Genomic DNA, 115,343 nt, shown 5'->3' on the forward strand with positions numbered 1-115,343 from the left:
CCGTTCCGCCCCCCGCAGGGGCCCGTACCGTAAACAGGTGTGAGCACCCTGAAGCGCGCCCGAGACTGGCTGAGGACCCACCCCCTCGTAGCCGACGGAGTCCTCGCCGCGGCCGTCCTCGCCTGCATGGTCGCCGGCTCCTTCGCCGGCCCGAAAGGCAGCCACGGTCCCGACTGGGGCGCCTACACCCCCGACGCCCTCGGCCTCACCCTCATGCTGCTCGCCGCCGCCGCCCTGGTCTTCCGCCGCAGCAACCCCATGCGGGTCCTCGCCGCGACGGGCCTCCTGTCCGTCGTGGAGTTCGTGACCAGCGAACCCCGGGCCCCCGTCGCGATGTCCGCCGTCGTCGCCCTCTTCACCGTCGCCTCCACCACCGACCGCCCCACCACCTGGCGCGTCGGCCTCCTCACCATGGCGGTCCTGACCGGCTTCGCGATGCTCGCCGGGCCCCTGCCCTGGTACGCCCAGGAGAACCTCGGGATCTTCGCCTGGACGGGCATGGCCGCAGCCGCGGGCGACGCGGTCCGCAGCCGCCGCGCCTTCGTGCACGCCATCAGGGAACGCGCCGAACGAGCCGAACGCACCCGCGAGGAGGAGGCCCGCCGCCGGGTCGCCGAGGAGCGCCTGCGCATCGCCCGCGACCTGCACGACGTCGTCGCCCACCACATCGCCCTCGTCAACGTGCAGGCCGGTGTCGCCGCGCACGTCATGGACAAACGCCCCGACCAGGCGAAGGAAGCACTCGCCCACGTCCGCGAGGCCAGCCGCTCCGCGCTCAACGAACTCCGCGCCACGGTCGGCCTGCTGCGTCAGTCGGGCGACCCGGAGGCCCCCACCGAACCGGCGCCTGGCCTGCACCGCCTCGAAGAACTCGTCGGCACCTTCCGCAGCGCCGGCCTGCCCGTCGAGGTGGCCCGCACCGACCAGGGCACGACGCTGCCCGCCGCCGTCGACCTGGCCGCGTACCGCATCATCCAGGAAGCCCTCACCAATGTGCGCAAGCACGCGGGCCAGCGGGCGAAGGCCGAGGTCAGCGTCGTACGGGTGGGCCCGGACGTGGAGATCACCGTCCTGGACAACGGCCCCGGCGACCACGCGGCGGCCCGCCTGGAGGAGAACGGCGGCCACGGACTGCTCGGCATGCGCGAGCGGGTCACCGCGCTCGGCGGCACCTGCACCGCGGGACCCCGATACGGAGGCGGCTTCCGGGTGCATGCGATCCTGCCGGTCAAGAGCGGCGCGGCACCCGCACCCAAGCCCGCGCCGAAGCCCGCGCCCAAGTCCGCGCCCAAGCCCGCCTCCACACCCGCATCCGCACCCGTGAGCAAGGCATCCAAGGGGAACCCCGCATGACCATCCGCGTCCTGCTCGCCGACGACCAGGCCCTGCTGCGCAGCGCCTTCCGCGTCCTGGTCGACTCCGAGCCCGACATGGAGGTCGTCGGAGAGGCCTCGGACGGCGCCGAGGCGGTGCGGCTCGCGCGGGAGGAACGCGCCGACGTCGTCCTGATGGACATCCGTATGCCCGGCACCGACGGACTGGCCGCGACCCGGCTCATCAGCGCCGATCCCGGCCTCGCCCAGGTGCGCGTCGTCATGCTGACGACCTTCGAGGTCGACGAGTACGTCGTGCAGTCGCTGCGGGCCGGCGCCTCCGGCTTTCTGGGCAAGGGCTCCGAGCCGGAGGAGCTGCTCAACGCCATCCGGGTCGCGGCCGGCGGCGACGCGCTCCTGTCGCCCGCCGCCACCAAGGGCCTCATCGCGAAGTTCCTGGCGCAGGGCGACGACGACGAGCGGGACCCCGCCCGTGCCCAGCGCCTCGAAGCGCTGACGGTCCGCGAGCGCGAGGTGCTCGTCCAGGTCGCCGGCGGCCACTCCAACGACGAGATCGCCGAACGCCTGGAAGTCAGCCCGCTCACGGTGAAGACGCATGTGAACCGGGCCATGGCCAAGCTGGGGGCGCGCGACCGCGCCCAGCTCGTGGTGATCGCGTACGAGTCGGGACTGGTACGCCCAAGGGTGGAGTGAGCTCCACCCGTACGTACTGCGGTCGCGGTATGCGCCGTATAAGGAAACGGGACCTGGGGGCGACGGGTGGCGCCCCACCCATGGCTCAGAGTGATAGGGCGGACGCTCACATGAGTCCCTGGCGCCGCTCTCCGGACTTAAGCCCCACTGCGCCACCGCCCCACCACTCGGACCCAAGCCACAGAAGAGAGACCCGTCACCCATGTCCTGGCTGTCCCGCTTCAGCCTCGCCCAGCGTGCCCTCATCGGGCTGATCTCGATCATCGCGCTCGTCTTCGGGGCGATAGCGATACCGCAACTCAAGCAGCAGCTGCTGCCCACCATCGAACTGCCCGTGGTGTCGGTCCTGGCGCCGTACCAGGGCGCGTCCCCCGACGTGGTCGAGAAGCAGGTCGTCGAGCCCATCGAGGACAACCTCGAAGCGGTCGACGGGATCTCGGGCGTCACCTCCACGGCCAGTGAGGGCAACGCCCTCATCCTGGCCTCCTTCGACTACGGCAACGACTCCGCCCAGATCGTGGCCGACGTCCAGCAGGCCGTGAACCGCGCCCGCGCCCAACTGCCGGACGACGTCGACCCGCAGGTGATCGCCGGTTCGACCGACGACATCCCGACCGTCGTCCTCGCCGTCACCTCGGGCAAGGACCAGCAGGCCCTCTCGGACCAGCTGGACCGTACCGTCGTGCCCGCGCTTGAGGGCATCGACGGCGTCGCCCAGGTCACGGTCGACGGCGTACAGGACCTAGAGGTCGCCGTCACGCCCGACGACGCGAAGCTGGCGCGGGCGGGGCTGACCACGGCCGCGCTCGGCCAGGCCCTCCAGGCGGGCGGCGCGACCGTACCGGCCGGGTCCTTCGACGAGGACGGCAGCAACCGCACGGTCCAGGTCGGCGGTGGGTTCACCTCGCTGAAGCAGATCGAGGACCTGATGGTCACCGGCGAGGGCGGCAAGAAGCCCGTACGCCTCGCCACCGTCGCCACCGTCGCGGAGAAGCCCGCCAAGACGGAGTCCATCACCCGTACCGACGGGAAGCCCAGCCTCGCCGTCTCCGTCACCATGGACCAGGACGGCAGCGCGGTCGCGGTCTCCGACGCGGTGCAGGACAAGCTGCCAGGGCTGCGCAAGGACCTCGGTTCCGACGCCACCCTGACGGTCGTCAGCGACCAGGGTCCCGCCGTCTCCAAGTCCATCAAGGGCCTGACCACCGAGGGCGGCCTCGGCCTGCTCTTCGCGGTCCTGGTCATCCTGGTGTTCCTGGCGTCGCTCCGCTCGACGCTGGTCACCGCGGTCTCCATCCCGATGTCGGTCGTCCTCGCGCTGATCGTGCTGTGGGTGCGCGGCGAGTCGCTCAACATCCTGACGCTCGGCGCCCTGACGATCGCGATCGGCCGGGTCGTCGACGACTCGATCGTGGTCCTGGAGAACATCAAGCGGCACCTCGGCTACGGCGAGGAGCGCCAGGAGGCGATCCTCAAGGCCGTACGCGAGGTCGCGGGCGCGGTCACCGCCTCGACCCTCACCACCGTCGCGGTCTTCCTGCCCATCGGTCTGACCGGCGGTGTGGTCGGCGCGCTGTTCGGCTCGTTCTCGCTGACGGTCACGGCGGCCCTGCTGGCCTCGCTGGTCGTCTCGCTCACCGTCGTACCGGTGCTCTCGTACTGGTTCCTGCGGGCTCCCAAGGAGCTGCGCGGAGCCGACCCGCAGGAGGCACGGCGCAAGGCCGAGGAGAAGGAGGAGCGCAGTCGGCTCCAGCGCTTCTACGTCCCCGTCCTGCGCTTCGCGACCCGTCGCCGCCTCACCAGTGTGGGGATCGCGGTGGTGATCCTCCTCGGTACGTTCGGCATGGCGCCCCTGCTGAAGACGAACTTCTTCGACCAGGGCGACCAGGAAGTCCTCACCGTCAAGCAGGAGCTGAAGCCCGGCACCAGCCTGGCGGCGACCGACGCGCAGGCCGAGAAGGTCGAGCAGCTGCTCGACGGGGTCAAGGGCGTCGAGGAGTACCAGGTCACGATCGGTTCCTCCGGTTTCCTCGCCGCGTTCGGCGGGGGCACGGACACCAACCAGGCCTCGTACACCGTCAAGGTCGACGACTCGGTCGCCTCCTTCGACGACGTCCAGGACAGCATCGAGGAGGGGCTCGGCAAGCTCTCCGGGATCGGTACGACCACGGTCGCGGCCGGTGACGGCTTCGGCAGCCAGGACCTGAGCGTCGTGGTGAAGGCCGCCGACGCCGACGTGCTGCGCAAGGCGGCGGAGCAGGTCCGCGACGAGGTCGCCGAGCTCGACGACGTCACGGACGTCACCAGCGACCTCGCCCAGTCCGTGCCGCGGATCTCGGTCAAGGCCAACGACAAGGCCGCCGCGGCCGGGTTCGACGACACCACCCTCGGTGCTGCCGTGGGCCAGGCGGTGCGCGGTACCACCAGCGGCAAGGCGATCCTGGACGACACCGAGCGGGACGTCGTCATCAAGTCGGCGAAGCCGGCCGAGACGCTGTCCGAGCTGCGGAACCTCAAGCTCGGCCCGGTGAAGCTCGGTGACATCGCGACGGTGAAGCTGGTCGACGGCCCGGTGTCGATGACCCGCATCGACGGTCAGCGCGCCGCCACCATCACGGCGAAGCCGACCGGCGACAACACCGGCGCGGTCAGCGCCGACCTCACGTCGAAGCTCGACGCGCTGAAGCTGCCGGCCGGTGCCACGGCCTCCATCGGCGGGGTGTCCGAGGACCAGGACGACGCGTTCGCGTCCCTCGGCCTCGCGATGCTCGCGGCGATCGCGATCGTGTTCATGCTGCTGGTGGCGACCTTCCGGTCGCTGATCCAGCCGCTGATCCTGCTCGTCTCGATCCCGTTCGCGGCGACGGGCGCGATCGGTCTGCTGGTCGTCACCGGTACGCCGATGGGTGTGCCGTCGATGATCGGCATGCTGATGCTCATCGGCATCGTCGTCACCAACGCGATCGTGCTGATCGACCTGATCAACCAGTACCGCAGGCAGGGTTACGGTGTCGTCGAGGCCGTGGTGGAAGGCGGCAGGCACCGTCTGCGCCCGATCCTCATGACGGCCCTGGCGACCATCTTCGCGCTGCTGCCGATGGCTCTGGGCATCACGGGCGAGGGCGGTTTCATCGCCCAGCCGCTGGCGGTGGTGGTGATCGGCGGCCTGATCACGTCGACGCTGCTGACCCTGCTGCTCGTCCCGACGCTGTACGCGATGGTCGAACTCCGCAAGGAGCGCCGCGCGGCCAAGAAGGCGTCGAAGCGGCAGGCCGCGGCCGAGCCGAAGCCGGAGCCGGCGGGCGTCTGACCGCTGACTGTGCCCCCGTACGCCGGACGTACGGGGGCACAGCCGTGTTCGAGTTCCCTACGCCTTCAGAGAGACGTCTTCAGGGAGTTGACGAACCCGGCCCAGGCGGCGGCTGGGACGACGAGTATGGGGCCGTGGGGGTTCTTGCTGTCCCGTACGGGGATGAGCCGGGGGTGGCCCTCGGCGATCTCGACGCAGTTACCCCCGTTGGTATTGCTGTAGCTGCTCTTGCGCCAGCGGGCGTGGCTCAACTCGGGGGCATGTCGCATGGCTTGTAGTCCTCCATCGCCTGTCGGATCAGCTCCGCCGAGTCGGCCAGGGGGAGGGCGTTGGCGCGCAACACCTCATACTGCCGCCGCCACCTCTTCACCGTGTCGCGGTCCTCGTAGAGGTGACCGGCCAGGATGCCCTCCTCGTAGGCGACCGTGGAGCCGTTGGGGAGTGTCAGCAGGGTCAGCCCGCCGCCGCCCATCAACGAATGCGGACCTGCGCTGAACGGCAGCACCTGAACCTTGCTGTCCGGAGTATCCACCTGGTCGAGCAGCCGAGCCAGTTGTTTGTACATGCCTTCGGCGCTCCCGATCTGTCGTCGGAGCACCGACTCGTCGATGATCGCCCAGCGCAGCGGAGGCGAGTCCGACCGCTGACTCTCCTGGCGGGCCATGCGTGCGGCGACTCGTGCCTCAACCTCTTCTTCAGTCAAGTCGTCCTGGCAGCGAAGCAGTTCACGGGCGTGTTCCTCGGTCTGGAGGGGGCCGGGGACGAGCTGGGACTCGTAGTTCTCGATGACCTCCGCGTGGTTCTCGAAGTCCATGAACCGGCGGTACTGGTCGGGGTGGGCCTCCCGCCTGGCCAGTTGGTACAGGCCATGGAAGTGCTTGTCCGTCCCGAACGCCGCGTCGAGCCGGGACGGCAGGTCGGGCGGCGGCATCAACTCCGCCGTCTCGACGCGCGCGAGCGTGCTCTTGCTGGAGTTCACGATGCCCGCGAGCTGTACGAGTGACAGGTCCGCGTCCTGGCGGCAGCGGCGCTGCTCGGAGCCGAAGTAGTGGCGGGCGGACAGGTACGGGGTCAGGGCCTGCGGTTGGAACGTCACTGGTCTCACCTCTCTGTTGTCCCGTTCTCGACCTTGGGACGGGGCGCCCCTGGCGAGGACGTATGTCACACAGCGACGATTGCGACACACACGGTAACTATCGGTGTCCAGGCCCGCTGCCGGGGCTGTTTCGGAGGGAGTTACGCAAGATGATGCGCGACGGATCGGGTGCCCCACTGCGGTTGCTGCCCTGGACCACGCCGGAGGGCGCCCCGTGCTACCTCAGCACGGACGACTCCGGCAGCCGCCTGTCCCGTATGGCCGACGAGTTGGAGGCGGACCTGCTCGACTCGGCCGAGTTCGTCCTGACGGAGTCGAAGCCGCTGCTCGCGGAAATGGGCGTGGGGGAGTGGGAGTTGCGCTTCACGGGAGTGCGCCTGGCGGAGGCACTGGGGGACGCACTGCGGATCGCCGCGAGCCGCGGGGCGCGGTTGCCGGAGAAATGACTCCGTCAAGGGCGGTGGGCAGGTCGATGCCGGGACGCGTACGGATCCGGCGATGTGTTGTTCTTTCACCGCGCCGGCGAGTCGGCCGCAGCACCGACTGAGGTGTCGGTGCCACGGCCGTCCTCTTCACGTGGCCAGGATTCGGGCCACCGCCCACTTCTCCGCGCCCGCAGGCACCTGGACGCTGTCTGCGGGCTACGGCAGCGCCAGCATCCGCTCAAGCGCCAGCTTCGCGAACTGTTCCGTCTCGCGGTCCACCTCGATGCGGTTCACGAGGGTGCCCTCGGCCAGGGACTCCAGGGTCCAGACCAGGTGGGGCAGGTCGATGCGGTTCATGGTCGAGCAGAAGCAGACCGTCTTGTCGAGGAAGACGATCTCCTTGTCCTCGGCGGCGAAACGGTTCGCCAGTCGCCGGACGAGGTTCAGCTCCGTGCCGATGGCCCACTTGGAGCCGGCCGGAGCCGCCTCCAGCGCCTTGATGATGTACTCCGTCGAGCCGACGTAGTCCGCCGCGGACACGACCTCGTGCTTGCACTCCGGGTGGACGAGCACGTTCACCCCGGGGATCCGCGCGCGCACGTCCTCCACCGACTCCAGCGAGAAGCGCCCGTGCACCGAGCAGTGCCCGCGCCACAGGATCATCTTCGCGTTCCGCAGCTGCTCGACGGTCAGGCCGCCGTTCGGCTTGTGCGGGTTGTAGAGGACACAGTCGTCGAGCGACAGACCCAGGTCCCGTACGGCGGTGTTGCGGCCCAGGTGCTGGTCGGGCAGGAAAAGTACCTTCTCCCCCTGCTCGAACGCCCAGTTCAGCGCCTTCTCGGCATTGGACGACGTGCAGATCGTGCCGCCGTGCTTGCCCGTGAACGCCTTGATGTCCGCGGACGAGTTCATGTACGAGACGGGCACGACCTGCTCGGCTATCCCGGCCTCGGTCAGTACGTCCCAGCACTCGGCGACCTGCTCGGCGGTGGCCATGTCGGCCATCGAGCACCCGGCGGCCAGGTCGGGCAGGACCACCTTCTGGTCGTCGGAGGTCAGGATGTCCGCCGACTCGGCCATGAAGTGCACACCGCAGAAGACGATGTACTCGGCCTCGGGGCGCGCCGCGGCGTCCTTGGCCAGCTTGAAGGAGTCGCCCGTGACATCCGCGAACTGGATGACCTCGTCGCGCTGGTAGTGGTGGCCGAGGACGAAGACCTTGCTCCCGAGCTTCTCCTTGGCCGCGCGGGCGCGCTCCACCAGGTTCGGGTCGGACGGCGAGGGCAGGTCACCGGGGCACTCGACGCCGCGCTCGCTCCGCGGGTCGGCCTCGCGGCCGAGCAGCAGCAGGGCGAGGGGCGTCGGCTGTACGTCGAGCTCCTGGGTCTGGGCGGTGGTCACGACACACACCCTTTCTGTTCTGCGGCTCGCTTGGATCGACCGACTGGAGCGATCAAGCAGGACCACGCCTTTTCGTCGAAATGACGTTATCTATCATATCCGCTTCACGTCACTTTGACGACGCCCATAACGTCTATGTGACGTGAATCCCGTCGGGTCCGCGGGGCCCGGTCCACGGGTCGCCGCCGGCCGGTCCACGGGCCTGGTCCAGACGGTTGTCCACAGGGCGTTTTCCGCTTCCAGGCGGGTGTGCGAGCATGAAGAGAGAGCCAAAGACACCCGCTCGGCCCGGAATGAATCCGCGGCCCCGGCGGTTGCAACCGTCGGCAAGCAGTCTCCGTACAACCCGGGAGAGAAGCAGATGTCCGTATCGGACGAGACCACCACCGTGAGCGACGGCATCCTCCTGTCGGACGCCGCCGCGGGCAAGGTCAAGGGCCTGCTCGAGCAGGAGGGCCGCGACGACCTGGCGCTGCGCGTCGCCGTTCAGCCCGGCGGCTGCTCCGGCCTGCGGTACCAGCTCTTCTTCGACGAGCGCTCCCTGGACGGCGATGTCGTCAAGGAGTTCGGCGGCGTGAAGGTCGTCACCGACCGCATGAGCGCTCCGTACCTGGGCGGCGCCTCCATCGACTTCGTGGACACCATCGAGAAGCAGGGCTTCACGATCGACAACCCGAACGCGACGGGCTCCTGCGCCTGCGGCGACTCCTTCAGCTAGGACCTGTCCGGCTCTGCCAGGACTGTCCGGTTCCTGGTCCAGAGCCGTTCGGAGCGGCACCCCGAGTGACGCGGAAAGGCGGCGCCCCCTCCAACGGGGCGCCGCCTTCCGCGTACCCGGAACCGGTCGGCACCTGGTCCGGGCCGTGCCCGGTCCCGGCCGTGTCGTCACCCCTAAGGGTTCGGCAGGTCCTTCTCCGGCGGTACCGCCTTGCCGTCCGAGCCGACCACCTCGCGGTCCCCGAGCGGCTTGTCGAGCGCGACCTTCTCGTGGAAGACCTTGGCGATCATGATGCAGACCTTGTCCTGCCACGGCTTGCCGGTCACCCGGACCGTGACCTTGCCGTCGGCCTCCTTCGCCGAGGCCGCGTAGTCGCTGCACACACCGCCCGTGAAGCGCACGGTCAGCTCCTTGCCGTCGACGCTGTAGCCCTCGACCCGCACGTCCTGGGTCCTGGGCGCCGCGCTCGTCCCGTCACCGGGCCCGCTCGGCCGCGGGCTCGGGGCGGTCCCCGGCGGCCGCGGAGCGGTCAGGTACTTCGGGTCGACCGCGGGATGGGTCACGGTGAAGCTGTCGTCGGCCCCCGAGGGCCGTACCTCGAAGAGCCAGGACGGCACCAGCGCCTGCCGGCCGCCCTCCACGGAGTGCGTGGCGAGCCCGAACACCGCGCCCTCGACGACGACCGGCTCGGCCTTCGGTGCCGCGCTCGACGTCGAGGTCTCGCAGGGAGACTCGTTCTTGTCCTTCAGCGGTACGGGGCTGGCGCAGCCGCCGATGCCCACGCGCCCGTCGCCCGTCCCGGACCCGTTCAGCAGGTCGAGCGTCTTCTCCGCACCGAGGACGGGGTACGTGTCGGTCTTCACCGGCGCCTTCAACTGGCCGCTGCCGCCGACCACCTGACCGTCCGGGCCGATCTGGACGCCGGTCGTCCAGCCGTAGGTGGGCAGGCCGCCGATCCTCGGCTCCGCGTTCACCACGCGCACGGCGCCCATCAGCTGCCCGGCGTCGAGTTTCGCGTCGTCCTGGCCGACCGCCTTGAGGACGGGCGAGGCGGCCTTCTTCGCGGCGTCCGCGCTCACGGGGTCCACGTCGGCACCCTTGGCGCTCTCGTTCGCGGCCTTGCCCCCGTCCGCGCCCCCGTCCGCACTCCCGTCCCCGCTCCGGTTCGCGCAGGTCGTGGTGCCCTTGCAGTTGTCGGTGCCGGGCGCGAAGCGGCTGAAGGTCCAGGTGCCGGGCGCCTTCCTGCTCACTCGCAGCCCGGGGCCGAACGCGTCCTTCGTGGCACCGACCTTCCAGGCGTCGCCCTCCGTCTTCGGGGTGCCCTCCACGCCCAGAGCCTTCGCGAGCCGTGCCACCTCGGCCGCGCCGACCGTGCCCTTCGCGCGGTAGACCGCCGCGGAGGAGGGGCCGTCGGGCAGTTCGCCCTCGGCGCGGTAGGTCGCGCCGCTCGGGTCGGGCTCGCCGGGCGCGATACCGCCCGTGCCCGCGGTGCCGCTCGTGCCGCTCTCCGTCCAGCCGTCGAGAGCGAGGAGCGGGGGAGTCGCGTCGCCGCGCGGTGTGCCGGAGCTGTCCTCGCCACCGGAGCCGCTGGAGCCGCCGGACGTGGTGGCGGCGAAGTACGCCCCGCCGCCACCCGCGAGCAGCACCGCTGCCGCCACCGAGGCGACGGCCACCGGCGAACGCCGCCGGCGCGGCCGGTCCTCGTCGGCGGCCGTGGCCGCGTCGTTGTCGGGTCGCTCGGTGTCCACCGCATTGCTCCTTCTGCCACGCCGCCGTCGTCCCACGGGACCCGTCCCTGACCGGGTCAGGGCAACAGCGGGGTCGTATCCTGCCTCCCCTTTACGGGGGACAGCGATGGGACGCGGCGGAGGAGCGTGCGGTTCCCTTCGGACGGGGGAGGCTTCGAGATCCCGGGTGGTCGTCAGTCGCCGTAGTCGGACATGCCGTCCAGCAGGCGGGCGGAGGCCGACGGAACGGTCACACCGCTGATGAGTGCCGGGGACACCGGGCGGGCAGTGATCCGGGCGGGTGCCTCCCAGTACGAGGCCATGCGCGCGCAGTCGCCCCGCAGCTCGGCGAGGCCGCCCTCGATGCCTTCGGCGCCCAGGGGGCCGAGTGGAGCGTCGCCGTGGATCTTGAGGTTCGTCATAACGGAACCGTATGCACCGGAAGCCGGACGGAAAAGCCCTACTATCGGGTAGTTTTGCCTGCTTCATGGCTGGGAGTTCAACCAGATCCCACTGACGGCCGTACTTCGACCCGGTAGCGTGAACTGTCAATCCCCCTCCTCGCAGGAGTGTGTCCTAGCCGTGCGTATCGCTGTCTCGGGCTCCATCGCCACCGATCACCTCATGACCTTCCCCGGCCGCTTCGCCGACCAGCTGGTCGCGGATCAGCTGCACACGGTCTCCCTCTCCTTCCTGGTCGACAACCTGGACGTACGCCGGGGCGGCGTAGGCGCGAACATCGCCTTCGGCATGGGCCAGCTGGGTTCCTCGCCGATCCTGGTCGGGGCCGCGGGCTCCGACTTCGACGAGTACCGGGCCTGGCTGGACCGGCACGGCGTCGACACCGAGTCCGTCCGGATCTCGGAGGTGCTGCACACCGCGCGCTTCGTCTGCACCACGGACTCCGATCACAACCAGATCGGGTCCTTCTACACCGGTGCGATGAGCGAGGCGCGCCTCATCGAGCTCAAGAAGGTCGCCGACCGGGTGGGCGGACTCGACCTCGTCCTGATCGGCGCGGACGACCCCGAGGGGATGCTCCGGCACACCGAGGAGTGCCGGACGCGCTCGATCCCCTTCGCAGCGGACTTCTCCCAGCAGATCGCCCGGATGGACGGCGACGAGATCCGCCTGCTCCTCGACGGGGCGACGTACCTCTTCTCGAACGAGTACGAGAAGGGGCTCATCGAGGCCAAGACCGGCTGGAGCGACGCGGAGATCCTTGCCAAGGTGGGCCACCGGGTGACGACGCTCGGGGCGCGCGGGGTGCGGATCGAGGGTGTCGGGGTGGACCCGATCGAGGTGGGCGTTCCGGAGGAGACGGCGAAGGTCGACCCGACGGGTGTCGGCGACGCCTTCCGCGCGGGGTTCCTGTCGGGGCTGGCCTGGGGTGTCTCGCACGAGCGGGCCGCGCAGGTCGGGTGCATGCTCGCGACGCTGGTCATCGAGACCAAGGGCACGCAGGAGTACGAGCTGCGGCGCGCGGGCTTCCTGGACCGGTTCACGAAGGCGTACGGCCACGACGCGGCCGCGGAGGTCCAGGACCACCTCTCCTAGCCCCGCCGCCCCGCCGTCAGTTCCCCGCGCCCCTAGGTCTTGAGGGGCGCGGGGAACGGCGCGAGCAACCACCATGTACCCGCGGGGGCCGACGGACCGGGGTTTTGAGGGGCGCGGGGAACGGCGCGAACAACCACCACGCACCCGCGGAGGTCGACGGACCGGGGTTTTTAGGGGCGCGGGGAACTGCGCGAGCAACCACGACGTACCCGCGGAGGTCGACGGACCGGGGGTTTTTAGGGGCGCGGGGAACGGCGCGAGCAACCACGACGTACCCGCGGAGGTCGACGGACCGGGGGTTTTTAGGGGCGCGGGGAACGGCGCGAGCAACCACCACGCACCCGCAGTCGCCGGCGGACCGGGCCGTCCGGGTTCTGGGGCGCCTACAGGGCCACGCGGCGGATCAGGTACGCCGTTCCGGCTTCCGCCGCCTCTTCTCCCACATACTCCTGCCCCCGCATCTCGCACCACGCCGGAATGTCGAGCCGCGCCGCCTCGTCGTCCGCGAGGACCCGTACGGTGCCGCCCAGGGGAACCTCGGTGATCACCTTGGCGAGTTCGATCACCGGAATCGGGCAGAGCTTGCCGAGCGCGTCCACGACGAGGACGTCCGAGGCGGGCGAGGCGGGCGAGGCGCTCCGGAGGGGCACCCCCGTGGCGGCCCCCGGAGCCCCCAGCTTCTCCCGGACCGCCGCGACCGCACGGGGCAGAACCTCCAGGAACCGGTCCACCTCCTCCGCCGGCGTACCCAGCGGAAGCGACACCCGGACGTTCCCCTCACTCAGCACACCCATCGCCCTCAGCACATGGCTGGGGGTCAGCGTGCTGCTCGTGCAGGACGACCCGGACGAGACCGAGAACCCCGCACGGTCCAGCTCGTGCAGCAGAGTCTCTCCGTCGACATAGAGACAGGAGAACGTGAGGAGATGGGGGAGCCGGCCGACCGGATCGCCCACCACCTCCACGTCCGGGACCAGTTCGGGCACCCGCGCGCGGATCCGGTCCGTCAGTTCCCGCAGCCGGGCCGACTCCGCCGCGGCCTCGGCCCGTACGGCACGCAGCGAGGCCGCCGCCGCGACGACCGCCGGGATGTTCTCGAACCCGGGGGCCCGCCCCGACTCCCGCTCGTCCGCGGGGCCTTGAGGCGCGTACCGCACCCCCTTGCGCACGGCGAGCAGCCCGACCCCCGCGGGTCCGCCCCACTTGTGGGCGCTGCCCGTCAGCAGTGACCAGCCGCCCGCGACCGGCCCCCAGGCCAGCGACTGCGCCGCGTCCACCAGCAGCGGTACCCCCGCCGCGCGGCACGCCTCGGCGACCGCGGCCACCGGCTGCTCCGTACCCACCTCGTGGTTGGCGGACTGGAGGCAGGCGAGCGCGGTGTCGGGCCGCAGGGCGGCGGCGTACGCGTCGGGGGAGACGGCACCCGTCCGCGAAACGGCCACTTCGGACACGGTCCCGCCGCCGTCGCGGTGGGTCTGTGCCGAATGGAGCACCGAGGAGTGTTCGACCGCGGACACCACCAGGTGGCGTCCGACGCGGTGGCGTCCCGCGAGGGCGCCGGCGATCCCTGTGTGCACCGCGCGCGTGCCCGACGAGGTGAACACCAGTTCGTCCGGACGGCAGCCGACCGCCTCGGCGGCGGCCTCGCGGGCGGCGTCCAGGAGCAGCCTGGCGCGCCGGCCCTCGCGGTAGAGGCGGGACGGGTCGGCCCAGCCCTCGTCGAGCGAGGCGTGCAGGGCCTGGCGGGCCACCGGGTGAAGGGGCGCGGACGACGCGACGTCGAAGTAGGACACGTGATTACGCTAACGCTCGCCGAGGTGGGGGGGTGCCTGGGGTGCTGCGTCGGCCGCGGACCGGTGGGGGTCGGCCGCGCAGTTCCCCGCGCCCCCAGGTACCTGGGGGCGCGGGGAACTGCGCAACCAGCCACAGCGCACCCGCACCCGACGACGAACCGGCCCGCCCCGGCCGGAGGCCCCCGCGACGGGTCGTCACATGCGTCCCGGAGCCCCGTATTCCACCTCTTCGGAGTGAGCCGCGGCGCGTTGGGGACCCTCCCCGCGCGACCCCAAAAAGCGTCCAGTAGGGTTTGCTCCGCATAAACATCCAAACCCCTGCCCGACGCAGGGCGGCGACCGGACCACCGAGAAGGCCGCAGCCAACACGCGCGGGCGAGACTCTCGGGAAGGCGCTACGTGAGTCCCTACGGCTCCGACCGCTCGCCGCGGCGCCCGATGCGGCGGAAGCTGCTGCAGGCACTGACTGCGGGCCTGGTCCTGGCGACCGCCACCGGTTGCACATACAAGGACTTCCCCCGTCTTGGTATGCCCACCCCGACCACGGAAGAGGCTCCGCGGATCCTCTCCCTGTGGCAGGGTTCGTGGGCCGCAGCACTCGCCACGGGCGTGCTGGTCTGGGGCCTGATCCTGTGGAGCGCGTTCTTCCACCGGCGCAGCCGCACCAAGGTCGAAGTTCCCCCGCAGACCAGGTACAACATGCCCATCGAGGCGTTGTACACGGTGGTCCCCCTCATCATCGTCTCCGTGCTGTTCTACTTCACAGCCCGCGACGAGTCGAAGATCCTCAGCCTCGACAAGAAGCCCGACGTCACGGTCAATGTCGTCGGCTTCCAGTGGAGCTGGGGCTTCAACTACATCGAGAACGTCGACGGCTCGACCGGTGACGCGAAGACCGACGAGAACCTGGACGCGATCCCGGACCGCTTCAAGAAGCAGTTCCCGGCGAACGCGGGCGGTGTCTACGACGTCGGTACGCCCTCCACGAAGAACCCCCAGACCGGCAACCCCGGCCCGACCCTCTGGCTCCCCAAGGGCAAGACGGTCCGGTTCGTCCTCACCTCGCGGGACGTCATCCACTCCTTCTGGGTGGTGCCGTTCCTCATGAAGCAGGACGTCATCCCGGGGCACACCAACTCCTTCCAGGTGACCCCCAACAAGGAGGGCACCTTCCTGGGCAAGTGCGCCGAGCTCTGCGGCGTCGACCACTCCCGGATGCTCTTCAACGTGAAGGTCGTCTCTCCCGAGCGCTACGAGGCCCACCTCAAGGAGCTCGCCGAGAAGGGTCAGACCGGTTACGTCCCGGCCGGCATCGAGCAGACGGACCACGAGAAGAACCGGGAGACGAACAACCTGTGAGCATCCTCAATGAACCCCAGGGTGCCGCCGCGGCCGAAGACTCGTACGACAACGAGCTGCCGGTACGGCGCAAGCAGCCCGGCAACGTTGTGATCAAGTGGCTGACCACCACCGACCACAAGACGATCGGTACGTTGTACCTGGTCACGTCGTTCGCGTTCTTCTGCATCGGTGGCGTCATGGCGCTCCTGATGCGCGCCGAGCTGGCCCGTCCCGGCACGCAGATCATGTCGAACGAGCAGTTCAACCAGGCGTTCACGATGCACGGCACGATCATGCTGCTGATGTTCGCGACGCCGCTGTTCGCCGGTTTCACGAACTGGATCATGCCGCTGCAGATCGGCGCGCCGGACGTGGCGTTCCCGCGGCTGAACATGTTCGCCTACTGGCTGTACCTGTTCGGCTCGCTGATCGCGGTCGGTGGCTTCCTCACCCCGCAGGGCGCGGCCGACTTCGGCTGGTTCGCCTACTCCCCGCTGTCCGACGCGGTCCGTTCACCGGGCATCGGCGCCGACATGTGGATCATGGGTCTGGCGTTCTCCGGCTTCGGCACCATCCTGGGCGCGGTCAACTTCATCACCACCATCATCTGCATGCGCGCCCCCGGCATGACGATGTTCCGCATGCCGATCTTCGTGTGGAACGTGCTGCTGACCGCGGTCCTCGTTCTGCTGGCCTTCCCGGTCCTGGCCGCCGCGCTCTTCGCGCTGGAGGCGGATCGGAAATTCGGGGCACATATCTTCGACGCCGCCAACGGCGGGGCCTTGCTCTGGCAACACCTCTTCTGGTTCTTCGGCCATCCAGAGGTGTACATCATCGCCTTGCCGTTCTTCGGCATCATCAGTGAGATCATCCCGGTCTTCTCCCGCAAGCCGATGTTCGGCTACATGGGCCTGATCGGCGCGACCATCGCGATCGCCGGCCTGTCCGTGACCGTGTGGGCGCACCACATGTACGTCACAGGCGGCGTGCTGCTGCCGTTCTTCTCCTTCATGACGTTCCTCATCGCCGTGCCGACGGGCGTGAAGTTCTTCAACTGGCTGGGCACCATGTGGAAGGGGTCACTGAGTTTCGAGACCCCGATGCTGTGGGCCACCGGCTTCCTGATCACCTTCCTCTTCGGTGGTCTGACCGGTGTCATCCTGGCCTCGCCGCCGATGGACTTCCACGTCTCCGACTCGTACTTCGTGGTGGCGCACTTCCACTACGTGGTCTTCGGCACGGTCGTCTTCGCGATGTTCGCCGGCTTCCACTTCTGGTGGCCGAAGTTCACCGGCAAGATGCTCGACGAGCGCCTCGGCAAGATCACCTTCTGGACGCTGTTCATCGGCTTCCACGGCACCTTCCTCATCCAGCACTGGCTGGGTGCCGAGGGCATGCCGCGCCGTTACGCGGACTACCTGGCGGCCGACGGCTTCACCGCGCTGAACACGATCTCGACGATCAGCTCGTTCGTGCTCGGCCTGTCGATCCTGCCCTTCTTCTACAACGTGTGGAAGACGGCCAAGTACGGCAAGAAGATCGAGGTCGACGACCCGTGGGGCTACGGCCGCTCGCTGGAGTGGGCCACGTCCTGCCCGCCGCCGCGGCACAACTTCCTCACGCTGCCGCGGATCCGTTCCGAATCCCCGGCCTTCGACCTGCACCACCCCGAGATCGCGGCCATCGACCAGCTCGAGAACGCCGGTCACGGTGAGAAGGTCCTCGCCGGCGGCAAGGAGGCGGGCAAGTGAAGGTCCAAGGCAAGCTGTTCATCTGGCTCGCGGTCTTCGTCCTCGTCATGGCGATCGTCTACGGCGTGTGGTCGAAGGAGCCCGCCGGTACCACGGCGCTCTTCCTGGGCTTCGGCCTGTGCATCATGATCGGCTACTACCTGGCCTTCACGGCCCGGCGGGTCGACGTGGGTGCCCAGGACAACAAGGAGGCCGACGTCGCGGACGACGCCGGCGAGGTGGGCTTCTTCAGCCCGCACAGCTGGCAGCCGCTCTCCCTGGGGATCGGCGGCGCGCTCCTCTTCATGGGCGTCGTCTTCGGCTGGTGGCTGGCCTTCTTCTCGGCCCCGCTCCTGCTGATCGGCCTGTGGGGCTGGGTCTTCGAGTACTACCGCGGAGAGAACCAGAATCAGTAACACGCGCTGAACGAAGGAAGCCCGGACACTCCGTCAGGAGGTCCGGGCTTCCCCCGTTCGCCACACGTTTCGTCCCCCGCACGGCCCAATCGGCGCGCCGCCACCGACCGTGGTTCCTACGTTGGGGACATGACCCACTCAGCTTCCTCCAGGAGCGCCGCCGGCGGTACGGCGCGCCCGCGGAACCGTACCGCCGTCGGCTGCACGGCACTGATGGTCGTCATAGGCGTGGGCGTCACGGCCTGCGGCTCCGACGGCCACCCCCTGTCGGCCGAGCCCTACGACGCGGCCCGGGACATCTCCCTGAGCGTCGCCGTGAGCGACGGGAAGAAGGCCGACCCCGACAAGCCCCTGGAGATCACCGCCAAGGACTCCGGCGGCCGCATCACCGACGTGACCGCCCTGGACGCCGCAGGACGCTACGTGGCGGGCGAACTGTCGGCCGACGGAGCCCGGTGGCACAGCACCTCGCCGCTCGCCGCAGGCGCCCGCTACACGGTCCGGGTGAGCACCGAGGACGAGGACGGCGCGCCGGGGCGCAAGGTCATCGACTTCGAGACCAGCACCCCCCGGACCAAGAAGCGGCTCGGCGTGACGTTCGGCCCCGAGAAGGGCACGTACGGCGTCGGGCAGCCCGTCACCGCCGAACTCAGCGCCCCGGTGAAGGACAAGGCCGCCCGCGCCGTCGTCGAGCGGGCCCTCAAGGTCCAGTCGCAGCCCGCGGTCCAGGGCGCCTGGCACTGGGTGGACGACACGAATCTGCACTACCGCCCCAAGGAGTACTGGCCCGCCCACGCCACTGTGCGGGCCACCAGCAACCTCACGGGCATCAAGGTGGCGGAGCGGCTCTGGGGCGGCGAGGCCAAGCCCCTGACGCTCACCACGGGCGACCGCATAGAGGCCGTGACGGACGCCGCGGCCCACTCGATGACGGTCTACCGCAACGGTGAGGAGATCAACACGATCCCCGTCACCACCGGCAAGCCGGGCTTCGACACCCGCAACGGCGTCAAGGTCGTCCTGGGCAAGGAGTACTTCGTACGGATGCGCGGCACCAGCATCGGCATCGCCGAGGGCAGCGCGGACTCCTACGACCTGCCCGTGTACTACGCCACCAGGGTGACCTGGAGCGGTGAGTACGTGCACGCCGCGCCCTGGTCCACGGGCTCCCAGGGGGCGGCCAACGTCAGCCACGGCTGCACGGGCATGAGCACCGCCAACGCCGAGTGGTTCTTCGACACCGTCCGGGCCGGCGACATCGTCAAGGTCGTCAACTCCGACGGCGACATGATGGACCCGTTCGGCAACGGCTTCGGCGACTGGAACCTCACCTGGCCCAAATGGCGCCAGGGCAGCGCCCTGACCCCCGACACCGCAGCGGGCCAGCCCCCGGAGGACCGCGCAAGACTGACCCCGGAGTCGGTATAGCGCCCCCCCGGAGGGCCCGCAGGGCCCCTTCAGGGGCGCGGGGAACGGCGCGCGCCCAGCCACTGACGCACCCGCACTCGCGTACGGCGCGAGCCCGCCGCAGGCGGCCGGGCGGCTAGGCGCTCAAGGCCGGCTTGTCGCGGAGCAGCCCGGCCAGGGCAGCCGCGAACTCCACCGGCTCCACCGGCAGGGTCACCGCGGCCTCGGCCCGGCTCCACGTGGCGAGCCACGCGTCCTGCGGCCGCCCGATCAGCAGCAGCACCGGCGGGCAGTTGAAGATCTCGTCCTTGAGCTGCCGGCAGATCCCCATCCCGCCCGCGGGAACCGCCTCACCGTCCAGCACGCACACGTCGATGCCGCCGCGGTCGAGTTCCTTGATGACCGCGGCAGGGGTCGCGCACTCGACGAACTCCACCTGGGGGACATCGGTCGCGGGCCTGCGCCCCGTCGCGAGCCGCACCTGTTCGCGGGTGTTGGAGTCGTCGCTGTAGACCAGCACCGTTGCGGTCGGCTGCATTCTTCCTCCGGGACGTCAGCGTCGTAGAGACAGACTGTAGAGACAGGTACGGACAGGGTCCGATGCGCGGATGCTACTCCCTCGAACCCGTGGTCAACACCGGTTCGGACAGGGCTTCGATGGGCCATACGGGCTGGACACACCCCGCAGACACCCCGAACGGCACCCCCCGGAGTGAGGGCGGGATAAGCGACCGACATAATGTCGGTCGTGGCGACAGCAACGACAGTAGATACCGGGCACGCGCACCCGTCGGTCAATCGGCCGAACCTCACCAGCGTCGGAACCATCATCTGGCTGAGTTCCGAGCTGATGTTCTTCGCGGCCCTCTTCGCGATGTACTTCACCATCCGATCGGTGACCGGTCCCGACCACTGGAAGGAAATGGCGTCCGCCCTGAACTTCCCGTTCTCGGCGACCAACACCACCATCCTGGTGCTCTCCTCTCTCACCTGCCAGATCGGCGTGTTCGCAGCCGAGCGCGGAGACGTGAAGAAGCTCCGGATGTGGTTCATCGCTACCTTCGTGATGGGTGCGATCTTCATCGGCGGCCAGGTGTACGAGTACACCGAGCTGGTCAAGCACGAGGGCCTCTCGCTCTCGTCCGACCCGTACGGCTCGGTGTTCTACCTGACCACCGGCTTCCACGGCCTGCACGTGACGGGTGGTCTCATCGCCTTCCTGCTGGTCCTCGGGCGCACCTACGCGGCCCGCAGGTTCACGCATGAGCAGGCGACCGCCGCCATCGTCGTGTCCTACTACTGGCACTTCGTCGATGTCGTCTGGATCGGCCTTTTCGCCACGATCTACATGATCAAGTAGCCGGGCCCGTTCCCGCGCACATTCCAGCAGCATCGACGCAGAAGATCCTGACACCGGGGTAATCCGTGAAAAAGCTCTCCGCACGACGACGCCATCCGCTGGCGGCGGTCGTCGTCCTACTCCTCGCGCTGGCGGCCACCGGGGGGCTGTACACCGCGTTCGCGCCCGCGGACAAGGCACAGGCAGAAACAGTCGCCCAGTCCCTCGCCATCGACGAGGGCAAGAAGCTCTACGCCGTCGGCTGCGCGAGCTGCCACGGCACCGGCGGTGAGGGCTCGTCCGACGGCCCCTCCCTGGTGGGCGTGGGCGCCGCCGCCGTCGACTTCCAGGTCGGCACCGGCCGTATGCCGGCCCAGCAGCCGGGCGCACAGGTTCCGAAGAAGAAGGTCATCTACACGCAGGCCGAGATCGACCAGCTCGCGGCGTTCGTCGCCTCGCTGGGCGCCGGCCCGGGTGTGCCGACCGAGGAGCAGTACAACCCCGAGGGCGCGGACATCGCCGAGGGCGGCGAGCTCTTCCGCACCAACTGCGCCCAGTGCCACAACTTCACGGGCAAGGGCGGCGCGTTGACGAACGGAAAGTTCGCCCCGACGCTGAAGGATGTCGACCCGAAGCACCTCTACGAGGCCATGCAGACCGGCCCGCAGAACATGCCGTCCTTCCCCGACACCACGCTGACGGAGAAGAACAAGAAGGACATCATCGCGTACCTCGACGCGGTCAACAGCGACGACTCGGAGAGCCCCGGTGGTATGGAGCTGGGCGGCCTCGGGCCGGTCAGTGAAGGCCTCTTCGGCTGGATCTTCGGTCTCGGCGGACTGATCGCGGTCGCCGTATGGGTCGCCGCCCGGACCGCAAAGGCCAAGAAGTCATGAGTAGCCAAGACATTCCAGAAGAGAACCTGCCCGCCGAGCGGGCCGTCGACGAGCACGCGCACGGAGCCGTGAGCGTGGCGGACGAGAAGGACCCGTTCGCGGATCCCGGTCTGCCGCCCCACGAGCACCGCATCCAGGACATCGACGAGCGGGCCGCCAAGCGGTCCGAGCGCACGGTCGCCCTGCTGTTCACGCTCTCGATGCTGGCCACGGTCGGATTCATCGCGTCCTTCGTGACGATCCCGGCCGACCGGATCGTCTACATCTTCCCGCTCGGCCACATCAGCGGTCTGAACTTCGCCCTGGGCATGACGCTCGGCCTGGCGCTGTTCTGCATCGGCGCGGGCGCGGTCCACTGGGCCCGCACCCTGATGTCCGACGAGGAGATCGCCGACGAGCGCCACCCCATCGCGGCGGAGCCCGAGGTCAAGGCCAAGGTGCTGGCCGACTTCAAGCAGGGCGCCAAGGAGTCCGCGCTCGGCCGCCGCAAGCTCATCCGCAACACGATGTTCGGCGCGCTGACCCTGTTCCCGCTGTCCGGCATCGTCCTGCTGCGCGACCTCGGTCCGCTGCCGGAGGACAAGCTGCGGCACACGCTGTGGTCCAAGGGCAAGCTGCTCGTCAACGTGAACACGGACGAGCCGCTGCGCCCCTCCGACGTCGCCGTGGGCTCGCTCACCTTCGCCAAGCCCGAGGGCCTGGAGGAGGAGGACCACGAGTTCCAGACCGAGATCGCCAAGGCGGCCCTGATGATCGTCCGGCTCCAGCCGGAGAACATCAAGGACAAGCAGGAGCTTGAGTGGTCCCACGAGGGCATCGTGGCGTACTCGAAGATCTGCACCCACGTCGGTTGCCCGATCTCCCTGTACGAGCAGCAGACGCACCACGTCCTCTGCCCGTGCCACCAGTCCACCTTCGACCTCTCCGACGGTGCCCGAGTGATCTTCGGCCCGGCCGGTCACGCCCTGCCGCAGCTGCGTATCGGTGTGAACGACGAGGGCTACCTCGAGGCGCTCGGCGACTTCGAAGAGCCCGTCGGTCCTTCATTCTGGGAGCGCGGATGAGCACTACGACCCCCCCGAACACCTCGGGCGCCGGCGCGCCGGGGCGTTCGCGAGAGAAGGCACCGGCCGGCGAGAAGATCGCCGACTGGGCCGACGGCCGGCTGGGGATCTACTCCCTGGCCAAGGCCAACATGCGCAAGATCTTCCCGGACCACTGGTCCTTCATGCTGGGCGAGATCTGCCTCTACAGCTTCATCATCATCATCCTCACGGGTGTGTATCTGACGCTGTTCTTCCACCCCTCGATGAACGAGATCGAGTACCACGGCAGCTACGTCCCGCTCCAGGGGCAGCTGATGTCGGAGGCCTTCGCCTCCACGGTGAACATCAGCTTCGACGTGCGGGGCGGACTGCTCATCCGGCAGATCCACCACTGGGCGGCCCTGGTCTTCCTGGCCGGCATGTTCGTGCACATGATGCGCGTCTTCTTCACGGGCGCGTTCCGCAAGCCGCGTGAGGTCAACTGGCTGTTCGGCTTCCTGCTGTTCGTGCTGGGCATGTTCACCGGGTTCACCGGTTACTCGCTGCCGGACGACCTGCTCTCCGGTACGGGTGTGCGCTTCATGGAGGGCGCGGTCCTGTCCGTGCCGATCGTGGGTACGTACCTGTCGATGTTCCTCTTCGGCGGGGAGTTCCCGGGCGGTGACTTCGTCGCGCGGTTCTACTCGGTGCACATCCTGCTGCTGCCGGGCATCATGGCGGGCCTGCTGGTGGCCCACCTGATCCTGGTCTTCTACCACAAGCACACGCAGTTCGCGGGTCCCGGCAAGACGAACAAGAACGTCGTCGGCATGCCGCTGCTGCCGGTGTACATGGCGAAGGCCGGAGGCTTCTTCTTCCTGGTCTTCGGGTTCATCGCGGTGATCGCGGCGATCGCCACGATCAACCCGATCTGGGCCATCGGCCCCTACCGGCCGGACCAGGTCTCCACCGGTGCGCAGCCCGACTGGTACATGGGCTTCTCCGAGGGTCTGATCCGTGTCATGCCGGGCTGGGAGATCAACGCCTGGGGTCATACGCTCGCGCTGGGCGTGTTCATCCCGCTGATGATCTTCCCGCTGGTCCTGGTCGCGATCGCGGTCTACCCGTTCGTCGAGTCCTGGGTCACCGGTGACAAGCGCGAGCACCACATCCTGGACCGCCCGCGCAACGTCCCGACCCGTACCGGGTTCGGTGTGGCCTGGATGACCTGGTACTTCGTTCTGTTGATCGGTGGTGGGAACGACCTCTGGGCGACCCACTTCCACCTGTCGATCAACACGATCACCTGGTTCGTGCGCATCGCGTTCTTCGTGGCGCCCGTCCTGGCGTTCATCATCACCAAGCGGATCTGCCTCGGCCTCCAGCGCCGCGACAAGGACAAGGTGCTGCACGGCCGCGAGTCGGGCATCATCAAGCGCCTGCCGCACGGTGAGTTCGTCGAGGTGCACGAGCCGCTCAGCCAGGAGGCCCTGCACACCCTCACGGCCCACGAGCAGTACGAGCCGGCCGCGATCGGCGCGAGGACCGACGAGAACGGTGTCGAGCGCAAGGTGAAGGCCCCGCAGAAGCTGCGCTCCAAGCTGAGCAACGCGTACTACGGGGAGGACAACCAGATCCCGAAGCCCACCGCTGAGGAGTACAAGGAGATCACGAGCGGCCACGGCCACCACTGATCCTCCGCCTGTTCGCCACGGCAGGAGCCCCGTCCATTGCCTGGACGGGGCTCTTCGCCGTCCCGGGGGCTGGATAGGGTGGGACCCGTTCCCGTACGGGCCACGAGCTACGGGCGCATCCCCACAGGAGTCCCCATCGCGGGACGGACGGACCCAGGAGCGGCATATGAGCGCTGTGACCCCCGCTGGAGGCGACACCGCGGCGGTCCGTTCCTGGCCCGTCCTGTTGAACGGGCTGCTGGACGGGCGCGATCTGAGTGCCGACGACACCGCCTGGGCGATGGACCTCATCATGCGGGGCGAGGCGACGGACGCGCAGATCGCCGGGTTCGTGGTGGCGCTGCGGGCCAAGGGCGAGACCGTCGAGGAGATCGTCGGGTTCGTCCGGGCCATGTACGAGCACGCGAACGTGATCGAGGTGCCGGGGGACACCGTCGACATCGTCGGTACGGGCGGCGACGGGGCGAAGACCGTCAACATCTCCACCATGTCGGCGATCGTCATCGCCGGGACCGGCGCCAAGGTCGTCAAGCACGGAAACCGGGCGGCCTCCTCCGCCTCCGGGGCCTCCGACGTGCTGGAGAAGCTCGGGGTCAATCTGGCGCTGCCGACGGATCGGGTGGCGGAGGTCGCCGAGGTGGCCGGGATCACCTTCTGCTTCGCGGCCAAGTTCCATCCGGCGATGCGTCATGTGGGTGCCGCGCGGGGGCAGTTGGGCATCAGGACGGTGTTCAACGTGCTCGGTCCGCTGACCAACCCCGCGCGGGTGAAGGCACAGGCGGTCGGGTGCGCCGACCCGCTGATGGCGCCGATCATGGCCGGGGTGTTCGCCGAGCGCGGCAACTCCTCGCTGGTCTTCCGCGGTGACGACGGGCTCGACGAGCTGACGACGACGGCGACCTCGCGGGTGTGGGTCGTGCGGGACGGGAAGGTCCGCGAGGAGGCCTTCGACCCGCGGGACGTGGGGATCGAGCTGGTGCCCGTGGAGGCGTTGCGAGGGGCTGACGCGTCGTACAACGCGGATGTCGCGCGGCGGCTGCTGCAGGGGGAGACCGGGCCGGTCCGGGACGCGGTGCTGCTGAACTCCGCGGCGGCGTTGGTGGCGCTGACGCCGGGCGCCGGGCCGCTCGCGGAGCAGATCCGGGCGGGGATGGCTCGCGCCGCGGAGGCGATCGACTCGGGGGCGGCGCTGCGGACGCTCGACCGGTGGGTGGCTGCCACCAACCGGTAGCTGGGCGGGTGGGGCTGGTCGCGCAGTTCCCCGCGCCCCCGAGAGACGCAGTTCCTCGCCCCCCGGAAAGGACCGCGCGCCCGGCACCGCGACCCACGCCGTCCCGGTATACGGACATCCGTAGTGCGCTCGGAAGATCGTGTGGCAAGATGCTGGCAGGTCATGAGTGACAGTCATGAGGCCCCGGCCGACTGTCCGGCAACCCTCCGTCCGTGGCGGGGTGCCCCGGGTGAAGACCAGGTCGTAGGCAGTGAGGTCTACGGCAAGCGCGGACCCCTCACCGCTCGCTGGAGCGGACACACCAGGGGTCCTGGTCGTTCGAGGGAGCCTTTCATGAGCAAGCGAATGCGATAGGGCGCCGAGCCCCACTTCCGCGTACCCCTTTCACCTCTCCTGTGCCGAGCCGCCGAGGCCTGCCCGCCCGCGGCCCGCACAGTGATCTCGCCTGCCTCTCAGGAGTTCGCCATGTCTGTCTCCACCGCTGCCGCCGACCGGTCCGTCCAGGCTGTCCAGTCCGTCGAGTCCGTCGAGACCGGGTGTCAGGACGTCTCCGGGTCCGGATCGCTGCCCGTGCTGGGCCGGGACGTCACCGTCCCGCTCGTGACCGGCGGCGAGGTCACCTACGCCGCGCTCGACTACGCCGCCAGCGCCCCCGCCCTCCAGCGGGTGTGGGACGACGTGGCCGCGTACGCCCCGTACTACGGGAGCGTGCACCGCGGGGCCGGGTACCTGTCCCAGCTCTCCACGGATCTCTTCGAGAACGCCCGCAGGACCGTCGCGGAGTTCCTCGACTGCCGGGACGACGGCGACCAGGTCGTCTTCACCCGGTCCACCACCGACTCGCTGAACCTCCTCGCCGCCGCCCTCCCCGCCGGCTGCCAGGTCTTCGTCTTCGAGACCGAGCACCACGCGTCGCTGCTGCCCTGGCGGGACGCCCGGGTCACCTATCTCGACGCCCCGCGCACCCCGGGCGAGGCCGTCGCCACGCTGGAGCGGGCCCTGGCCGAGCGCGACCCGCGGGGACCGGCGCTCGTGTGCGTCACGGGTGCCTCGAACGTCACCGGTGAGCTGTGGCCCGTACGGGAGCTGGCCGCCGCCGCCCATACCCACGGCGCCCGCATCGTGCTCGACGCCGCCCAGCTCGCGCCCCACCACCCGGTCTCCGTACGGGAGCTGGACGTGGACTGGGTCGCGTTCTCCGGGCACAAGCTGTACGCGCCGTTCGGGGCGGGTGTGCTGGCCGGACGCGCGGACTGGCTGACCGAGGCCGAGCCGTACCTCGCCGGCGGAGGCGCCTCGCGCAAGGTGACGCGGCGGGTCGACGGGGGTGTCGACGTCGAGTGGCACGAGAGCGCCGCACGGCACGAGGCCGGGTCGCCCAACGTCATCGGCGCCTACTCCATCGCCTCCGCCTGCAAGGCCCTCACCGAGGCCGGCTTCACCTCGCTGGTCGCCCGGGAGCGGCACCTGATCGACACCGTCCTCGCCGGTCTCGCCGAGGTGCCCGAGGTCCGCGTCCTGTCCCTCTTCGGCGACGACGCCCCGCGCGTCGGCGTCATCTCGTTCGTCGTCGAGGGCTGGAACAGCTCGCACTTCGCCGCCGCGCTCTCCGCCGAGTACGGCATCGGCGTCCGCGACGGCCTCTTCTGCGCCCACCCTCTCGTCCGTACGCTCCTCGGCAGCGACCCGCAGTCCCAGGGCGAGTGCGGAGCCCCCGAGGCCGCGCCCGGCGAGAAGTCCCTGAACGCCATCCGCGTCAGCTTCGGCGCCGGCACCCCCGACGAGCACGTGGAGCGTTTCGTACGGGCCGTGCGGGAACTGGTCCAGGACGGCGCCCGCTGGAACTACCGCACGCAGGACGGCCGCTGCGTCCCCACGGCCTGACGGCGGCCCACTCCTGAGGGGCGGTGTCCTGGGGCCGCTTCCGCAACAGCCCTAGTTGTCGCCGCCGATGGCGAACGCCGCCTCCAGGTCGTGCTGGGAGTAGGTGCGGAACGCCACATGCGTGTCCGTGCCCTCCACCCCCGGGATCTTGCTGATCATCCCGGGGATGACGTCGGCCAGGTCGTCGTGGGCCTTCACCCGCACCATGGCGATCAGGTCGTACGTCCCGGTCACGGAGAAGACCTCGCTGACGCTCTCCAGCGCCGCGACCGACTCGGCGATCTCGGGAATCCGGTCCACGCTGGTCTTGATGAGCACGATCGCGGTGATCACGGCTGGTTTTCTCCCTCGGGGGCCGGCGCTGGGGATTTCACTCTAGCCGGACGGCCGTACGCCACCCACGCGTAGAGGAACCCGGCGGAGAACCCCAGCAGGTGCGCCAGATAGGCGACCCCGGGCCCCTGGGACGCGCGGCCCGCGGCCAGCCACTGCAGGGACACCCAGAACGGCAGCACCACCCAGGCGGGAAACCGCAGCGGCAGGAAGAAGAGGAACGGGAAAAGACTGGTCACCCGGGCTTTGGGGAACAGGTAGAGGAACGCGCCGAGGACAGCGGAGATCGCCCCGGACGCGCCGACGAGGGTCCCTGACGAGTCGGCGTGGACCACCGCGTAGCCGAACAGGGCGAGATAGCCGCAGCCCAGGTAGAAGAGGGCGAAGCGGACGTGGCCCATCCGCTCCTCGGCCATCGCCCCGAAGACATAGAGGAAGAGCATGTTCCCCAGAAGATGCAGCCAGCTGCCGTGCACGAAGAGCGCGGTGGCGGGGGTGACGGCGGCCCGCAGTGATCCCTCGAACAGTTCGACGGGCACCACGCCCCACTGTTCGAAATAGGCCCGCTGCGCGGAAAGCAGCCGGTCACCGGTGCCGTACGCGGGACTGAGCCCCGCCGCAGGGCTGATCACGAAGACCGCGCAGCACAGGGCGATCAGCCCGTAGGTCACCGGAGCGGGGTGATGCCGGAGGGCCCTGACCGTCCTGGCCGCCCTGTCGAGGGGGCGACCCCAGTTGGCGAGCATGAGCAGAGCATGACGTAACGGGACCAAGTCGCGCAGATCGCCTCGCCGCTCCAGGTGGACGGGCGTCGAGTACCCGCCAGGCCGTAGGGTTACGAGCCACACGCTCCAGGGAATCTGGTGCGGCACGGAGATTCAGGAAAGAGAGCGACTGCCACGATGACGGTTCCCCTTCCGACTGCCGAGACCCGGTGGCGCTGCACGCTCTGCGGCAACCTCACGCGCTTCGACGTGACGCGTTCGTCGAAGGTCGTCGAGTACGTGCATCTGGACCTGGCCGGGGAACCGAAGGTCGAGGAGAGCAAAGTGGTCAGTGAGACCATCGAGTCCGTGCGCTGTCGCTGGTGCAACGCGGTGGATCAGGTGGAACTGGTGGACAGGCCGGGCGCCGGCTCCTGACGGGAGCGGGCCCCGCACGGACGAGGGGTGAAGGATGGTGGAGGCCACAGGCGGGGAGCCGGACGACGGCGACGCCGAGGTGCTCGACCGTCCGCTGCCCGACGGCGTGCGCCGCAGGGTCGTGCAGATCGTCTCCGACGGCTTCGGCGGGCTGACCGTGGGCGAACTGCCCACGCAGCTGAGACAGTACGCCCGGTTCGCCCCCAACCGCCGTGCCAAGTTCGCGGGTACCGCGATGGCCGCGGCCATGGAGACCGACCCGCTTTTCAGACAGCGCATCGCCGAGAAGCTCAGGGACGCCCAGCCCGAGCTGGCCGGCGCTCTCGACTCGGGCTCACCGCCCCCGGCCGCGGACCCGCTGGACGTGGCGGCCGCGGCCTATGTGCTGCGCCCCCCCGGCTGGGTGAAACTGGTCACCGCCGCGGGCGAGGAGGCCCTGCGCGCGGACGCGGAGCGCGCCGACGAGGAGAGCCGCGCCGAGCTGGAGCGGCTGCGCGGGGAGCTCGCCGAGGCCCGTGGCCAGACCCGGGCCGAGACGGAGCGGCTGCGGACCGAGCTCGACGCGGCGAAGAAGGAAGCCGAATCGCTTCACCGCAAGCTGCGCGGCGCCCTCAGTGACGTCAAGCGCGGCGAGGCCGCGCTGCGCAAGCTGCGCGGCGAGATGGACGCCGTGCGCGGCGAGGCGCAGGTCCAGTTGTCGGCCGCCGAGAGCGAGGCCCGGCGGCTCAAGCAGCGGCTCGGCGAGGTCGAGGGCTCCCTGGAGGCCACCCGCCGCGCGGCCCGCGAAGGCCGCAGCGTCGAGGACATGCGCGTACGACTGCTCCTGGACACCGTGCTCGACGCGGCACAGGGGCTGCGGCGTGAACTCGCCCTGCCGCCGGTGTCGGTGCGGCCCGCGGAGACCGTGGACGCGGTCGAGCCGGGCCGGATGACGCCCAAGGACATCGCGGCCCGTGCCCTGTCCGAGCACGATCCCGCCGTCCTCGACCAGTTGCTGGCGCTGCCGCAGGCGCATCTGGTCGTCGACGGCTACAACGTCACCAAGACCGGCTATCCCCAGATGCCGCTGGAGAAACAGCGGCTGCGGCTCCTCGGCCAGCTCTCGCAGCTCGCCGCGCAGTCCGGCGCCGAGGTCACCTGTGTCTTCGACGGGGCCGAGCTGGCCGCCCCGGTGCTCCTCGCGCCGCCGCGCGGGGTGCGGGTGCTGTTCTCCAAGGCGGGCATCACGGCGGACGAGTTGATCCGTCAGCTGGTGCGCGCGGAGCCGCCGGGGCGGCCCGTCATCGTCGTCTCGACCGACCGCGAGGTGGCCGACGGCGTGGCCGCCGCGGGCGCTCGGCCGGTGGCCTCCGTGGTGCTGCTCAAGCGCTTTTCGAGGGGTTGAACCCGCCGTTCGCGGGCAGCCTCGTCACTTGGGTGGTCCGCGGTCGCCCTTCTGTCCCGTACGCCTCATACGCGACGGACGCACCAAGAGCAACAGATGCTCGCCTTGCCCCGATTGGCGAAACCTTCACGCCACGTAGGGTCAATCGATCGTTACTGCACGTGAGTTGATTGTAAAGAATGCGATCGGTGAGCGAGATTTTCCTCAAGAGGATTTGAACTGATCACAGGGTGGTCACTAGGGTCAGGCCTCGAACCTTCGCTCGGGTGATCACTCAATGGGAGTGACGGTGAAGGGGCACCGCCAACCGGCGTCTTCGGTGGGCGGCTGAGGTAATGAAGGAGCTCGCCTCCGTGGCGTCCCACCGTCGACCGAAGCAGCCGAGCCGCACCCGGGTGACCGTGCTCACCACTGCCGCCGCTGCAGCCGTTGCCCTCAGTGCGCAGGCGGCCAACGCCGCCCCCAGCGAGAAGCCCGGCAAGGACGAGGTCAAGGCCAAGGTCGACAAGCTCTACGAAGAGGTCGAGCTCGCCACCGACAAGGCCAACGGCGCCGAGGAGAAGCAGGAGAAGCTGGAGAAGGAGATCGACACTCTCCAGGACCAGGTCGCCCGCGGCCAGGACGATCTCAACGCCATGCGTGACGGCCTCGGCCTGATGGCCAGCTCCCAGTACCGGACGGGTGCCATCGACCCCTCCGTGCAGCTCTTCCTCTCCGCGGACCCGGACGACTACCTCGACAAGGCGTCCACGATCGACCAGCTCAGCTCTCAGCAGGTCGAGGCGCTGAAGAAGGTCCAGGACAAGCAGCGGGTCCTCGCCCAGCAGCGCGAGGAGGCGGCCGGCAAGCTCAAGGAGCTCTCCGACACCCGCAAGACCCTGGGCAAGAAGAAGAAGGAAGTCCAGACCAAGCTCGCCGACGCGCAGAAGCTGCTCAACAGCCTCACCGCCAAGGAGAAGGCGGACATCGCCGCCGCCGACCAGCGTGCCAGCCGTTCCGCCGGTGACCGCATCGATCTCGGCAACGAGGTCGCGGGCTCCAACTACGGCGCCGCCGCCCTCGCCGCCGCGCGCAGCCAGATGGGCAAGCCGTACGTCTCCGGCGGCAGCGGCCCCAACTCGTACGACTGCTCAGGTCTGACGCAGTGGGCCTACGGTCAGGCCGGTGTGTCGATATCCCGGACCACCTACACGCAGCAGAACGACGGCGCGAAGATCGGCCGCGACGCGCTCAAGCCCGGCGACCTGGTCTTCTTCAACAGCCTGGCGCACGTCGGCCTGTACGCCGGCAACGGTGTGGTCCTGCACGCCCCGAAGCCGGGCGCCGTGGTCCGCCTCGAGTCGATGAGCACGATCGGCTCCTTCCAGTTCGGCGTCCGCGTCTGACCGCTGTCCGCTGACCCTTTCCGGCCGGGCCCTGGCGCCCGGTCCGAGTCCGTCGCCCGATCTGGCCTCGCCGCCCGGTCGGGCTTCGTCGTTCGCGACCGGCCGCCGCGCCGCCCGAACGGGCGAATTCCGGTGACTGTCGCTGACCCCTCGCCCCGCCGATGACCTGCGTCTGAGGCGGGGCGTCACGTTGTGTGCCCGCGAGGGTCTTTGGCCACTGTGTAGTCGCACGGCTACTGTCTGCCGCGATTCCCTCAACTCCGGGGGTTCGTCAGCGGAAGGGAGTGCGGCTTCCTGTGGGGTCCCATCGCCGCCTTGCACCGTCCGGCTTCGACCGGGGCGCCCGAGGCGCCACCCTCTGCGTTCTGACCGCCGCGGCCGCGGCCCTCGGCGTCCTGCCGGCCGGCGCCGCACCGCACGACGACACCCGTGGCGAGGTGGACCGGCTGTACGAGGAGGCCGAGCACGCCACCGAGTCGTACAACAAGGCCGACGAGCGCGCCGACGCCCTGCACGAGCAGGTCGGCAGGGCCCAGGACCGGATCGCCCGGCAGCAGGAACGCGTCAACACCATGCGGGACGCGCTCGGTTCGCTCGCCGGGGCCCAGTACCGCTCCGGCGGCCTCGATCCCGCGCTGGCGCTGATGTTCGCCGACGACCCGGACGAGTACCTCGACAAGGCGGCCGCGCTCGACCGGATCGGCGCCCGCCAGGCCGGTGAACTCAGGGATCTCCAGCGCGTCATGCGCGACCTCGCCCAGGAACGCGAGGAGACGACCCGCAAACTCACCGAGCTGAACAGGAGCAAGCAGGCCGTCGCCCGGCACAAACGCACCGTCGAGCGGAAACTGGCCAAGGCGCGCCACCTGCTCAACTCGATGCCGGACGGCGACCGCGCCGCCTACGACCGGGCTTCCCGCTCCGGCCGGGCCCCCGACCTCACCGGCGCCGTCCCGTCCTCGGGGCGCGCGGCGGCCGCCGTCGCCGCGGCCCGCTCCGTCCTGGGCCGCCCGTACATCTGGGGGGCCAACGGACCCACCGGCTTCGACTGTTCGGGCCTCACCCAGTGGTCGTACGCGCAGGCCGGTGTCGGTCTGCCGCGCACCTCGCAGGCCCAGGCGCACGCCGGGCGCCAGGTGCCGCTCTCGCAGGCGCAGCCCGGTGACATCGTCACCTACCGGTCCGACGCCAGCCATGTGGCGATGTACATGGGCAACGGCCAGGTGATCCACGCACCCCACCCGGGTGCCCCCGTGCGCTACGACCCCGTGGGCATGATGCCGGTCTCCGCCGTGACGCGCCCCTGACGCGCCCCTCACCCCACGGACCGGGCGCCGATACGATCAGGATCGTGGCTGGTCGTGGACGTGCGCCGAAGTGGATGGTGGGGCTGCTGCTGGCCGGGACAGCCGGTACGGCCTGCCTGGTCGGCTGTGGCGGTTCCCCGCGGGCCGACGCCGCGTCCGCGGACGTCCAGCGCGTACTGGACCGGCGGGCGGCCGCGGTGCGCGACGGGAACGAGAAGGCCTTCGTGGCGACGGCGGCGCCGGGTTCCGTGGCCGCCGGTGAGCCGGCCGAGGCGCGTACCGAGTTCAGGAACCTGCGGGCGGTCCCGCTGACCGACTGGTCGTACCGGGTGACCGGTCTGCGCCGCTCGGGCGGGAGCGCCACGGCCGACGTGGACCTGCGCTACCGCATGGACGGCTACGACCGGGCGCCCGTCGTGACCGCCCGCACGCTGCGCCTCACCCGCTCCGAGGGACGCTGGTACGTGACCGGCGACCGGCCGGCCCGTGACGCCGGCCATCAGTTGTGGGACCAGGGGGCCGTGGTGGCCGTGCGCGGCGAGCACAGCCTCGTCCTGGGGGTGGGGCAGTCCCGTGGCGCGCTGCGCGGTTACGCGGGCCTGGCCGACCGCGCGGTACCCGCGGTGCGGGAGGTCTGGGGAGAGGAGTGGCCGGGGCAGGTCGTCGTCCTCGTACCGAAGTCGCTGGAGGACATGGCGCAGCTGCTGGGGGCGCCCGCGTCCGGGTACCGGGGGATCGCGGCGGTCACCACGGGGGAGGCGGGCGGTTCGGGGAGCGCGCCCGCCGACCGGATCATCGTGAACCCCGACGCGTACGGGGTGCTGGGTTCCTTCGGCCGGCAGGTCGTGCTCACGCACGAGACGACCCATGTGGCGACCCGTGCCGCGACCTCGGCGTCGACCCCGCTGTGGCTGTCGGAGGGGTACGCGGACTGGGTCGGCTACCGGGGCACCGACCGCTCGGCGACCCAGGTCGCGCCCGAGCTGACGAGGGCGGCGGTCGACGGGCGCGCCCCCGCCGAGCTGCCCGCCGACGGGGACTTCGGGTTCGGCGGGGACGCGGGGAAGCTGGCGCGGGCGTACGAGAGCGGGTGGCTGGCCTGCCGGATGATCGCCGAGCGGTGGGGCGAGGCGCGGCTGGGCGAGTTCTACCGGGCCGTGGGCGCGCACGAGAAGCGGGCGGGAGCGGTGGAGACGGGGCTGCGGGAGGTCCTGGACACGTCCGTGGCGGAGTTCACCCGGCAGTGGCGGGCCTATGTGCGGGAGCAGTTGGTGTGAGGTCCGGAGGGCGGGCGTCGGAGGGGCGGGGCGCGGTGGGTCGAACGGGACGGGGCCGAGGGTCAGCGGGTCAGTGATTCCTCGTCGGCGGGCTTCGCCCAGCTGGGCCCCTGCCGGGGGAGCACGGTCCGGTACGACACGGTGTCGCGCCACAGGAGCACGCCCGCGGTGACGCTCGCGGCGACCAGCAGGCCGTTGCGCACGACGAGCAGCGTGATGCCGAGGCCGTCGCTGCCGACGACGTGCGCGAAATGGACGGGGAACTCCAGGACGGTGAAGAAACTCGCCGCCAGCACCATCCCCGCCGGCAGGCCCATCCGGCTGCCGCGGAAGACCAGGCACACGGCGGCCAGACCGACCAGCCACACCAGGTACTGCGGGCTGATGACCCGGCTCGTCGTGACGAACAGGAGCACCGCCACGAACGCGGCGTCCGCGACCGTGTGCACCAGGAACCGCCTCGCGCACAGCCGCCACAGGAGCAGCCAGCCGAACGCGAGCCCGGTCAGCATCAGCGCCACCGTGCTGACCACGTCGACGTACGGGCCGAGGAATTCCACCGAGCCGTAGTTGAGCAGCACCTGGCCCTGCCAGCCGTGGTGCCGGGCGATGTGGAAGACCAGCGAGCCGAGGGACTCGACCTCGGTCCCGCGGTCGCGCTGGAAGGTCAGGAACGCGAACGCGCCCGGCATCGACACGGCGAACACCAGCGCGATGCCGGCCGCCGCGGCCACCGCGGCGCCCCAGGCCCTGCGCCCGGTCGTCCCCACGAGGAGCAGCAGCGGCCACACCTTCAGCATCGCCCCGAACGCGGCGAGCGCGCCCATGGCCCTCGGGTGCCGGACGCCCGCGAGGACCGCGGCCACGGCGACGGCGGTCACCATCACGTCGTACCGCGAGTACACCGTCGGGCCGAGCAGCGGCACGCCCACCACCCACACCCAGACACCGCGCAGCGACCTCTCGCCGGGGCGCCGGCCCGCGTACAGGAGCAGCCCGAAGGCGACCAGGTCGGCGGCGAAGGCGAGGACGAAGAACGCCTCCGTGTAGGCGAGGAACGGCAGCACCGCGGGGGAGAGGACGGCGAGGGCGGCGGCCGGCGGGTACTGCCAGGTGACGTCGTCCAGCGGGAACGTGCCGGTGCGCAGGACCTCGTACCAGTTCTGGTAGGTCACCGAGACGTCGCTCGTGACGTCGGGTCCCGGGAAGACGAACACCTTGAAGACGAAGAGCAGCAGGAGAAGTCTCGTCAGGCCCCAGGTCACCAGCACCAGGTACGGGAACCTCTGACCTTTGGCTCCCGCCATGCACCTGCCTCTTTCCGTACGGATCCCGCGCGCCGCGGGTGCCTCGGTCGCGCGGCCGGCCCCGGCTGTGAGGGGCGGGTTCGGTACTGTCGTCGGCGATGGACAAGACGCTGATCGTGACCAACGACTTTCCGCCGAGACCGGGCGGTATCCAGGCCTTCCTGCACAACATGGCGCTGCGGCTGGACCCCGAGCGGCTCGTCGTCTACGCCTCCACGTGGAAGCGGGGCCGGGAAGGAGCCGAGGCCACAGCCGCCTTCGACGCCGAACAGCCCTTCGTCATCGTACGCGACCGAACTACCATGCTGTTGCCCACTCCAGGGGTCTCCCGACGGGCCGTCGGGCTGCTGCGGGAGCACGGCTGCCGCTCGGTGTGGTTCGGCGCGGCGGCACCGCTGGGGCTGCTGGCGCCGGCGTTGCGCAAGGCGGGCGCGGAGCGTCTGGTGGCCACCACGCACGGCCATGAGGCGGGGTGGGCGCAGTTGCCGGCCGCGCGCCAGCTGCTGGGCAGGATCGGCGAGGCGACGGACACGGTCACGTACCTCGGTGAGTACACGCGCTCCCGGATCGCCACCGCGCTGAGCCCCGAGGCGGCCGGGCGGATGGTGCAACTGCCGCCGGGGGTGGACGAGAAGACCTTCCACCCGGGCTCGGGAGGGGACGAGGTCAGGGCCCGGCTGGGCCTGACGGACCGGCCGGTCGTGGTGTGCGTCTCCCGGCTGGTCCCGCGCAAGGGGCAGGACACGCTCATCCTCGCCATGCCGCGGATCCTGGCGCGTGAGCCGGAGGCGGTGCTGCTGATCGTCGGGGGCGGGCCGTACGAGAAGGAGTTGCGCCGGCTCGCGCGGGAGACCGGGGTCGCGGGGTCGGTGCGTTTCACCGGGGCGGTGCCGTGGGCGGAGCTGCCGGCCCACTACGGCGCGGGGGACGTCTTCGCGATGCCGTGCCGTACGCGGCGTGGGGGGCTGGACGTGGAGGGGCTCGGGATCGTCTACCTGGAGGCTTCCGCGACGGGGCTTCCGGTGGTCGCCGGGGACTCGGGGGGTGCGCCGGACGCGGTGCTGGACGGGGAGACGGGGTGGGTGGTGCGTGGCGGCTCCGCCGAGGGCGCGGCCGACCGGATCGTGGCGTTGCTCGGTGACGGGGAGTTGCGGCGGCGGATGGGGGAGCGGGGGCGGGAGTGGGTGCAGGAGAAATGGCGCTGGGACCTACTGGCGAACGACCTCAAAGAACTCCTGTAGCCCCTGCGGGCCGCCGGGGTGTCCGAGGCTCGTACGTCCGGTGACCGCCGTCAGTGGCTGAGCGCGCAGTTCCCCGCGCCCCTGCAAGCGGGGCTGCGCCCCGGCTTTCGGCCTTTAGGGGCGCGGGGAACGGCGCGACAAGCCACAACGGTGGGACGGCCGAAGGTTTTTTAGGGGCGCGGGGAACTGCGCGCTCAGCCACGACGGCGGGTCAGGCGAAGGTCTTAGGGGCGCGGGGAACTGCGCGGTCGCACGGTGGGTTCGCGGCCTCAGCGCTGGTAGATCGCTTCGATCTCGTCGGCGTAGTCCTTCGCCACCACGTTCCGCTTCAGCTTCAGCGACGGCGTGAGATGCCCCGACTCCTCCGTGAACTGGTGCGACAGCACACGGAACTTCCGTACCGACTCCGCCTTCGACACCGCCGCGTTGCCGTCGTCCACCGCACTCTGCACCGCCGCGAGCAGATCCGGGTCAAGACCGAGCGACGCCGCGGTCGAGCCGGCAGGCTTCCCGTGTTCGTCGGCCCAGCGGCCCAGGAACTCCTCGTCGATGGTGACCAGCGCGCCCACGAACGGCCGCCCGTCCCCGACCACCATGCACTCCGCGACCAGCGCGTGCGCGCGGATACGGTCCTCGATCACCGCCGGCGCGACGTTCTTGCCGCCCGCGGTGACGATGATCTCCTTCTTGCGGCCGGTGATCCGGAGGTAGCCGTCCTCGTCGAGCGTGCCGATGTCACCGGTGTGGAACCAGCCGTCGGCCAGCGCCTCCTCGGTCGCGCCGTCGTTGTTCCAGTACCCCTTGAACAGGTGCTCGCCGTGCAGCAGCACCTCACCGTCGTCGGCGATACGGACCACCGAGCCCGGCAGCGGCTGCCCGACCGTACCGATCTTCTGGCGGTCCCACGGGTTGAACGCGGTGGCCGCACAGGACTCGGTCAGCCCGTAGCCCTCAAGCACCGTGAAGCCGATACCCCGGAAGAAGTGGCCCAGCCGCTCACCCAGCGGCGCCCCGCCCGAGATCGCGTACTCGCCCTTGCCGCCGAGCACCGCGCGCAGCTTGCTGTAGACGAGCTTGTCGAATGTCTTGTGTTTGATCCGCAGGCCGATCGACGGGCCCGCCGGGGTGTCCAGCGCGCGGCTGTACGCGATCGCCGTGTCCGCCGCCTTGTCGAAGATCCTGCCCTTGCCGTCCGCCTGTGCCTTGGCCCGCGCCGAGTTGTAGACCTTCTCGAAGACGCGCGGCACACCGAGGATCAGCGTCGGCCGGAACGAGGCCAGTTCGTCGGTGAGGTTCTTGATGTCCGGGACCATGCCCAGCTTGATCGGCGCCATCATCGGCGCGACCTGCACGAGCCGTCCGAAGACGTGCGCGAGCGGAAGGAAGAGGAGCACCGAGCACTCGCCGGTACGGAACAGCGGCCGCAGCCGCTCCACGATGTTGCCGCACTCCGCGAAGAAACTGCGGTGGGTCAGCACACAGCCCTTGGGGCGCCCGGTCGTCCCGCTCGTGTAGACGATCGTCGCCGGATCGTCGGCCTTGGCGAGCGAGCTGCGCTCGTCGACCGCGGCGTCCGTGACGTCCTTGCCGGCCCGGCCGAGCTCGTCGACACCGCCGCCCTCGATCTGCCAGACGTGCTTGAGGTGCGGCAGCCGGTCGCGTACCGACTCGACGGCGGCCGCGTGCGCGTCCAGTTCGACGACGATCGCGATGGCCCCCGAGTCGCCGAGGATCCACTGCACCTGCTCCGGCGAGCTGGTCTCGTACACCGGCACGGTGACCGCGCCCGCGCTCCAGATCGCGAAGTCGAGCAGCGTCCACTCGTAACGCGTGCGGGACATCAGACCGACGCGGTCGCCCGGCTGCACCCCCGAGGCGATCAGGCCCTTGGCGGCCGCCTGCACCTCGGCGAGGAAAGCGGTGGCCGTGACGTCCGTCCAGGTACCGCCGACCTTGCGGGCGATGACCGCCACGTCAGGATGCTGCGCGGCGTTTCTGCGGACGATGTCGGTCAGATTGCCGTCCGCAGGGACCTCGTACAAAGCCGGAAGGCTGAACTCGCGCAAGACTGCTGCTCCTCATAGGGCGCCGGCGCCACGACTTCGTGTGATGCGACGGAGCGGTCCAAGGCTCGGGCAAGGTGCTCCGGGAGTCTGTTGGCGAAACCCTGAGCACGACCGGACTGCCCGGACGTTACCCGCCGGTACTGCCTCTACGACAGGGGAGCCGGAGAGATGTTCCCCGCGTCACACGTGTTGGCGTTCCTTCGCGCAGGGTAGTCCAACCCGTTACTGACTGGGTAGTAACCGCAGGTCCGCCCGCGTCTACACACGTTTGCTCCACAGGCATACCCTTGATCGCCATGGCAGGTACACAAGGCGGCGAAGGCGCCCACGGCCGCGACGGCGGCGACAACGGTGACATCCGGGAGACCCCGCGGACGAGGGTGCACGTCGTGAGCGACGTGCACGGCAACGTCCGTGACCTGGTCAGGGCGGGTTCGGGTGCCGATGCCCTGATCTGTCTGGGCGACCTGGTCCTGTTCATCGACTACGCCGACCACTCCCGCGGCATCTTCCCCGACCTCTTCGGCACCGAGAACACGGACCGCCTCGTGGAGCTGCGCACCGCCCGCAGATTCGAGGACGCGCGGGCCCTCGGCGCACGGCTGTGGGCCGGCGTCGACCGGGGCCCCGCCATAGAGAAGGCCGTACGGAAGCAGTACGCCGAACTCTTCGGGGCGTTCCCCACTCCGACGTACGCCACCTACGGCAACGTCGACATGCCGTCTCTCTGGCCGGAGTACGCAGGGCCGGGCACCACCGTGCTCGACGGACAGCGGGCCGAGATCGGCGGCCTGGTCTTCGGCTTCGTCGGCGGCGGACTGCGTACCCCCATGCGCACGCCGTACGAGATCAGCGACGAGGAGTACGCGGCGAAGATCGAGGCCGTCGGGGAGGTCGACGTGCTGTGCACGCACATCCCGCCCGAGGTGCCCGAGCTCGTCTACGACACGGTGGCGCGGCGCTTCGAGCGGGGCAGCCGGGCGCTCCTGGACGCGATCCGGCGCACCCGGCCGCGCTACTCGCTCTTCGGGCACGTCCATCAGCCGCTCGCCCGGCGGATGCGGATCGGGGCCACGGAGTGCGTGAACGTGGGGCACTTCGCCGGGACGGGGAAGCCCTGGGTCCTGGAGTGGTGAGGGCGGGCGGCGCCCACGTGGGCACTCGCGGGGGCACTCGCGCTCAGGGCGGGGCACCGGCGCCGGACGGGCCGGGGGGCGGCGGGCCCTCCACCGCGCGGTAGCCTTCACGCTGCACACACAGGCAGAAAGCGTTCGTATCCCGAAGAACCCCCTGTCCGGACCGCATCTGGAGGAGCCACGGCGATGGCGGAACACACCAGCTCGAGCATCACGATCGAGGCGGCACCGGCCGATGTCATGGCGGTCATCGCCGACTTCGCCCGCTACCCCGACTGGACGGGCGAGGTGAAGGAGGCGGAGGTGCTCGCGACGGACGAGAAGGGCCGCGCCGAGCAGGTACGTCTCGTCATGGACGCCGGCGCCATCAAGGACGACCAGACCCTGGGCTACACCTGGACCGGCGACCACGAGGTCTCCTGGACCCTGGTCAAGTCCCAGATGCTCCGCTCCCTGGACGGCTCGTACATCCTCAAGCCCGCGGGCCTGAGCGCCACCGAGGTCACGTACCGGCTCACCGTCGACGTCAAGATCCCGATGCTCGGCATGATCAAGCGCAAGGCGGAGAAGGTCATCATCGACCGCGCGCTGGCCGGGCTGAAGAAGCGCGTGGAGAGCGGCGCGGACCAGGGCACCGCGACGGGTACGGAGACGGGCGACAAGTAGGCGGCGCACAGGGGCCCGCCGACACCGCCGTCGCACCACGTACCGTTCACCTCCATGCGCACCATCCTGATCACCGGCCCCGGCGGCTCGGGCCGCACCACCGTCGCCGCGGCCACCGCGCTGGCGGCCGCCCGCCGGGGCACCCGCACGCTGGTGCTCTCCGCGGACCGCACCGACACCCTCGGGGCGGCCCTCGGCACCTCCACCGGCGGCACACCGGCCGAGGCCGCCCCCGGGCTCACCGCCTGGCGGCCGGACGCAGGCGAGAGCTTCCGCACCGGCCTCCTGGCCTTCCAGGAACAGGCCGCCACCGCCCTCGACCTGCTGGGCTCGGCCCGCCTCGACGGCGAAGAGCTCACCCCGCTGCCCGGCGCCGAGGAACTCGCCCTGCTGCACGCGCTGCGCGACGCGGCCGCGGCGGACACGTTCGACCTGCTGGTCGTCGACCTGCCGGCCGCCCCGCAGGCCCTCGCCCTGCTGGCCCTGCCCGAACAACTGCGCCGGTACCTGCGCCGCCTGCTGCCCGCCGAACGCCAGGCGGCCCGCGCCCTGCGCCCCATCCTCGGCCGCCTGGCCGGCGTCCCGATGCCGACGGACCGGCTGTACGAGACGGCGGCCCGCTGGGACGCCGGGCTGGCCGCGGTCCAGGGGGCCGTCGAGGATCCCGCCACGACCGTACGACTGGTCGCCGAGCCGGGCCCGGCCGGCACCGACGCCGTACGCTCGGCCGTCACCGGCCTCGCCCTGCGCGGTCTGCGCGTGGACGCCCTGATCGGCAACCGGGTCCTGCCCGACGCGTCCCCCGACACCTGGCTGGCCGGACTCGCCGTCCAGCAGCGCAAGTCCCTCGACGAGTGGCGGGACGAGTACCGGGCCGAGCGGGGCGACGGCGGGGACGACGGGCGGGGGCGGACGTACGACGTGTACGAGGTCCCGCACCTCGGCCGTGACCCGCGCGGCGCCGAGGACCTCACCGCGCTACCCGTGCCGGTGCCCGCCCCGGGCGACACTCCCGGGCCGGTCGAATGGCCCGTGGACGACCGGCTCGCCGACGACGGCGTGCTCGTCTGGCACATCCCGCTCCCCGGCGCGATACGCGAGGAACTCGACCTGGTGCGGCGCGGGGACGAACTCCTCGTCACCGTCGGACCGTTCCGCCGGATCGTCCCGCTCCCCTCCGCGCTGCGCCGCTGCGCCGTGGACGGCGCCTCCCTGCGCGAGGGCGAACTACGGGTCCGGTTCGTGCCCGACCCGGATCTGTGGCCGCGGACACGGTGAACGGCCTCACCCGTTCGGGTAACGTCGAGAGACACAGAGCCGATGCTTGGAGTCCGCCATGAGCGATGAGCACCCCGTGTCCGACGCAGGGGAGGACGCGCTCGGCACGGTGCACGACGAGGAGCGCGACGAGGTCCGGGCCACCGACGACGACGCCTGGGCCAAGGCGTGCGCCGAGGACCTCGCCGCGGAGAAGGCCCGCCGCCGGGCCCGGTACGGCCAGCCGCCCGGCTCGGCCGCCGAGGAACTGCGCAAACTCGTCGACGCCGTCACCGACAAGCTGTCCGCACTGCAGTCGCCGCTGCTCGGCGCGGTCGCGGGCGGCGCCGCCCAGCAGGTGGTGAACCAGGTCGTGCAGCAGGCCAAGGCCGCCGTCGAGCCCGTCATCGAGCGCAACCCCGACGTGTTCGACCATCTGGCGAGCGCCGGCTCCGAACTGCTCGCCGCGTACCGCTCCGCCGTCGAGGCGCAGGAGCGGCGCTGGACGACCCGCGACACCGCCGCGCGACCCCGTGACGAGGGCACCGGGAGCGGTGAACACATCGACCTCGACTGAAGCCGCTCGGGTACGGTTGGCCGTAGCGGGGCTCGACCGAAACTGAGGGATTCATGGGACTCACCATCGGCGTCGACATCGGCGGCACGAAGATCGCGGCCGGGGTGGTCGACGAGGAAGGCAACATCCTCTCGACCTTCAAGGTGCCGACCCCCACGACGCCGCAGGCGATCGTGGACGCGATCGCCGCGGCCGTCGAAGGTGCCAGGGCAGGGCACGAGATCGTCGGCGTGGGGATCGGGGCCGCCGGGTACGTCAACAGGCAGCGCTCGACGGTCTATTTCGCGCCGAACATCGACTGGCGGCAGGAGCCTCTGAAGGAAGAGGTGGAGGGCCGGGTGGGCCTGCCGGTCGTCGTCGAGAACGACGCGAACGCGGCTGCCTGGGGGGAGTACAAGTTCGGCGCGGGCAAGGGCCACCGCAACGTCATCTGCATCACGCTCGGCACGGGCCTGGGCGGCGGCATCATCATCGGCAACAAGCTGCGCCGCGGACACTTCGGCGTCGCCGCCGAGTTCGGACACATCCGGATGGTCCCGGACGGCCTGCTGTGCGGCTGCGGCTCCCAGGGCTGCTGGGAGCAGTACGCGTCCGGGCGGGCCCTGGTGAGGTACGCGAAGCAGCGGGCGAACGCGACACCTGAGAACGCGGAGATCCTGCTGTCGCTGGGCGACGGCTCGCCCGACGGCATCGAGGGCAAGCACATCTCGATGGCCGCGCGGCAGGGCGACCCGGTGGCGGTGGACTCCTACCGCGAGCTGGCCCGCTGGGCGGGCGCCGGGCTCGCGGACCTCGCGTCGCTCTTCGACCCGTCCGCGTTCATCGTCGGCGGGGGGCTCTCGGACGAGGGGGAGCTGGTCCTCGACCCGATCCGCAAGTCGTACAAGCGGTGGCTGGTGGGAGGGAACTGGCGGCCGGTCGCTGATGTGATCGCCGCGCAGTTGGGGAACGAGGCGGGGTTGGTCGGCGCGGCGGACCTGGCGCGGGAACCGGACCCGATCATGTAGCGCCCCGGCCCCCACCGCGCCCGCCTGCGGCCCGGTGGGGGCCGATCGCGCCGTTCCCCGCGCCCCTGAAGACTTCGGCTGTCCCGGCGTCGTGGTTGCTCGCGCCGTTCCCCGCGCCCCTGAAGAGCAGGCCCCTGAGGCTTTCGGCTGCCCCCACCGGCCCGCGGGCGAAACGCGGTCGGCGTATATCTTGATCACATGCCGACCAGCCCCACAGCCAGTCCGCTGCCCAGTTCCCGGACCGAGTCCGACGGTTCGGCCGTGGTCCGGGTGCTCAGTTACAACGTCCGCTCCCTGCGGGACGACACCGCCGCACTCGCCCGCGTCATCACCGCCTGCGAACCGGACCTGGTCCTCGTCCAGGAAGCCCCCCGCTTCTTCCGCTGGCGCAAGAAGCTGGCCCGCCTCGCCGCCGCCTCGGGGCAGGTCCTCCTGTCCGGCGGCGGCACGGCGTCCGGCCCCGCCCTCCTCTGCTCCCTGCGCGCCACGGTCGAGCGCACCGAGGACGTGCTGCTCCCCCTCACCCCCGGCCTGCACCGCCGCGGCTTCGCCACCGCCGTCGTACGGTTCGGCGGCGCCCGGGTCGGCGTACTGAGCTGTCACCTCTCGCTCCAGAAGGACGAGCGGTACGCACAGGGCGGCCTGCTCCTCGACCACCTCGCCGCGCTGGACACCCCGCACGCCGTCGCCGGCGGTGACCTCAACGAGCGCCCGAACGGCCGTACCTTCACCCGCCTCGCGGCACAGCTTCAGGACGGCTGGGCGGTGTCCCCCTGGGGCGAGGAGTACACCTCCACCCCCAGCGACCCCCGGCAACGTATCGACGCGCTCTTCGCGACCGCGGGCGTGGAGGTCCTGGCCTGCGGCGTACCCGTGGGCCACCCGGGGGTGACCGAGGCGGACCTGAGGGCGGCCACGGACCACCTCCCGGTCCTGGCCGCCCTCAGGATCCCGGCCGCCTGAGCCACCGGCAGCCCTCGTCAGACCACCGCGCCGCGCCCCGGGTCGTCCTCGTCCTCCTCGTCGCCGCGCATCCGCCCGACCAGCGTGGCGAACCCGCCGAGGAACCCGCCGATGCCGAGCGTGGCGAGCCACCACGTCATCTCCCAGCCGAGCAGGACCGCGAGCAGGAGCAGGATCGGGCCGCCGATCACGCCCAGCCAGGCGAACCTGGCCGTCGCGTCCGAGGCGGGCAGCGGAGGCGGCTCGGGCGGTACGAAGTGGCCCTCGTCGTCCCCGTCGAAGTCCTCCTCGGCCGGTTCGGGCGTCGTGTAGTCGCGGGGACCCGCAACGCCGGGCGCGAACGCCACCGAGCTGCCGAGCGGCTTCTCGGCGCCGGACTCGGAACCCGTCTCGGACTCCGGGTCCGTGGTGTCCGTACCGCCCTTCTGCTCCTCGGCGCCCTTGGTGCCCGTGGGCGTCGCGGCGGTCTTCGTGTCGGAGTCCCCAGGGCCGCCGGAGCCGCCGCCGGCGTCGTTCGTCTCGGGCTCCAGGAGCGCCAGGTCCTCCACCGACTTGAACGGCTTGGCACCGGGCGGGTCCGGCGGTTCGTCGCCGTACCCCGCCACGATGGCCTCCCACGCCGCCGTCTCGTCGAACGAGGGGCCCTGTTCCCCGCCGGGCGGCGCGTCCTTCTCGTCCGGCTCGCGGTCCGCGTCGTGCTCAGCCACCAGTGGCCGTCCCTTCCTGCTGACCTGCCTGACCCGCGCCTGCCTCCTTGCCGGCACCGGGTGCGAGCCGGGAGACGAAAGCGAAGCTCTCCTCGAAGATCCGGTCCGCGTCGTGGTCCAACGTCGCGACGTGGTAGCTCTGTTCCAGAAGTATCTCCGTCACATCCACGGACGACACCCGGCTGAGGACACGAGCGGAATCCGCGGGCGGCACGACATGGTCCTGCGGGCTGTGCAGGAGCAGTAGCGGCTGGGTCACCTGCGGCAGTTCGCCGTCGAGCAACTGGTAGAAGGTGCGCATCGAGTGGGCCGCGTGCAGCGGCACCTTGTCGTAGCCGATCTCGACGCCGCCCTCCTTGGCGATGTCGCTGGTGATGCCGTCCACCGTCCTGACGAAGTGACGGATCACCGGCAGGGCGTACGCCGCGAGGCCGTGCACCTTGTTCGCCGGATTGACGACCACGAGGCCGCTGACCTCGTCCCCGTGCTTCGCGGCGAGCCGCAGGGCGAGCGCGCCGCCCATGGAGAGGCCGAGGACGAAGACCTGGGTACAGCGCTCGCGCAGGGCGCGCAGCTCACGGTCCACTTCCGCGTACCAGTCCTGCCAGCCGGTGAGCTGCATGTCCTCCCAGCGGGTGCCGTGTCCGGGCAGCAGGGGCAGCGCGACGGTCAGCCCGCGCTCGGCCAGGTACTCCGCCCAGGGGCGCAGTGACTGCGGGGAACCGGTGAAGCCGTGGCAGAGGAGGACCCCGACCTCTCCGCCCTCGTGGTGGAACGGCTCAGCTCCGGGAAGGACCGGCACCTTCGGTCTCCTGTTCGTTCAGGGGCGACGCGATGATCACCCGAGGCCCGACACGATGATCACCCCGAAGCTTCGAGGCGTACTTCACCGTACGCGACGGCACTGACACCGACCAGGGCCGTCGGGCCCATTGGCAGTGCCCCGGGTTATGGTCTGATCGACAGATACGGGAGGCACTCGGGTGATCTACGGCGCAATGAAGTTTTCCGTCGGAGGGCCGCTGAAGCTCGCCTTCAGGCCCTGGGTGGAAGGCCTGGAGAACATTCCCGCCGAGGGCCCGGCCATCCTGGCGAGCAATCATCTGTCGTTCTCCGACTCGTTCTTCCTGCCGGCGGTCCTCGACCGCAAAGTGACCTTCATCGCGAAGGCCGAGTACTTCACCACGCCGGGCGTCAAGGGCCGGATGACGGCGGCCTTCTTCAAAGGGGTCGGCCAGCTGCCCGTGGACCGCTCCGGAGGACGCGGCGCGGGCCAGGCGGCGGTCAAGAGCGGTATCGACGTGCTTGAGCGCGGCGAGCTGTTCGGCATCTACCCGGAGGGCACCCGGTCGCCCGACGGCCGTCTCTACCGGGGCAAGCCCGGCGGCCTCGCGCGCGTGGCCCTGGCCAGCGGGGCGCCCGTCGTCCCGGTCGCCATGATCGACACCGAGAAGATCCAGCCGCCCGGCAAGGTGATGCCCAAGCTGATGCGTCCGGGCATCCGGATCGGCAGGCCGCTGGACTTCAGCCGCTACAGCGGCATGGAGCACGACCGTTTCGTCCTGCGCGCGGTGACCGACGAGGTCATGTACGAGATCATGAAGCTCTCCGGGCAGGAGTACGTCGACATCTACGCGACGGCCGCCAAGCGGCGGATCGCGGACGAGGCGAAGGCACAGAAGCAGGCGCAGAAGGAAGCCGAGCAGACCGGCTCCTAGACGCGGCCGTCGGGGGATGGGGTAGTGGGGGACATGGCCAAGCGCGAGCGAGTCATGAGGATGTCGGTCGAACAGCCGCTGTGGCGCGCGCTCACCGGGTACCGCGTCCTGACGCTGTTCTACGCGATCGGTCTCTTCGTCACGCACTACGACAAGTTCGTACGTCCCGAAGTGGCCGTCGGATACTTCCTGGTGCTCTTCGTGTGGACCTTCGCGACGCTGCCCAAGGTGGCGAGCGCGGCGGGCTGCACCAAGCGCTTCCTCGCGGCCGACCTGACCATCGCCCTCACCGGCATCCTGCTCACCCCGGTCGCGGACGCCCACGAGCGGATCGTGGCGGGCGGCCCGACCCTCCCGTCGATATGGACCGCGGGCTCCGTGCTGGCGTTCGCGATCAAGGGCGGCTGGCGCTGGGCGGCCTTCGCCTCGGCGCTCGTCGGGGTCGCCAACGTCGTACAGCGCGGCGCCCTCAGCCAGGACACCCTCCACAACGTGGTCCTGGTCTGGGTCTCCTCCATCGCCATCGGGTACGTGGTCGAGGTCGCCCGCGCCTCCGAGCGCACCCTGGCCCGCGCCCTGGAGATCGAGGCGGCGACGCGCGAGCGCGAGCGGCTGGCCCGGGACATCCACGACGGTGTCCTCCAGGTGCTCGCCATGGTGCAGCGGCGCGGTTCCGCCATCGGCGGCGAGGCCGCGGACCTGGGGCGCCTCGCGGGCGAGCAGGAGGTGGCGCTGCGCACCCTGGTCTCCGGCGGGCTCGTATCCGTCTCGCGGGTGTCGGAGGACGAGGCCGAGGGCGCCGTCGTACGCACGGTGGACGAGCCCGACCCGCAGGACGACCTGGCCCCCCGCGACCTGCGCCCGCTGCTCGCCCCGTACGCCACCGCGAAGGTGACGCTCTCCGAGCCGGGCGCCCCGGTGCCGCTCGTGGCCGGAGCCGCCAGGGAACTGGCCGCCGCCGTCGGGGCCGCCCTGGACAATGTGGACCGCCACGCGGGCGAGGGCGCGCGGGCGTGGATCCTGGTCGAGGACGAACCGGACGCGGTGATCGTGACGGTGCGCGACGACGGCCCCGGCATCCCCGAGGGGCGGCTCGCCCAGGCAGAGGGGGAGGGGCGGCTCGGTGTGGCCCTGTCGATCCGCGGCCGGCTGCGCGAGATCGGGGGCACGGCCGAGGTGATCTCGGTTCCGGGGCAGGGCACGGAAGTCGAACTGAAAGTACCGAAGGCGGCGAACGCATGACCGAGCGACAGGACCCGACCATCAGGGTCATGGTGGTCGACGACCATCCCATGTGGCGCGACGCGGTGGCGCGCGACCTGGCCGAGTCCGGGTTCGACGTGGTCGCGACCGCGGGCGACGGCGAACAGGCGGTGCGCCGCGCACAGGCCGTCGGGCCCGACGTCCTCGTACTGGACCTGAACCTGCCCGCGAAGCCCGGCGTGCAGGTCTGCAAGGAGCTCGTCGGCTTCAACCCCGCCCTGCGCGTCCTGGTCCTCTCCGCGAGCGGCGAGCACGCCGACGTCCTGGAGGCGGTCAAGTCGGGTGCCACCGGCTATCTGCTCAAGTCGGCCTCCACGGAGGAGCTGATCGACGCGGTGCGCCGTACCGCCGTCGGCGACCCCGTGTTCACCCCGGGGCTCGCGGGCCTGGTCCTCGGCGAGTACCGCAGGCTCGCCTCCGACCCCGGGCCCGCCGTCGGCGGCGGTGAGCCGCGGGCCCCGCAGCTCACCGACCGCGAGACCGAGGTGCTCCGGCTGGTGGCCAAGGGCCTGAGCTACAAGCAGATCGCCGAGCGCCTCGTCATCTCCCACCGCACCGTGCAGAACCACGTGCAGAACACCCTGGGCAAGCTCCAGTTGCACAACCGGGTGGAACTGGTGCGCTACGCCATAGAGCGGGGCCTCGACGACGCGTAAACCCACCGATACACACCAACGAGTGATGGCAGGTGATCAACTCCCGCACATTGCACCGGAATTGACCTTCCGCCCCCTCCTTGAGTGACCTGGATCACTATTAGCGTGAGTTCCGTCAGCCACCCATGGCGAAGGGACTTTCCATGCGGGTCGGAGTACTGACCGGAGGCGGCGACTGCCCCGGGCTCAACGCCGTCATCCGGGGCATCGTCCGCAAGGGCGTGCAGGAGTACGGCTATGACTTCACCGGCTTCCGGGACGGCTGGAGGGGTCCGCTGGAAGGCGACTTCGTCCGGCTCGACATTCCCGCCGTTCGAGGCATCCTGCCGCGCGGCGGCACCATTCTCGGATCCTCGCGCACCAACCCCCTGAAGGCCGAGAACGGTATCCGCCGGATCAAGGACAACCTCGCCAAGTGCGAGGTGGACGCCCTGATCGCGATCGGCGGTGAGGACACGCTGGGGGTCGCGGCGCGCCTCACCGACGAGTACGGGGTGCCCGTCGTCGGCGTACCGAAGACGATCGACAACGACCTGTCCGCCACCGACTACACCTTCGGGTTCGACACCGCCGTCGGGATCGCGACCGAGGCGATCGACCGCCTGCACACCACCGCCGAGTCGCACATGCGGGTGCTGGTCTGCGAGGTGATGGGCCGGCACTCGGGCTGGATCGCGCTCCACTCCGGCCTCGCGGGCGGCGCGAACGTCATCCTCATCCCCGAGCAGCGCTTCGACGTCGACCAGGTCTGCGCCTGGGTGACCTCGCGCTTCAAGGCCTCGTACGCGCCGATCGTGGTCGTCGCCGAGGGCGCGATGCCCAAGGACGGCGACATGGTCCTGAAGGACGGCACGCTGGACTCCTTCGGGCACGTGCGGCTGTCCGGGGTGGGGGAGTGGCTGGCCAAGGAGATCGAGCGCCGCACCGGCAAGGAGGCGCGGACGACGGTCCTCGGGCATGTCCAGCGGGGCGGGACCCCCAGCGCCTTCGACCGGTGGCTCGCCACGCGGTTCGGACTGCACGCCATCGACGCCGTGCGGGACGGGGACTTCGGCAAGATGGTGGCGCTGCGGGGCACCGACATCGTCCGCGTCCCCATCGCCGAGGCCACGGCCCGCCTGAAGACGGTGGACCCCCGGCTGTACGAGGAGGTAGGAGTCTTCTTCGGCTGACCCCGGCCCGAGTTTCCTCGCCCCCGCCGCCCCTTCCCGTCCCGTCCCTGGGGGCTGCGCCCCCAGACCCCCGCCAACAGATTGCGCAGTTCCCCGCGCCCCCATATGGGGGCGCGGGGAACTGCGCAACGGGGGTTCGGGGGCGAGGGAAGGCCCCGCTCCCTAGAACGTGCCGGTGCCCGCTCCCGCCCCCACCCGCGCCACCAGTTCCCGCACCACGTCCACCCCACGCAGCGTCAACACCGACTCCGGATGGAACTGCACCCCCGCGAACCCGGCCCCCCGCAGCGCGTGCACCTCACCCGCCCGGGTGCGCGCCACCTCGACCCCGTGAGCGGCCAGCTCACCCGCGGCCTCGTTGTCGCACCGTGCCACGAAGCTGTTGTAGAAGCCGACGGTCTCCGGCCGCCCGAACAGGTCGATGTCCGTCTGGGCCCCCTGGTACGGCACGTCCTTGCGCACGATCTCCAGCCCCAGCTCCGCCGCGATCAGCTCATGGCCGAGGCAAACCCCCAGCACCCCGTGCCGGTGCCCGCGCAGCGCCTCGGCGGTGAGCCCGCGCAGGAACGCCATCTTCGGGTCCGTCATGTCCGACGGGTCGCCAGGACCGGGGCCGAGCACCAGCGGCCCCTCGTGGGCGAGGGCGGCCTCCCGCAGCCCCGCCTCGTCGTACCGCCGCACGGTCACCGCGAGACCGGACGAACGCAGCAGATGCGCCAGCATCGCCGTGAAGGTGTCCTCCCCGTCCACGACCAGCGCATGGCCCGCGGACTGCCCCGCGGACCGTCCCGCCGGCCCCTGCATCCGCAGCCAGAACGGCGCCAGCGAGGCCCGCCGCCCGTCGAGCGCGGCCCGTACCCGCGGATCGTCCGCGAGACCGGGCCGCGCGCCGCTCCCGCCCGGCCGCCCGGGGCGTACGCCGAGCGCGGCCAGTACCCCCGCCGCCTTCGCGTGGGTCTCCGCGACCTCGCCCGCCGGATCCGACCCACGGACCAGCGTGGCGCCCACCGGCACCCGCAGCCCTCCGCCCCCGTCGATGTCGGCGGTCCTGATGAGGATGGGGGAGTCCAGGGTCTGGGCACCGCCCGCGTCGTGCCCGATCAGGGCGAGGGCCCCGGCGTAGTAGCCGCGCCCGCCGACCTCGTGCCGCTCGATCACCCGGCAGGCGTTCTGCACCGGCGACCCGGTGACGGTCGCGGCGAACATGGTCTCCTTCAGCACCTCGCGCACGTCCAGCGACGACTTGCCCCGCAACTCGTACTCGGTGTGCGCGAGATGAGCCATCTCCTTCAGCCGCGGCCCGATCACGACCCCGCCCATGTCGCCGACCGTGCACATCATCTTGAGTTCCTCGTCGACGACCATGGAGAGCTCCTCGATCTCCTTGCCGTCGGCCAGGAACTCCAGCAGGCCCTCCGGGGTCGGCCCCTCGGCGGGATAGCGGTACGTCCCGCTGATCGGGTTCATCACGACGGTCCCGCCGGACATCCGCACATGCACCTCGGGGCTGGCCCCGACCAGCGTCCGCTCCCCGGTGTGCACCACGAACGTCCAGTACGCGCCCCGCTCGCCCACCAGCAGCCGCCGGAAGAGCGCCAGCGCGTCGGCCCGCCCGAACCCCGGGATCCGCCCCTCGTACGTCCGCCGGACGACGAAGTTCGCGCCCTCGCCCCGGCCGATCTCCTCGTGCAGCACCCGCCCGACGATCTCGGCGTACGCCTCGTCCGTGACGTCGAACCCGCCGTCCTCGACCCGCACGTCGTGCACGGGCAGCTCCGACAGGGCCTGCTCCAGGGAGAGTCCGAACGCCAGCTCCGGCGTGAGCACCGAGAGCGGGGTGCCGTCGTCGTGGACGTCGAAGCCGCGCTCGCGGATCTGGCGGTACGGGACGAGGGCGAGCCCCTCGGGGATGTCGGCCAGCCGTTCGTACTCGCGCACGGGGCCGAGCAGCACCTCGACGGTGTCGTGGTCGTGGCCGGGTGTGCGGCGGCGCAGCAGGGCGAACGGGCGGGGATCGTCCAGCAGATCGAGCAGGTTCATGGGTCCGGGTTCCTTCTCGGCTTCTCGGCTTGCCGGCGTCTCGGGTGGAGAGCGCTGGGGGAGAGAGCGGTGGGGAGGAACGGTCCCGGTCGCGGAAACGCCGAAGGCCGCCCCTCGGGCGGCCTTCGCGAAGTCGTGCGTACGCGCAGTCAGTGGGCCGCCGGAAGAGCGGGCCACCACCAGTTCTGGTTCTGGGTCGAGTGCGCGGACATGGGCGCACCCTACCCCATGATCGGCTGTCTCAATTGCTGAGCATGGGGAGGAACGCCCGACACGACCCCGTAATGTTGAGGGCGTGACCGTGAACGTTAAGACCAGCGCGAGCGCTGGCAACACCTGGCGAGACCTGCCCGCGGCGCAGCAGCCCGAGTACCCGGATGCCGAGGCTCTGCGCGAAGTGATCGCGGACCTCGAGTCGTATCCGCCACTCGTCTTCGCGGGCGAGTGCGACCAGCTGCGCGCCCGGTTGGGGGCCGTCGCCAAGGGCGAGGCGTTCCTTCTTCAGGGCGGCGACTGCGCCGAGGCCTTCGACGCCGTGTCGGCCGACCACATCCGCAACAAGCTGAAGACCCTGCTCCAGATGGGCGCCGTCCTCACCTACGCGGCGTCCGTGCCGGTCGTGAAGGTCGGCCGGATCGCCGGCCAGTACTCCAAGCCGCGCTCCAAGGGCACCGAGACCCGCGACGGCGTGACGCTGCCCACGTACCGGGGCGACTCGGTCAACGGCTTCGACTTCAACGAGAAGGCCCGGATCCCGGACCCCGAGCGCCTGAAGCGGATGTACAACGCCTCCGCCTCGACGCTCAACCTGGTCCGCGCCTTCACCACCGGCGGGTACGCCGACCTGCGCCAGGTGCACGCCTGGAACCAGGACTTCGTACGGACCTCGCCGTCCGGGCAGCGCTACGAGCAGCTGGCGCGCGAGATCGACCAGGCGCTGCACTTCATGCAGGCCTGCGGGGCGGACCCGGAGGAGTTCAGGACCGTCGAGTTCTACGCCTCCCACGAGGCGCTGCTCCTCGCCTACGAGTCGGCGCTGACCAGGGTCGACTCCCGCACCGGAAAGCTGTACGACGTCTCGGGCCACATGGTGTGGATCGGTGAGCGCACCCGGCAGCTGGACGGCGCGCACATCGAGTTCGCGTCGAAGATCAGCAACCCGATCGGGATCAAGCTCGGCCCGACGACGACCGCCGAGGACGCGCTCCAGTACATCGAGCGGCTCGACCCGGACCGTGAGCCGGGCCGGCTGACCTTCATCGTCCGCATGGGCGCCGACAAGGTCCGCGACAAGCTGCCCGAGCTGGTCGAGAAGGTCACCGCCTCGGGCGCGACCGTCGCCTGGATCACCGACCCGATGCACGGCAACACGTACGAGGCCGCCTCGGGCCACAAGACCCGGCGCTTCGACGACGTGCTCGACGAGGTCAAGGGCTTCTTCGAGGTCCACAAGACGCTCGGCACCCATCCGGGCGGCATCCACGTCGAGCTCACCGGTGACGACGTCACCGAGTGCGTGGGCGGCGGCGACGAGATCTTCGTCGACGATCTGCACCAGCGCTACGAGACGGCCTGCGACCCGCGGCTGAACCGCAGCCAGTCCCTCGACCTGGCGTTTTTGGTGGCGGAGATGTACCGCGACCAGTAGCGGATCACCAGCCGTCCCGGCTGTCACGAGCCTGTGCGGTGGGGCGCGGATCACATACGATCCGCGCCCCACCGCACTTTTGCGGCCCGGACTCGACGGGTAAGGTTAGGTTAGCCTCACCGATCTTCGGGATGGCACGACCTATCGCATCCCGTCGGGAGGTGGCACCGCGTGTTCGTCTGCAACTGCTTCGGTGTGACCGAGGCACAGGTGAAGGAGCACGCGCAGGGCGGCGCCTGCACTCCCCGGCAGATCGCGTCCGCCTGCAAGGCGGGCACCGACTGCGGATCCTGTGTACGGCGTATCCAGGCACTGCTGGGCCGGGGCGCGTACCCCGTTCGCGAGCCGGCGGACCAGGGCGTGGCCGTGCTCTCCGGCGCGGAGCCGGCCGAGACGGCGACGCTGAAAGAGGCCGCCTAGCCCCACCGCGGGCCCGGCCCGGTCGCGGCCCGGTTCCTCACCCGGTGCTAGCTCTCGGGCTGCTCGATGAGCTGCGCGATGTAGAGCGCCTCGCCGAGCTTCTCCACCAGTTCCAGCTGGGTGTCCAGGTAGTCGATGTGGTGCTCCTCGTCCTCCAGGATCGACTCGAAGATGTTCGCGGACGTGATGTCGCCCTTGGTCCGCATGACCTCGATGCCGCGCCTGAGCCGGTCGATCGCCTCGACCTCCACCTGCCGGTCCGCCTGGAACATCTCGGTGACCGTCTGGCCGACCCGGACGTGGAAGAGCCGCTGGTAGTTCGGCAGGCCGTCCAGGAAGAGGATCCGGTCGGTCAGCAGCTCCGCGTGCTTCATCTCGTCGAAGGACTCGCTCCGCGTGTACTTCGCGAGCTTCGTCCAGCCGAAGTTCTCCTGCATCTTCGCGTGCAGGAAGTACTGGTTGATCGCGGTGAGCTCGGCGGTGAGCTGCTCGTTGAGAAATTCGATGACCTCGGGGTCGCCCTGCATCGCAGAGGCTCCTTCCAGGCAAGGGGAACTGGTGGGTTGCGCCGCATGATTGCACCGGCGTCGAAGATCGTCCAGTAAGTGCATGCTTAGTAAGTAAGTACAGGCTTAGTCCATATTGTTCCGATTGGTCGGGTGGGTACGGACCTGGTCGTGCCCACCGTGCCGGGTCTGTCAGGATGGAGTCATGGGTCAGCCGGTGGGTCGTGAATCTGGGGAAGCAGCGAAGGCGGAGCTTCCACCGGGACAGCGACTGCAGAAGGGCTGGCCGGTCACGCACTACGGGCCCGTACCGAAGTTCCGCCCCGAGCGCTGGGAGTTCAGGGTCTTCGGGGCCACCGCCGACAGCGAGAAGCACTGCTGGACCCACGACGAGTTCACGGCCCTGCCGTATACGACGGTGGTGGCCGATCTGCACTGCGTCACCAAGTTCAGCATGATCGGCGCGGAGTGGGGCGGCGTCCCGGCCCGCACGATCCTGGACCTCGCCCCGCCCGCACCGGCCGTCACCCACGTCATGGTCTGGGCGGAGTACGGCTTCAGCTCGAATCTGCGCCTGGACGACTTCGCGTCCGAGCGCTCGATCCTCGCCACCCACAAGGACGGCGAGCTGCTCACCGCGGAGCACGGCTTCCCGGTGCGCCTCGTCGTGCCCCAGCTGTACGCCTGGAAGGGCCCCAAGTGGGTCCGCGGCGTGGAGTACATGACCGCCGACCGCCGCGGCTTCTGGGAGGAGCGCGGCTACCACAACGTCGGCGACCCCTGGCGGGAACAGCGCTACTCGTACCAGGAGGAGCCGGGCGACGGCCCCGAGCTCTGACGTCCCCCTGCCGGTGGCGGTCCGGCGCACCGGCGCACCGGTGCGAGGCTCCCGGTCGGGCGCCGTATACCCGGCAGGGGTACCTGCGGGAGGGGTTGGGCGGCGTTCCGGTAATCGGCGGCACCATGTGTGCCCGGAGCGCTACTGTGTGACCCCTGTCTGGCGGGCGACGGCGGGTGCAGACGGACCGGTGGGGCACCTGGGGGTTCCGCTTGCGGTCCGGTCGGGGGCGAGCGGGGTCGGGGGACGACGGTGGGGCTGTTCGGAGAGCGGCGTACTTTCTTAGAGGGCCTCGGTCCGGCGGACCGAGAGGCGCTGACGGGTCTCGGCACCCGGCACGAGTACCCGGCGTACGACATGGTTCTCACCGAGGGCGACCGCACCACGTTCGTGGTGGTCCTGCTCAGCGGCTGGTGCACGGTGTGGACACCGACCGAGCGCGGCGGCCGGGTGATCCTGGCCCTGCGGCGGGCCGGTGAGGCCGTGGGCGACATGGCGGCGCTCGACGGCCGTCCGCGCAGCGCCTCGGTGAGCGCACTCGGCCCGGTGACCGGACTGGTCGTACCCGGTGAGCGCTTCCGGTGGTTCCTGGCGTCGCGACCGCACGCCAACGCCCTGATGATGAGCCAGCTCACCGAGCGACTGCGCAGCGCGGACCATGAGCGCCGTGCCCTCGCCTCCATGACGGTGCTCCAGCGGCTCGCGGAGCGCCTGGTCGAACTCGCCGACCGCACCGGCCGGCTGGAGAACGAGGTCGTCACCCTGCGGCTGCCCCTCGCACAGCACGAACTGGCCGCGTCGGTCGGATCCACCCGCGAGGCCGTCGCCAAGGCTCTGCGGCTGCTGCGAGAACAGGGCCTGGTCCGCACCGGCCCCGGCACCCTCGCCGTCGCCGACCTGGACCCGCTCCGCCTGCTCGCCGCCGGACAGCCGCAGCGCACGGAGACCTAGAAGAACCGAGTCCCGTGCTGTGTAAACGGCTACAGCGACGAGCCCTCGACTCCGCGAACATCCAGGGAGCCGACGGCCGGCGGGACGGCAGGGAGGGGAAGAACGATGGAGGGGGAAGCCGCGTACGGCTTCATCGTCAACGTGGACGCGCAGGGCTCGGGCCTGCTGTCCGACACCGAGAAACCCGAGATGCGCAGGAGGCTCTACGGCGTCACGGGCGCCGCGTTCGACCAGGCGGGCATCCGTGCGCCCGGCCTCTACCAGGAGGACCGCGGCGACGGCATCCTCAGCGTGCTCGCGCCCGAAGTGCCGCCCCGGCGGGTGATGGGGGAGTGGCTGGAGTACCTCCACCAGAACCTGCGGGAGGCCAACCGCGGCCTGAAGACCCCGCTGCGGCTGCGCGCGGGCCTGCACATCGGCCCGGTCACAGCCGACGCGCACGGACGTTCCGGGCAGGCCGTCGACCTGGCCTGCCGCCTCGGCGACTGCGCCACGGCGAAGGCGATCCTCACGGCCTCGCACGACGCCCCTCTGGTGGTGGCCGCCTCCGACCGGTTGTACGAGGACGTCGTCCGCGCCGGCGGACGCTGGGTGGACCCGGAGCACTACCGCGCGCACACCGTGGACCTCAAGGAGGGCCCCAGGCGCGCCTGGTTCATGGTCCCGGGGCTGTCCCGGCCGCCCGAACCGGCCGAGCCGGGCCGGGACACCCCGCCCCGGCCGGCGCCCGAAGCCGGCGGGGACGGCGTGGTGATGAACAACCACCACCACGGCAGCGGGCAGTTCATCGCCGGCGGACGCATCGACACCATCAACATCAACCCTCAGGGCGGTGACCGGTGAACGCGCAGCAGCCCCAGCCTCCGCAGGGCAACCCTCAGCCTCAGCAGCAGAGCCCCGAGTCCGACAACGCGGCGGGCGCCGAACCGGGAACCGGCCCCGAGCAGTCCGACCTCATCGGCGGCGGGGCCGCCGACCCGCTCGGCGGAGAGGCGCTGCCCGGAGCCGCCGCCGCCGCCTCCCGGATCTACCGGTCGACCCTGAGCTCGCACGGATCCAGCACCCTCATCAGTTCCGGATCCATCGACGCCGTCAACATCTACGGGCAGCGCGCCGAGCGGCTGCTCGCCGGCCCACTGCCGGAGGACGAACTGGCCAGGCTGCGCCGGGTCTTCCAGGAACCGGGGGACTACGGCGAGTACCGCGAGCAACTGCGCGGCGGACGGCTCCTGGTGCTGCTCGGCCAGCCCGGCACCGGCCGTGCCTACACCGCACTGTCCCTGCTGGACGACCTGACCCGCGGCCGGGTCTCCCGACTCGACCCGCGCACCGACCTCGACACGCTGCACGACGACCAGATCGGCGCGGGCCACGGCTACGCGCTGGAACCCAGTGCCACCGGACTGCCGGACGAGACCGGCCTCGACCGGCTCTGCGAACTGCTCGGCAAGAAGCAGGCGTACGCGGTTCTGCTGGCCACGCCCGAGCCCGGTGACGTGCTCTCCCGGAGCGGGCGCTACCACCGCACCCATACCCCGGCGCTCCAGGCCGCGGTACTGGAGGGCCACCTCGCCACCGAACTCGACGGCGCGGGGGACGGGTTGCACGAACGGGCCCGCGCCACGGCCCTCGACCCGGAGATACTCGACGCCACGGGTCTCGACGAACTGCGGCCGGCGGAGGCGGCCCACTTCGCGGTGCTGCTGGCCCGCAACGCCCGGGACGAACTCACCCACGGTGAACTCCTCGCCGAATGCCGGAGGTTCGCCGAGAACCAGGCAGCCGAATGGTTCGCGGGCGGCCTCAGGTCCGAGACCCCTGAGCGCCTGCGGGACGCCGCCTACCGGATCGCCGTGGCCGTGCTCGACGGGGCCTCACTGAGCGCCGTCGCCGAGGCCGCCGAGGTGCTCGCCTGGGAACTGGCCGTCACCGTCGATCCTGAGGCAGCCCCCGGGCGACCGCTGTTCAGCGACGGGGTCGACGCCCGGCTGGTCTCCGCCCGCGCGGTCGCCGAGCTGGGCACGGAGGAGGTCGGCACCGAAGAGGTACCGGTGCGCACGGTGCGCTTCGGGGGCGAGTCGCTGGCACCGGCGGTCCTCGGCCATCTGTGGCAGCACCGGCACAACGCGCGGGGGCCCGTACTGCGCTGGCTGGCGGGGCTGAGCGAGGACAACCGGCCCCAGGTCTGGGTGCGGGCCGCCGTCGCGGCCGGGCAGCTGTGCCGGCTGGACTGCTCGCACACCGTCCACGAACTGGTCCAGCCCATGGCCAGGGCCGACGCCGCCCGGCGCCGCGTGTTCGCCGCGACGGTGCTCGACGTGGCCCTCCGCTCCCCGGCGGTCGGCGGCGCGATCCGCGCCCTGGTCGGCTCCTGGGCCCGGCACGACCACGAGCAGCTGCGCTGGACGGCGGGAGCCGTACTCGGCCGGGGCCGGGCCACGCCCACCGTCCGTGAGGCGCTGGACCTGCTCGGCGGGATCGGCGTCCGGGACGAGGGCGGACTGCGGGCCGACGCGGCGGTCCAGATCGCCCACCTCGCCGGCGTCCACCCCGAGGCGCAGACCTTCCGCCGGATCCGCGCCTGGCTGTCCGACGAACGGCGGCCCCAGCAGGACCTCGGCCTGCAGAGCACGGTCTACCTCGCCTCCGTCCCCGTGTCCGACCTCTGGAACCGGCACCAGGACCTGGAGGGCTACGGCGACTGGCCGCTGATGCTGGCCCTGGCGGCCGTCAGGCCCGCCCTGGCCCAGGAGCTCGCGGGGCTGCTGTGGACCGCGTTGCAGACCTCCCGGTCGTACGAGGCGGCCGTCGCGACCCTGTCCGACTGGCTGCGCGGCTCGGCCGACCAGCCCTGGGCCGACCGGCTGGAGCGCTTCCTGCCGCTGCTGGTGCTCGGCCACGACGACCGGAACCGGTTGCTGTCCCTGATCAAAGAACTGTCCGAAGACCCCGACCAGCCGCTGAACGAACAGCAGGTCCGCCGCCTGTGGGAGGCGGTCCAGGGAGCGAGTACGCCATGACGCACAACCAGTGGGGCCAGCCCCAGCACCAGGAGTTCGTCCTTCCCCACGACCTCAGAGGCCCCTTTGTCAGAGAGTTCGCCTCGCAGGCCTCCTACCGGCACCGCAACAGCCAGGTGGCCTCGGTGCTCTTCTACCGCAACGGCGGGCACAGCATCATCACCGTCCGGGGCGCCGAGCACTTCGACAAGCCGCTGATGGGCAAGCCCACCTCGGTGTGCTGGATCGCCCGCGGCCGGTACCAGGTCTCCTTCCAGATGGAACTGCCCACCTACGGCGACCGGTCGACGTTCAAAGTCGGAGCCGACGTCAACTGGGAGGTGCGCGACTTCTACCTGGTCGCCGAGAAACGGGTGGTCGACGTGGAGCGCATGCTGCGCCCACCGCTGGAGGCCCGGCTGCGCGGGGTCAGCAGGCGCTACGGCCTGGACTCGGCCCAGCAGGTCGACGAGGCGATCCAGGACGAACTGGCCAGCGGCCGGTGGAACGACTTCGGTGCCGATCTCGGCCTGGCCACCCAGGTCTACATCCGCATCGACCTCGGCCGCGCGGCCGCCGAGCACCAGGCCCAGATGGTCGCGGTGGAGAAGGGCAGCAAGGTCCAGGAAGCCATCGACACCGCGAACAAGGCACGTATCGCCGCCAACCTCGACGACGCGCAGAACCTGATCGCCGCGGGCGAGACCTTCCAGTACGCCACACTGCTCGCCCAGGACCCGAGCCGGGCCCACGAGATCCTGGGGGTGCTCCAGCAGCAGGCCCGCGAACAGCGCAAGGGCGCGCTGGACTACCTGACCAGCCTGATCAAACAGGGTGTGGTCCAGCGCCACCAGATCGACGACCAGGTCCAGGCACTCATCGACTACAGCCGTAGCGCCGCCACCGACGTCTTCTCCGCGGGACTGCCGCAGGCCCCGACCTCGCTGCCGATACCGCCGATGCCGTCCGCGCTGCCGGCCGACGCGCCGCCGATCCCGCCCGCCCGTCCGGCGGACACCGCCGAAGAGGGGGCGGGAGCGCCGTACGACTCCGGCCCGGGGGCACACGGGTGAGCGCGGACGATCCGGACGCCGCCGCGCGCTATGTCGCCGAACAACTGCTGCTGACCGTGCGCGAGGACCTGGGCAGGGCGGACGTCAAGGCGTCGGTCCTGCTCTCGGGCGCCGTGGCGGTGCCCGCGCTGGTGCTCGGCAGGGACGTCCCGTCCGGCGCCTCCGGCCTCGTCCTGGTGTTCCTCGCGGCCGGCGGGGCGCTCTGGGCGGCCGGTGCGCTGCTGCTCCTGGCGGTGATCGTGCCCCGCACCGGTACGGTCCGCTCGGTACCGGGCCCGACGTTCTACGCCGACGCCCTCACCACCGCGGACCCGGCCGCGCTGCGCCGCGCCGCCGCCGAGGCGGGCACGGACCGGTTGGGGTGGCTGCTGACCCAGTTCCAGGACGTCAGCGTCATCCTCTCGGCCAAGTACCGCTGGCTGCGCCGCTCGATGGCACTGCTCGGGGCGGGACTGCTGCTGTCGGCCCTGACGCTGGCCGTGGGCTGACCGACCTGGCCCGACCCGACGTCACCGGGGCCGTCCTCAGCCGTCCCGCAGCTTCTTCAGGCGCGCCACGTCCGTCGCGTGGCCCTCCTTGCCGCCGGGGGTCTCGATGACCAGCGGTACGCCCTCGGTGGCGGGGTGGGTCATCAGGGCGCGGAACGGGTCCTCGCCGATGTGGCCCGCGCCGATGTTCTCGTGGCGGTCCTTGTGGGCGCCCGCCACGTCCTTGGAGTCGTTGGCGTGGATCAGCTTCAGACGGCCCTCGCCGACCGTGTCCACCAGCAGATCGAGGGTCTGGTGCATGCCGCTGGGCCCGGTGAGGTCGTGGCCCGCGGCGAAGATGTGGCAGGTGTCCAGGCAGACGCCGAGCTTCGGGTGGGCGTCGAGCGCCTCGAAGTACGGTCCGAAGTCCCAGGTCCGCGAGCAGAGCGAGGAGCCCTGGCCCGCGGTCGACTCCAGGAGCAGGAACGGGTCGTCGTCGTGGGTCAGCTCGTCGAGCAGCGGCAGCAGATACGCGCGCACCTGGGCCAGCGCGACCGAGCGCTCCCGGCCGCCGGTCGCCGAGCCCGTGTGCACGACCACGCCCAGCGCCCCGATCGCGCGGCCCCGGCGCAGCGAGTGCCGCAGCGACTCCACCGACTTCTCCACGGTCGCCTCGGTGTGCGAGCCGAAGTTGATCAGGTAGGGCGCGTGGACGTACGCGGGAATCGACTCGGCGGCGCAGGCCGCGCGGAACGCCTCGTCCTGGGCCGGGTTCCCGGGCGGTGTCGCCCAGCCGCGCGGGTTGGCGACGAAGACCTGGACGGTCTCGGCGGCCAGTTCACGCGCGTACGAGAGGCCTACGGAGGCGAGGCCTCCGGCGACCGGGACATGGCCGCCGACGGGGTTGCGGGACTGCTGAGTGCTCACCCGCCAAGGGTGTCACGCGGCCCCGGACGCCTTGGACGCCCCCTGGCCGGGCGTGCCCCGGCCAGGGGCACGCCCGGCCAGGGGGCGCGGTTCAGCGGATCACGATGGTGATCTTCGAACCCTTGGGTGCCGTCTCGCCGCCCTCGGTCGACTGGCTCTTGACCGTGTCGCCGAAGAGACCCAGCAGACCGCGGTCCTCCTTGACCTCGAAGCCGGCCGCCTCCAGCTCGTCCCTCGCGTCGTCGACGTTGTCGCCCACGACGTCCGGGACCTCGATCAGCGGCGGGCCCTTGGACACCTTCAGGGTCACGGTGTCGCCCAGCGCCGCTTCGCTGTCGGGGTCGAGCGACTGCTCCGCCACCTGGCCGGCCTCGGCGTCGGACGTGACCCGCTCGGCGGCGACCTTGACCGTCAGACCCGCCTCAGCCAGCTCCTGCCTGGCGTCCTCCAGGTCGTCGCCGACCACGTCGGGCACGTCCACCGGACGGCCCTTGCTGACGACGAGCGCGATGGCCGAACCGCCGCGGCGCTCGGTGCCCGCCGCCGGCTTCGTACCGATCACGAAGCCGATCGCGACCTCGTCGCTGAAGTCCTTGGTGACCATGCCGGCCGCGAGCCCCTCGTCCGCCAGCCGCTCCTTGGCCTTGTCGAGCGCGAAGCCCTCCAGGTCCGGCACCCGCACGATGTTCGGGCCCTTGGAGACCGTCAGCGTCACGGAGGCGTTGTCGCGGATCCGGGTGGCGGGCTTGGGATCGCTGCTGATGACCCGGCCGAGCTTGACCGTGTCGCTGAACGCGGTCTTCACCCGCTTCACGTCGAGCCCGGCGTCCTGGATGCGCCGGGTGGCCTGCGCCTCGGTCTTGTTGAGGACCGCCGGGACCTCGGTGAACTGGCCGGAGTTGATGTACCAGACCCCCGCGCCGACCCCGAGGGCCAGCAGCACCGCGGCGACGATCGCGAGCACGCCCCGGCGCGGTGCCAGGGTGCGGCCGCGCCGCGGGGGCTCGGGCGGCGGGGAGGGCAGGACGCTGGTGTGGTGGACGTCCGCGTCGTCGTCGTTCACCGGGAGGAGCCGGGGGACCGACAGCGAGCGCGGGATCACGCTCGTACGGTTGTCGGCGCCCGAGCGGTCCGCGGCGAGCGCCCCGGGCGGTACGGCGTCCAGCTGCTCGTCGCTCAGCGCGCTGCGCGTGTCCAGGGTCTGGGCCAGCAGCGCCACCGCGTCGTACGGGCGGGTCTCGGGGTCGCGGGCGGTCGCCGAGGCGACCAGCTCGTCCAGCTCGTACGCCAGGCCGGGCACGGCCGCCGACGCCGGGGGCACGTCCTCGTGGAGGTGCTTGTAGAGGATCGCGGCGGGTGAGTCGCCCAGGTGCGGCCGGTCGCCGGTGAGCATCTCGAAGAGCAGGATGCCGCACGCGTACACGTCGACCCGGGGGTCGGCCGTGCCGTGCTCTATCTGCTCCGGCGCGAGATACGACACCGTGCCCAGCACGGCACCCGTCGTGTGGGTGACCGTGTCCACGGCCCGTACGAGACCGAAGTCCGCCACCTTCACCCGGCCGTCGTCCCCTATCAGGACGTTCTCCGGTTTCATGTCGCGGTGCACGAACCCGGCGCGGTGCGCGGCGCCGAGCGCGGCGAGGACCGGCTCCAGGATGTCCAGCGCCGCCCGCGGCTGGAGCGCCCCGCGCTCGCGCAGTACGTCGCGCAGGGTGCAGCCGGCCACGTACTCCATCGCGAGATAGACGTAACCGCCGTCGGTGCCCTGGTCGAAGACCTGGACCACGTTCGGATGGGCGAGCCTGGCCACCGACTTGGCCTCGCGGATGAAGCGGTCGACGAAGGTGCCGTCGGCCGCCAGGGCCGGATGCATCACCTTGAGCGCGAGCACCCGGTCGAGGCGGGTGTCCACGGCCCGGTAGACCGTGGCCATCCCACCGACCGCGATGCGCGCCTCGACGCGATACCGGCCGTCGAGCACATGCCCGACCATGGGGTCTCCCCGGCCGGAGGCTGGGGAAGGGTCCTGAAGGGTCGTGTCCACGCAGGTGAGTGTACGAGCCGCCACTGTCGGAGCCGCCCGCACGGACGGTTGTGGGGCGGTACTGAAGCCGAGCTGTGACGCATCTCGTACGGTGACCGCCGCGGCATCGCGGCCGGCTCGGGGCGGATGTTCAGGACAGATGTCCGGAGACGGGTTCAGGCCAGCGCTCAGAAAGCGGGGCGTTCCGGGTCGAGTCGGGCCATTCCGTCCACCGGGGACGACGCCTCGGCGAAGTGGCGGCGCGGAATGCGGCCCGCCCGGTGCGCGAGCCGGCCCGCCTCGACCGCGTGCCGCATGCCCTCGGCCATGAGGACGGGCTCCTGCGCCCGGGTCACGGCCGAGGCGAGCATCACACCGGCGCAGCCCAGCTCCATGGCGAGCGCGGCGTCCGACGCCGTACCGGCTCCCGCGTCCAGGATCACCGGCACGCGCGCGTGCTCCACGATCAGCTGGAAGTTGTGCGGGTTGCGGATCCCGAGCCCCGACCCGATGGGCGACCCGAGCGGCATCACCGCCGCGCAGCCCACGTCCTCCAGCTTCCGTGCGAGCACCGGGTCGTCGTTCGTGTACGGGAGGACCGTGAAGCCGTCGTCGACGAGGGTCTCGGCGGCGTCCAGCAGCTCGATCGGGTCGGGCAGCAGGGTGCGCTCGTCGGCGATGACCTCCAGTTTGACGAGGTCCGTGCCGAGCGCCTCACGCGCCAGGCGGGCCGTCAGGACGGCCTCCCCGGCGGTGAAACAGCCCGCGGTGTTGGGCAGGACGCGGATGCCGAGCCGGTCCAGCACGGCGAGCACCGAACCGTGCGGCCCGTGCGAACCGGGTGCTCCGGTGCTCACCCGCCGCATCGCGACCGTCGTCAGCTCCGTGCCGGACGCGACGAGCGAACGCTCCAGGACGTCGAGGCTCGGGGCGCCCCCGGTGCCCATGATCAGCCGGGACGCGTAGGACGTACTGCCGAGGACGAAGGGATCGTCGGCCATGGGTCAGCCTCCTTGGACGGCGGTGAGTACTTCGACGCGGTCGCCCTCGCGCAGGAGGGTCCTGGGCCACTGCGCACGCGGGACGACGGTCTCGTTGAGCGCGGCGGCGACCCCGGAGGGTGCCGCGCTCAACGCGGCGACGAGGGCGTCGAGGGCGGTGCCGGGGGCGAGTTGCCGCCGCTCCCCGTTGACGAGGACGGTCACGCTCATGCGGGCTGCTCCGTGAGTGCGGCGGCGTCGAGCGCGGAGGCCGCGAACCGCCCGGGGGTGAACGGGCGGGCCTCCTCCGGGAGTTCGCCGGTGACCAGGGCGTGCGCCAGGGCGTCGCCGGTGACCGGGGTCAGCAGCACGCCGTTGCGGTGGTGGCCGGTCGCCAGGAGCAGCCCGGGAAGCCCGCTGGGGCCGAGCAGGGGCGCGTTGTCGGGGGAGCAGGGGCGCAGTCCGGCCCGCGTCTCGGTGAGCGGCAGTTCGGTGATGCCGGGGACGAGTTCATGGGCGTCCCGCAGGAGTCCGTACACGCCGCCCGCGGTGACCGTGGTGTCCCAGCCCAGCTCCTCGCTGGTCGCGCCGACGACGAGCTCGCCGTTCTCGCGCGGCACCAGATAGACGTGGCTGCCGCGGACCACGGCCCGCACGGTCCGGCTCAGGAAGGGCCCGTGCCGCTCCGGCATGGTCAGCCGCAGTACCTGTCCCTTCACCGGACGCACCGGCGGCAGTACGTGCTCGGGCACGCCCGCCAGCCGTCCGCTGAGGCTGCCCGCGGCGAGGACGACCTGCCCCGCGGCCCGTTCGGTGCCGTCCCTCGTGAGGACTCCGGCGGCCCGGCCCCCTACGACGGTCAGGCGCTCGGCCCAGGTCCGGTGGAACTGCACACCGGCCCGTTCGCAGGCCGTGACCAGGGCTCTGGCGAGCCGGCGCGGATCGATCTGGTGGTCGCCGTCCACCCGCAGCCCGCCGCGCACGCCCGGCGCGAGCATCGGCTCCAGACGCCGGCACTCACGGCCGGTCAGCCACTGGGACTCCAGGCCCGAACGCTGCTGAAGGGTGTGCAGTTCGCGCAGCTGCGCGCGGTCGTCGGCGTCGAGCGCGACGGTCAGCGTGCCGCACCGCCGGTAGCCCAGCTCCTCGCCGGTCGCCTCGGTCAGCTCGGCGACGAAGTCCGGATAGCGCCGCGCCGAGGCGAGGTTGAGCCCGAGCAGGGTCTGCTCGCCGTGGTGCAGCTCGGTGACGGCGGCCAGCATCCCGGCCGCGACCTGCGCGGCGCCGCCGCCGGGCGCCGGATCCACGACCGCGGTCGTGAACCCGCGCCGGGCCGCCCGCCAGGCGGTGACCAGACCGATGATCCCGCCTCCGACGACCAGGACGTCGGCAGAACCGGCCGAATCGGACGCACGTGGAGAGGACACAGGTGGAGATGAGGATGAAGGTGCTTGCGGTGTACGCGACATGGGCGTCCAGCCCCTCCCTTCGCCGGCATGACCCGGATCAGGTTCGTACGGTCGGAGGCCGTCCCAGCCTCCCTCTCAGCCCGGTACGTCCGGGCTCCCGCGAGTGCTTTACGTTGGCCACCCTAGCTCTTCGTCCCGCACCGCAGTAAGGGAGCCGCACGGCATGGCCCGCTCGCTCGACGGACTCGTCCTCGCCCCCGTGGCCGACCAGGCACCGGGTCAGGTGGGGGCGCGCACCCGGTTCGCGTACCACGAGGAGGACGGCCTGATCTGGGCCGAGTACGCGGGCGGCGACGTCGTACGCGGCCACCTCGTGGGTACCCGCGAGGGCGACCGGCTCGACTTCCGGTACGTGCAGTTGAAGGCCGACGGCACCACCTCCTCGGGGCACTGCGTGTCCCAGGTCACCGAGACCGCCGACGGCCGGGCCCGGCTGGCGGAGACCTGGCAGTGGGAGTCCCAGGAAGGCAGCGGGACAAGCGTGGTCGAAGAGGTCACCGCGGACTGACGCGGACCGACGCTGTGCAACAGCTCACCGGTCGCCCCCCTGACCGTCGATTTCACCCGTGTCTATGGTGATCGGGTGAGCGAGCTGACACAGGAACCGGGTCCGGCGGCGCGGGAGCGCGTCGTGATCGTCGGTGCGGGCATGGCCGGGGTGCAGACGGCCGTGGCCCTGAGGGAACGGGGCTTCGGCGGGAGCGTGACCCTGATCGGCGCGGAGCCCCATCAGCCGTACGACCGCCCGCCGCTGTCCAAGGCCGTCCTGCTCGGCAAGGCCGAGGGGTCCGCCTTCGACGTCGACTTCGAGGCCCTCGACGTCCGGCTGCGCCTGGGGCTCGAAGTGACCGGCGTACGCCCCGCCCGGCGCGAACTCGACACGGCGGAAGGGCCCGTCCCGTACGACGTCCTGGTCCTCGCCACGGGAGCGGAACCGATCCGGCTGCCCGGCACCGAGGGCGTACCCGGAGTGCATCTGCTGCGCACCCTCGACGACGCCGAGCGGCTGCGTCCCGTCCTCGCCCGCCGGCACGACATCGTGGTGGTGGGCGCGGGCTGGATCGGCGCCGAGTTCGCCACGGCGGCCCGTGAGGCGGGCTGCTCGGTGACCGTCGTCGAGGCCGCCGACCGGCCGCTCGCCGGCGCGCTGCCCGCCGAGGTGGCCGCTCCGATGACCACCTGGTACGCGGACAGCGGGGCGTCGCTGCGCACCCACGCGCGCGTGGAGCGCGTCGAGCCCGGCGCGGTGGTGCTGGACGACGGCTCGCGCCTGCCCGCGGACGCCGTCGTCGTCGGCATCGGGGCGCGGCCCGCCACGGCCTGGCTGGCCGGCTCGGGCATCGAGCTCGGGACGCACGGGGAGATCGTCGCCGACGACCGGCTGCGCACCCGCGTGCCGGACGTGTACGCGGTCGGCGACTGCGCCTCGTTCCCGTCGGGCCGCTACGGCGAGCGCCTGCTCGTCCACCACTGGGACAACGCGCTCCAGGGACCGCGCACGGTCGCGGCGAACATCGCCGGTGAGACGTCCGCGCCGTACGACCCGGTGCCCTACTTCTGGTCCGAGCAGTTCGGCCGCTTCGTCCAGTACGCGGGGCACCACGCGACCGCGGACACCCTGCTCTGGCGGGGTGATCCGGCCGGGCCCTCCTGGTCGGTGTGCTGGCTCCGCGACGGCCGCCTGGTCGCGGTCCTGGCAGTGGGCAGGCCCCGGGACCTGGCACAGGGCCGACGCCTGATCGAGGCGGGGGCCGTGATGGATCCCACGGCGCTGGCGGATCCGGCGCGGCCTCTGAAGACGGCGGTCGCGGCCCGTGGGTGACCCGGTCGACGGACCCGGGTACCCACTGTCGGTGGGAGATGGCAGGCTTGTGTGCGTGACCGAGATTGACGCAAAGATCGATGCTCTCGTCCCCGCCTGGCTCACCCTCCCCGACATCGCCGAGAAGTTCGGCGTCGAGGTGACGCGCGTCCGGCAGCTGGTCAGGGAAGGCCAGCTCATCGCCGTACGCCGTGGTGAGAACCGCGCGCTGCACGTCCCCGCCGCTTTCATCGACGTGGACGAGCAGAAGGTCGTCAAGGGCCTGTCCGGCACCCTGACGCTCCTGAGGGACGACGGCTACAACGACGAAGAGATGCTCGAGTGGCTCTTCACCCCCGACGAGAGCCTGCCCGGCACGCCCGCGCAGGCTCTGAGTGAGAATCGCGGCACGGAGGTGAAGCGCCGCGCCCAGGCGCTCGCCGTCTGACCTGATCACGCCACACGCCACACGCCACACGCAGATGCCGTACGGCGTACGGGCCGCGCTCCCCGTGGCCCGTACGCCACCGACACGGCAGACACGACACGGGGGACCCACGCATGCCCGAATCCGCCGCACGCGCGCAGCTCGCCGACGCCCGGGTCTACCTGTGCACGGACGCCCGCAGACGCCAGGGCGACCTCGCCGGCTTCCTGGACGCGGTCCTCGCGGGCGGCGTGGACATCGTGCAGCTGCGGGACAAGGGCATGGAGGCCGCCGAGGAGCTCGACCACCTCGCCGTTCTCGCGGAGGCCTGCCGCCGGCACGGCAAGCTGCTCGCGGTGAACGACCGGGCCGACGTGGCCCACGCCGTCGGGGCCGACGTCCTGCACCTCGGCCAGGGCGACCTCCCCGTGCCCGCGGCCCGCGCGATCCTCGGCGAGGACGTCCTGATCGGGCGCTCCACCCACGCCGCTCCCGAGGCCTCGGCCGCCGCCGTCCAGGGCGGCGTCGACTACTTCTGCACCGGCCCCTGCTGGCCGACCCCCACCAAACCGGGGCGCCACGCCCCGGGCCTCGACCTGGTCCGGTACACGGCCGCGCTCGCCACGGACCGCCCCTGGTTCGCGATCGGCGGCATCGACCTCGGCAACCTCGACGAGGTGCTGGCAGCGGGCGCCCGCCGGGTCGTCGTCGTCCGGGCGATCACCGAGGCCGACGACCCGGGCGCGGCGGCGGCGCAGTTCGCGAAGCGGCTGCGGGCGGCGTGAGGCGGGAGACCGGGGGCCGGGCTGTCCGAGGAGTGGACAACAAATCGACAAAGCAGGCGAATTCTCCTCATCCGGTTGGGGGACCGCCTTCCCCTGGCTAACCTGCGGGTATGGCCTTCGGATCTGCCTCCACCAGAACTGACCGCGCACGCACCGTGCGGGACATGCTCGCGACCGGCAAGACGACCTATTCGTTCGAATTCTGGGCGCCGAAGACCGAAAAAGGCGAGCGGAATCTGTGGAACGCGCTGCGCAGGGTCGAGGCGGTGGCCCCCAGCTTCGTCTCCGTGACGTACGGCGCGGGCGGCACCACTCGCGCGGGCACGGTCAAGGCGACGGAACAGATCGTCTCCGACACGACGCTCACCCCGGTCGCCCACCTCACCGCCGTCGACCACTCCGTCGCGGAACTGCGCAACATCATCGGCCAGTACGCGGACGCCGGCATCAGGAACATCCTCGCGGTGCGCGGCGACCCGCCCGGCGACCCCATGGCCGACTGGGTGGCGCACCCCCGGGGGCTGACCTACGCCGCCGAACTGGTCCGGCTCATCAAGGAGTCGGGTGACTTCTGCGTGGGTGTCGCGGCCTTCCCGGAGATGCACCCGCGGTCCGCGGACTGGGACGCGGACGTGGCGAACTTCGTCGACAAGTGCCGGGCCGGCGCCGACTACGCGATCACGCAGATGTTCTTCCAGCCGGACGCGTACCTGAGACTGCGTGACCGGGTCGACACGGCGGGCTGCGCGACGCCGGTCATCCCCGAGGTCATGCCGGTGACCAGCGTGAAGATGCTGGAGCGGCTGCCCAAACTGAGCAACGCCTCGTTCCCCGACGCCCTGAAAGAGCGGATCCTCGCGGTCAAGGACGATCCGACGGCTGTACGCTCCATCGGTATCGAGTTCGCCACGGAGTTCTGCGCGAGGCTGCTGGCCGAGGGAGTCCCCGGACTGCATTTCATTACGCTGAACAACTCCACCGCGACGCTGGAAATCTACGAGAACCTGGGCCTGCATCACCCACAGCAGGCCTAGACCGGCCGCATCGTCGTACGACACACTGCGTAACGGCCACCTGGGAGAGGGGCGTACATGGGCTGGACGGTCCTCTACATCGCATTCGGCATTGTCGCGCTGTGGCTGCTCGGCGAGGTACTGCTGCAGTACAAGGCACGGCTGCGCTGGCGGCTGCTGGCCTTCGGCGGCTTCCTCGGAGTGGTCGTCGGTGTCCTGATCGCGGCCGTCGTGGTCATCGGTCTGGGCGCGGCCGCCTTCGCCGTCGGGCAGACGTACGTCACGCTGTCGTTCCGCAGCGGCTTCGCGTCCGGCTGGGCCGTCTCCGGGCGCCCGAGCCTCACCAAGCGCCGCAGGGGCGAACCCGACCGTCAGGAACCGTCGTTGGAGGTCACGGACCTCCAGGCCACGGACGGCGGAACGTATCCTCGCGACGACTTCGGCCGCAACGAGAGCTTCGGCCGCGAGGAGAGCTTCGGACGCGACGACTCGGTCTTCGGGCAGAGCCCCGCGAACGCCGCCGAGACGGCCGCCGTCTACGAGCCGCAGCCGCTGCCCGACGAGACGGGCCAGTACGGGGTCTACAGCGCCGCCGCGTACGCGGCGGCCACCGAGCAGGCGGCGTACGCGGCCTCCGCCCAGGGACAGGCACAGGGCCAGGCGCAGGACCAGGGCCAGCCCCAGGACCAGTTCGCCCAGAACTACGGGTACGACGGCTACACCGGCTACGACCAGCAGCAGTACGGCTACGACACCGGACAACAGCAGCAGTACGCCGCCTACTCCGACCCGTACATCGGCTCGCAGTCCTATGACGCGGGCTCCTACGGCCAGTCCTACGACGCCTCGCAGCAGCAGTACGGGCAGCAGGGGCAACAGGAACAGCCGGGGCAGCAGGGGCAGCAGGGCTACGGACAGGACCAGTACGCCGCGGGCACCTACGGCGGCGAGACCCCGGCCGGCGGCGTCTGGGTGCCGCAGCAGCGGAACACCGAGGACCCGTACGGAGGCGAACTCCCGCCGGAGCAGTCCTACCCGTACGAGGGCAACGGGCCGCAGCAGGGCGGGTACGACGAGCAGCAGTACCGGTACTGAAGCGGGCGCCGCCCGACCGGGGCGCCCGCCCCACGGGCGTCACCGCGAACCTTGGAAGTCCGGTCCTTCCACGATCAGTCCGGCGACCAGCGCGCCCGACATGCCCGCGTGCGGAAGCCCGCCGCCGGGGTGCGCCCAGCCACCGACCGCGAACAGGCCGGGTACGCGGGTGGCGTTGGACGGCCGCAGCAGGATGCCGTCCCCGCCGGCCAGCGCGGGAGCGGGCACACCGCCGCCCCCGGCTCCGGTCTCCCGCTCCGTGTGCAGCGGCGTCCGTACCTCGCGCCACAGCATGCGCCCGCGCAGGTCCGGCACCGCCCGCTCGGCGGCGGCGACCATACGGTCCGCGAATGCGTCGGCGGCGCCGGGCGCGGTCCAGTCGTGCCGCGCGAGGGACGGCACCGTCGCCGTGAGGACCACGGACTCGTGGGCGTCGTCCGGGCGCAGCAGCGGATCGTCCGGACGGTCCACCCACACCGTGGGCCGCGGCGCCGCCCCGCCCGTCCCGAAGGTGTGGTCCAGCTCCTCGGCCCGGTCCGCGGTGTGCACGACCGTGCGGTGCGCGGTGCCCGGCGCGCGCGGGCCGCGCAGGGCGAGACAGACCACGGCCCGGCCGCAGGACAGGGACGCGGGGCGCGGCGGCGGCGCCTGGCCCGCGTACAGGTCCGCGCGGCCCGTCAGGCTCTCCAGCAGCTCCGGCGGGCCGCCCACCACGAAGTCCGCCTCGGCGGCGGTCCCGTCGCGCAGCTCCACCCCGGTCGCCCGGCCGTCCTTCTCGGTGACCGAGACGACCTCGGCGCCGAAGACGAACTCCACCCGGCGGGCCAGGCAGCGCTCGTACACGGCGCGGGCCAGCTCACGGATCCCGCCGCGCACGTACCACGTGCCGAAGGCGTGCTCCATGTACGGCAGGACGGCCGCGCTCGCCGGGACCGCGCGCGGGTCGAGGCCGTACGCCAGCGCGTGGCTCTCCAGGAGGGCGGTGAGGCGGGGGTCGCCCAGCTCCCAGGCGCCGACCTCCGCGAGGCGGCCCGCCGTGCGGGTGCGCAGCAGGCGGCGCCGCCGTGGAGCGGGGTAGGGCTCGCGCTCGCCCAGCACCTGCCAGTCGGCCCACAGCGGCTCCTCCAGGAGAGGTCTGCGGGTCCGGTCCCAGGCCTCGCGCGCCCGGACCAGGAAGTCACCCCACCTCTCACCCGCGCCCGGCCCCAGGGCCCCGTCCAGGGCCGAGACGGCCCCGGCGCGTGAGGCGTTGGGCAGGGAGACGTCCGTGCCGTCGGCGAAGACGTGCCGTGCCGCCGGGTCGACCTGGACCAGGCCGACGCGGTCCTCCAGGGGCTCCTTGCCCGTCTTGACGAACAGGTCGCGGTAGACCGCGGGCACCTGGAGCAGTCCGGGGCCGGTGTCGAACGCGAAGCCGTCGCGCTCGAAGCGGCCCACCGCGCCGCCGTACGTCGCCGTGCGCTCGTACACCGTCACCCGGTGGCCCGCGACGGCCAGCCGGGCGGCGGCAGCCATCGCGCCCATCCCGGCGCCGATCACCACGATCCGTGCCATGCGAGGGACCTTATCGGCCGCCACCGACAACCGGGCCCCGGCCCCGGACCGTCGCGGGGGCCCGCCCATGTGGGACCCGTGCGCGGCCCGCGAGGGGTCAGCCGGGCGGTGGCGGCCCGAGCCGCTGCGCGAGCTGTTTCTCCTCGCGGCGCTGGGCCCTGCGCCGCCGGAACCGTCTGATCCGCGAGACCAGGAAGAAGAGCAGCACCAGCCCCGCCAGCAGCAGGACGCCCGCGATGACCGCCGCGGCCTCGGGGTGGTACATCGCGAAGGTGAGGATCCCGGCGACCCCGAGGTCCTCGGCGGTGCTCATCACCATGTTGCTGAACGGCTCGGGCGAGGTGTTGATCGCCATCCGCGTCCCGGCCTTGACGGTGTGGCTGGCCAGGGCCGACGAGCCGCCGATCGCCCCGGCCGCCAGCTCGGACAGCGAACCGCTCTGCCCGGCGAGCAGCGCCGCGACGACGGCTCCCGACACCGGACGGATCACGGTGTGCACGGTGTCCCACACCGAGTCCACGTACGGGATCTTGTCGGCGAAGGCCTCGCAGACGAACAGCACGCCCGCCACGACGAGGACCTCGGGGCGCTGCAGCGACTCGGGCACGTCGTCGGTCAGGCCGGTCGCGCCGAAGAGGCCGAGGAGCAGCACCACCGCGTACGCGTTGACACCGCTGGCCCAGCCACTGGTGAACACCAGGGGGAGTACGGACACGGACGCGATCGTAACCAGCCGGCCCCGGCGCGTCCTGCGCATGAGTGCGTACGGCTGAGTATGCGTACCTAGGGAGTGAGTTGAGTACGCGTGCGGATGGGCGCCGACCTGCGCGGACGACAGAGTGGAGGCACGGAGAGGGGCGCGGCTCCGGCACCGCCGACACGGGGCGGCGGAACGGTGCAGCGCCCCTGCCGCTCCTTCCGCCGAGGACTCGGCGGAAGCGAGGCACGGGGGCCCGAGGGGGGACCGGTACGGGGGAACGTACGGGGGGAACGCAGGAGGGACGCCGGTCCGGCGTGGCCCGCGGGGGACGCGGCCACGCCGGACCGGCGCTCATCTGCGTCCGAGGCGCTCCCCGCCGACCCGCCCCTGGAGCAGCAGGGACAGCGCGGCGTGCACCTCGTCCAGGGAGCGCTGCGGCTGGAACGCCTGCCAGTCCAGGGCAGCCACCAGCACCATCCCGACCAGCGCCGCCGCCGTCAGCGGGGTGTCGATCTCGTCGCTCAGCTCGCCGTTCGTGATCCCGTCCCGCAGGACGTCCTCGACGACCGCGACGGCCTGCTGCCTGACCACCATCAGCGTGGACTGCCAGGCCCGGTTGGTGCGCCACAGCTCCGCCACGTAGAGCTGGGTGAACGCCGGGTAGCGGCCGATGAAGACCAGGCCCGCCCGGATCATCGCGTCCAGCGCGTCGACCCTGCTGCCGCCCTCCCGGTCGGTCTTGTCGACCGCCTCCCGCAGAGAGGCGGTGAGCAGTCCCACACCGTGCCGGAGCAACTCCTCGAAGAGGACGGACTTGCTGGCGAAGTTGTAGTAGACCGTGCCCTTCGCCACTCCGGCACGCTCGGCGATCTCGTCCACGGTGGTGGCCGAGAAACCCTGTTCGGCGATGAGGGTCACCGCCGCCTCGTAGAGCTTCTGCCGGGTCGCCTGTCGTCGGCCGCCGCCGCTGCCCGCCGTCTTGCTGCTTTCCATGGCCCCGATTGTCACAGGCTCAGCTCCGGGTGCAGACGATCGAGGGTCCATACCTGCCGTCGTCGTGCGGACACGGCGGTGAGCGCGAGGGCGCCCAGGGTGAAGGCGGTGAGGACGGCGCACGCCTGCCAGACCGGTCCCAGCCCGCCGCCCGTGATGAGCCTGCGCAGGGCCTCGACGACGTAACTCATCGGCATGAAGGGGTGGATCGCGTTGAAGAACCCCGGGCTGGTCTGCACGGGATACGTGCCGCCGGCCGACGTCAGCTGGAGCATCAGCAGGGCGAGGACGAGGATCCGCCCGGCCGCTCCGAAGCGCGCGTTGAGCCACTGCACGATCGCCGCGAAGCACACCGTCACCAGGAACAGGAAGGCCACCGTCCCGGCCGCCCGCACCGCCTGCAGGCCGATCGCCCAGTGCAGTACGGACATCAGCGCGACCGTCTGGAGCACGCCGAGGGCGGCCACCGGCAGCCAGCCCGCCAGCGCGATCCGCCAGGCGGGGGCGCCCGCGGCGAGCGCCCGCCGGCTGAGCGGCGGGATCAGCATGTAGGCGACCATCGCGCCCACCCACAGGGACAGCGGAATGAAGTACGGCGCGAAACCGGTGCCGTAGTTGGGCGCCTTGTGCAGATCCTTCGAAGCGAGCTGTACGGGGTCGGCCATGACCCCGGTGCGCCGGTCGCGGTCCTTCTTGTCGTAGTCGGGGATCTGCCCGGCGCCGTCGTGCAGCCCGCCGGCGAGCTTCCCCGAGCCGTCGACGAGCTTGTACATGCCGCCTTCGAGGTCGTTCGCGCCCGTGCCGAGCCTGCCGACGCCGCTGTCGAGGTCGGCGGCGCCCTTCTTGGCCGTGCCGAGCCCGGTGTGCAGGGTCCTGGCCCCCTTGGCGACCTTTCCTGCCCCCTTGTTGAGCGCGTTGATCCTGGAGACGGCCGTGGCGAGGTCCTCGGACAGGTGCGGTGAGCGGTCGGCGAGGGCCCGCGCCTGCTTCTCCAGGGTGGCCAGGTGCTTGTCGAGGGTCTTCAGGCCGCCGTCCTGGTCGGCCACCAGCGTGTCGACGTCGTCGGCGACCTTCGCCACGTCCGCGGCGGCGTCCCTGGCCTTCTTCAGGTCGGGGCAGGCCGCGTCGGGCAGCGGCAGGTCCTGGTCCGCGCAGCGCGCCCGGTAGACGCCGTCCAGCGTGTCGGAGGCGGTGTGCGCTCCCTCGGCGGCGGCCGGGGCCCTGCGCGCCAGCGTGCCGAGGTTGTGGCGGACGGCGGAGGCGGAGTCCGCGACGAGCCGCGCGGTGTCGCCGATCTCCTTCTCGTTGCCCTTCAGGAAGGGCCCCACCTTGTCCGCGACCGCGTTGACCTTGTCCGCGAGTCGCTGCGTGCCGTCCGACACCTGCCGCGAGCCGTCCGCCAGGTCGCCCGCGCCCGTGTCGAGCTTCTTCAGTCCGGCGGAGAGCCTGCCACTGCCCTTCTCGGCGTCCGCGAGGCCGTCCGCGAGGTCCTTGGAGCCCTTCTTGGCCTTCCCGATGCCGCCCTTGAGGGTGTCGGCCCCCTCGGCGGCCTTCTCGGTCCTCCCGTGGATGTCGGAGAACGAGACGAAGATCCGGTCGAGGAACGACCGGGACGCCTTGGTCGAGGCGGCGGAGCGCACCTCGCTGAAGACGGTCCGGGAGATCTGCCCGACGATGTAGTTGTTCGCGTCGTTCGTGCGCACCTGGAGGGCGCCCGTCTCGGGGGAGTCGCCCGAACTGGACGCGATCCTCCTGCTGAAGTCCGACGGCATGGTCAGCGACAGGTAGTACCTGCCGTTCTCGACCCCCTCGCGGGCCTCGGCGGCGCTCACCTCCTGCCAGTCGAACGTCTCGCTCCGGTGCAGACCCTCGGTGATCTCGTCCCCGACCACGATCTTCCCGCCGGCCTTCTCGCCGCTCTTCTCGGCGGTGGTCGCTCCCCGGTCGTCGTTCACCAGTGCCACGGGGATGCGGTCGAGACGGCCGTACGGGTCCCAGAACGACCACAGGTAGAGGGCGCCGTACAACAGGGGCAGCAGCAGGAGCGCGGCCAGCGCGGCACGCGGGAGCCTGCCCCTGCCGAACCGCTTGATCTCCAGCGCGGCGAGCCTAGGCGAGCGCATCCACCGTCTCCATGTTCTGGCCGTCGTCCCGACCGTTGTCCTGGTTGTCGTCCCGGCCGTCGTGCGGGCCGTCGTCCTGGCTGTCGTGCTCGGGTTCCGCGTCCGCGGGGGCGGTGGACACCACGACCGCGCCCTCGGGTGCCTCGGCGCACACGGCCACGACCGTGGTCCCGGCGGCGCTGAGCGAGCGCAACATCGTCCAGACCTCGTCCCGTTCGGCCGCCGAGAGCTTCAGGTCGGTGTCGTCGACGCCCAGCAGCCCCGGGCGGCCGATCAGGGCGAGGGCCACGGACAGGCGCAGCGCCTCCAGGCGTTCCAGGTCGCGGACGGCGGTCCTGGCTCCCTTGGGCAGCGACTCCCGGTCCAGCCCGGCGGCGGTCAGCGCGTCGTCGATCCGCCGCCGTTCCTCCGCCCGCCGCTCCCGGCGAGGCCGCAGCAGCCCGCGTACGGTGCCGCCGAACCGCCGCTGGAGCAGGGCGCGCTCCCGGAGGTGCTCGGCGACGGACAGCGCCGGCTCCAGGTCGGTGACGCCGGGCACATGGGCCAGCGCGCTGCACCGGCGGACCGCCGCCATCCGCCCGGGCAGTTCGGAGTGCCCCACGCGCGCGTGCCCCTCGGTGGGCTTCATCCGCCCGGTGAGCGCGAGCAGCAGGCAGGTACGGCCCGAGCCCGAGGGCCCCTCGACCGCGATCAGCGAACCGGGCTCCGCGTCGACGTCCACGCCGCGGAACGCCCAGCCGCGAGGCCCCTTGAGCCCGAAGCCCTCGGCAGTGACACCGAGTCCGTACGGACCATCCACAACGTCCCCCGCCCTCCGGGTCCTTGGACCGCAAAGTCTTTGCACTGACTAGTCAGTGCAAAAATTACCCCGAACCTGTGATCGAGGCAAAAGCGCAGGTCAGAACGGATTGTCAGTGGCATACCGCACGATAGGCGCATACGGCATCTCCTGTCGGGGCGTGCCGTCACACGACGACAGGAGGTTCGTCATGGCCAGCTCTTCCGCAGCCGCCGCTCACCGGCGCCGCGCCACCGGCCCTGCCCCCTCACTGACCGGTCCGGCGAGCGATGTGCACCCCGTGCTCCGCCGGGCCACGGCCCCTCCCGCCGCCCTCGATCTGCTCGCCCAGGCCCGCGCCGGACTCGACGAGGCGTCCCTGCTGGAAACACCGAACGAGCGGTATGCCACGGCACACCTGGCCGCCCTGCGCACCGCCGCGGCCGTGCTCGCCGCCCGGGGCCGCCCCGAGACCAGCGAGCGGCGCCGGGCCAGGATCCGCAGCGCCTGGGAGGTGCTGCCGGAGACAGCGCCCGAACTCGCGGAGTGGAGCGTGCTGTTCGCCTCCGGGGCCCGCCGCCGCGCCCGCGCGGAGGCCGGCATCCAGGGCGCGGCCACCGTCCGCGACGCCGACGACCTGCTGCGTGACGTGGCGATGTTCCTCCGCCTCGTCGAGCGCATGCTGGTGCTCCAGCCGGTCCTGCCCCAGCCGCGGCAGGGCGACCCACGGCAGGAGGGCGGCCGGGAGGCGCGGATCCCGTCGGACGCCCAGGCCGTGCCGGCCGTCCCGGACGCGGGATGACGCCGCCCTCGCCCGGGCCCCGAGGAGGGCGCCGACCGCGCCGCGGGGACGGCCGGGGTCCGCCGGAGGCCGAACCGCGGCTCGCCCGCCGTCCGCACCGGTGGTCCGCACCGGTTGTCCGGGTCGGAGGTCCGGGCCGGTGGTCCGGGTCGGACGGAGGCCGTGCGTCCGGCGCGCGAGACGGCGAGCCGGGCAGTGGACGTGAGGCAATAGGGTTGGGAACGCCTGAATCTCCCCGGTGCCGGACAGGGCGGGGGAGATACCCCCATCGCTCCGCCGCACACGCCGGCGGTGCCGCGCCGAGGAGTCAACTGCCGTGTCGGACCCGATGCGCCCGCCCGCCTCCCGCCGCCCTGAACCGGCGTCGCCGCGCTCCGGCCCCTCTGGTCCCCGCGCCTCGCTCCGTACCGCCGTGGTCTGGGACGTGCTGACGGACGCCCTCGACCGCCGGGTCAAGGCCACGGGCCGGGAGTCGCTGGACGTGCTCGACGCGGGAGGGGGCAGCGGCAACCTCGCGGTGCCCGTGGCCCGCCTCGGCCACCGCGTCACCGTCGTGGACCCCAGCCCGAACGCGCTGTTCGCGCTGGAGCGCCGGGCCGCCGAGGCCGACGTCGCCGACCGCGTCCAGGGCGTCCAGGGCGACGCGCACGGCCTCTTCGACGTCGTCGAGCGCGGCGGCTACGACGTCGTGCTGTGCCACGGCGTGCTCGAGTACGTGGACGACCCCGCCGAGGGCCTTCGCAACGCGGTCGGCGCGCTGCGTCCCGACGGCGTCCTCAGCCTGCTCGCCGCGGGACTGGGCGGCGCCGTGCTCGCACGGGCCCTCGCCGGACACTTCACGGAGGCCCGCCACGCCCTGAGTGACCCGGATGGCCGCTGGGGCGAGGGTGATCATGTTCCGCGGCGCTTCACGGCCGATCAGCTCACCGCTCTGGTCGAGGGCGCGGGCCTGAGCGTCGGCGCCGTGCACGGTGTACGGGTCTTCGCGGACCTGGTGCCCGGGGTCCTCGTGGACACCGAGCCGGGCGCCCTCGACGCCCTCCTGAAGCTGGAGGCCGCGGCCGCCGAACTCGCCGCCTTCCACTCCGTTGCCACGCAGCTCCATGTGCTCGGTGTGACGCGGGAGTCGGCTGAGGGGTGAGCTGCCTCCTGCGTCGCACCGCTGATCAGGGGCGCGGCAGCAGATGGAGTACGCCACAGGCCCCCCGATCGGGCGCTCGGAGCCGTATGATCGGGGGAGACCGTTCGGCATGACGGGCCGGTCGCTGGGGAATCTACGCCTCAGTGGATCGGAGCGCCATGGCGGGTTCCGGTTGGCGAATTGGCGCAGAGGGGCGGGTTTCACGGGGGCGATTCCCTGCCTATCCTGAAGGGGACCCCCGGTCGCCCCGGCGACTGCACGATGAGGAGGACGCCGTGCCGCTCTCGGAGCACGAGCAGCGAATGCTCGAGCAGATGGAGCGAGCGCTGTACGCCGAAGATCCCAAGTTCGCGACAGCGCTTGAGGGAAGCGGGCTGCGTACGTACACCCGGCGACGGGTCTACCAGGCGGTCGCGGGCTTCCTCGTAGGTATCGCGCTCCTCATGGCCGGAATGGTCGCACAGCAGATCTGGGTCAGCGTGGTGGGTTTTCTCGTCATGCTGGGCTGCGCGGTGCTCGCCGTCACCGGTTGGCGCAAGGCCCCCAAGCCGGGTGAACAGCCCGCGGCGGGTGCTGCGCCGGGTGCTTCGCAGACCCGCGGTCAGGGTCGGCAGCGGCGCTCCATGATGGACCGCATCGAACAGCGCTGGCAGCGGCGCCGTGACGACCAGGGCGGCCAGTAGCCCACAGAGTCCCGGCCGACAGCGACAGACGTACGCGCGTAGGGGTGACCACCTTCGAGGTGGCCACCCCTTCCGCGTGCCCGAACCGTGAAGCCCGACCCGTGAAAGAGAGGGGGGTGCCTGCCCGAGCCGGGCAGGCACCCCCCTCATCTCTTTGCCTCTGTTCTCTTTTCCGGCTTCGGCAGCCGGGTCGTCCTCAGCCGCTGCCCTGCCCGGAGGGCCGCCGTACGAGCGCCGTCCAGCGGGCCGCGGCCCGGGACTTCAGCGTGATCCAGCCCTCGGAGAACGCCCACGCCACCCGTACGGTCGAGCGTGGGGCGAGCAGCGCGCGCAGGCGCGTACCCCGGCCGGCCGTGGCCCGCAGACCCGCGGTCATCCGGCGCACGTCATCGCCCAGACCCATGGCGGGCCGTGGCTGCGGCGCGTACAGGACCTGCTCCACCGCGTCGGCGACCCGGTGGACGGAGGCGGCGGCCTCCGGATCGAGGTGTCCGGCGCCGACGATCCGTGCCGCCGCCTTGCGCGGCGTCTGCGACTCGTCGGGCGCGATACCGAAGTCCCACGCCGTGTCGCACATCTCCTGCCAGGCCGCCAGCGTGGCGCCCCCGGTGGCCGCGTCGGTGCGGCCGTGCGGACCGAGCCGCACCGACCGGGTCCGCATCCGCCAGAACATCGGCAGCAGCGGCACCGCGAGCACGAGGAGCCCGGCCGCCAGGGCGAGCCCGATGAGCAGGAACCGCGGCGGACCGTCGTTCGTCGTCCCGAAGGCGGCCTGCGGAGACTCGCTGCCGCAGGGCTGCTCCAGCTTCTTCTCCTCGGCCGTGCAGCTCTCGCTGCTCGACGGTTCGGAGGAGGGCGCCGTGGACGAGGACCGCGACGGCACGTCCGGGTTGGGAAGCGTCGTGCCGGGCGTGTCCTCGCGGGTGTACTCCGGCACCGAGCCGCGGTTCGGCGTCGGCTCGAAACGGGTCCAGCCCACGCCCTCGAAGTACAGCTCGGGCCAGGCGTGCGCGTCCCGCAGACCCACCGCCATCGTGCCGTCGGACTTGGGCGAACCAGGAGTGAAGCCCACCGCGACACGGGCCGGTATGCCCAGCGTGCGGGCCATGGAGGCCATCGCGAAGGAGAAGTGGACGCAGAAGCCCTCCTTGTCCCTCAGGAAGCGCGCTATCGCCTGGGACCCACTGCCGACCTGCACCTCCGTGTCGTACGTGAAGCCGCCCTCCAGGGCGAACCAGTCCTGCAGCTTCACCGCGCGCTCGTAGTCGTTGGCCGAGTCCGCCGTGACCTGCCGTGCCGTCTCGGCCACCACCGGCGGCAGCGAGCCCGGCACCCTGGTGAACTGGCGCTTCAGCACCTCGGGCGCCTCGGGCGCGTTGGCGAGCTGGTCCGCGGTCGGCTGCACGATCAGGCTCTTGACCGTGTACTCCTGGCCGCGGGTGGTCTGGCCGTGGTCGCCGACGAGCGTGCGGCCCACGGGCTCGTACCGCCACTTGCCGTCGATCCCCACCTGGCTGGCCGGGTAGGGCATGGGCAGCCAGTCCTGCGCGTACCAGTCGGCCGCCGAGATCCTCGTCTGGATCTCGGTGCGCGGCACCTCGTCGCTGAGGCCGGGCGGGGCCGGGAACGACCCCGGCACGTCCTCGACATGACGCTTGGCCGGCTTCCACGCCGTGCCGTCGAACTCGTCGAGCGAGACGATCCGCAGATAGAGGTCCTGGGTCTCCTCGGAGTTGGTGCGGTAGGACATGACCTCGCGGTCCTCGTCCACGTTCAGGCTGTCGCGGAGCGAGACCAGCGGGTTCACCGCGGAGATGGTGCCGCCGCCTCCGGAACCCGTGCCGACGCCCGTCCCCGCGGCGTCCAGCAGGCCGCCGTCGAGCGCGGGCAGGGCGAGCGGCACGACCAGGGAGATACCGAGCGCGACGGCGCCGATGCGCCGCCCCGTACGGACCGGCGCGACCGCGCTGTCCGAGGGGTCCACGCCCGGCGCGCGGGGCCCGCCGCCGAAGACCCGGCCCCACTGCGAGAGCCGGTCACGCCCCTCGGCGAGCAGCAGCACCAGATAGCCGGCGGCCGCCAGCAGGAACCAGACCCACCCGGCGGCGCCGTCCGCGAGACCCGCGGCGACGGAGTACAGCGCGAGCAGCGGCAGTCCGGCGGGGGCCGCGCTGCGGAACGTCACCGCGAGCGCGTCCACCGCGAGTCCGATCACCACGACCCCGCCGACCATCATCAGCCGGATGCCGTCGGAGAGCGGTGCCGGTATCGAGTACCGTCCGACGTCGTCCGAGCCGGCCTGCAGCAGTTCACCGAAGTGACGGAACACGTCGGGGCCGGGGATCAGCCCGGCGACGGCCTGCTCCCGGGCGAACGACAGCGTCAGCAGCAGCAGGGTCACCAGCGCCTGCGCCGCGATCGTCAGCGGCCGGGCCAGGGGCACCCGCCGGGCCGCCGCGCCCACCCCGGTCTGCACCGCGAGGAGGAACGCCGCCTGGAGGAACCAGCTCGCCGGATCGACCAGCGGCAGCAGCGCGCAGGACGCCAGCAGCGTCGCCGCCGCGGCGCACAGCGCCAGTCGTGCGCGTCCGCTCATGAGCCACCGCTCCCTGCCGTGCCGCCGGTCGACGCGACTCCGTTGCGCTGTCGGTCCGCCTCCCGCCACAGGTCGGCCAGGCCGACACCCGGCGGTACGACCAGGGCGGTCCAGCCCGCCTCACGCAGCATCCGAAGCCGCTCCTCGATCTGTTCCTCGTCGGTGCCCCGCACCCATGCCTCGCTGTCCAGCAGGAAGGCGACCGCCCCGCCGCTGCGCTGGCGCATCTTGGCGAGCACCGTCGCCTGCTCCTCGTCCAGGTCGCCGAGGAAGGCCACCAGCAGTCCTTCGTTGCCGCCGCGCAGCACGTCGTAGGCCCGGGACAGGCCCGTACCGTCGGAGTGGTCGATCACCGCGAGGGTGTCCATCATCAGACCCGCCGCGTCCGCCGACTCCTGGCTCGCGCCGGCGAACCCGTCGGTGCCCTCACCCGGCACCGAGGTGCCGGTGTCGGTCAGCAGCCGTACGGAGAAGCCTCGTTCGAGCATGTGGACCAGTGTCGACGCCGTGCCCGACACGGCCCACTCGAAGGCCGAGTCCGGGCCCGCGCCGTCGAAGGCGATGCCCCGGGTGTCGAGGAGCACCGTGCAGCGGGAGCGCTGCGGCTGCTCCTCCCGGCGCACCATCAGTTCGCCGTACCGGGCGGTCAGGCGCCAGTGGACCCGGCGCAGGTCGTCGCCGTAGCGGTACCCGCGCGGGATCACGTCGTCCTCGCCGGCCAGGGCGAGCGAGCGCTGCCGCCCGTCGCCGTACCCCTTCGCCTCACCGGTCAGCCGCACCGGTGGCAGGGGCTCCACGCGCGGGACGACGGTGAGGGTGTCGTACGTCGAGAAGGAGCGGGTCAGCTCGCACATCCCGAAGGGGTCGCTGAGCCGCAGTTGCAGAGGGCCCAGCGGATAGCGGCCGCGCAGGTCCGAGCGCACCCGGTACGACACCTCGCGCCGGCCGCCCGCCTCGACCCGGTCCAGTACGAACCGGGGCCGGGGGCCGAGCACGTACGGCACCCGGTCCTGGAGCATCAGCAGTCCGGTGGGCAGCCGCGAGACGTTGTCCATCCGCAGATGGACGCGTGCCTCGGAGCCCGCCGGTACGCGGCCGGGGGAGAGGCGGCGGCTGCCGGCGACCCGGTAGCGCGTGCGGTAGAGCACGGCCGCGCAGACCAGCGGCAGGACCGCGAGCAGCAGCCCGACCCGGAGCAGATCGCTCTGCCCCAGGACGTACGCGCAGACGGCCGCCGCGATGCCGGCGGCCAGGAACGACCGCCCGCGCGTGGTGAGCCCGGCGAGAGCCGTGCGCAGCCCGCCCTTGTCCTCCTCGGCCGTCGCAGCGGGCATCCCGCCGCCGGTCATCACAGCCTCCGGGGCGGCTGCTGGCCCAGGGCGGCCGTGCCGCGGCCGATCACCGGACTGCCCGGCGGCTGGGGCGCCGAGGGCACGGCCGTGCGCTGGAGGATCTCCAGGACGACCTGCTCGGCCGTACGGCGGTTCAACTGTGCCTGGGCGGTGGGCAGCAGCCGGTGGGCCAGGACCGCCACGGCGAGGGCCTGGACGTCGTCCGGCAGGGCGTAGTCCCGGCCGCTCAGCGCGGCGGAGGCCTTCGCGGCGCGCAGCAGGTGCAGCGTGGCGCGCGGTGAGGCCCCGAGTCTCAGGTCCGGGTGGCTGCGGGTGGCGCCCACCAGGTCGACCGCGTACCTGCGGACCGAGTCGGCGACGTGCACCGTGCGGACCGCGTCGATGAGCTTCACGATCTCGTGCGCGTGCGCCACCGGCTGGAGGTCGTCCAGCGGGGAGACGCCACCGTGGACGTCGAGCATCTGCAACTCGGCCTCCGCGCTGGGGTAGCCGATGGAGACCCGGGCCATGAATCGGTCCCGCTGGGCTTCCGGCAGCGGGTAGGTGCCCTCCATCTCGACCGGGTTCTGGGTGGCCACCACCATGAAGGGGCTGGGCAGCTCGTAGGTCGTCCCGTCGATGGTGACCTGGCGCTCCTCCATGGACTCCAGGAGTGCCGACTGCGTCTTGGGCGACGCGCGGTTGATCTCGTCGCCGATCACGATCTGCGCGAAGATCGCCCCCGGTTTGAACTCGAAGTCCCTGCGCTGCTGGTCCCAGATGGACACACCTGTGATGTCCGAGGGCAGCAGGTCGGGCGTGAACTGAATACGTCGCACCGAGCAGTCGATGGACCGCGCGAGTGTCTTGGCCAGCATGGTCTTGCCGACGCCGGGGACATCCTCGATCAGAAGATGCCCCTCGGCGAGCAGTACGGTCAGCGAAAGCCGCACGACCTCAGGCTTGCCCTCGATCACTTCCTCCACCGAACTGCGGACTCTCTCCGCAGTGGCGGTCAGATCTGTAAGGCTCGCTCGATCGTCATAGGTCGTCACCCGGCCCTCCTCGGCCCGTTCTTTCTCTGGGCCGACGCGCAGTCGTGCGGACCGGCCCACCCCGAACACGGACGCCACGCGTGAAAAGTTCCGCGTGACGCCACACACGCATTCTTGTTGCCGTTACCGGTTCGTGTCACTCGCCTGTGGATAACTGGCCGCGATATGTCTGTTCTTGTGATCTTTGGCCAGGTCGTGCCGGCGTCAGGTGGGGTCTATCTCACGCAGCAGGCCCGTCTTCACGTCGAACACGAAACCACGTACGTCGTCCGTGTGCAGAAGGAACGGAGAGGTACGCACGCGCTGCATGGACTGCCGCACATCCTGCTCGACGTCGCGGAAGGCCTCGACCGCCCAGGCGGGGCGCTGGCCGACCTCCATCTCCAGCTCGTGGCGGAAGTCCTCGGTGAGGGCCTCCAGGCCGCAGCCGGTGTGGTGGATGAGCGCGACGCTGCGGGTGCCGAGCGCGCGCTGGCTGATGGTGAGGGAGCGGATCACGTCGTCGGTGACCACGCCGCCCGCGTTGCGGATGGTGTGGCAGTCGCCGAGTGCGAGGCCCAGCGCGTCGTGCAGGTCGAGGCGGGCGTCCATGCAGGCCACGACCGCGACACGCAGGACGGGCCGGGCGTCCATGCCGGGATCGGTGAACGCCGCGGCGTACCGCTCGTTGGCGTCGACCAGGCGGTCGGTGACCGTACCGCGACGGGACATGGCGTCTTCGGGTTCGGTGGGAACGGATGCGGACGTCGTCATACCTATGACGGTAAGGGGCACTCGCTGTTCGGGCCCGCTGTGAGAGGGGACAAAGAACATCAATGAGCGTTGTTGTGAGGTAACCCACAAGGGTGGACCGAGTGCACCCGTACGGGTGGAAATTGCCGGTTTGCCGCTTGATCGTCAGTGAGAGTCGCGACGCGCAGGCCGGTTCATTGACCGCGAGACACCGTGGACTAAAGTGACGCGAAGCGGGAGGCGAGCTGTCCTCCCTGCTGGACTGCTATCCCCCGGAGGACCGGCGACATGCCGGGATCTCCCCACGTGCGCGGCGCGTACGTACGGCTCGGCCTCCTCCCGCTCCCGGTCGGCTGACGCTCTTGGCGCCGGCAGGCCTCCCCCTCACTCGGGGGTACCTCTCCGTGCCGGCCGCGGGAGGGCGGGGACCCGGCGCGGTGCGTACCGGCCGCGCGGACCTGAGAGGGCCCCTTGAGCAACAGTCGACACGTCCCGGTGATGCTCCAGCGGTGTCTGGACATGCTGGCCCCCGCACTGGAGCGGCCGGGAGCCGCGGTCGTCGACTGCACCCTCGGCCTCGGCGGCCACAGCGAGGCACTGCTCAGCCGGTTCCCCGAGGCGCGCCTGGTCGCCCTGGACCGCGACAAGGAGGCGCTGCGCCTCTCCGCGGAGCGGCTCGCCCCCTTCGGCGACCGGGCGGAGCTGGTGCACGCGGTCTACGACGAACTCCCCGACGTGCTCGACCGCCTGGGCGTCCCGAGCGTCCAGGGCGTCCTGTTCGACCTGGGCGTCTCCTCCATGCAGCTCGACGAGGCGGACCGCGGCTTCGCCTACGCCCAGGACGCGCCGCTCGACATGCGGATGGACCAGACGACCGGCATCGGCGCGGCCGAGGTGCTCAACACCTACCCGCCCGGCGAACTCGTCCGGATCCTGCGGGCGTACGGCGAGGAGAAGCAGGCCAAGCGGATCGTGTCCGCGGTCGTGCGCGAACGCGACAAGGATCCCTTCACCAACAGCGCGCGGCTCGTCGAGCTGATCCGGGACTCCCTGCCGCAGGCGGCCAAGCGCACCGGCGGCAACCCCGCCAAGCGGACGTTCCAGGCACTGCGCATCGAGGTCAACGGCGAACTCACCGTCCTGGAGCGGGCGATTCCCGCCGCCGTGAAGGCGCTCGCCGTCGAGGGCCGGATCGCCGTGCTGTCGTACCACTCCCTGGAGGACCGGCTGGTGAAGCACGTGCTCGCGGCGGGCGCCGCCACCACCGCGCCGCCCGGACTGCCGGTCGTCCCCGAGCGCTACCAGCCCCGGCTCAAGCTGCTCACCCGCGGTGCCGAACTCCCCACCGAGGAAGAGATCGCGGAGAACCGGCGGGCCGCTCCGGCGCGACTGCGCGGAGCACAGCGCATCCGCGAGGACGCCGAGTGAGCCGAGTGAGGGGAAGGGCGAGTGAGTTGGCCAACCGGACTCGCCGGGCGCACGGTCCTGACCGCCGGACCCGCCGGCCGGAAACCCGAACTCACCTGGAGGGTGAGTGAGTAGGAAACCCGAACTGAAAGGGCGAGCGGCCCGGCTCGCGCGGCTCTTCCCGACGGGCTCGGGGCAGGCCGCCCGGACCCCCTTCGTCCTCCTGGTGGTGCTGCTGCTCGGCGGCGGCCTCATCGGGCTCCTGGTACTGAACTCGGCGCTCAGCGAGGGGTCGTTCCAGCTCGACGACCTCCAGAAGGACACCAAGAGCCTCACCGACGAGGAACAGGCGCTCCAGCGGGACGTGGACGCCTACTCCGCCCCCGACGCCCTCCAGCGCCGCGCCCACGAACTGGGCATGGTGCCCGGCGGCGACCCGGCCTTCCTCAACCCCGACGGCTCGGTCCTCGGCGTCCCCAGCGCGGCCCCCGAGCAGTCGTCCGTGTTCTCCCCCGTGATCCGGCCGCCCGAGGCGCTCGCCTCCGAACAGGCCGCCGTCCCCACGGCACCCCAGGTGTCCACCGGGCCCGTGTCGGCCACCGGGACGCCGGATCCGGCCACGGAGTCCGCCCCGCAGTCCACGCCGCCCCATACGACTCCCGGCAGGTGACGGAAGTGTCCGACAGGGAACCCCCGCGCCGCAGGGTGCCCGCGCCCGCCCGGTCCGTGAAACCCGGCGGGTCCGCCAAGCCCGGCGGACAGCGCCGTCCGGGGCCCGGCGCCCGGCCCACCCGCCGCCCCGCCCCGCCCCGCGCCAAGGCTCCACGCGTCATCCGGCTCGGCAGCCCCCGCCCCAGGCTGCGCCTGGTCAGCCTGGCCCTGGCCCTCGTACTGATCGCCTTCGTCGTACGGCTCCTCCAGGTGCAGGCGGTCGACGCGAGCGAGTACACGGCCAAGGCCGACAAGAACCGGTACCTCAGCCGCACCCTGACCGCCTCGCGCGGCCAGATCACCGACCGCAACGGCGTCGAGCTGGCGATCAGCGTGGACACGAACGACATCACCGCCGACCCCGCGCTGTTCACCCGGAAGGCCACGAAGATCGGCGACGCCCCCGAGCAGGCCGCCGCCCTGCTCGGCCCGATCCTCGACAAGGACCCCGAGGAACTCGCCGGGAAGCTCCGGACCCCCGACAGCCGCTACGTCGTGCTCGCCCGCCGCCAGACCCCCCAGGTCTGGACGCAGATCAAGGACCTCAAGAGCACCCTCGCCGAGAAGGCCGGCGAGGGCGGTTCGGAGGTGAACGTCCTCGCGGGCGTCCTCCAGGAACCCAGCAGCAAGCGGGTCTACCCGAACGGCGACCTCGGCGCCGGGATACTGGGCTGGGTCAACGCCGACGGCAAGGGCGGCGGCGGCGTCGAGCAGCAGCTCGACAAGGAGCTGTCCGGCAAGGACGGCAAGATCCGCTACGCCCAGTCCGGCGGACGGCAGGTGCCCACCGCGGGCTCCACCGAGAAGCCCGCCGTGGCCGGCTCCGAGGTCGAGCTGACCATCGACCGCGACATCCAGTGGGCCGCGCAGAACGCCATCTCCGAGCAGGTCGAGAAGTCGAAGGCGGACCGCGGGTACGTGATGGTGCAGGACAACCGGACCGGCGAGATCCTCGCGATGGCCAACGCGCCCGGCTTCGACCCGAACGACCTCTCCCGGGCCGACGGGGGCGCCCTGCACAACTGGAGCCTGGAGGACGCCTTCGAGCCCGGTTCCACCGCCAAGGTCATGTCGATGGCCGCCGTCCTGGAGGAGGGCGCCGCCACACCCGCCACGCACGTCACCGTGCCCAACCGGCTGCACCGCGGCGACCGGCTCTTCCGCGACGACATCGACCACCCGACCTGGTACCTGACGCTCAACGGCGTCCTCGCCAAGTCCAGCAACATCGGCACCATCCTGGCGACCGGCCAGCTCGGCGACACGCAGAAGGAGGCCAACCAGGTCCTCTACTCGTATCTGCGCAAGTTCGGCATCGGCGGCTACACGGGCCTGGACTTCCCCGGTGAGACGAAGGGCATCCTCGCCCCGGCCGGCCAGTGGTCGACCTCCCAGCAGTACACGATCCCCTTCGGCCAGGGCGTGTCCATCAACGCGATGCAGGCGGCCTCCGTCTACTCGACGATCGCCAACGGCGGCGTACGCGTGGAACCGACGCTCGTCCGCGGCACGAAGGGAGCCGACGGACGCTTCACCCCGGCCCCCGAGCCCAAGAAGACCCGGGTCGTCAGCGAGAAGACCGCGAAGACCGTGGCGCAGATGCTGGAGTCCGTCGTGGACGACGAGGAGGGCACCGGCACCAAGGCGCGTATCCCCGGCTACCGCGTCGCGGGCAAGACCGGCACGGCCAACCGTGTGGATCCGGCCACCGGCCGCTACCACGGATACACCTCGTCCTTCGCGGGTTTCGCCCCCGCGGACAACCCCCGCGTCACCGTGTACTGCGCCATCCAGAACGCCACCAAGGGCAGCTACTTCGGCGGCCAGATCTGCGGGCCCGTCTACAAGCAGGTCCTGGAGTTCGCGCTGAAGACCCTCCAGGTGCCGCCCACCGGGGACAAGGCCCCCGGACTTCCCGTCACCTTCACGCCCTGACCGGCGCCGCCCACGCACCCTCGCGTGCCCACCCGGACACCACGTGCCACCGCCCGGACCACCGACCAGGAACAAGCTCTTGACGACGATCACTCCCGCTCCCGGCGACGACGGCTCGACGCCCGCCCCGCCACGCCCCTCGCTTCGCTCCGGCAGGGGTGTGCCCGGTACGCTCACCGCCGTGCCACACGCCGATCAGTCCCAAACCACCCAGAAGGGCGTCCCTGTGACATATCCGGGGCCGCCGCGACCGGTCCAGAACTCCGCCACACCCCTCGCGGAGCTCGCCGACCAGCTGGGTGCCGGCCGCCCGGAAGGCGCCGCCGAGGTCACGGGCATCACCCATGACTCGCGCGCCGTACGTCCGGGCGACATCTACGCCGCACTGCCCGGCGCCCGGATGCACGGCGCCGACTTCGTGACGCAGGCGGCAGGACTCGGCGCCGTCGCCGTGCTGACCGACCCGACGGGTGCCGCCCGCGCCGAGGCCACCGGCCTGCCGGTCCTCGTCGTCGACGACCCGCGCGGGCAGATGGGCGAGCTGGCCGCCTCGATCTACGGCCACCCCGGACCCGACCTGCTCCAGATCGGCATCACCGGCACCTCCGGCAAGACCACGACGGCGTACCTCGTCGAGGGCGGCCTGAAGGGGGTCCGCAGCACCGGACTCATCGGCACCGTGGAGATGCGCATCGGCGACGAGCGCATCAAGTCGGAGCGCACGACGCCCGAGGCCACCGACCTCCAGGCGCTGTTCGCGGTCATGCGCGAGCGCGGCGTCGAGGCGGTCGCCATGGAGGTCTCCAGCCACGCGCTGGTCCTCGGCCGGGTCGACGGCTGCGTCTTCGACATCGCGGTCTTCACCAACCTCAGCCCGGAACACATGGAGTTCCACTCCGACATGGAGGACTACTTCCGGGCCAAGGCGCAGCTGTTCGCGCCGGACCGCAGCAGGCTCGGCGTGGTCAACCTCGACGACGAGTACGGCCGCAGACTGGTCAAGGAGGCCGGCGTCCCGGTGGTGACGTTCTCCGCCGAGGGCCACCCGGACGCCGACTGGCGCGCCGAGGACGTCCGGGTCGGTCCGATGGACTCGGACTTCGTCGCGGTCGGCCCCGAGGGCGAGCGGATCACCGCCAAGTCACCCCTCGCGGGCCCCTTCAACGTGGCCAACACGCTCGCCGCGATCGTCTCCCTCGCCGTCGCCGGGATCGACCCGCAGACCGCCGCGGACGGCATCGCCGCCGTACCGGGCGTACCGGGCCGCCTGGAGCGCGTGGACGCCGGACAGCCGTACCTGGCGGTCGTCGACTACGCGCACAAGACGGACGCCGTCGAGTCCGTTCTGCGGGCCCTGCGCAAGGTGACCGAGGGCAAGCTGCACATCGTCCTCGGCTGCGGCGGGGACCGGGACAAGACCAAGCGGATGCCGATGGGCGCCGCCGCGGTCCGGCTCTCCGACATCGCCGTACTGACCTCGGACAACCCCCGTGGCGAGGACCCCCTCGCCATCCTCGCCACGATGCTCGCGGGCGCCGCCGAGGTGCCGGCGCACGAGCGCGGAGAGGTCCAGGTCTTCGAGGACCGGGCCGCCGCGATCGCCGCGGCCGTCGCCCGCGCACAGCCCGGCGACACCGTGCTGATCGCGGGCAAGGGCCATGAACAGGGCCAGGACATCGCCGGGGTGATCCGTCCCTTCGACGACCGCCAGGTGCTCCGCGCAGCTATCCAGAAGACCCAGGGATGAACTTGTGATCGCCCTCTCTCTCGCCGAGATCGCCTCAGTCGTCGGCGGGCAGACGCACGACATACCGGATCCGTCGGTCCAGGTCACCGGAGAAGTCGTCAGAGACTCCCGGGAAGTGGGCCCCGGCAGCCTCTTCGTCGCCTTCGCGGGCGAGCGCGTGGACGGGCACGACTTCGCCGCGGACGTCGTCGCGGCGGGCGCGGCGGCCGTCCTGGCCACCCGGCCCGTCGGCGTGCCCGCGATCGTCGTGGACGACGTCCAGCGGGCCCTGGGCGCCCTCGCGCGCCACGTGGTGGAGCGGCTCGGCGCGACCCTGGTGGCCCTCACCGGCTCCGCGGGCAAGACCAGCACCAAGGACCTGATCGCCCAGGTGCTCCGCACCAAGGCACCCACGGTCTTCACGCCCGGCTCCCTCAACAACGAGATCGGGCTGCCGCTCACCGCGCTCAGCGCCACCGAGGAGACCCGCTTCCTCGTCCTGGAGATGGGCGCCCGTGGGATCGGCCACATCCGCTACCTCGCGGATTTGACGCCCCCGAAAATCGGCCTCGTGCTCAACGTCGGCACCGCCCACATCGGCGAGTTCGGCGGCCGTGAGCAGATCGCCCGGGCCAAGGGCGAGTTGGTGGAGGGCCTGCCCTCGTCCGAGGCCGGCGGCGTCGCCGTCCTGAACGCCGACGATCCCCTCGTACGGGCCATGGCCTCGCGTACGAAGGCACGCGTGATCCTCTTCGGAGAGTCCGACGAAGCGGACGTACGGGCCGAGAACGTGCGGCTCACCGGGCGCGGACAGCCCGCGTTCAGGCTTCACACACCCTCCGGGTGCAGCGAAGTGACCATGCGCCTGTACGGTGAGCACCACGTGTCGAACGCGCTCGCCGCCGCCGCCGTCGCCCATGAGCTGGGCCTGTCCGCAGACGAGATCGCCACCGCGCTCTCCGAGGCGGGCTCCCTCTCCCGTTGGCGGATGGAGGTCACCGAGCGCCCGGACGGCGTGACGGTCGTCAACGACGCCTACAACGCGAACCCCGAGTCCATGCGAGCCGCCCTGCGCGCGCTCGCGGCCATGGGCAAAGCCTCACGGGCACAAGGGGGTCGGACGTGGGCGGTGCTCGGTCAGATGGCCGAGCTCGGGGACGAGGCGCTCGCCGAGCACGACGCGGTCGGACGGCTCGCCGTCCGGCTCAACGTCAGCAAGCTCGTCGCGGTCGGGGGCAGGGAAGCGTCCTGGCTGCAACTGGGCGCATATAACGAGGGTTCGTGGGGTGAGGAGTCGGTGCACGTGTCCGACGCACAGTCGGCGGTCGACCTGTTGCGCAGTCAGCTGCGCCCGGGAGACGTCGTACTCGTGAAGGCGTCCCGGTCGGTCGGTCTCGAACGGGTCGCGCAGGCGCTGGTCGAGGGCACCGAGGGTGAGGTCGCCGTCCGATGATGAATCAGATCCTGTTCGCGGGAGTCATCGGCCTCTTCCTGACTCTCGTGGGCACTCCTCTGCTGATCAAGCTGCTGGCCCGCAAGGGCTACGGCCAGTACATCCGTGACGACGGCCCCCGCGAGCACCACGCCAAGCGCGGTACGCCGACCATGGGTGGTATCGCCTTCATCCTGGCCACGCTCCTGGCGTACTTCCTCAGCAAGGTGATCACGGGGAAGCCGCCGACGTTCTCCGGACTGCTGGTGCTCGGCCTGATGACCGGCATGGGCGTGGTCGGTTTCCTCGACGACTACATCAAGATCGTCAAGCGGCGTTCGCTCGGTCTGCGGGCCAAGGCGAAGATGGCCGGACAGCTGATCGTCGGCATCTCCTTCGCGGTGCTCTCGCTGCAGTTCGCGGACAACCGCAACAACACCCCGGCCTCCACCAAGCTCTCCTTCGTGCAGGACTTCGGCTGGTCCATCGGCCCGGTGCTGTTCGTGCTCTGGGCGCTGTTCATGATTCTCGCGATGTCGAACGGCGTGAACCTGACGGACGGTCTGGACGGCCTGGCCACCGGCGCCGCGACGATGGTGTTCGGCGCCTACACGTTCATCGGCGTCTGGCAGTTCCAGGAGGCCTGCGCCAACGCGCAGACCCTCACCAACCCGGCCGCGTGCTACGAGGTACGAGATCCGCTCGACCTCGCGGTCGTGGCCGCCGCGCTCATGGGCTCCTGCTTCGGCTTCCTGTGGTGGAACACCTCGCCCGCCAAGATCTTCATGGGGGACACCGGTTCTCTGGCGCTCGGCGGGGCGCTGGCCGGTCTCGCGATCTGCTCGCGCACCGAGCTGCTCGTCGCACTGCTCGGCGGCCTCTTCGTCCTCATCACCATGTCGGTCGTGATCCAGGTCGGCTCGTTCCGCCTCACCGGCAGGCGCGTCTTCCGGATGGCACCGCTCCAGCACCACTTCGAACTCAAGGGGTGGTCCGAAGTCCTTGTGGTGGTCCGCTTCTGGATCATCCAGGGCATGTGCGTCATCGTCGGACTCGGCCTCTTCTACGCGGGATGGGCAGCCAAGAAGTGACGACCGCCTTCGACTGGCAGGGCAAGAACATCACCGTCGCCGGTCTCGGCGTGAGCGGCATCAGTGCCGCCCGCGCCCTGGCCCGCCTCGGCGCGTCCGTCACCGTCGTCGACGGAGGCGACTCCCCGGCCCACCGCGAGCGGGCCGCGCCCCTGGAGCGCGAGGGCATCCAGGTCCGCCTCGCGGACGCCGGGACGCTGCCCGAGGGCACCGACCTGGTGGTCACCTCGCCGGGCTGGAAGCCGGACAGCCCCCTCTTCCTGGCCGCCGCGGCGGTGGGCGTCGACGTCGTGGGCGACGTCGAGATCGCCTGGCGCCTGCGCGGCCACGGCGGCAGGAAGGCCGCCCCCTGGCTGGCCGTCACGGGCACCAACGGCAAGACCACCACCACCCGGATGCTCGCCTCGATCCTGACCGCCGCGGGCCTGCGTACGGCCGCGGTGGGCAACATCGGCACGCCGATCGTCGACGTCGTGCTGGGCAACGACGACGCGTACGCCGATCTCGACGTGCTCGCCGTGGAACTGTCCAGCTACCAGCTGCACTGGGCGCCCTCCCTGCGCGTCCACTCCGCGGCCGTCCTGAACCTCGCGCCCGACCACCTCGACTGGCACGGCTCCATGGAGGCGTACGCCGCCGACAAGGGCCGCGTCTACGAGGGCAACCAGGTCGCCTGCGTGTACAACGTGGCCGACAAGGCCACCGAGGACCTGGTGCGCGGCGCGGACGTCGAGGAGGGCTGCCGGGCCGTCGGCTTCACGCTCGGCACCCCGGGGCCGTCCCAACTCGGCGTCGTGGACGGCATCCTGGTCGACCGCGCCTTCGTCGAGGACCGGCACAAGCAGGCCCAGGAACTCGCCGAGGTCGCGGACGTCCAGCCGCCCGCCCCGCACAACGTCGCCAACGCCCTCGCGGCGGCGGCCCTCGCCCGCGCCTACGGCGTGCCCGCCACGGCCGTACGGGACGGGCTGCGCGCCTTCAGGCCCGACGCCCACCGCATCGAGTACGTGGCCGAGGTGGACGGCGTCGCCTACGTCGACGACTCCAAGGCCACCAACACGCATGCGGCGCAGGCCTCCTTGGCGGCGTACGAGTCGATCGTGTGGATCGCGGGCGGGCTCGCCAAGGGCGCCACCTTCGACGAACTCGTCGCGGGGTCGGCGAAGCGGCTGCGGGGCGTCGTCCTGTTCGGCGCCGACCGGGCCCTCATCCACGAAGCCCTCACGCGACACGCGCCCGAGGTGCCGGTGGTCGACCTCGACCGGACGGACACTGGGACGATGCCCGCGGCGGTCCAGGAGGCCGCACGGCTCGCCCGCGCCGGCGACACGGTGCTCATGGCGCCGGCCTGTGCCTCCATGGACATGTTCGCCAACTACAACCAGCGCGGTGACATGTTCGCGGAAGCGGTCCGCGAACTCGGCGCCGCGGGCGCCTGACGGCAGGCCCCTGGCCGGCCCCGGCACCCGGGATCCTTGGGAGCGACACGTGACGCCATCGTGGTCGGTGTACCGGCGGCGGCCCCCGGCCGACGGCACGGCGCTGTGCCGCCCCGCGCCCCACGCGGTGCCCCCCGGGCCCGGGGGGCCGCCGAGGGAACCGGCACAGCGGCCTTCCGCGGCGAGGAGGCCCCGTCGTGGCCAGTAGCCGTACGGGGCGTCCTCCCGTCCAGCGTGCCACCCGGCGGCCCCCTCGGCCCGCCGGGCCCCGCCCCCCGCGCGACAACCCGGTGGGCCGGCTCTACGTCCGCGCGCGCCGCGCCTGGGACCGGCCCCTGACCGCGTACTACCTGATCCTCGGCGGCAGTCTGCTGATCACCGTGCTCGGTCTGGTGATGGTGTACTCGGCGTCGCAGATCACCGCGCTCCAGCTGTCGCTGCCCGGCTCCTACTTCTTCCGCAAGCAGTTCCTCGCGGCCGTGCTCGGCGGTCTGCTGCTGCTGGCCGCCTCGCGGATGCCGTCCAAACTGCACCGGGCGCTGGCGTACCCGATGCTCGCGGGCTCGGTCTTCCTGATGATCCTCGTCCAGGTGCCGGGGATAGGAGTCGCGGTCAACGGCAACCAGAACTGGATCTCGGTCGGCGGCCCCTTCCAGCTCCAGCCCAGCGAGTTCGGCAAGCTCGCCCTCGTGCTGTGGGGCGCCGACCTGCTCGCCCGCAAGCAGGACAAGCGGCTGCTGACCCAGTGGAAGCACATGCTGGTGCCGCTCGTGCCGGTGGCGTTCATGCTGCTCGGGCTCATCATGATCGGCGGCGACATGGGCACCGCGATCATCCTCACCGCGATCCTGTTCGGCCTCCTGTGGCTCGCGGGGGCACCGACCCGGCTCTTCGGCGGCGTGCTCGCGGTCGCGGTGACCCTCGGTGTGATCCTCATCAAGACCAGCCCCAACCGCATGGCCCGCCTCGGCTGTCTCGGCGCCACCGAACCGGGCCCCGACGACTCCTGCTGGCAGGCCGTGCACGGGATCTACGCCCTCGCCTCCGGCGGCCTCTTCGGCTCGGGCCTCGGCGCGAGTATGGAGAAATGGGGCCAACTGCCCGAGGCCCACACCGACTTCATCTTCGCCATCGCCGGTGAGGAACTGGGTCTGGCGGGCACTCTGTCGGTGCTCGCGCTCTTCGCGGCTCTAGGCTATGCGGGTATCCGCGTGGCCGGACGCACGGAGGACCCCTTCGTGAGGTACGCCGCGGGTGGCGTGACCACCTGGATCACGGCTCAGGCCGTGATCAACATCGGTGCGGTGCTCGGTCTGCTGCCGATCGCCGGTGTCCCGCTCCCGCTGTTCTCCTACGGGGGTTCCGCCCTGCTGCCGACCATGTTCGCCATCGGACTTCTGATCGCCTTCGCGCGTGAGGACCCCGCTGCGCGGACGGCGCTCGCGATGCGCCAGCCCCGCTTTGGCAGAAAGCGGGGTGCGGTGAGAGGCTCCGCTGGTCGGGAGCCTCGGAAGTGGAACACGATGAGACGGCGTGCCTCGGCGCGTTCGTCCGGAGAGCGGTGAATTTCGGTGCATGTCGTACTCGCCGGTGGGGGGACCGCCGGTCACATCGAGCCCGCGCTCGCCCTCGCGGACGCCCTGCGCAGGCAGGACCCGACCGTGGGGATCACGGCCCTGGGCACGGAGCGCGGACTCGAGACCCGACTCGTACCCGAGAGGGGCTATGAGCTCGGGCTGATTCCCGCGGTACCGCTGCCACGCAAGCCCACCCCCGAGCTGATCACCGTCCCCGGACGGCTGCGCGGCACGATCAAGGCGGCCGAGCAGATCCTGGAACGCACCAAGGCGGACGCGGTCGTCGGCTTCGGCGGCTACGTGGCCCTGCCCGGCTATCTCGCGGCCAAGCGCCTCGGTGTGCCGATCGTCGTCCACGAGGCCAACGCCCGGCCGGGACTCGCCAACAAGATCGGTTCGCGGTACGCGGCCCAGGTCGCCGTCTCCACCCCGGACAGCAAGCTGCGCGGCGCCCGTTACATCGGCATCCCGCTGCGCCGCTCGATCGCCACGCTCGACCGGGCCGCCGTCCGCCCCGAGGCCCGCGCCGCGTTCGGACTCGACCCCAACCTGCCGACCCTGCTGGTCTCCGGCGGTTCGCAGGGCGCCCGCCGCCTCAACGAGGTCATCCAGCAGACCGCTCCGTACCTCCAGCAGGCCGGAATCCAGATCCTGCACGCGGTCGGCCCGAAGAACGAACTGCCGCAGGTCCACCAGATGCCGGGGATGCCCCCGTACATCCCGGTACCGTACGTGGACCGGATGGACCTCGCGTACGCCGCGGCCGACATGATGCTCTGCCGCGCGGGCGCGATGACCGTCGCCGAACTCTCCGCCGTCGGGCTGCCCGCCGTCTACGTCCCGCTGCCCATCGGCAACGGCGAACAGCGGCTGAACGCCCAGCCGGTGGTCAAGGCCGGCGGCGGACTGCTGGTCGACGACGCGGAACTGACGCCGCAGTGGATCCAGGGCAATGTCCTGCCCGTGCTCGCCGATCCGCACCGGCTGTTCGAGATGTCCCGCGCCGCCTCCGAGTTCGGCCGCCGGGACGCCGACGACCTGCTCGTCGGGATGGTGTACGAGGCGATCGCGTCACGCCGCTGACGCGTGACAGAAGGCAGGGGAGCGTGGCCGGACCGACCACCGCCGAACGCGGCGTACCGCAGCGACAGGACTCCGGCCCGCCCCGGCCTCCGCTTCTCAGGAAGCTGCCGGGGCGCCGTACGCTCATCATCCTGACGGTCTGTCTGGCCCTGCTGGCCGGGGGCACCGGCTGGATCCTCTACGGCTCGCAGTGGACGCGCGTGGAGCGCGTATCGGCCTCGGGGACCCGGGTCCTGACCACCGGACAGGTCGTCGAGGCGGCCGATGTCCCGGTCGGATCGCCGTTGATTTCCATCGACACCGAAGTGATTGAGGCAAGACTGCGGCAGAAACTGCCCCGAATCGACTCGGTTGACGTCGTCCGTTCCTGGCCGCACGGAATCGGGCTGAAAGTAACCGAGCGTAGTCCGGTTCTGCTCGTCGAAAAGGGCGGAAAGTTTGTCGAAGTGGACGCCAAAGGTGTGCGATATGCCACGGTCACCCGTGCCCCGAAGGGCGTACCCGTACTGGAATTGACCGTCCCCAAGTCCGCCGGACTGCGCCGATTCGGCACCGCCCGGCTGGTGCGCGAGGCGGTGCTCGTGGCCCGGTCACTGCCCATCGCGGTCGCCCGCGTCACCCGGGTCGTCGAGGTCCGTTCCTACGACTCGGTCGTCCTGGAGTTGGGCGGCGACCGCACCGTCGACTGGGGAAGTGGTGAGCAGGCCCGCGCCAAGGCGCATACGCTCACTGCCCTGATGAAAGCCGCTCCCGAGGCGCGGCACTTCGACGTCAGTGTTCCCACCGCCCCTGCGTCATCGGGGAGTTGACATACGTCCGCGCAGGCCGGCCCCCTGGTTGGGCAGTGCTGCGCCTGATCACATAGGGTGAAAAGAAAAACGGGAGGTTCGGCGTGTTCGTTGAACGTGCGCCACTTGTCGACTTAGTGTCCTGTTCGGAAGAGTCCAAGGAACAGACACACTGGTAACCCTAAACTTCAGCGTTAGGGTTCGGGTCGGCGTTCGGACCGTCCCATTCGGCATCAGTCGTCGGATCGCGACCGTGCGAGGCGACGACACGTAACTCGAGGCGAGAGGCCTTCGACGTGGCAGCACCGCAGAACTACCTCGCAGTCATCAAAGTCATCGGTGTCGGCGGCGGTGGTGTCAATGCCATCAACCGGATGATCGAGGTCGGTCTCAAGGGCGTCGAGTTCATCGCCATCAACACGGACGCTCAGGCGCTGTTGATGAGCGACGCCGACGTCAAGCTCGACGTCGGCCGCGAACTCACCCGCGGACTCGGCGCCGGAGCCAACCCGGCCGTCGGTCGCAAGGCGGCAGAGGACCACCGCGAGGAGATCGAGGAGGTCCTCAAGGGGGCCGACATGGTCTTCGTGACGGCCGGCGAGGGCGGCGGCACCGGCACCGGCGGCGCGCCGGTGGTGGCCAACATCGCCCGCTCGCTCGGCGCGCTCACCATCGGCGTGGTCACCCGCCCCTTCACCTTCGAGGGCCGGCGCCGCGCCAACCAGGCCGAGGACGGCATCGCGGAACTCCGCGAAGAGGTCGACACCCTCATCGTCATCCCGAACGACCGGCTGCTGTCCATCTCGGACCGCCAGGTCTCCGTCCTCGACGCGTTCAAGTCGGCGGACCAGGTCCTGCTGTCGGGTGTTCAGGGCATCACCGACCTCATCACCACCCCCGGTCTGATCAACCTCGACTTCGCCGACGTCAAGTCCGTGATGTCCGAGGCGGGTTCGGCCCTCATGGGAATCGGCTCGGCCCGCGGCGACGACCGCGCGGTGGCGGCCGCCGAGATGGCGATCTCCTCGCCGCTCCTGGAAGCCTCCATCGACGGTGCGCGGGGCGTGCTGCTCTCCATCTCCGGCGGTTCCGACCTCGGTCTCTTCGAGATCAACGAGGCCGCCCAGCTGGTGAGCGAGGCAGCGCACCCCGAGGCCAACATCATCTTCGGCGCGGTCATCGACGACGCGCTCGGCGACGAGGTCCGGGTCACCGTCATCGCGGCCGGGTTCGACGGCGGGCAGCCTCCGTCCAAGCGGGACACGGTGCTCGGCTCGTCCTCCGCCAAGCGTGACGAGCCCGCGCCGACGCGGTCGGCCGAGAGCCGTCCGTCCTTCGGCTCGCTCGGCAGCGTCACGCCGAAGGAGTCGCAGGAGTCCGCCCCGGAGCCCGTGAGTAACGAACTGCCGCCGGTCTCCCCGCCGGTCCCGCCGTCGCGCAGCTACTCCGACAGCGCTGCGGAGGAGCTGGACGTGCCGGACTTCCTCAAGTGATAGGACAGCGCTCCGGAACGAGTACGGCGAGCGGCGCGCACTTCGCCTTCACCGACAGGTGGGGCGGGGTGAGCGCCGTTCCGTACGAGGAGCTCAACCTCGGCGGAGCGGTCGGCGACGACCCCGGGTCCGTACACACCAACCGTGCACGGGCGGCCGCCTCGCTGGGGCTCGACCCGGCACGGGTGGTCTGGATGAACCAGGTCCACGGCCCTGACGTGGCCGTGGTCGAGGAGCCCTGGGGGGACCGCCCGGTGCCCGAGGTCGACGCGGTCGTCACCGCGCGCCGGGGCCTGGCCCTCGCCGTACTCACCGCGGACTGCACCCCCGTGCTGCTCGCGGACCCCGTCGCCGGGGTCGTGGCGGCGGCCCACGCGGGACGCCCCGGCATGGTCGCCGGGGTGGTGCCGGCCGCGGTCGAGGCCATGGTGGGCCTCGGCGCCGAACCGGCCCGGATCGTCGCCCGCACCGGCCCCGCCGTCTGCGGGCGGTGCTACGAAGTACCTGAGGCGATGCGGGCGGAGGTCGCGGCGATCGAGCCCGCGGCGTACGCCGAGACCACCTGGGGTACGCCGGCGGTCGACGTGACCGCGGGGGTGCACGCGCAACTGGAGAGGCTCGGGGTGCGCGACCGGGAGCAGTCACCGGTCTGCACGATCGAGTCGGACGACCATTTCTCGTACCGCGGCGACGGCCTCACCGGCCGGCTCGCGGGCTATGTGTGGCTGGACTGATCGGGCATGACGGACCGTAGGGCCGAACTCGCCGAGAACCTGGCGACAGTGGAAGAACGTATCGCGGCCGCGTGCCGGGCGGCCGGGCGCAAGCGTGAAGAGGTGACCCTGATCGTGGTCACCAAGACCTACCCGGCCGAAGATGTGCGGATCCTGTCGGAACTCGGTGTGCGGCACGTCGCCGAGAATCGCGACCAGGACGCGGCTCCCAAGGCGGCTGCCTGTTCCGATCTGCCCCTCTCTTGGCACTTTGTCGGTCAGTTGCAGACCAACAAGGTGCGTTCCGTGATCGGTTACGCGGATGTCGTGCAGTCCGTCGATCGCGCCCGGCTCGTCACCGCCCTGTCGAAGGAAGCGGTGCGGACGGAGCGCGAGGTGGGCTGTCTCATCCAGGTTGCGCTCGACGCGGAGCGGGCCGAGGGCGGAAAGGGTGGACTGGGGGAGCGCGGTGGTGTAGTGGTCGAAGGCGTCGAGGAGTTGGGCGCACTCGTCGCGCGGGCCCCGGGGCTGAGGCTCGACGGTCTGATGACCGTCGCTCCGCTCGCCGGACCGTACGCGGGACGTGAACAGGCGGCGTTCGAGCGGCTGATGGATTTGTCGACTGACCTGCGCCGGGCCCATCCTGCTGCGAACATGGTGTCGGCAGGGATGAGCGCAGACCTCGAGCAGGCAGTGACGGCCGGAGCGACACATGTACGCGTCGGCACTGCGGTACTCGGTGTCCGCCCCAGGCTCGGGTAACGTCGCCAAGAAGTCGGACCACAGCAGAAAATATGGTCATTACCGCCGCTGGCGGGCATACGACCTCGTGGATCGCGGGCACTTGGCAACAGTCAGCCGATCCACCACAGAGCGGAGGACTCAGAGCATGGCCGGCGCGATGCGCAAGATGGCGGTCTACCTCGGCCTCGTGGAGGACGATGGGTACGACGGCAGGGGATTCGACCCCGACGACGACTTCGAGCCCGAGCTTGATCCGGAGCCCGAGCGGGACCGCCGACGGCATGAGCCGTCGCTTCAGTCGCACCAGTCACATCAGTCACAACGGGACGAACCGGTACGAGTGGTGCAGCCGCCGGTTCAGCGTGACCCCGTGTCCCATTCCGCTTCGCTGGGCGCGGAATCCGGCCGCCCGGCACGGATCGCCCCCGTGGCGTCCATCACACAAGAACGTCAAAGCCTGGAGAAGAACGCACCGGTGATCATGCCCAAGGTCGTGTCGGAACGAGAGCCGTACAGGATCACCACGCTGCACCCCAGGACCTACAACGAGGCCCGTACCATCGGGGAACACTTCCGTGAGGGCACCCCGGTGATCATGAATCTGACCGAGATGGATGACACGGACGCGAAGCGACTTGTCGACTTTGCGGCCGGTTTGGTGTTTGGTCTTCACGGCAGCATCGAGCGGGTGACGCAGAAGGTGTTCCTGCTGTCTCCTGCTAACGTCGATGTCACGGCGGAGGACAAGGCTCGCATCGCAGAGGGCGGGTTCTTCAACCAGAGCTGAGACGCAGGACCGGACTGGCACGGAAAACAGGGGAGAGGGACGCACGGATCATGAGCGTGGTTGGGCAGGTTCTCTACGTCGCGCTGATGTGCTTCCTCATCGTGCTGATCTTCCGGTTGGTCATGGACTACGTGTTCCAGTTCGCCCGCTCATGGCAACCCGGCAAGGCGATGGTGGTCGTTCTGGAGGCCACCTACACTGTCACTGATCCACCGCTCAAGCTTCTGCGGCGGTTCATTCCGCCGCTACGTCTCGGGGGCGTGGCGCTCGACCTGTCCTTCTTCGTGCTGATGATCATCGTCTACATCCTGATCAATCTCGTGAGTCAGCTGTGAACGATACGGTCTTGCCGAACGCCGACGATGCCGACGACTACGTTGAGGTGAAGAGATGCCGTTGACCCCCGAGGACGTGCGGAACAAGCAGTTCACGACCGTCCGCCTCCGAGAAGGCTATGACGAGGACGAGGTCGATGCCTTCCTCGATGAGGTCGAAGCCGAACTGACCCGCCTGCTCCGCGAGAACGAAGACCTGCGCGCCAAGCTGGCAGCAGCCACACGCGCCGCCGCGCAGAACCAGCAACAGGGCATGCGCAAGCCCCCCGAACAGCAGGATCCCCAGCAACAGCAGGGTCCGCCGCAGGGCATGCGAGGTCCGGGCGCTCCCGTACCCGCCGGCATATCGGGCCCGCCGCAGCAGCAGATGGGTGGCCCCATGGGTGGGCCGCCCCAGCTGCCGAGCGGTGCTCCGCAGCTGCCCGCGGGCCCCAGTGCCCAGGGCGGCCAGCAGGGTCCCGGCCCGATGGGCCAGGGTCCGATGGGCCAGGGTCCGATGGGTCAGGGCCCCATGGGCCAGGGTCCCGGCCCCATGCAGGGTCAGATGCAGCAACAGCAGCAGATGCCCCAGCAGATGGGCGGCCCGATGGGCGGTCCCATGGGTGGTCCGATGGGCGGGCACGGCCCACAGATGGGACAGCCCGGTCAGGGTCCCGGTGGCGACAGCGCCGCTCGGGTGCTCTCGCTGGCCCAGCAGACCGCCGACCAGGCGATCGCCGAGGCCCGTTCCGAGGCCAACAAGATCGTCGGTGAGGCCCGTAGCCGCGCCGAGGGTCTGGAGCGCGACGCCCGTGCCAAGGCCGACGCCCTGGAGCGGGACGCGCAGGAGAAGCACCGCGTGGCGATGGGCTCCCTGGAGTCCGCCCGCGCCACGCTGGAGCGCAAGGTCGAGGACCTGCGCGGCTTCGAGCGCGAGTACCGCACGCGTCTGAAGTCCTACCTGGAGTCGCAGCTGCGCCAGTTGGAGACCCAGGCCGACGACTCGCTGGCTCCGCCGCGTGCCCCGGCGGCCGCGTCGCTGCCGTCGTCGCCGAGCCCGTCCATGGCTCCGGCCGGGGCGAGCGCGCCGTCGTACGGCGGCCAGCCGATGGGCGGCCCCGGCCCCGGGGCCCCGTCCTACGGTGGTCAGCAGCAGATGACGCCGGCCATGACCCAGCCGATGGCACCGGTCCGGCCGCAGGCCCCCTCGCCGATGCAGCAGGCGCCCTCGCCGATGCGTGGCTTCCTGATCGACGAGGACGACAACTGACGGCCTCCCGTACGCCGTAGGCGTCGGCAGCGTTCAGGGCGGAGCCCCCGGATACCCGGGGGCTCCGCCCTTTTGCCGTGCACGGGCGCACCATGCCGAAGGCCCCGGGCCACCAGAGTTCTGGTGGCCCGGGGCCTTCTCGGTGCGCGGCGCCTGTGCTCAGGTCACGGGAGTTGCCGCGGCCTGCGATTGCCCGCAGCCAGGGGCTGTCTAGGCCTTGCGGAGGCGGAACGTCAGGGACAGGGGTTCGTCCGTGAACGGAGCGCCGTATGTGTCGTCCGCCTCACCCTGGAAGAAGTCCGTCGCCAGGACCTCGTCGGAGATCAGCGTGGCGTGCTCGGTGAGCGCCGCGATGACCTTCGGGTCCGTGGACGTCCAGCGCAGGGCGATCCGGTCGGCCACGTCGAGGCCGCTGTTCTTGCGGGCCTCCTGGATCAGACGGATGGCGTCACGGGCCAGCCCCGCTTGGCGCAGCTCCTCCGTGAGCTCCAGGTCCAGGGCGACCGTCGCACCGGAGTCCGACGCGACGGACCAGCCCTCACGCGGGGTCTCCGTGATGATCACCTCGTCCGGGGTGAGGGTGACGGTCTCGCCGTCGACCTCTACGGACGCGGTGCCCTCGCGCAATGCCAGGGACAGTGCGGCCGCGTCGGTCTCGGCGACGGCCTTCGCCACCGCCTGGACCCCCTTGCCGAATCGCTTGCCCAGCGCACGGAAGTTGGCCTTGGCCGTCGTGTCCACCAGCGAGCCGCCCACCTCGGACAGGGACGCGAGCGAACTCACGTTCAGCTCCTCCGTGATCTGCGCGTGCAGTTCACGGTCGAGGGACCCGAAGCCGGTCGCGGCGACCAGCGCGCGCGACAGCGGCTGCCGGGTCTTCACACCCGACTCCGCGCGCGTGGCCCGGCCCAGCTCCACGAGACGGCGTACGAGCACCATCTGCTTCGACAGCTCCGGGTCGATGGCGGACAGGTCCGCCTCCGGCCAGGTCGACAGGTGGACGGACTCGGGGGCGTCGGCGGCCACCGGCACCACGAGGTCCTGCCAGACCCGCTCGGTGATGAACGGGGTCAGCGGGGCCATCAGCCGCGTGACCGTCTCGACGACCTCGTGCAGGGTGCGCAGCGCCGCCTTGTCGCCCTGCCAGAAGCGGCGACGGGAGCGGCGCACGTACCAGTTGGACAGGTCGTCGACGAACGCCGAGAGGAGTTTCCCGGCGCGCTGGGTGTCGTACGCCTCCAGAGCCTGCGTCACCTGGTCGGTGAGCGCGTGGAGTTCGGACAGGAGCCAGCGGTCCAGGACCGGGCGGTCCGCCGGGGCCGGGTCGGCCCCGCTGGGCGCCCAGCCGGCCGTGCGCGCGTACAGGGCCTGGAAGGCGACCGTGTTCCAGTACGTGAGGAGCGTCTTGCGGACGACCTCCTGGATGGTGCCGTGCCCGACGCGGCGGGCCGCCCAGGGGGAGCCGCCGGCCGCCATGAACCACCGCACCGCGTCCGCGCCGTGCTGGTCCATCAGCGGGATCGGCTGCAGGATGTTGCCCAGGTGCTTGGACATCTTGCGGCCGTCCTCGGCGAGGATGTGGCCGAGGCAGACCACGTTCTCGTAACTGGACTTGTCGAAGACCAGCGTGCCGACGGCCATCAGCGTGTAGAACCAGCCGCGGGTCTGGTCGATGGCCTCCGAGATGAACTGCGCCGGGTAGCGGCTCTCGAAGAGTTCCTTGTTCTTGTACGGGTAGCCCCACTGCGCGAACGGCATCGAACCCGAGTCGTACCAGGCGTCGATGACCTCCGGCACGCGTGTCGCCGTCTTCTCGCAGGTCGGGCAGGCGAACGTGACGTCGTCGATGAACGGGCGGTGCGGGTCGAGCTCCGACTGGTCGCTGCCGGTCAGCTCGGTGAGCTCCGCGCGCGAGCCCGCGACGGTGAGGTGGTCGTCCTCGCAGCGCCAGATGGGCAGCGGGGTGCCCCAGTAGCGGTTGCGGGACAGGGCCCAGTCGATGTTGTTGTTCAGCCAGTCGCCGTAGCGGCCGTTCTTGACGGAGTCCGGGAACCAGTTGGTCTTCTCGTTCTCCTGGAGGAGACGGTCCTTGACGGCCGTGGTGCGGATGTACCAGGACGGCTGCGCGTAGTACAGGAGCGCGGTGTGGCAGCGCCAGCAGTGCGGGTAGCTGTGCTCGTACGGGATGTGCTTGAAGAGCAGGCCGCGGTTCTGGAGGTCCTCCGTGAGCCGTTCGTCGGCCTTCTTGAAGAAGACACCGCCCACGAGGGGGACGTCCTCCTCGAAGGTGCCGTCCGGGCGCACGGGGTTCACGACCGGCAGCCCGTACTCCCGGCAGACCTTGAGGTCCTCCTCACCGAATGCGGGGGACTGGTGGACGAGACCCGTGCCGTCCTCGGTCGTCACGTACTCCGCGGTCACCACGTAGTGGGCGGGCTCGCCCTTCGGGAACTCGACCAGCTCGAACGGACGTCGGTACGTCCAGCGCTCCATCTCGGTGCCCGTGAAGGACGGGCCGATGGTCTCCCAGCCCTCGCCGAGGGCCTTCTCCACGAGCGGCTCGGCGACGACGAGCTTCTCGGCGCCGTCCGTCACGACGACGTACGTCACGTCGGGGTGCGCGGCGACCGCCGTGTTGGACACCAGGGTCCACGGGGTTGTCGTCCACACCAGGAGGGCCGCCTCGTCCGCGAGCGGACCGGAGGTGAGCGGGAAGCGGACGAACACCGAGGGGTCGACGACCGTCTCGTAGCCCTGGGCCAGCTCGTGGTCGGACAGGCCCGTGCCGCAGCGCGGGCACCAGGGGGCCACGCGGTGGTCCTGGACCAGCAGGCCCTTGTCGAAGATCGTCTTGAGCGACCACCAGACGGAGTCGATGTACTCGGGGTCCATCGTCCGGTAGGGGTCCTTGAGGTCGGCCCAGTAACCCATGCGGGTCGTGAGCTCCTCGAAGGCGTCGGTGTGGCGGGTCACGGACTCGCGGCACCTGGCGTTGAACTCGGCGATGCCGTACGCCTCGATGTCCTGCTTGCCGGTGAAGCCGAGCTCCTTCTCGACCGCCAGCTCCACCGGGAGCCCGTGGCAGTCCCAGCCGGCCTTGCGGCCCACGTGGTAGCCGCGCATGGTGCGGAAGCGAGGGAAGACGTCCTTGAAGACGCGCGCCTCGATGTGGTGGGCACCCGGCATGCCGTTGGCCGTGGGCGGGCCTTCGTAGAACACCCACTCCGGGCGGCCCTCGGACTGCTCCAGGGATTTGGCGAAGATCTTCTGCTCGCTCCAGAAGTCGAGCACGGCGTGCTCAAGGGCGGGCAGGTCGATCTGGGCCGGCACCTGGCGGTACTGCGGCGGTGTACTCGGCTGCGTATCCAACGAACTTCCTCCGGCGGACTTCTGCCTTCCGTCCGGAGGGACGAGAGCTGTGTTGTCACCTGCGCCGTGTGCGGCGCGCTCCCGCGGTACCACCCTCCTTGGCCCTCCGCCGCTTTCCGCGCGCCGGTGAGCCCCCTCATTGGGGTCGCGATGCCGGGTCTACCGGCCGCTGCGGACTCGCTGCGGCTTTCTTCCGGCGGCTCCGGGGTGATCTTCACGTCGGGCTCGCCCCCGGGCTCACACCGTCCCCGGGTCGCTCTTGGCCGCGTACGCCGCTACTCGTCCCCATCCACGCTTCTCGCTGGGCCCAGTGTACGGCGCCGGGGTGAGCGCGGCAGACCGGTTTTTCCGGGGCCCTCGGGAGCGGGGCGGCGGCCCGGGGGACAGGTGTGCGAAGAGGTGCGCACTGACCCGAATGCCGACGTGCCCGGGTTCGCGTCGTGGGACCGCGGACTCGGCGGATTACCGGGCGGGGAGCTGGGCACAACGCTTGCAGACTCGCTGTGCGGTACGTGCGGGACGGGCGAATCGGGGGCGTGCCCCGTTGCCGCGGGACTCAAGTCGATTTATCGTCCCAGCACGATTCGCGTGCAAGGTCACAATATGTGAAGGGGCCGCGGCCATGGTGGCGAAAAAGACCGCCGTACAGCAGTCGACGACCGGCAGATCCACGGGGTCGGCCGGTGACTTCGGGGCGGCGGCCAAGGGCGTCGGCGGCAAGAAGAGCACGGCCCGGCAGCCGGCCAAGAAGTCGGCGGGCGCGCAGAAGAGTGCCGTCGGCACGGCTCCGGACACGACCGCCGGGGCGACCGCCGGGGAGGCTTCTGCGAAGACGGCCGCTACGAAGGCAACTCCTGCGAAGGCAACTCCTACGAAGGCAGTTCCTACGAAGACGGCGTCCGCGACGAAGAAGGTCACGACGAAGAAGGCCACCACGAAGAAGGTCTCTGCGAAGAGGGCTTCCACGAAGACCGTGGCGACGGAGAAGGCCGCCGGGGGGACGACGGCCGAGGGGAGCACCGCGCCGGTGAAGCGGGCGCCCCGCAAGGCGGCCGCCAAGAAGAGTGCCTCCGCGCGGGCTGCCGCCGCGGCGCCCTCGAAGAAGGCGGTCCGCAAGAGCACGGGCACGGCCAAGAAGACGGTCGCTTCCGCGGCCGAGGCAGCGGCACAGGCCGCCGAGACGACGGGAGCCACCACGGTGGTTGCGAAGAAGACCCCTGGCACGGCCGCGGCGGCGGACAAGCCCACCGCGGTTCCCAAGGCGCGGGTGGCCGAGGCGGAGCCCGGCGAGCTCGCGGTACGCCCCGGCGAGGACCCCTGGACCCCGGAGGAGGTCGCGGAGGCACGCGCGGAACTGCTCTCCGAGGCGCTGCGGCTGCGGGCCGAGATCTCGCACTCGGAGGAGTCCCTGGTGGGGCTGATGCGCGACTCCGGGGACGGCGCGGGCGACGACCAGGCGGACACCGGCACCAAGAACATCACGCGCGAGAGCGAGATGGCCCTCGCGGCCAACGCCCGGGAGATGGTGGAGCAGACCGAGCGCGCCCTGGAACGCCTGGACGCGGGCACGTACGGGCTCTGCGAGAGCTGTGGCAACCCCATCGGCAAGGCCCGGATGCAGGCCTTCCCGCGTGCCACCCTGTGTGTCGAGTGCAAGCAGAAGCAGGAACGCCGTTACTGACCCGCCAGGAGTGCCTCCTGGGCACGTGGCCGCGGCGGGCCTGCCGTACCCTCGTGCTCAGTCAGGCACCTAGGTTGAGGGACTCACGTGGCAGAGGCGGAGCGCATCATCGGTACGCCGGATACCCCGGGCGCGGCGGGGGCCGATCCGGAGCAGCCCGACAAGGGTGTGGCGCCGGGCGGGCGGCCGGACGACTCCGGGTCTGCTGCCGGCTCCGGCTCCGCCGCTGATCCCGGGACCGAGTCCGGGGCCGATTCCGGGTCCGGGTCCGAGTCCGATCCCGGATCTGGTTCCGACGTGGCGTCGGGCGAGGACACCACCGAGACGGAGACGGTGTCGGGCGGGGCCAGGGGCAAGCGCCGGATCGCCGTGCTCTTCGGCGTCGCGGTTCTCGCGTACGCGCTGGACCTGATCAGCAAGCTGATCGTGGTCGCGAAGCTGGAGCACCACGAGCCGATCGAGATCGTCGGGGACTGGCTGCGGTTCGAGGCGATCCGCAACGCGGGCGCCGCCTTCGGCTTCGGCGAGGCCTTCACGATCATCTTCACGGTGATCGCAGCGGCCGTGATCGTGGTGATCGCCCGGCTCGCGCGCAAGCTCTACAGCCTGCCCTGGGCGGTCGCGCTGGGCCTGCTGCTGGGCGGCGCGCTCGGCAACCTCACCGACCGGATCTTCCGCGCGCCGGGCTTCATGGAGGGCGCGGTCGTCGACTTCATCGCGCCCAAGCACTTCGCGGTGTTCAACCTCGCCGACTCCGCGATCGTCTGCGGCGGCATCCTGATCGTGCTGCTGTCCTTCCGGGGCCTGGACCCGGACGGCACCGTCCACAAGGACTGAGCGGGGCCCGTGCCGCGGCCGGGCGCGCAGGCTGGCGTGCGGCGGTGTCCGAGCCGTCCGGCATACTCGACGAGTGAGCACCGTTCCCGATATCCGCACCCTGCCCGTTCCCGACGGCCTGGAGGGCGAGCGTGTCGACGCCGCCATCTCCCGCATGTTCGGCTTCTCCCGTACGAAGGCCGCCGAACTCGCCGCGGCGGGGAAGGTCACGGTCGACGGCTCGGTGGTCGGGAAGTCCGAGCGGGTGCACGGCGGTGCCTGGATGGAGGTCGAGATGCCGCAGGCGCCCGCGCCCGTGCAGATCGTCGCCGAGCCCGTCGAGGGCATGGAGATCGTGCACGACGACGACGACGTGGTCGTGATCGTCAAGCCGGTCGGTGTCGCCGCGCACCCCAGCCCCGGCTGGTCCGGGCCGACCGTGATCGGTGGCCTCGCCGCCGCCGGGTACCGGATCTCGACCTCGGGCGCCGCCGAGCGCCAGGGCATCGTGCACCGCCTCGACGTGGGCACGTCAGGCCTGATGGTGGTGGCCAAGTCGGAGTACGCGTACACGTCGCTGAAGCGCCAGTTCAAGGAGCGCACCGTCGACAAGCGCTACCACGCGCTCGTGCAGGGCCACCCCGACCCGACCAGCGGCACCATCGACGCGCCGATCGGCCGGCACCCGAACCACGACTACAAGTGGGCCGTCACCGCCGAGGGCAAGCCCTCCGTGACGCACTACGACCTGATCGAGGCGTTCCGCTCGGCCTCGCTGCTCGACATCAAGCTGGAGACCGGGCGCACCCACCAGATCCGCGTCCACATGTCGGCGCACCGGCATCCCTGCGTCGGCGACCTGACGTACGGTGCCGACCCGACGCTCTCCAAGCGCCTCGGGCTCACCCGGCAGTGGCTGCAGGCGGTACGGCTCGGGTTCGAGCACCCCGGGGACGGCCGGTGGGTCGAGTTCTCCAGCGACTACGCCGAGGACCTGCAGACGGCGCTGGACCGGGTGCGTGAGGAGAGCTACGCGTGAGCACGCCGTCCTACGTGGTGCGGGTCGCCGAGGAGAGCACCGACCGTGAGGCCTGCTTCGCGGTGCGCAAAGAGGTCTTCGTCGTCGAACAGCGGGTCCCCGAGGACCTGGAGTACGACGCGTACGACGCCGACGCGGTGCATGTGCTCGCCGTGCGCGAGGACGGGCTGCCGCTCGGCGCGGGACGACTGCTGTACGGCGAGGTGGCGGCCGCCAAGACCGGTGGCGAGCCCGGCGTCGGATCCCTGGGGCGGCTCGCCGTCGTCCAGGCCGCGCGGGGGCTCGGTGTCGGGGTCGCGCTCGTGCGGGGCATCGAGGACGCGGCCCGCGCGCTTGGGCTGACGGCGGTCGATCTGCACGCGCAGACGCATGCGCTGGGGTTCTACGAGCGGCTGGGGTATCTGGCCTACGGGCCCGAGTTTCCGGACGCCGGGATCGCGCACCGGGCGATGCGGCGCTCTCTCTAGCGGCTGACAGGGCGCCGTTGGTGGGCGGAGTCGTCGGGGTGACGGGGCGTCCGCGTGTGGAATCCGGCTGTGGTGGCACGCTTGGGGTCTGGCCTGTTTTGACCGTCTAGATCCCTGGAGCCCTGACAGTGGACCAGTTGGCCCTGTTGTTCGTGCTGCTGCTCGGGGCCGTGGTGAGCGTCCCGTTGGGGGACCGCTTCGGGCTCCCCTCGCCGGTGCTGATGACCCTGCTCGGGATCGTGCTGGCGGTCCTCGACTTCGTACCGAACGTGGACATCCCACCCGATCTGATCCTGCCCGCGCTGCTGCCGCCGCTGCTCTACGCCGCCGTACGGCGTACGTCCTGGCGGCAGTTCACCGCCAACAAGCGGCCGATCTTCCTGCTCGCCGTGGCCCTGGTGTTCGTCACCACCGCCGTGGTCGCCGTGGTCGCCCACTCGGTCGTACCCGGGCTGCCGATCGCGGCCGCCGTGGCGCTCGGCGCGCTGGTGGCGCCGCCCGATCCGGTCGCGGCGACCGCCGTCGCGGGGCAGCTCGGGCTGCCGCGCCGCCTGGTGTCGATCCTGGAGGGCGAGGGTCTCTTCAACGACGTGACGGCCATCGTGCTCTACCACGTGGCCATCGCCGCCGCCGTCAGCGGCTCCTTCTCGCTGCCGGGCGCGGCGCTCGACTTCCTGCTGTCCGCCGTCGTCGCGGTCGCCGTGGGGCTCGGGCTCGGCTGGGCCACGAACCGGTTCATGGACTCGCTCGGGGACCCGACGCTGCAGATCAGCCTGACCCTGCTCGTGCCGTACGCCTCCTACGTACTGGCCGAGGAGCTGCACGGGTCCGGCGTGCTGGCGGTGCTCACCACGGCGCTGTTCCTGGCGGAGTACGCGAACAACGCCGACGACGTCATGACGAGGCTCGCCGGGCACACGTTCTGGGACATCGTCGACACGCTGGTCACCGGGGTGGCGTTCGGCCTCATCGGACTCGAACTGCACAACGCCATCAGGACGGCGTCGGGGCGGTGGGGGGAGATGCTCGGCTGGGCCGCCGCCGTCGTGGGCGTCGTGGTGTTCGTACGGCTGGCGTGGCTGCTGCCCGCCACCTGGCTGACCAAGCGGCTGCACGCGAAACGGGACCTCGACGAGGACATCCCGACGTCCCTGCGGGAGACCGTCGTCATGTGGTGGGCCGGGATGCGCGGGGTGGCCTCCGTGGCGCTGGCGCTGGCCATTCCGCTGGAGACGGAGAACGGGGATCCGTTCCCCCACCGGGACGAGATGATCTTCATCGCGTTCGGGGTGATCGTGGCGACGCTCGTGGTGCAGGGGCTGAGTCTGCCGTGGCTGGTGGGGAAGCTGGGCGTGCAGGCCGACACCGACCGGGAGAAGGAGTTCGAGAAGTCGCTGGCCCTGCGGGCGGCCAAGGCGGCGAAGCAGCGGCTCAGGGAGATCGGCGAGACGGAGGAGCTGCCGGACGAGCTCACCGAGCAGTTGCTGCGGCGGGCGTTCGACATCGGGTACCGCATCAGTCCTGACATGGGGGAGGACGAGCGGCGGGAGGCCCATGACCAGCGGGCCCGGCGGATCAAGAGGGCGCGGCGGATCCAGGGGGAGATGATGTCCGCGGCCCGGCACGAGGTGCTTGCGGCGCGCAGTGAGGCGGGTGCGGACCCTGAGGTCGTGGACCGGGTGCTGCGGCACCTGGACGTACGCAGCCTGCGGTGACCCTCCGGGGGGGGCGAGGCGGGGTGGAGGGGCTCGGCGTTCGTGGGGATCTGCGGGCCGTGGTGGCTGGTCGCGCCGTTCCCCGCGCCCCTGAAGGGCGCGGGGTCAGCCTCGGCCTGTTCGTGGGGGTTCCACCACTCGGCTGCGGGGGGTGGTGCGGGGGCGGGTTTCCGTGCCGTTGGGGTGGGGGCCGGCCGGTGGGGGGAGGACCGCGTCCGCGGTGTTGACGCGTGGCAGGGCGTACGGGTGGTGGGTGGTCAGCCAGCGGAGCATCTGTTCGCGGACGGTGACACGGACCGTCCAGACGTCGTCCGCGTCCTTCGCGGTGACCAGGGCCCGTACCTCGATGGTGCTGGCGGTGGAGTCGGTCACGGCGAGGCCGTAGTTGCGCCCGTCCCAGGCGGGGCACTCCCGGAGGATGTCGCGGAGCCTGCCGCGCATCTCCTCCACCGGGGCGCTGTGGTCCAGTTGGAAGAAGACCGTGCCGGTCATCTGCACACCGCCGCGCGACCAGTTCTCGAACGGCTGCGACGTGAAGTACGACACCGGCATGGTGATGCGGCGCTCGTCCCAGGTGCGCACGGTCAGGAACGTGAGCGTGATCTCGTCGACCGTGCCCCACTCGTCGTTGACCACCACCGTGTCACCGAGCCGCACCATGTCGCCGAAGGCGATCTGCAGCCCGGCGAACATATTGCTCAGCGTGGACTGCGCGGCGACACCGGCGACGATGCCGAGGATGCCGGCCGAGGCCAGCAGCGAGGCACCGGCCGCGCGCATCGCGGGGAAGGTCAGCAGCATGGCGGCGACCGCCACCACACCGACGATCGCGGAGACCACCCGCTGGATCAGCGTGACCTGCGTACGGACACGGCGGACCCTGGCCGGATCACGGTGGGTGTTGGCGTACCGGGAGTACGAGGACTCGACGACCGCCGCCGCGATCCGCACCATGAGCCAGGCCGTGGAACCGATCAGGACCAGGGTCAGGGTCTGGCCGATCCCCGCCGAGTGGTCGTCGGCGATCTCGGCCTGCGGGTACGACGCTCTGAACAGCGCCGCGCACATCACGAACTGCAGCGGAAGGCGGCAGCGGCGCAGCAGGCCCCACAGGGGGACCCCCTGATGGCGTTGGTCGGCACGTCGCAGCAGCAGGTCGACCAGCCAGCCGACGGACACCGTCAGGACGAGCGAGCCGCCGATCACGATCAGCGGGCGAAGCACGTTCTCCATGCCTTCGACCGTAACCGGCCGGGGGCGGTCTCGAACACGTGGTCCCGGTCCAATGTCCCGGGCCGCGCGCAGTGGCGCCCCGTCGTGCCCGTCATGTGCCGTCGTACGCAGTCGTACGCAGTCGTACGCAGTCGTGCCCGCCGTCCCGTCGGCCCGTCGGCCCCGCACCGGCGTTGTCGGTGGTGGCTGGCACCATGGCCCCATGAACATCATGCTCTTCCATTCGACCTTCGGGCTGCGGCCCGCGGTGCGGGACGCGGCGGACCGGCTGCGTGCGGCGGGACACGAGGTGTGGACGCCCGACCTCTTCGAGGGGCGCACCTTCGAGACCGTGGAGGAGGGCATGGTCTTCAAGGACGAGCTGGGCAAGGACGAGCTGCTCAAGCGCGCCGTCCTGGCCGCGGCGCCCTACTCGGAGCGTGGTCTTGTGTACGCGGGGTTCTCGCTGGGCGCGGCGGCGGCGCAGACCCTCGCGCTCGGCGACGAGAAGGCCCGCGGGCTGCTGCTCCTGCACGGCACGTCCGACATCGCGGAGACCGCCTCGGTGGACGAGCTGCCGGTCCAGCTGCACGTGGCCGAGCCGGACGCCTTCGAGCCCGACGACTGGCTGACCGCCTGGTACCTGCAGATGGGCAAGGCGGGGGCCGACGTGGAGATCTACCGGTACGCGGGCGCCGGGCACCTCTACACCGATCCGGGGCTGCCGGACTACGACGAGGAGGCCGCCGAGGCCACCTGGCGGGTGGCACTCGGCTTCCTCGAAACCCTGTAGCCGACAGCCGGCGACTACTTGCGGCGACTACTCGCGACGACTACTTGGTCACGCCCGCGTCCTTCAGGGCCTTCTGCCAGTCGGCGACGGTGCTCGGGTTCTCGACGACCTTGTCGTTGATCTTGATGGTCGGCGTCGACTCGACACCCTTGGAGTCGTCGAACGACTTGCTCATCTTCATCGCCCAGGCGTCGTACGTGCCCTTGTTGA

General features: G+C 71.1%; 103 protein-coding genes and 2 riboswitches (1 of these 105 running past the window's edge). Of the genes, 71 read left to right on the forward strand and 32 right to left on the reverse strand.

Annotated elements, in window-relative coordinates; all coding sequences use genetic code 11:
* The first annotated feature begins 39 nt into the window (after positions 1–39).
* The 3 genes from ACLVWQ_RS29910 to ACLVWQ_RS29920 all read left to right on the forward strand — a co-directional run bounded on the left by ACLVWQ_RS29910 (position 40) and on the right by ACLVWQ_RS29920 (position 5,337).
* Positions 40–1,353 carry a sensor histidine kinase gene (locus tag ACLVWQ_RS29910; protein WP_414112338.1) on the forward strand — a complete coding sequence of 438 codons (1,314 nt, stop codon included), beginning with the start codon at positions 40–42 and terminating at the stop codon, positions 1,351–1,353.
* The gene (locus tag ACLVWQ_RS29915; protein ID WP_414112339.1) at positions 1,350–2,027 is read left to right on the forward strand and encodes a response regulator; all 678 of its coding nucleotides are present in this window, start codon (positions 1,350–1,352) and stop codon (positions 2,025–2,027) included. The genes ACLVWQ_RS29910 and ACLVWQ_RS29915 overlap by 4 nt, the downstream gene beginning before the upstream one ends.
* A gap of 202 nt (positions 2,028–2,229) precedes the next feature.
* A complete protein-coding gene (locus ACLVWQ_RS29920) occupies positions 2,230–5,337 on the forward strand; it encodes an efflux RND transporter permease subunit (protein ID WP_414112340.1) in 3,108 nt (1,035 codons plus the stop codon).
* A gap of 65 nt (positions 5,338–5,402) precedes the next feature.
* On the opposite strand, the gene ACLVWQ_RS29925 is transcribed toward ACLVWQ_RS29920, so the two are convergent.
* Together ACLVWQ_RS29925 and ACLVWQ_RS29930 are read right to left on the reverse strand one after the other, a co-directional pair.
* On the reverse strand, positions 5,403–5,606 hold the full coding sequence (locus ACLVWQ_RS29925; protein ID WP_414112341.1) for a DUF397 domain-containing protein: 204 nt from the start codon (positions 5,604–5,606) through the stop codon (positions 5,403–5,405).
* On the reverse strand, positions 5,585–6,433 hold the full coding sequence (locus ACLVWQ_RS29930; protein ID WP_414112342.1) for a helix-turn-helix domain-containing protein: 849 nt from the start codon (positions 6,431–6,433) through the stop codon (positions 5,585–5,587). The genes ACLVWQ_RS29925 and ACLVWQ_RS29930 overlap by 22 nt, the downstream gene beginning before the upstream one ends.
* A 149-nt stretch (positions 6,434–6,582) precedes the next feature.
* On the opposite strand from ACLVWQ_RS29930, the gene ACLVWQ_RS29935 reads away from it, so the two are divergent.
* Positions 6,583–6,879, forward strand: a complete 297-nt coding sequence (locus tag ACLVWQ_RS29935) for a hypothetical protein (protein ID WP_414112343.1) — start codon at positions 6,583–6,585, stop codon at positions 6,877–6,879.
* A 195-nt stretch (positions 6,880–7,074) separates the two neighbouring features.
* Here ACLVWQ_RS29935 and nadA read toward each other — a convergent pair whose 3' ends face one another.
* Positions 7,075–8,259, reverse strand: a complete 1,185-nt coding sequence (gene nadA, locus ACLVWQ_RS29940; RefSeq protein WP_414112344.1) for a quinolinate synthase NadA — start codon at positions 8,257–8,259, stop codon at positions 7,075–7,077.
* A gap of 361 nt (positions 8,260–8,620) precedes the next feature.
* Between nadA and ACLVWQ_RS29945 the strand changes: the two genes are divergently transcribed.
* A complete protein-coding gene (locus ACLVWQ_RS29945; RefSeq protein ID WP_414112345.1) occupies positions 8,621–8,977 on the forward strand; it encodes a HesB/IscA family protein in 357 nt (118 codons plus the stop codon).
* A 173-nt stretch (positions 8,978–9,150) separates the two neighbouring features.
* On the opposite strand, the gene ACLVWQ_RS29950 is transcribed toward ACLVWQ_RS29945, so the two are convergent.
* On the reverse strand, positions 9,151–10,725 hold the full coding sequence (locus ACLVWQ_RS29950) for a hypothetical protein (RefSeq protein WP_414112346.1): 1,575 nt from the start codon (positions 10,723–10,725) through the stop codon (positions 9,151–9,153).
* A 173-nt stretch (positions 10,726–10,898) separates the two neighbouring features.
* On the reverse strand, positions 10,899–11,126 hold the full coding sequence (locus tag ACLVWQ_RS29955; protein ID WP_414112347.1) for a hypothetical protein: 228 nt from the start codon (positions 11,124–11,126) through the stop codon (positions 10,899–10,901).
* 160 nt (positions 11,127–11,286) lie between these two features.
* On the opposite strand from ACLVWQ_RS29955, the gene ACLVWQ_RS29960 reads away from it, so the two are divergent.
* Positions 11,287–12,261, forward strand: coding sequence for a carbohydrate kinase family protein (locus ACLVWQ_RS29960; protein WP_414112348.1), 975 nt, complete (start codon positions 11,287–11,289; stop codon positions 12,259–12,261).
* A gap of 383 nt (positions 12,262–12,644) precedes the next feature.
* Here the strand turns inward: ACLVWQ_RS29960 and ACLVWQ_RS29965 are convergent, their stop codons facing one another.
* Complete coding sequence (locus ACLVWQ_RS29965) at positions 12,645–14,054, reverse strand: cysteine desulfurase/sulfurtransferase TusA family protein (RefSeq protein ID WP_414112349.1); 1,410 nt, start codon at positions 14,052–14,054, stop codon at positions 12,645–12,647.
* Positions 14,055–14,453: 399 nt separating this feature from the next.
* On the opposite strand from ACLVWQ_RS29965, the gene coxB reads away from it, so the two are divergent.
* The 4 genes from coxB (at position 14,454) to ACLVWQ_RS29985 (ending at position 18,969) form a co-directional block, all read left to right on the forward strand.
* A complete protein-coding gene (coxB, locus tag ACLVWQ_RS29970) occupies positions 14,454–15,413 on the forward strand; it encodes a cytochrome c oxidase subunit II (protein WP_414112350.1) in 960 nt (319 codons plus the stop codon).
* A complete protein-coding gene (ctaD, locus tag ACLVWQ_RS29975; RefSeq protein ID WP_414112351.1) occupies positions 15,410–17,146 on the forward strand; it encodes a cytochrome c oxidase subunit I in 1,737 nt (578 codons plus the stop codon). The genes coxB and ctaD overlap by 4 nt, the downstream gene beginning before the upstream one ends.
* Entirely contained in the window at positions 17,143–17,541 is a 399-nt protein-coding gene (locus tag ACLVWQ_RS29980; RefSeq protein ID WP_414112352.1) for a cytochrome c oxidase subunit 4, read from the forward strand. The genes ctaD and ACLVWQ_RS29980 overlap by 4 nt, the downstream gene beginning before the upstream one ends.
* A gap of 129 nt (positions 17,542–17,670) precedes the next feature.
* Positions 17,671–18,969, forward strand: a complete 1,299-nt coding sequence (locus tag ACLVWQ_RS29985; protein ID WP_414112353.1) for an Ig-like domain-containing protein — start codon at positions 17,671–17,673, stop codon at positions 18,967–18,969.
* Positions 18,970–19,084: 115 nt separating this feature from the next.
* Here ACLVWQ_RS29985 and ACLVWQ_RS29990 read toward each other — a convergent pair whose 3' ends face one another.
* The gene (locus ACLVWQ_RS29990) at positions 19,085–19,486 is read right to left on the reverse strand and encodes a hypothetical protein (RefSeq protein WP_414112354.1); all 402 of its coding nucleotides are present in this window, start codon (positions 19,484–19,486) and stop codon (positions 19,085–19,087) included.
* Positions 19,487–19,687: 201 nt separating this feature from the next.
* Between ACLVWQ_RS29990 and ACLVWQ_RS29995 the strand changes: the two genes are divergently transcribed.
* The 6 genes from ACLVWQ_RS29995 (at position 19,688) to ACLVWQ_RS30020 (ending at position 27,017) form a co-directional block, all read left to right on the forward strand.
* A complete protein-coding gene (locus tag ACLVWQ_RS29995) occupies positions 19,688–20,308 on the forward strand; it encodes a cytochrome c oxidase subunit 3 (protein ID WP_414112355.1) in 621 nt (206 codons plus the stop codon).
* Positions 20,309–20,373: 65 nt separating this feature from the next.
* Entirely contained in the window at positions 20,374–21,183 is an 810-nt protein-coding gene (locus ACLVWQ_RS30000) for a c-type cytochrome (RefSeq protein WP_414112356.1), read from the forward strand.
* On the forward strand, positions 21,180–22,247 hold the full coding sequence (locus ACLVWQ_RS30005) for a Rieske 2Fe-2S domain-containing protein (RefSeq protein ID WP_414112357.1): 1,068 nt from the start codon (positions 21,180–21,182) through the stop codon (positions 22,245–22,247). Before ACLVWQ_RS30000 ends, ACLVWQ_RS30005 begins: the two co-directional genes overlap by 4 nt.
* Positions 22,244–23,902 carry a cytochrome b gene (locus ACLVWQ_RS30010; protein ID WP_414112358.1) on the forward strand — a complete coding sequence of 553 codons (1,659 nt, stop codon included), beginning with the start codon at positions 22,244–22,246 and terminating at the stop codon, positions 23,900–23,902. Before ACLVWQ_RS30005 ends, ACLVWQ_RS30010 begins: the two co-directional genes overlap by 4 nt.
* Positions 23,903–24,068: 166 nt before the next feature.
* Complete coding sequence (trpD, locus tag ACLVWQ_RS30015) at positions 24,069–25,133, forward strand: anthranilate phosphoribosyltransferase (protein ID WP_414112359.1); 1,065 nt, start codon at positions 24,069–24,071, stop codon at positions 25,131–25,133.
* Between the two features lie 158 nt (positions 25,134–25,291).
* A riboswitch (SAM riboswitch) is annotated at positions 25,292–25,408 on the forward strand.
* Between the two features lie 190 nt (positions 25,409–25,598).
* Complete coding sequence (locus ACLVWQ_RS30020) at positions 25,599–27,017, forward strand: aminotransferase class V-fold PLP-dependent enzyme (protein ID WP_414112360.1); 1,419 nt, start codon at positions 25,599–25,601, stop codon at positions 27,015–27,017.
* A 51-nt stretch (positions 27,018–27,068) separates the two neighbouring features.
* Here the strand turns inward: ACLVWQ_RS30020 and ACLVWQ_RS30025 are convergent, their stop codons facing one another.
* Together ACLVWQ_RS30025 and ACLVWQ_RS30030 are read right to left on the reverse strand one after the other, a co-directional pair.
* On the reverse strand, positions 27,069–27,350 hold the full coding sequence (locus ACLVWQ_RS30025) for an Lrp/AsnC family transcriptional regulator (protein WP_414112361.1): 282 nt from the start codon (positions 27,348–27,350) through the stop codon (positions 27,069–27,071).
* Positions 27,347–28,096, reverse strand: coding sequence for a rhomboid family intramembrane serine protease (locus tag ACLVWQ_RS30030; RefSeq protein WP_414112362.1), 750 nt, complete (start codon positions 28,094–28,096; stop codon positions 27,347–27,349). The genes ACLVWQ_RS30025 and ACLVWQ_RS30030 overlap by 4 nt, the downstream gene beginning before the upstream one ends.
* Before the next feature lie 156 nt (positions 28,097–28,252).
* Here ACLVWQ_RS30030 and ACLVWQ_RS30035 point away from each other — a divergent pair, with 156 nt between their 5' ends.
* From ACLVWQ_RS30035 to ACLVWQ_RS30055, 5 genes are all read left to right on the forward strand, one after another.
* A complete protein-coding gene (locus ACLVWQ_RS30035) occupies positions 28,253–28,492 on the forward strand; it encodes a hypothetical protein (protein WP_414112363.1) in 240 nt (79 codons plus the stop codon).
* Between the two features lie 34 nt (positions 28,493–28,526).
* Positions 28,527–29,876, forward strand: coding sequence for an NYN domain-containing protein (locus tag ACLVWQ_RS30040; protein WP_414112364.1), 1,350 nt, complete (start codon positions 28,527–28,529; stop codon positions 29,874–29,876).
* Between the two features lie 353 nt (positions 29,877–30,229).
* On the forward strand, positions 30,230–31,261 hold the full coding sequence (locus tag ACLVWQ_RS30045) for an NlpC/P60 family protein (RefSeq protein WP_414112365.1): 1,032 nt from the start codon (positions 30,230–30,232) through the stop codon (positions 31,259–31,261).
* Between the two features lie 296 nt (positions 31,262–31,557).
* Entirely contained in the window at positions 31,558–32,568 is a 1,011-nt protein-coding gene (locus ACLVWQ_RS30050; RefSeq protein WP_414112366.1) for an NlpC/P60 family protein, read from the forward strand.
* Positions 32,569–32,612: 44 nt separating this feature from the next.
* Complete coding sequence (locus tag ACLVWQ_RS30055; protein WP_414112367.1) at positions 32,613–33,845, forward strand: hypothetical protein; 1,233 nt, start codon at positions 32,613–32,615, stop codon at positions 33,843–33,845.
* Positions 33,846–33,907: 62 nt separating this feature from the next.
* Here the strand turns inward: ACLVWQ_RS30055 and ACLVWQ_RS30060 are convergent, their stop codons facing one another.
* Positions 33,908–35,152, reverse strand: coding sequence for a glycosyltransferase 87 family protein (locus ACLVWQ_RS30060; protein WP_414112368.1), 1,245 nt, complete (start codon positions 35,150–35,152; stop codon positions 33,908–33,910).
* Positions 35,153–35,250: 98 nt separating this feature from the next.
* Between ACLVWQ_RS30060 and ACLVWQ_RS30065 the strand changes: the two genes are divergently transcribed.
* Entirely contained in the window at positions 35,251–36,393 is a 1,143-nt protein-coding gene (locus ACLVWQ_RS30065) for a glycosyltransferase family 4 protein (RefSeq protein ID WP_414112369.1), read from the forward strand.
* Positions 36,394–36,662: 269 nt separating this feature from the next.
* Here the strand turns inward: ACLVWQ_RS30065 and ACLVWQ_RS30070 are convergent, their stop codons facing one another.
* Positions 36,663–38,459, reverse strand: a complete 1,797-nt coding sequence (locus ACLVWQ_RS30070; RefSeq protein ID WP_414112370.1) for an AMP-dependent synthetase/ligase — start codon at positions 38,457–38,459, stop codon at positions 36,663–36,665.
* A 287-nt stretch (positions 38,460–38,746) separates the two neighbouring features.
* Between ACLVWQ_RS30070 and ACLVWQ_RS30075 the strand changes: the two genes are divergently transcribed.
* The 6 genes from ACLVWQ_RS30075 (at position 38,747) to ACLVWQ_RS30100 (ending at position 44,065) form a co-directional block, all read left to right on the forward strand.
* Positions 38,747–39,595, forward strand: a complete 849-nt coding sequence (locus tag ACLVWQ_RS30075) for a metallophosphoesterase family protein (RefSeq protein WP_414112371.1) — start codon at positions 38,747–38,749, stop codon at positions 39,593–39,595.
* A 186-nt stretch (positions 39,596–39,781) separates the two neighbouring features.
* Positions 39,782–40,261: an SRPBCC family protein gene (locus ACLVWQ_RS30080; protein WP_414112372.1), complete on the forward strand. Its 480-nt coding sequence runs from the start codon at positions 39,782–39,784 to the stop codon at positions 40,259–40,261.
* Between the two features lie 54 nt (positions 40,262–40,315).
* Complete coding sequence (locus tag ACLVWQ_RS30085; RefSeq protein WP_414112373.1) at positions 40,316–41,539, forward strand: ArsA family ATPase; 1,224 nt, start codon at positions 40,316–40,318, stop codon at positions 41,537–41,539.
* Positions 41,540–41,597: 58 nt separating this feature from the next.
* Positions 41,598–42,095, forward strand: coding sequence for a DUF5304 domain-containing protein (locus ACLVWQ_RS30090; RefSeq protein WP_414112374.1), 498 nt, complete (start codon positions 41,598–41,600; stop codon positions 42,093–42,095).
* A 53-nt stretch (positions 42,096–42,148) separates the two neighbouring features.
* Entirely contained in the window at positions 42,149–43,102 is a 954-nt protein-coding gene (locus ACLVWQ_RS30095) for an ROK family glucokinase (RefSeq protein WP_414112375.1), read from the forward strand.
* Positions 43,103–43,300: 198 nt separating this feature from the next.
* Entirely contained in the window at positions 43,301–44,065 is a 765-nt protein-coding gene (locus ACLVWQ_RS30100) for an endonuclease/exonuclease/phosphatase family protein (protein ID WP_414112376.1), read from the forward strand.
* A 17-nt stretch (positions 44,066–44,082) separates the two neighbouring features.
* Here ACLVWQ_RS30100 and ACLVWQ_RS30105 read toward each other — a convergent pair whose 3' ends face one another.
* Positions 44,083–44,772 carry a hypothetical protein gene (locus tag ACLVWQ_RS30105; RefSeq protein WP_414112377.1) on the reverse strand — a complete coding sequence of 230 codons (690 nt, stop codon included), beginning with the start codon at positions 44,770–44,772 and terminating at the stop codon, positions 44,083–44,085.
* Complete coding sequence (locus ACLVWQ_RS30110; protein WP_414112378.1) at positions 44,765–45,574, reverse strand: alpha/beta hydrolase; 810 nt, start codon at positions 45,572–45,574, stop codon at positions 44,765–44,767. The genes ACLVWQ_RS30105 and ACLVWQ_RS30110 overlap by 8 nt, the downstream gene beginning before the upstream one ends.
* A gap of 196 nt (positions 45,575–45,770) precedes the next feature.
* Here ACLVWQ_RS30110 and ACLVWQ_RS30115 point away from each other — a divergent pair, with 196 nt between their 5' ends.
* The 4 genes from ACLVWQ_RS30115 to ACLVWQ_RS30130 all read left to right on the forward strand — a co-directional run bounded on the left by ACLVWQ_RS30115 (position 45,771) and on the right by ACLVWQ_RS30130 (position 49,581).
* Positions 45,771–46,490 carry a lysophospholipid acyltransferase family protein gene (locus tag ACLVWQ_RS30115; protein WP_414112379.1) on the forward strand — a complete coding sequence of 240 codons (720 nt, stop codon included), beginning with the start codon at positions 45,771–45,773 and terminating at the stop codon, positions 46,488–46,490.
* A gap of 33 nt (positions 46,491–46,523) precedes the next feature.
* Positions 46,524–47,732: a MacS family sensor histidine kinase gene (gene macS / locus ACLVWQ_RS30120; protein WP_414112380.1), complete on the forward strand. Its 1,209-nt coding sequence runs from the start codon at positions 46,524–46,526 to the stop codon at positions 47,730–47,732.
* Complete coding sequence (locus ACLVWQ_RS30125) at positions 47,729–48,409, forward strand: response regulator (protein WP_414112381.1); 681 nt, start codon at positions 47,729–47,731, stop codon at positions 48,407–48,409. Before macS ends, ACLVWQ_RS30125 begins: the two co-directional genes overlap by 4 nt.
* A 143-nt stretch (positions 48,410–48,552) precedes the next feature.
* Positions 48,553–49,581, forward strand: coding sequence for a 6-phosphofructokinase (locus ACLVWQ_RS30130; protein ID WP_414112382.1), 1,029 nt, complete (start codon positions 48,553–48,555; stop codon positions 49,579–49,581).
* A 162-nt stretch (positions 49,582–49,743) separates the two neighbouring features.
* Here the strand turns inward: ACLVWQ_RS30130 and ACLVWQ_RS30135 are convergent, their stop codons facing one another.
* Complete coding sequence (locus ACLVWQ_RS30135) at positions 49,744–51,621, reverse strand: anthranilate synthase family protein (RefSeq protein ID WP_414112383.1); 1,878 nt, start codon at positions 51,619–51,621, stop codon at positions 49,744–49,746.
* 295 nt (positions 51,622–51,916) lie between these two features.
* On the opposite strand from ACLVWQ_RS30135, the gene ACLVWQ_RS30140 reads away from it, so the two are divergent.
* On the forward strand, positions 51,917–53,269 hold the full coding sequence (locus ACLVWQ_RS30140) for a class II 3-deoxy-7-phosphoheptulonate synthase (protein ID WP_414112384.1): 1,353 nt from the start codon (positions 51,917–51,919) through the stop codon (positions 53,267–53,269).
* A gap of 171 nt (positions 53,270–53,440) precedes the next feature.
* Positions 53,441–53,689 carry a bacterioferritin-associated ferredoxin gene (locus tag ACLVWQ_RS30145; RefSeq protein ID WP_414112385.1) on the forward strand — a complete coding sequence of 83 codons (249 nt, stop codon included), beginning with the start codon at positions 53,441–53,443 and terminating at the stop codon, positions 53,687–53,689.
* 47 nt (positions 53,690–53,736) lie between these two features.
* On the opposite strand, the gene bfr is transcribed toward ACLVWQ_RS30145, so the two are convergent.
* A complete protein-coding gene (gene bfr, locus ACLVWQ_RS30150; protein WP_414112386.1) occupies positions 53,737–54,216 on the reverse strand; it encodes a bacterioferritin in 480 nt (159 codons plus the stop codon).
* A gap of 184 nt (positions 54,217–54,400) precedes the next feature.
* Between bfr and ACLVWQ_RS30155 the strand changes: the two genes are divergently transcribed.
* The 6 genes from ACLVWQ_RS30155 (at position 54,401) to ACLVWQ_RS30180 (ending at position 60,544) form a co-directional block, all read left to right on the forward strand.
* Complete coding sequence (locus ACLVWQ_RS30155) at positions 54,401–55,033, forward strand: sulfite oxidase-like oxidoreductase (protein ID WP_414112387.1); 633 nt, start codon at positions 54,401–54,403, stop codon at positions 55,031–55,033.
* Positions 55,034–55,285: 252 nt separating this feature from the next.
* Complete coding sequence (locus tag ACLVWQ_RS30160; protein ID WP_414112388.1) at positions 55,286–55,984, forward strand: Crp/Fnr family transcriptional regulator; 699 nt, start codon at positions 55,286–55,288, stop codon at positions 55,982–55,984.
* A gap of 105 nt (positions 55,985–56,089) precedes the next feature.
* Positions 56,090–56,827, forward strand: a complete 738-nt coding sequence (locus tag ACLVWQ_RS30165) for a hypothetical protein (protein WP_414112389.1) — start codon at positions 56,090–56,092, stop codon at positions 56,825–56,827.
* On the forward strand, positions 56,824–59,004 hold the full coding sequence (locus ACLVWQ_RS30170; protein ID WP_414112390.1) for a hypothetical protein: 2,181 nt from the start codon (positions 56,824–56,826) through the stop codon (positions 59,002–59,004). The genes ACLVWQ_RS30165 and ACLVWQ_RS30170 overlap by 4 nt, the downstream gene beginning before the upstream one ends.
* Entirely contained in the window at positions 59,001–60,056 is a 1,056-nt protein-coding gene (locus ACLVWQ_RS30175) for a hypothetical protein (RefSeq protein WP_414112391.1), read from the forward strand. The genes ACLVWQ_RS30170 and ACLVWQ_RS30175 overlap by 4 nt, the downstream gene beginning before the upstream one ends.
* Positions 60,053–60,544, forward strand: coding sequence for a Pycsar system effector family protein (locus ACLVWQ_RS30180; protein ID WP_414112392.1), 492 nt, complete (start codon positions 60,053–60,055; stop codon positions 60,542–60,544). The genes ACLVWQ_RS30175 and ACLVWQ_RS30180 overlap by 4 nt, the downstream gene beginning before the upstream one ends.
* Positions 60,545–60,580: 36 nt before the next feature.
* Here ACLVWQ_RS30180 and ACLVWQ_RS30185 read toward each other — a convergent pair whose 3' ends face one another.
* The 5 genes from ACLVWQ_RS30185 to thiO all read right to left on the reverse strand — a co-directional run bounded on the left by ACLVWQ_RS30185 (position 60,581) and on the right by thiO (position 65,880).
* Positions 60,581–61,450 carry a deoxyribonuclease IV gene (locus ACLVWQ_RS30185; protein ID WP_414112393.1) on the reverse strand — a complete coding sequence of 290 codons (870 nt, stop codon included), beginning with the start codon at positions 61,448–61,450 and terminating at the stop codon, positions 60,581–60,583.
* A 91-nt stretch (positions 61,451–61,541) separates the two neighbouring features.
* On the reverse strand, positions 61,542–63,494 hold the full coding sequence (gene pknB, locus ACLVWQ_RS30190; protein WP_414112394.1) for a Stk1 family PASTA domain-containing Ser/Thr kinase: 1,953 nt from the start codon (positions 63,492–63,494) through the stop codon (positions 61,542–61,544).
* A 167-nt stretch (positions 63,495–63,661) separates the two neighbouring features.
* Positions 63,662–64,474 carry a thiazole synthase gene (locus ACLVWQ_RS30195; RefSeq protein ID WP_414112395.1) on the reverse strand — a complete coding sequence of 271 codons (813 nt, stop codon included), beginning with the start codon at positions 64,472–64,474 and terminating at the stop codon, positions 63,662–63,664.
* A gap of 3 nt (positions 64,475–64,477) precedes the next feature.
* The gene (gene thiS, locus ACLVWQ_RS30200; protein WP_414112501.1) at positions 64,478–64,678 is read right to left on the reverse strand and encodes a sulfur carrier protein ThiS; all 201 of its coding nucleotides are present in this window, start codon (positions 64,676–64,678) and stop codon (positions 64,478–64,480) included.
* Positions 64,679–64,680: 2 nt separating this feature from the next.
* Complete coding sequence (gene thiO / locus ACLVWQ_RS30205) at positions 64,681–65,880, reverse strand: glycine oxidase ThiO (protein WP_414112396.1); 1,200 nt, start codon at positions 65,878–65,880, stop codon at positions 64,681–64,683.
* Between the two features lie 39 nt (positions 65,881–65,919).
* Positions 65,920–66,033: riboswitch (TPP riboswitch) on the reverse strand.
* Between the two features lie 52 nt (positions 66,034–66,085).
* Between thiO and ACLVWQ_RS30210 the strand changes: the two genes are divergently transcribed.
* The 6 genes from ACLVWQ_RS30210 (at position 66,086) to ACLVWQ_RS30235 (ending at position 71,043) form a co-directional block, all read left to right on the forward strand.
* Complete coding sequence (locus tag ACLVWQ_RS30210; RefSeq protein WP_414112397.1) at positions 66,086–66,430, forward strand: hypothetical protein; 345 nt, start codon at positions 66,086–66,088, stop codon at positions 66,428–66,430.
* 75 nt (positions 66,431–66,505) lie between these two features.
* Positions 66,506–67,744 (forward strand): NAD(P)/FAD-dependent oxidoreductase, encoded by a 1,239-nt coding sequence (locus ACLVWQ_RS30215; protein WP_414112398.1) that lies wholly within the window; start codon positions 66,506–66,508, stop codon positions 67,742–67,744.
* Between the two features lie 55 nt (positions 67,745–67,799).
* Complete coding sequence (locus ACLVWQ_RS30220; protein WP_414112399.1) at positions 67,800–68,171, forward strand: Rv2175c family DNA-binding protein; 372 nt, start codon at positions 67,800–67,802, stop codon at positions 68,169–68,171.
* 113 nt (positions 68,172–68,284) lie between these two features.
* Complete coding sequence (gene thiE, locus ACLVWQ_RS30225) at positions 68,285–68,935, forward strand: thiamine phosphate synthase (protein WP_414112400.1); 651 nt, start codon at positions 68,285–68,287, stop codon at positions 68,933–68,935.
* 110 nt (positions 68,936–69,045) lie between these two features.
* Positions 69,046–69,969 carry a methylenetetrahydrofolate reductase [NAD(P)H] gene (gene metF / locus ACLVWQ_RS30230; protein WP_414112401.1) on the forward strand — a complete coding sequence of 308 codons (924 nt, stop codon included), beginning with the start codon at positions 69,046–69,048 and terminating at the stop codon, positions 69,967–69,969.
* Positions 69,970–70,026: 57 nt separating this feature from the next.
* Positions 70,027–71,043 (forward strand): hypothetical protein, encoded by a 1,017-nt coding sequence (locus tag ACLVWQ_RS30235; RefSeq protein ID WP_414112402.1) that lies wholly within the window; start codon positions 70,027–70,029, stop codon positions 71,041–71,043.
* A gap of 39 nt (positions 71,044–71,082) precedes the next feature.
* On the opposite strand, the gene ACLVWQ_RS30240 is transcribed toward ACLVWQ_RS30235, so the two are convergent.
* From ACLVWQ_RS30240 to ACLVWQ_RS30260, 5 genes are all read right to left on the reverse strand, one after another.
* Entirely contained in the window at positions 71,083–72,597 is a 1,515-nt protein-coding gene (locus ACLVWQ_RS30240; protein WP_414112403.1) for a phytoene desaturase family protein, read from the reverse strand.
* A gap of 97 nt (positions 72,598–72,694) precedes the next feature.
* On the reverse strand, positions 72,695–73,312 hold the full coding sequence (locus tag ACLVWQ_RS30245; protein ID WP_414112404.1) for a DUF4126 domain-containing protein: 618 nt from the start codon (positions 73,310–73,312) through the stop codon (positions 72,695–72,697).
* Positions 73,313–73,648: 336 nt separating this feature from the next.
* Complete coding sequence (locus ACLVWQ_RS30250; protein ID WP_414112405.1) at positions 73,649–74,290, reverse strand: TetR/AcrR family transcriptional regulator; 642 nt, start codon at positions 74,288–74,290, stop codon at positions 73,649–73,651.
* Between the two features lie 11 nt (positions 74,291–74,301).
* The gene (locus ACLVWQ_RS30255; RefSeq protein ID WP_414112406.1) at positions 74,302–76,413 is read right to left on the reverse strand and encodes a YhgE/Pip family protein; all 2,112 of its coding nucleotides are present in this window, start codon (positions 76,411–76,413) and stop codon (positions 74,302–74,304) included.
* Positions 76,400–77,212, reverse strand: coding sequence for an ATP-binding cassette domain-containing protein (locus ACLVWQ_RS30260; protein ID WP_414112407.1), 813 nt, complete (start codon positions 77,210–77,212; stop codon positions 76,400–76,402). The genes ACLVWQ_RS30255 and ACLVWQ_RS30260 overlap by 14 nt, the downstream gene beginning before the upstream one ends.
* A 190-nt stretch (positions 77,213–77,402) precedes the next feature.
* Here ACLVWQ_RS30260 and ACLVWQ_RS30265 point away from each other — a divergent pair, with 190 nt between their 5' ends.
* The 3 genes from ACLVWQ_RS30265 (at position 77,403) to ACLVWQ_RS30275 (ending at position 79,817) form a co-directional block, all read left to right on the forward strand.
* Positions 77,403–77,993, forward strand: coding sequence for an SAV_6107 family HEPN domain-containing protein (locus ACLVWQ_RS30265; RefSeq protein WP_414112408.1), 591 nt, complete (start codon positions 77,403–77,405; stop codon positions 77,991–77,993).
* A gap of 316 nt (positions 77,994–78,309) precedes the next feature.
* Positions 78,310–79,134 carry a class I SAM-dependent methyltransferase gene (locus ACLVWQ_RS30270; RefSeq protein ID WP_414112409.1) on the forward strand — a complete coding sequence of 275 codons (825 nt, stop codon included), beginning with the start codon at positions 78,310–78,312 and terminating at the stop codon, positions 79,132–79,134.
* A gap of 275 nt (positions 79,135–79,409) precedes the next feature.
* Positions 79,410–79,817 (forward strand): DUF3040 domain-containing protein, encoded by a 408-nt coding sequence (locus tag ACLVWQ_RS30275; RefSeq protein ID WP_414112410.1) that lies wholly within the window; start codon positions 79,410–79,412, stop codon positions 79,815–79,817.
* 196 nt (positions 79,818–80,013) lie between these two features.
* Here the strand turns inward: ACLVWQ_RS30275 and ACLVWQ_RS30280 are convergent, their stop codons facing one another.
* The 4 genes from ACLVWQ_RS30280 to ACLVWQ_RS30295 form a co-directional block, all read right to left on the reverse strand.
* On the reverse strand, positions 80,014–82,413 hold the full coding sequence (locus ACLVWQ_RS30280) for a DUF3488 and DUF4129 domain-containing transglutaminase family protein (protein ID WP_414112411.1): 2,400 nt from the start codon (positions 82,411–82,413) through the stop codon (positions 80,014–80,016).
* Complete coding sequence (locus ACLVWQ_RS30285) at positions 82,410–83,762, reverse strand: DUF58 domain-containing protein (protein ID WP_414112412.1); 1,353 nt, start codon at positions 83,760–83,762, stop codon at positions 82,410–82,412. The genes ACLVWQ_RS30280 and ACLVWQ_RS30285 overlap by 4 nt, the downstream gene beginning before the upstream one ends.
* Entirely contained in the window at positions 83,762–84,799 is a 1,038-nt protein-coding gene (locus tag ACLVWQ_RS30290; protein ID WP_414112413.1) for an AAA family ATPase, read from the reverse strand. The genes ACLVWQ_RS30285 and ACLVWQ_RS30290 overlap by 1 nt, the downstream gene beginning before the upstream one ends.
* Before the next feature lie 204 nt (positions 84,800–85,003).
* Positions 85,004–85,552 (reverse strand): beta-class carbonic anhydrase, encoded by a 549-nt coding sequence (locus ACLVWQ_RS30295; protein ID WP_414112414.1) that lies wholly within the window; start codon positions 85,550–85,552, stop codon positions 85,004–85,006.
* A gap of 450 nt (positions 85,553–86,002) precedes the next feature.
* On the opposite strand from ACLVWQ_RS30295, the gene rsmH reads away from it, so the two are divergent.
* The 16 genes from rsmH (at position 86,003) to ACLVWQ_RS30375 (ending at position 104,041) form a co-directional block, all read left to right on the forward strand.
* Positions 86,003–86,959 (forward strand): 16S rRNA (cytosine(1402)-N(4))-methyltransferase RsmH, encoded by a 957-nt coding sequence (gene rsmH, locus ACLVWQ_RS30300; protein ID WP_414112415.1) that lies wholly within the window; start codon positions 86,003–86,005, stop codon positions 86,957–86,959.
* A gap of 106 nt (positions 86,960–87,065) precedes the next feature.
* Positions 87,066–87,608: a septum formation initiator family protein gene (locus ACLVWQ_RS30305; RefSeq protein ID WP_414112416.1), complete on the forward strand. Its 543-nt coding sequence runs from the start codon at positions 87,066–87,068 to the stop codon at positions 87,606–87,608.
* Between the two features lie 5 nt (positions 87,609–87,613).
* The gene (locus tag ACLVWQ_RS30310; protein WP_414112417.1) at positions 87,614–89,584 is read left to right on the forward strand and encodes a peptidoglycan D,D-transpeptidase FtsI family protein; all 1,971 of its coding nucleotides are present in this window, start codon (positions 87,614–87,616) and stop codon (positions 89,582–89,584) included.
* Between the two features lie 79 nt (positions 89,585–89,663).
* Positions 89,664–91,331, forward strand: a complete 1,668-nt coding sequence (locus ACLVWQ_RS30315) for a UDP-N-acetylmuramoyl-L-alanyl-D-glutamate--2,6-diaminopimelate ligase (protein WP_414112418.1) — start codon at positions 89,664–89,666, stop codon at positions 91,329–91,331.
* Positions 91,332–91,335: 4 nt separating this feature from the next.
* Entirely contained in the window at positions 91,336–92,763 is a 1,428-nt protein-coding gene (locus tag ACLVWQ_RS30320) for a UDP-N-acetylmuramoyl-tripeptide--D-alanyl-D-alanine ligase (protein WP_414112419.1), read from the forward strand.
* Complete coding sequence (gene mraY / locus ACLVWQ_RS30325) at positions 92,763–93,833, forward strand: phospho-N-acetylmuramoyl-pentapeptide-transferase (RefSeq protein ID WP_414112502.1); 1,071 nt, start codon at positions 92,763–92,765, stop codon at positions 93,831–93,833. Before ACLVWQ_RS30320 ends, mraY begins: the two co-directional genes overlap by 1 nt.
* On the forward strand, positions 93,815–95,272 hold the full coding sequence (murD, locus tag ACLVWQ_RS30330) for a UDP-N-acetylmuramoyl-L-alanine--D-glutamate ligase (protein ID WP_414112420.1): 1,458 nt from the start codon (positions 93,815–93,817) through the stop codon (positions 95,270–95,272). Before mraY ends, murD begins: the two co-directional genes overlap by 19 nt.
* Positions 95,273–95,469: 197 nt before the next feature.
* Positions 95,470–96,837: a putative lipid II flippase FtsW gene (gene ftsW / locus ACLVWQ_RS30335; protein WP_414112421.1), complete on the forward strand. Its 1,368-nt coding sequence runs from the start codon at positions 95,470–95,472 to the stop codon at positions 96,835–96,837.
* A gap of 6 nt (positions 96,838–96,843) precedes the next feature.
* Positions 96,844–97,932 carry an undecaprenyldiphospho-muramoylpentapeptide beta-N-acetylglucosaminyltransferase gene (murG, locus tag ACLVWQ_RS30340; RefSeq protein WP_414112422.1) on the forward strand — a complete coding sequence of 363 codons (1,089 nt, stop codon included), beginning with the start codon at positions 96,844–96,846 and terminating at the stop codon, positions 97,930–97,932.
* Positions 97,933–97,955: 23 nt separating this feature from the next.
* The gene (locus tag ACLVWQ_RS30345) at positions 97,956–98,741 is read left to right on the forward strand and encodes a cell division protein FtsQ/DivIB (RefSeq protein ID WP_414112423.1); all 786 of its coding nucleotides are present in this window, start codon (positions 97,956–97,958) and stop codon (positions 98,739–98,741) included.
* A 275-nt stretch (positions 98,742–99,016) separates the two neighbouring features.
* A complete protein-coding gene (gene ftsZ / locus ACLVWQ_RS30350) occupies positions 99,017–100,213 on the forward strand; it encodes a cell division protein FtsZ (RefSeq protein WP_414112424.1) in 1,197 nt (398 codons plus the stop codon).
* Entirely contained in the window at positions 100,210–100,947 is a 738-nt protein-coding gene (gene pgeF, locus ACLVWQ_RS30355) for a peptidoglycan editing factor PgeF (protein WP_414112425.1), read from the forward strand. The genes ftsZ and pgeF overlap by 4 nt, the downstream gene beginning before the upstream one ends.
* A gap of 6 nt (positions 100,948–100,953) precedes the next feature.
* Positions 100,954–101,688 carry a YggS family pyridoxal phosphate-dependent enzyme gene (locus ACLVWQ_RS30360; RefSeq protein WP_414112426.1) on the forward strand — a complete coding sequence of 245 codons (735 nt, stop codon included), beginning with the start codon at positions 100,954–100,956 and terminating at the stop codon, positions 101,686–101,688.
* A 127-nt stretch (positions 101,689–101,815) separates the two neighbouring features.
* On the forward strand, positions 101,816–102,457 hold the full coding sequence (locus tag ACLVWQ_RS30365; RefSeq protein WP_414112427.1) for a cell division protein SepF: 642 nt from the start codon (positions 101,816–101,818) through the stop codon (positions 102,455–102,457).
* Between the two features lie 50 nt (positions 102,458–102,507).
* Positions 102,508–102,792, forward strand: a complete 285-nt coding sequence (locus tag ACLVWQ_RS30370) for a YggT family protein (protein WP_414112428.1) — start codon at positions 102,508–102,510, stop codon at positions 102,790–102,792.
* Between the two features lie 55 nt (positions 102,793–102,847).
* A complete protein-coding gene (locus ACLVWQ_RS30375) occupies positions 102,848–104,041 on the forward strand; it encodes a DivIVA domain-containing protein (protein ID WP_414112429.1) in 1,194 nt (397 codons plus the stop codon).
* 210 nt (positions 104,042–104,251) lie between these two features.
* On the opposite strand, the gene ileS is transcribed toward ACLVWQ_RS30375, so the two are convergent.
* Positions 104,252–107,410 (reverse strand): isoleucine--tRNA ligase, encoded by a 3,159-nt coding sequence (gene ileS / locus ACLVWQ_RS30380; protein ID WP_414112430.1) that lies wholly within the window; start codon positions 107,408–107,410, stop codon positions 104,252–104,254.
* Between the two features lie 622 nt (positions 107,411–108,032).
* Between ileS and ACLVWQ_RS30385 the strand changes: the two genes are divergently transcribed.
* The 5 genes from ACLVWQ_RS30385 to ACLVWQ_RS30405 all read left to right on the forward strand — a co-directional run bounded on the left by ACLVWQ_RS30385 (position 108,033) and on the right by ACLVWQ_RS30405 (position 113,128).
* Positions 108,033–109,091 (forward strand): TraR/DksA family transcriptional regulator, encoded by a 1,059-nt coding sequence (locus ACLVWQ_RS30385; RefSeq protein WP_414112431.1) that lies wholly within the window; start codon positions 108,033–108,035, stop codon positions 109,089–109,091.
* An 87-nt stretch (positions 109,092–109,178) separates the two neighbouring features.
* Complete coding sequence (gene lspA, locus ACLVWQ_RS30390; protein ID WP_414112432.1) at positions 109,179–109,928, forward strand: signal peptidase II; 750 nt, start codon at positions 109,179–109,181, stop codon at positions 109,926–109,928.
* 73 nt (positions 109,929–110,001) lie between these two features.
* Positions 110,002–110,946: an RluA family pseudouridine synthase gene (locus tag ACLVWQ_RS30395; RefSeq protein ID WP_414112433.1), complete on the forward strand. Its 945-nt coding sequence runs from the start codon at positions 110,002–110,004 to the stop codon at positions 110,944–110,946.
* Positions 110,943–111,413 carry a GNAT family N-acetyltransferase gene (locus ACLVWQ_RS30400; protein WP_414112434.1) on the forward strand — a complete coding sequence of 157 codons (471 nt, stop codon included), beginning with the start codon at positions 110,943–110,945 and terminating at the stop codon, positions 111,411–111,413. The genes ACLVWQ_RS30395 and ACLVWQ_RS30400 overlap by 4 nt, the downstream gene beginning before the upstream one ends.
* Positions 111,414–111,541: 128 nt before the next feature.
* Positions 111,542–113,128 (forward strand): Na+/H+ antiporter, encoded by a 1,587-nt coding sequence (locus ACLVWQ_RS30405; RefSeq protein ID WP_414112435.1) that lies wholly within the window; start codon positions 111,542–111,544, stop codon positions 113,126–113,128.
* Positions 113,129–113,233: 105 nt separating this feature from the next.
* Here ACLVWQ_RS30405 and ACLVWQ_RS30410 read toward each other — a convergent pair whose 3' ends face one another.
* Positions 113,234–114,361 carry a mechanosensitive ion channel family protein gene (locus tag ACLVWQ_RS30410; protein WP_414112436.1) on the reverse strand — a complete coding sequence of 376 codons (1,128 nt, stop codon included), beginning with the start codon at positions 114,359–114,361 and terminating at the stop codon, positions 113,234–113,236.
* A gap of 202 nt (positions 114,362–114,563) precedes the next feature.
* On the opposite strand from ACLVWQ_RS30410, the gene ACLVWQ_RS30415 reads away from it, so the two are divergent.
* A complete protein-coding gene (locus ACLVWQ_RS30415) occupies positions 114,564–115,133 on the forward strand; it encodes a dienelactone hydrolase family protein (protein WP_414112437.1) in 570 nt (189 codons plus the stop codon).
* A 40-nt stretch (positions 115,134–115,173) separates the two neighbouring features.
* Here ACLVWQ_RS30415 and ACLVWQ_RS30420 read toward each other — a convergent pair whose 3' ends face one another.
* Positions 115,174–115,343 carry the 3' end of a DsbA family protein gene (locus ACLVWQ_RS30420; RefSeq protein ID WP_414112438.1) on the reverse strand. 631 nt of this gene lie beyond the right edge of the window, so only the last 170 of its 801 coding nucleotides appear in the window; the start codon falls outside the window, past its right edge — the gene reads right to left on this strand; the stop codon is at positions 115,174–115,176.

It is taken from the genome of Streptomyces sp. CWNU-52B (assembly GCF_047444975.1).
Lineage (GTDB): Bacteria > Actinomycetota > Actinomycetes > Streptomycetales > Streptomycetaceae > Streptomyces.

Coding starts and splice junctions, on each gene's coding strand:
- ACLVWQ_RS29915 (WP_414112339.1), top strand. CDS start 1,350: ATGACCATCCGCGTCCTGCTCGCCGACGACCAGGCCCTGCTGCGCAGC.
- ACLVWQ_RS29920 (WP_414112340.1), top strand. CDS start 2,230: ATGTCCTGGCTGTCCCGCTTCAGCCTCGCCCAGCGTGCCCTCATCGGG.
- ACLVWQ_RS29925 (WP_414112341.1), bottom strand. CDS start 5,606: ATGCGACATGCCCCCGAGTTGAGCCACGCCCGCTGGCGCAAGAGCAGC.
- ACLVWQ_RS29935 (WP_414112343.1), top strand. CDS start 6,583: ATGATGCGCGACGGATCGGGTGCCCCACTGCGGTTGCTGCCCTGGACC.
- ACLVWQ_RS29945 (WP_414112345.1), top strand. CDS start 8,621: ATGTCCGTATCGGACGAGACCACCACCGTGAGCGACGGCATCCTCCTG.
- ACLVWQ_RS29955 (WP_414112347.1), bottom strand. CDS start 11,126: ATGACGAACCTCAAGATCCACGGCGACGCTCCACTCGGCCCCCTGGGC.
- ACLVWQ_RS29985 (WP_414112353.1), top strand. CDS start 17,671: ATGACCCACTCAGCTTCCTCCAGGAGCGCCGCCGGCGGTACGGCGCGC.
- ACLVWQ_RS29990 (WP_414112354.1), bottom strand. CDS start 19,486: ATGCAGCCGACCGCAACGGTGCTGGTCTACAGCGACGACTCCAACACC.
- ACLVWQ_RS29995 (WP_414112355.1), top strand. CDS start 19,688: ATGTCGGTCGTGGCGACAGCAACGACAGTAGATACCGGGCACGCGCAC.
- ACLVWQ_RS30005 (WP_414112357.1), top strand. CDS start 21,180: ATGAGTAGCCAAGACATTCCAGAAGAGAACCTGCCCGCCGAGCGGGCC.
- ACLVWQ_RS30010 (WP_414112358.1), top strand. CDS start 22,244: ATGAGCACTACGACCCCCCCGAACACCTCGGGCGCCGGCGCGCCGGGG.
- trpD (WP_414112359.1), top strand. CDS start 24,069: ATGAGCGCTGTGACCCCCGCTGGAGGCGACACCGCGGCGGTCCGTTCC.
- ACLVWQ_RS30020 (WP_414112360.1), top strand. CDS start 25,599: ATGTCTGTCTCCACCGCTGCCGCCGACCGGTCCGTCCAGGCTGTCCAG.
- ACLVWQ_RS30030 (WP_414112362.1), bottom strand. CDS start 28,096: ATGCTCGCCAACTGGGGTCGCCCCCTCGACAGGGCGGCCAGGACGGTC.
- ACLVWQ_RS30035 (WP_414112363.1), top strand. CDS start 28,253: ATGACGGTTCCCCTTCCGACTGCCGAGACCCGGTGGCGCTGCACGCTC.
- ACLVWQ_RS30040 (WP_414112364.1), top strand. CDS start 28,527: ATGGTGGAGGCCACAGGCGGGGAGCCGGACGACGGCGACGCCGAGGTG.
- ACLVWQ_RS30060 (WP_414112368.1), bottom strand. CDS start 35,152: ATGGCGGGAGCCAAAGGTCAGAGGTTCCCGTACCTGGTGCTGGTGACC.
- ACLVWQ_RS30065 (WP_414112369.1), top strand. CDS start 35,251: ATGGACAAGACGCTGATCGTGACCAACGACTTTCCGCCGAGACCGGGC.
- ACLVWQ_RS30080 (WP_414112372.1), top strand. CDS start 39,782: ATGGCGGAACACACCAGCTCGAGCATCACGATCGAGGCGGCACCGGCC.
- ACLVWQ_RS30085 (WP_414112373.1), top strand. CDS start 40,316: ATGCGCACCATCCTGATCACCGGCCCCGGCGGCTCGGGCCGCACCACC.
- ACLVWQ_RS30090 (WP_414112374.1), top strand. CDS start 41,598: ATGAGCGATGAGCACCCCGTGTCCGACGCAGGGGAGGACGCGCTCGGC.
- ACLVWQ_RS30095 (WP_414112375.1), top strand. CDS start 42,149: ATGGGACTCACCATCGGCGTCGACATCGGCGGCACGAAGATCGCGGCC.
- ACLVWQ_RS30100 (WP_414112376.1), top strand. CDS start 43,301: ATGCCGACCAGCCCCACAGCCAGTCCGCTGCCCAGTTCCCGGACCGAG.
- ACLVWQ_RS30115 (WP_414112379.1), top strand. CDS start 45,771: ATGAAGTTTTCCGTCGGAGGGCCGCTGAAGCTCGCCTTCAGGCCCTGG.
- macS (WP_414112380.1), top strand. CDS start 46,524: ATGGCCAAGCGCGAGCGAGTCATGAGGATGTCGGTCGAACAGCCGCTG.
- ACLVWQ_RS30125 (WP_414112381.1), top strand. CDS start 47,729: ATGACCGAGCGACAGGACCCGACCATCAGGGTCATGGTGGTCGACGAC.
- ACLVWQ_RS30130 (WP_414112382.1), top strand. CDS start 48,553: ATGCGGGTCGGAGTACTGACCGGAGGCGGCGACTGCCCCGGGCTCAAC.
- ACLVWQ_RS30135 (WP_414112383.1), bottom strand. CDS start 51,621: ATGAACCTGCTCGATCTGCTGGACGATCCCCGCCCGTTCGCCCTGCTG.
- bfr (WP_414112386.1), bottom strand. CDS start 54,216: ATGCAGGGCGACCCCGAGGTCATCGAATTTCTCAACGAGCAGCTCACC.
- ACLVWQ_RS30155 (WP_414112387.1), top strand. CDS start 54,401: ATGGGTCAGCCGGTGGGTCGTGAATCTGGGGAAGCAGCGAAGGCGGAG.
- ACLVWQ_RS30165 (WP_414112389.1), top strand. CDS start 56,090: ATGGAGGGGGAAGCCGCGTACGGCTTCATCGTCAACGTGGACGCGCAG.
- ACLVWQ_RS30175 (WP_414112391.1), top strand. CDS start 59,001: ATGACGCACAACCAGTGGGGCCAGCCCCAGCACCAGGAGTTCGTCCTT.
- ACLVWQ_RS30195 (WP_414112395.1), bottom strand. CDS start 64,474: ATGGCCGACGATCCCTTCGTCCTCGGCAGTACGTCCTACGCGTCCCGG.
- ACLVWQ_RS30210 (WP_414112397.1), top strand. CDS start 66,086: ATGGCCCGCTCGCTCGACGGACTCGTCCTCGCCCCCGTGGCCGACCAG.
- thiE (WP_414112400.1), top strand. CDS start 68,285: ATGCCCGAATCCGCCGCACGCGCGCAGCTCGCCGACGCCCGGGTCTAC.
- metF (WP_414112401.1), top strand. CDS start 69,046: ATGGCCTTCGGATCTGCCTCCACCAGAACTGACCGCGCACGCACCGTG.
- ACLVWQ_RS30235 (WP_414112402.1), top strand. CDS start 70,027: ATGGGCTGGACGGTCCTCTACATCGCATTCGGCATTGTCGCGCTGTGG.
- ACLVWQ_RS30240 (WP_414112403.1), bottom strand. CDS start 72,597: ATGGCACGGATCGTGGTGATCGGCGCCGGGATGGGCGCGATGGCTGCC.
- ACLVWQ_RS30250 (WP_414112405.1), bottom strand. CDS start 74,290: ATGGAAAGCAGCAAGACGGCGGGCAGCGGCGGCGGCCGACGACAGGCG.
- ACLVWQ_RS30255 (WP_414112406.1), bottom strand. CDS start 76,413: ATGCGCTCGCCTAGGCTCGCCGCGCTGGAGATCAAGCGGTTCGGCAGG.
- ACLVWQ_RS30265 (WP_414112408.1), top strand. CDS start 77,403: ATGGCCAGCTCTTCCGCAGCCGCCGCTCACCGGCGCCGCGCCACCGGC.
- ACLVWQ_RS30280 (WP_414112411.1), bottom strand. CDS start 82,413: ATGAGCGGACGCGCACGACTGGCGCTGTGCGCCGCGGCGGCGACGCTG.
- ACLVWQ_RS30285 (WP_414112412.1), bottom strand. CDS start 83,762: ATGACCGGCGGCGGGATGCCCGCTGCGACGGCCGAGGAGGACAAGGGC.
- ACLVWQ_RS30295 (WP_414112414.1), bottom strand. CDS start 85,552: ATGACGACGTCCGCATCCGTTCCCACCGAACCCGAAGACGCCATGTCC.
- mraY (WP_414112502.1), top strand. CDS start 92,763: ATGAATCAGATCCTGTTCGCGGGAGTCATCGGCCTCTTCCTGACTCTC.
- murD (WP_414112420.1), top strand. CDS start 93,815: ATGGGCAGCCAAGAAGTGACGACCGCCTTCGACTGGCAGGGCAAGAAC.
- ACLVWQ_RS30360 (WP_414112426.1), top strand. CDS start 100,954: ATGACGGACCGTAGGGCCGAACTCGCCGAGAACCTGGCGACAGTGGAA.
- ACLVWQ_RS30365 (WP_414112427.1), top strand. CDS start 101,816: ATGGCCGGCGCGATGCGCAAGATGGCGGTCTACCTCGGCCTCGTGGAG.
- ACLVWQ_RS30370 (WP_414112428.1), top strand. CDS start 102,508: ATGAGCGTGGTTGGGCAGGTTCTCTACGTCGCGCTGATGTGCTTCCTC.
- ACLVWQ_RS30375 (WP_414112429.1), top strand. CDS start 102,848: ATGCCGTTGACCCCCGAGGACGTGCGGAACAAGCAGTTCACGACCGTC.
- ACLVWQ_RS30385 (WP_414112431.1), top strand. CDS start 108,033: ATGGTGGCGAAAAAGACCGCCGTACAGCAGTCGACGACCGGCAGATCC.
- ACLVWQ_RS30410 (WP_414112436.1), bottom strand. CDS start 114,361: ATGGAGAACGTGCTTCGCCCGCTGATCGTGATCGGCGGCTCGCTCGTC.
- ACLVWQ_RS30415 (WP_414112437.1), top strand. CDS start 114,564: ATGAACATCATGCTCTTCCATTCGACCTTCGGGCTGCGGCCCGCGGTG.